This window comes from Novosphingobium sp. FSW06-99, from assembly GCF_001519065.1.
Classification (GTDB): domain Bacteria; phylum Pseudomonadota; class Alphaproteobacteria; order Sphingomonadales; family Sphingomonadaceae; genus Novosphingobium.
Genome location: NZ_KQ954259.1, coordinates 1 through 99136 on the forward strand (window position 1 = coordinate 1; position 99136 = coordinate 99136).

The 99136-nt window shown below is 65.4% G+C and carries 96 protein-coding genes and 2 tRNA genes; 50 read left to right on the forward strand and 48 right to left on the reverse strand.

From position 1 onward, the window contains the following. Positions 1-104 precede the first annotated feature (104 nt). The 3 genes from AQZ49_RS14970 to AQZ49_RS14980 are packed head-to-tail and all read left to right on the forward strand — an operon-like array spanning position 105 to position 4914. On the forward strand, positions 105-1895 hold the full coding sequence (locus AQZ49_RS14970; protein ID WP_067617226.1) for a type I secretion system permease/ATPase: 1791 nt from the start codon (positions 105-107) through the stop codon (positions 1893-1895). Next, positions 1892-3235 carry an HlyD family type I secretion periplasmic adaptor subunit gene (locus AQZ49_RS14975; RefSeq protein ID WP_067617229.1) on the forward strand — a complete coding sequence of 448 codons (1344 nt, stop codon included), beginning with the start codon at positions 1892-1894 and terminating at the stop codon, positions 3233-3235. Before AQZ49_RS14970 ends, AQZ49_RS14975 begins: the two co-directional genes overlap by 4 nt. Before the next feature lie 5 nt (positions 3236-3240). Next, positions 3241-4914: a TolC family protein gene (locus AQZ49_RS14980; protein ID WP_067617233.1), complete on the forward strand. Its 1674-nt coding sequence runs from the start codon at positions 3241-3243 to the stop codon at positions 4912-4914. Between the two features lie 3 nt (positions 4915-4917). On the opposite strand, the gene AQZ49_RS14985 is transcribed toward AQZ49_RS14980, so the two are convergent. The 4 genes from AQZ49_RS14985 to AQZ49_RS15000 all read right to left on the reverse strand — a co-directional run bounded on the left by AQZ49_RS14985 (position 4918) and on the right by AQZ49_RS15000 (position 10388). Then, positions 4918-5613, reverse strand: coding sequence for a response regulator (locus AQZ49_RS14985; protein ID WP_067617721.1), 696 nt, complete (start codon positions 5611-5613; stop codon positions 4918-4920). Further along, positions 5613-7220 (reverse strand): DUF4118 domain-containing protein, encoded by a 1608-nt coding sequence (locus AQZ49_RS14990; RefSeq protein WP_231739255.1) that lies wholly within the window; start codon positions 7218-7220, stop codon positions 5613-5615. The genes AQZ49_RS14985 and AQZ49_RS14990 overlap by 1 nt, the downstream gene beginning before the upstream one ends. Positions 7221-7272: 52 nt before the next feature. Beyond that, positions 7273-9471, reverse strand: a complete 2199-nt coding sequence (locus tag AQZ49_RS14995) for a hypothetical protein (RefSeq protein WP_231739256.1) — start codon at positions 9469-9471, stop codon at positions 7273-7275. Positions 9472-9551: 80 nt separating this feature from the next. Continuing rightward, positions 9552-10388: a LysR family transcriptional regulator gene (locus AQZ49_RS15000; protein ID WP_231739257.1), complete on the reverse strand. Its 837-nt coding sequence runs from the start codon at positions 10386-10388 to the stop codon at positions 9552-9554. A 153-nt stretch (positions 10389-10541) separates the two neighbouring features. On the opposite strand from AQZ49_RS15000, the gene AQZ49_RS15005 reads away from it, so the two are divergent. Together AQZ49_RS15005 and pal are read left to right on the forward strand one after the other, a co-directional pair. Continuing rightward, on the forward strand, positions 10542-11828 hold the full coding sequence (locus AQZ49_RS15005) for a chloride channel protein (protein ID WP_067617238.1): 1287 nt from the start codon (positions 10542-10544) through the stop codon (positions 11826-11828). Between the two features lie 20 nt (positions 11829-11848). Further along, on the forward strand, positions 11849-12397 hold the full coding sequence (gene pal / locus AQZ49_RS15010; protein ID WP_369819141.1) for a peptidoglycan-associated lipoprotein Pal: 549 nt from the start codon (positions 11849-11851) through the stop codon (positions 12395-12397). 35 nt (positions 12398-12432) lie between these two features. Here the strand turns inward: pal and AQZ49_RS15015 are convergent, their stop codons facing one another. Further along, positions 12433-13260, reverse strand: coding sequence for a helix-turn-helix transcriptional regulator (locus AQZ49_RS15015; protein WP_369819142.1), 828 nt, complete (start codon positions 13258-13260; stop codon positions 12433-12435). Between the two features lie 101 nt (positions 13261-13361). Between AQZ49_RS15015 and AQZ49_RS15020 the strand changes: the two genes are divergently transcribed. Both AQZ49_RS15020 and AQZ49_RS15025 read left to right on the forward strand, forming a co-directional pair. Beyond that, complete coding sequence (locus AQZ49_RS15020; RefSeq protein ID WP_067617244.1) at positions 13362-14267, forward strand: SDR family oxidoreductase; 906 nt, start codon at positions 13362-13364, stop codon at positions 14265-14267. A 69-nt stretch (positions 14268-14336) separates the two neighbouring features. Continuing rightward, positions 14337-15194, forward strand: coding sequence for a galactosyltransferase-related protein (locus AQZ49_RS15025; RefSeq protein ID WP_067617247.1), 858 nt, complete (start codon positions 14337-14339; stop codon positions 15192-15194). Between the two features lie 46 nt (positions 15195-15240). On the opposite strand, the gene AQZ49_RS15030 is transcribed toward AQZ49_RS15025, so the two are convergent. Then, positions 15241-16029, reverse strand: coding sequence for a S1/P1 nuclease (locus AQZ49_RS15030; protein ID WP_067617733.1), 789 nt, complete (start codon positions 16027-16029; stop codon positions 15241-15243). Between the two features lie 154 nt (positions 16030-16183). On the opposite strand from AQZ49_RS15030, the gene AQZ49_RS22375 reads away from it, so the two are divergent. The 3 genes from AQZ49_RS22375 to AQZ49_RS15040 are packed head-to-tail and all read left to right on the forward strand — an operon-like array spanning position 16184 to position 19472. Then, positions 16184-16333: a hypothetical protein gene (locus AQZ49_RS22375; protein WP_156428332.1), complete on the forward strand. Its 150-nt coding sequence runs from the start codon at positions 16184-16186 to the stop codon at positions 16331-16333. Positions 16334-16386: 53 nt separating this feature from the next. Then, entirely contained in the window at positions 16387-18315 is a 1929-nt protein-coding gene (locus tag AQZ49_RS15035; RefSeq protein WP_082701816.1) for a potassium transporter Kup, read from the forward strand. Positions 18316-18371: 56 nt separating this feature from the next. Beyond that, positions 18372-19472, forward strand: a complete 1101-nt coding sequence (locus AQZ49_RS15040) for a CaiB/BaiF CoA transferase family protein (RefSeq protein WP_156428333.1) — start codon at positions 18372-18374, stop codon at positions 19470-19472. On the opposite strand, the gene AQZ49_RS15045 is transcribed toward AQZ49_RS15040, so the two are convergent. Genes AQZ49_RS15045 through modA form a run of 3 tightly spaced genes read right to left on the reverse strand, consistent with a single transcriptional unit; the run spans position 19445 to position 21523 of the window. Then, complete coding sequence (locus AQZ49_RS15045; protein ID WP_067617252.1) at positions 19445-20074, reverse strand: ATP-binding cassette domain-containing protein; 630 nt, start codon at positions 20072-20074, stop codon at positions 19445-19447. The two genes, AQZ49_RS15040 and AQZ49_RS15045, sit on opposite strands and share 28 nt — an antisense overlap. After that, positions 20064-20759 carry a molybdate ABC transporter permease subunit gene (modB, locus tag AQZ49_RS15050; protein WP_067617742.1) on the reverse strand — a complete coding sequence of 232 codons (696 nt, stop codon included), beginning with the start codon at positions 20757-20759 and terminating at the stop codon, positions 20064-20066. The genes AQZ49_RS15045 and modB overlap by 11 nt, the downstream gene beginning before the upstream one ends. A gap of 2 nt (positions 20760-20761) precedes the next feature. Further along, positions 20762-21523: a molybdate ABC transporter substrate-binding protein gene (gene modA / locus AQZ49_RS15055; RefSeq protein ID WP_067617739.1), complete on the reverse strand. Its 762-nt coding sequence runs from the start codon at positions 21521-21523 to the stop codon at positions 20762-20764. A 152-nt stretch (positions 21524-21675) separates the two neighbouring features. Here modA and AQZ49_RS15060 point away from each other — a divergent pair, with 152 nt between their 5' ends. Further along, a complete protein-coding gene (locus tag AQZ49_RS15060; protein WP_067617254.1) occupies positions 21676-22419 on the forward strand; it encodes a DsbA family protein in 744 nt (247 codons plus the stop codon). Continuing rightward, the gene (locus AQZ49_RS15065; RefSeq protein ID WP_197411072.1) at positions 22406-22756 is read left to right on the forward strand and encodes a peptidoglycan-binding protein; all 351 of its coding nucleotides are present in this window, start codon (positions 22406-22408) and stop codon (positions 22754-22756) included. The genes AQZ49_RS15060 and AQZ49_RS15065 overlap by 14 nt, the downstream gene beginning before the upstream one ends. Before the next feature lies 1 nt (position 22757). Here the strand turns inward: AQZ49_RS15065 and uvrA are convergent, their stop codons facing one another. Beyond that, positions 22758-25658, reverse strand: a complete 2901-nt coding sequence (gene uvrA / locus AQZ49_RS15070; RefSeq protein ID WP_067617258.1) for an excinuclease ABC subunit UvrA — start codon at positions 25656-25658, stop codon at positions 22758-22760. A gap of 431 nt (positions 25659-26089) precedes the next feature. Here uvrA and AQZ49_RS15075 point away from each other — a divergent pair, with 431 nt between their 5' ends. Next, positions 26090-26818 carry a hypothetical protein gene (locus AQZ49_RS15075; RefSeq protein ID WP_156428335.1) on the forward strand — a complete coding sequence of 243 codons (729 nt, stop codon included), beginning with the start codon at positions 26090-26092 and terminating at the stop codon, positions 26816-26818. Between the two features lie 50 nt (positions 26819-26868). Here AQZ49_RS15075 and AQZ49_RS22380 read toward each other — a convergent pair whose 3' ends face one another. Next, on the reverse strand, positions 26869-27459 hold the full coding sequence (locus tag AQZ49_RS22380; protein WP_156428336.1) for a helix-turn-helix domain-containing protein: 591 nt from the start codon (positions 27457-27459) through the stop codon (positions 26869-26871). Between the two features lie 443 nt (positions 27460-27902). On the opposite strand from AQZ49_RS22380, the gene AQZ49_RS15085 reads away from it, so the two are divergent. Beyond that, positions 27903-28193 carry a hypothetical protein gene (locus AQZ49_RS15085; protein ID WP_197411073.1) on the forward strand — a complete coding sequence of 97 codons (291 nt, stop codon included), beginning with the start codon at positions 27903-27905 and terminating at the stop codon, positions 28191-28193. 122 nt (positions 28194-28315) lie between these two features. Here AQZ49_RS15085 and AQZ49_RS15090 read toward each other — a convergent pair whose 3' ends face one another. The 5 genes from AQZ49_RS15090 to AQZ49_RS15110 are packed head-to-tail and all read right to left on the reverse strand — an operon-like array spanning position 28316 to position 33118. Then, positions 28316-28570 carry a hypothetical protein gene (locus AQZ49_RS15090; RefSeq protein WP_231739258.1) on the reverse strand — a complete coding sequence of 85 codons (255 nt, stop codon included), beginning with the start codon at positions 28568-28570 and terminating at the stop codon, positions 28316-28318. Between the two features lie 54 nt (positions 28571-28624). Further along, positions 28625-29350 (reverse strand): ABC transporter ATP-binding protein, encoded by a 726-nt coding sequence (locus AQZ49_RS15095; protein ID WP_067617275.1) that lies wholly within the window; start codon positions 29348-29350, stop codon positions 28625-28627. After that, entirely contained in the window at positions 29347-30330 is a 984-nt protein-coding gene (locus AQZ49_RS15100) for a FecCD family ABC transporter permease (RefSeq protein ID WP_067617278.1), read from the reverse strand. Before AQZ49_RS15100 ends, AQZ49_RS15095 begins: the two co-directional genes overlap by 4 nt. After that, complete coding sequence (locus tag AQZ49_RS15105; protein WP_369819148.1) at positions 30330-31109, reverse strand: ABC transporter substrate-binding protein; 780 nt, start codon at positions 31107-31109, stop codon at positions 30330-30332. The genes AQZ49_RS15100 and AQZ49_RS15105 overlap by 1 nt, the downstream gene beginning before the upstream one ends. 26 nt (positions 31110-31135) lie before the next feature. Then, complete coding sequence (locus tag AQZ49_RS15110; protein WP_231739260.1) at positions 31136-33118, reverse strand: TonB-dependent receptor plug domain-containing protein; 1983 nt, start codon at positions 33116-33118, stop codon at positions 31136-31138. A gap of 231 nt (positions 33119-33349) precedes the next feature. Between AQZ49_RS15110 and AQZ49_RS15115 the strand changes: the two genes are divergently transcribed. The 6 genes from AQZ49_RS15115 (at position 33350) to lpdA (ending at position 42056) form a co-directional block, all read left to right on the forward strand. Continuing rightward, on the forward strand, positions 33350-34516 hold the full coding sequence (locus AQZ49_RS15115) for a cell wall hydrolase (RefSeq protein WP_067617281.1): 1167 nt from the start codon (positions 33350-33352) through the stop codon (positions 34514-34516). Between the two features lie 119 nt (positions 34517-34635). After that, positions 34636-34920 (forward strand): hypothetical protein, encoded by a 285-nt coding sequence (locus tag AQZ49_RS15120; RefSeq protein ID WP_067617284.1) that lies wholly within the window; start codon positions 34636-34638, stop codon positions 34918-34920. 348 nt (positions 34921-35268) lie between these two features. Further along, entirely contained in the window at positions 35269-36231 is a 963-nt protein-coding gene (mdh, locus tag AQZ49_RS15125) for a malate dehydrogenase (protein ID WP_067617287.1), read from the forward strand. A 266-nt stretch (positions 36232-36497) separates the two neighbouring features. Continuing rightward, a complete protein-coding gene (locus AQZ49_RS15130) occupies positions 36498-39335 on the forward strand; it encodes a 2-oxoglutarate dehydrogenase E1 component (protein WP_067617289.1) in 2838 nt (945 codons plus the stop codon). A gap of 42 nt (positions 39336-39377) precedes the next feature. Next, the gene (odhB, locus tag AQZ49_RS15135; protein ID WP_067617292.1) at positions 39378-40628 is read left to right on the forward strand and encodes a 2-oxoglutarate dehydrogenase complex dihydrolipoyllysine-residue succinyltransferase; all 1251 of its coding nucleotides are present in this window, start codon (positions 39378-39380) and stop codon (positions 40626-40628) included. Between the two features lie 27 nt (positions 40629-40655). Then, positions 40656-42056: a dihydrolipoyl dehydrogenase gene (gene lpdA / locus AQZ49_RS15140; RefSeq protein ID WP_067617294.1), complete on the forward strand. Its 1401-nt coding sequence runs from the start codon at positions 40656-40658 to the stop codon at positions 42054-42056. Between the two features lie 227 nt (positions 42057-42283). Here lpdA and AQZ49_RS15145 read toward each other — a convergent pair whose 3' ends face one another. The 4 genes from AQZ49_RS15145 to leuC form a co-directional block, all read right to left on the reverse strand. Continuing rightward, complete coding sequence (locus AQZ49_RS15145) at positions 42284-43282, reverse strand: NADPH:quinone oxidoreductase family protein (protein ID WP_067617297.1); 999 nt, start codon at positions 43280-43282, stop codon at positions 42284-42286. Positions 43283-43402: 120 nt separating this feature from the next. Next, entirely contained in the window at positions 43403-43999 is a 597-nt protein-coding gene (leuD, locus tag AQZ49_RS15150) for a 3-isopropylmalate dehydratase small subunit (RefSeq protein ID WP_067617300.1), read from the reverse strand. A 7-nt stretch (positions 44000-44006) separates the two neighbouring features. After that, complete coding sequence (locus AQZ49_RS15155; RefSeq protein ID WP_067617303.1) at positions 44007-44198, reverse strand: LPXTG cell wall anchor domain-containing protein; 192 nt, start codon at positions 44196-44198, stop codon at positions 44007-44009. Between the two features lie 17 nt (positions 44199-44215). Next, entirely contained in the window at positions 44216-45652 is a 1437-nt protein-coding gene (gene leuC / locus AQZ49_RS15160) for a 3-isopropylmalate dehydratase large subunit (protein ID WP_067617306.1), read from the reverse strand. A 93-nt stretch (positions 45653-45745) separates the two neighbouring features. Between leuC and AQZ49_RS15165 the strand changes: the two genes are divergently transcribed. Continuing rightward, positions 45746-46264, forward strand: coding sequence for a sterol desaturase family protein (locus tag AQZ49_RS15165; RefSeq protein WP_067617751.1), 519 nt, complete (start codon positions 45746-45748; stop codon positions 46262-46264). Positions 46265-46328: 64 nt separating this feature from the next. Then, positions 46329-47015 carry a glutathione S-transferase gene (locus AQZ49_RS15170; protein WP_067617309.1) on the forward strand — a complete coding sequence of 229 codons (687 nt, stop codon included), beginning with the start codon at positions 46329-46331 and terminating at the stop codon, positions 47013-47015. A 4-nt stretch (positions 47016-47019) separates the two neighbouring features. On the opposite strand, the gene AQZ49_RS15175 is transcribed toward AQZ49_RS15170, so the two are convergent. The 9 genes from AQZ49_RS15175 to AQZ49_RS22605 are packed head-to-tail and all read right to left on the reverse strand — an operon-like array spanning position 47020 to position 51423. After that, positions 47020-47835 (reverse strand): MOSC domain-containing protein, encoded by an 816-nt coding sequence (locus AQZ49_RS15175; protein ID WP_231739261.1) that lies wholly within the window; start codon positions 47833-47835, stop codon positions 47020-47022. Continuing rightward, on the reverse strand, positions 47832-48242 hold the full coding sequence (locus AQZ49_RS15180) for a SufE family protein (RefSeq protein WP_067617315.1): 411 nt from the start codon (positions 48240-48242) through the stop codon (positions 47832-47834). The genes AQZ49_RS15175 and AQZ49_RS15180 overlap by 4 nt, the downstream gene beginning before the upstream one ends. A gap of 26 nt (positions 48243-48268) precedes the next feature. Continuing rightward, on the reverse strand, positions 48269-49132 hold the full coding sequence (locus tag AQZ49_RS15185) for a CPBP family intramembrane glutamic endopeptidase (protein ID WP_067617319.1): 864 nt from the start codon (positions 49130-49132) through the stop codon (positions 48269-48271). 10 nt (positions 49133-49142) lie between these two features. Next, complete coding sequence (locus tag AQZ49_RS15190; protein ID WP_067617322.1) at positions 49143-49385, reverse strand: hypothetical protein; 243 nt, start codon at positions 49383-49385, stop codon at positions 49143-49145. A gap of 42 nt (positions 49386-49427) precedes the next feature. Continuing rightward, complete coding sequence (locus tag AQZ49_RS15195) at positions 49428-49715, reverse strand: hypothetical protein (protein WP_067617325.1); 288 nt, start codon at positions 49713-49715, stop codon at positions 49428-49430. Between the two features lie 30 nt (positions 49716-49745). Further along, positions 49746-50126: an envelope stress response membrane protein PspC gene (gene pspC / locus AQZ49_RS15200; protein WP_067617328.1), complete on the reverse strand. Its 381-nt coding sequence runs from the start codon at positions 50124-50126 to the stop codon at positions 49746-49748. After that, positions 50126-50431, reverse strand: coding sequence for an envelope stress response membrane protein PspB (gene pspB, locus AQZ49_RS15205; protein ID WP_067617331.1), 306 nt, complete (start codon positions 50429-50431; stop codon positions 50126-50128). Before pspB ends, pspC begins: the two co-directional genes overlap by 1 nt. Positions 50432-50434: 3 nt before the next feature. Continuing rightward, a complete protein-coding gene (pspA, locus tag AQZ49_RS15210) occupies positions 50435-51250 on the reverse strand; it encodes a phage shock protein PspA (RefSeq protein ID WP_067617334.1) in 816 nt (271 codons plus the stop codon). Beyond that, positions 51247-51423 (reverse strand): hypothetical protein, encoded by a 177-nt coding sequence (locus AQZ49_RS22605; protein WP_197411075.1) that lies wholly within the window; start codon positions 51421-51423, stop codon positions 51247-51249. The genes pspA and AQZ49_RS22605 overlap by 4 nt, the downstream gene beginning before the upstream one ends. A 181-nt stretch (positions 51424-51604) precedes the next feature. Between AQZ49_RS22605 and pspF the strand changes: the two genes are divergently transcribed. Together pspF and recF are read left to right on the forward strand one after the other, a co-directional pair. Then, positions 51605-52630 (forward strand): phage shock protein operon transcriptional activator, encoded by a 1026-nt coding sequence (gene pspF, locus AQZ49_RS15215; protein WP_067617337.1) that lies wholly within the window; start codon positions 51605-51607, stop codon positions 52628-52630. 3 nt (positions 52631-52633) lie between these two features. Then, positions 52634-53707 carry a DNA replication/repair protein RecF gene (gene recF, locus AQZ49_RS15220; RefSeq protein WP_067617339.1) on the forward strand — a complete coding sequence of 358 codons (1074 nt, stop codon included), beginning with the start codon at positions 52634-52636 and terminating at the stop codon, positions 53705-53707. On the opposite strand, the gene AQZ49_RS15225 is transcribed toward recF, so the two are convergent. Beyond that, on the reverse strand, positions 53704-54420 hold the full coding sequence (locus tag AQZ49_RS15225; RefSeq protein WP_067617342.1) for an arylesterase: 717 nt from the start codon (positions 54418-54420) through the stop codon (positions 53704-53706). The genes recF and AQZ49_RS15225 overlap by 4 nt on opposite strands. Before the next feature lie 55 nt (positions 54421-54475). Here AQZ49_RS15225 and AQZ49_RS15230 point away from each other — a divergent pair, with 55 nt between their 5' ends. Together AQZ49_RS15230 and AQZ49_RS15235 are read left to right on the forward strand one after the other, a co-directional pair. After that, positions 54476-55165, forward strand: coding sequence for an ABC transporter ATP-binding protein (locus AQZ49_RS15230; RefSeq protein WP_067617345.1), 690 nt, complete (start codon positions 54476-54478; stop codon positions 55163-55165). Continuing rightward, positions 55162-57714, forward strand: coding sequence for an ABC transporter permease (locus tag AQZ49_RS15235; protein WP_231739262.1), 2553 nt, complete (start codon positions 55162-55164; stop codon positions 57712-57714). The genes AQZ49_RS15230 and AQZ49_RS15235 overlap by 4 nt, the downstream gene beginning before the upstream one ends. A gap of 197 nt (positions 57715-57911) precedes the next feature. On the opposite strand, the gene AQZ49_RS15240 is transcribed toward AQZ49_RS15235, so the two are convergent. Further along, positions 57912-58331, reverse strand: a complete 420-nt coding sequence (locus tag AQZ49_RS15240) for a DUF805 domain-containing protein (RefSeq protein WP_067617348.1) — start codon at positions 58329-58331, stop codon at positions 57912-57914. 13 nt (positions 58332-58344) lie between these two features. Further along, positions 58345-58815, reverse strand: a complete 471-nt coding sequence (locus AQZ49_RS15245; RefSeq protein ID WP_067617351.1) for a DUF805 domain-containing protein — start codon at positions 58813-58815, stop codon at positions 58345-58347. 279 nt (positions 58816-59094) lie between these two features. On the opposite strand from AQZ49_RS15245, the gene typA reads away from it, so the two are divergent. Beyond that, positions 59095-60939, forward strand: coding sequence for a translational GTPase TypA (gene typA / locus AQZ49_RS15250; protein ID WP_067617354.1), 1845 nt, complete (start codon positions 59095-59097; stop codon positions 60937-60939). Positions 60940-61045: 106 nt separating this feature from the next. Here typA and AQZ49_RS15255 read toward each other — a convergent pair whose 3' ends face one another. After that, a complete protein-coding gene (locus AQZ49_RS15255; RefSeq protein ID WP_067617357.1) occupies positions 61046-61408 on the reverse strand; it encodes a hypothetical protein in 363 nt (120 codons plus the stop codon). 174 nt (positions 61409-61582) lie between these two features. On the opposite strand from AQZ49_RS15255, the gene AQZ49_RS15260 reads away from it, so the two are divergent. Continuing rightward, positions 61583-62800, forward strand: a complete 1218-nt coding sequence (locus AQZ49_RS15260) for a glycosyltransferase family 4 protein (protein WP_082701818.1) — start codon at positions 61583-61585, stop codon at positions 62798-62800. Between the two features lie 56 nt (positions 62801-62856). Here AQZ49_RS15260 and AQZ49_RS15265 read toward each other — a convergent pair whose 3' ends face one another. Continuing rightward, positions 62857-63540, reverse strand: coding sequence for a PadR family transcriptional regulator (locus AQZ49_RS15265; protein WP_067617360.1), 684 nt, complete (start codon positions 63538-63540; stop codon positions 62857-62859). Between the two features lie 97 nt (positions 63541-63637). On the opposite strand from AQZ49_RS15265, the gene AQZ49_RS15270 reads away from it, so the two are divergent. The 3 genes from AQZ49_RS15270 to AQZ49_RS15280 all read left to right on the forward strand — a co-directional run bounded on the left by AQZ49_RS15270 (position 63638) and on the right by AQZ49_RS15280 (position 66082). Beyond that, positions 63638-64969, forward strand: a complete 1332-nt coding sequence (locus tag AQZ49_RS15270) for a replication-associated recombination protein A (protein ID WP_067617363.1) — start codon at positions 63638-63640, stop codon at positions 64967-64969. A gap of 146 nt (positions 64970-65115) precedes the next feature. After that, the gene (locus AQZ49_RS15275; RefSeq protein WP_369819143.1) at positions 65116-65982 is read left to right on the forward strand and encodes a hypothetical protein; all 867 of its coding nucleotides are present in this window, start codon (positions 65116-65118) and stop codon (positions 65980-65982) included. A 25-nt stretch (positions 65983-66007) separates the two neighbouring features. Next, positions 66008-66082 (forward strand) — tRNA-Thr (locus tag AQZ49_RS15280). A gap of 75 nt (positions 66083-66157) precedes the next feature. Here AQZ49_RS15280 and AQZ49_RS15285 read toward each other — a convergent pair. Then, a complete protein-coding gene (locus tag AQZ49_RS15285; protein ID WP_231739263.1) occupies positions 66158-67372 on the reverse strand; it encodes a glycosyltransferase family 4 protein in 1215 nt (404 codons plus the stop codon). Between the two features lie 582 nt (positions 67373-67954). Between AQZ49_RS15285 and tkt the strand changes: the two genes are divergently transcribed. The 6 genes from tkt to AQZ49_RS15315 all read left to right on the forward strand — a co-directional run bounded on the left by tkt (position 67955) and on the right by AQZ49_RS15315 (position 76475). Further along, complete coding sequence (tkt, locus tag AQZ49_RS15290; RefSeq protein ID WP_067617760.1) at positions 67955-70027, forward strand: transketolase; 2073 nt, start codon at positions 67955-67957, stop codon at positions 70025-70027. Then, the gene (locus AQZ49_RS15295) at positions 70024-72861 is read left to right on the forward strand and encodes a bifunctional transaldolase/phosoglucose isomerase (RefSeq protein ID WP_067617372.1); all 2838 of its coding nucleotides are present in this window, start codon (positions 70024-70026) and stop codon (positions 72859-72861) included. Before tkt ends, AQZ49_RS15295 begins: the two co-directional genes overlap by 4 nt. Continuing rightward, positions 72861-73838, forward strand: coding sequence for a phosphogluconate dehydrogenase (NAD(+)-dependent, decarboxylating) (gene gnd, locus AQZ49_RS15300; RefSeq protein WP_067617375.1), 978 nt, complete (start codon positions 72861-72863; stop codon positions 73836-73838). Before AQZ49_RS15295 ends, gnd begins: the two co-directional genes overlap by 1 nt. Next, complete coding sequence (gene zwf / locus AQZ49_RS15305) at positions 73835-75295, forward strand: glucose-6-phosphate dehydrogenase (RefSeq protein WP_067617377.1); 1461 nt, start codon at positions 73835-73837, stop codon at positions 75293-75295. Before gnd ends, zwf begins: the two co-directional genes overlap by 4 nt. After that, a complete protein-coding gene (locus AQZ49_RS15310) occupies positions 75292-75903 on the forward strand; it encodes a chemotaxis protein CheB (protein ID WP_067617763.1) in 612 nt (203 codons plus the stop codon). The genes zwf and AQZ49_RS15310 overlap by 4 nt, the downstream gene beginning before the upstream one ends. A gap of 284 nt (positions 75904-76187) precedes the next feature. Further along, positions 76188-76475: a penta-EF hand family protein gene (locus tag AQZ49_RS15315; RefSeq protein ID WP_197411076.1), complete on the forward strand. Its 288-nt coding sequence runs from the start codon at positions 76188-76190 to the stop codon at positions 76473-76475. A gap of 4 nt (positions 76476-76479) precedes the next feature. Here AQZ49_RS15315 and AQZ49_RS15320 read toward each other — a convergent pair whose 3' ends face one another. From AQZ49_RS15320 to aspS, 5 genes are all read right to left on the reverse strand, one after another. After that, positions 76480-76998: a 2'-5' RNA ligase family protein gene (locus tag AQZ49_RS15320; protein ID WP_231739264.1), complete on the reverse strand. Its 519-nt coding sequence runs from the start codon at positions 76996-76998 to the stop codon at positions 76480-76482. Between the two features lie 184 nt (positions 76999-77182). Beyond that, positions 77183-78190 carry an endolytic transglycosylase MltG gene (mltG, locus tag AQZ49_RS15325; protein WP_369819144.1) on the reverse strand — a complete coding sequence of 336 codons (1008 nt, stop codon included), beginning with the start codon at positions 78188-78190 and terminating at the stop codon, positions 77183-77185. A gap of 44 nt (positions 78191-78234) precedes the next feature. Beyond that, a complete protein-coding gene (gene fabF, locus AQZ49_RS15330) occupies positions 78235-79491 on the reverse strand; it encodes a beta-ketoacyl-ACP synthase II (RefSeq protein WP_067617383.1) in 1257 nt (418 codons plus the stop codon). A 140-nt stretch (positions 79492-79631) separates the two neighbouring features. After that, entirely contained in the window at positions 79632-79868 is a 237-nt protein-coding gene (locus AQZ49_RS15335) for an acyl carrier protein (RefSeq protein ID WP_008071537.1), read from the reverse strand. Between the two features lie 142 nt (positions 79869-80010). Further along, on the reverse strand, positions 80011-81792 hold the full coding sequence (gene aspS / locus AQZ49_RS15340) for an aspartate--tRNA ligase (RefSeq protein ID WP_067617386.1): 1782 nt from the start codon (positions 81790-81792) through the stop codon (positions 80011-80013). A 160-nt stretch (positions 81793-81952) separates the two neighbouring features. Here aspS and rnd point away from each other — a divergent pair, with 160 nt between their 5' ends. The 3 genes from rnd to AQZ49_RS15355 are packed head-to-tail and all read left to right on the forward strand — an operon-like array spanning position 81953 to position 84728. Continuing rightward, positions 81953-83221, forward strand: a complete 1269-nt coding sequence (rnd, locus tag AQZ49_RS15345) for a ribonuclease D (RefSeq protein WP_067617390.1) — start codon at positions 81953-81955, stop codon at positions 83219-83221. Beyond that, positions 83221-84117, forward strand: a complete 897-nt coding sequence (locus AQZ49_RS15350; protein WP_067617393.1) for a hydrogen peroxide-inducible genes activator — start codon at positions 83221-83223, stop codon at positions 84115-84117. Before rnd ends, AQZ49_RS15350 begins: the two co-directional genes overlap by 1 nt. Next, entirely contained in the window at positions 84114-84728 is a 615-nt protein-coding gene (locus AQZ49_RS15355) for a DUF6198 family protein (RefSeq protein WP_067617396.1), read from the forward strand. The genes AQZ49_RS15350 and AQZ49_RS15355 overlap by 4 nt, the downstream gene beginning before the upstream one ends. 4 nt (positions 84729-84732) lie before the next feature. Here the strand turns inward: AQZ49_RS15355 and pgsA are convergent, their stop codons facing one another. Continuing rightward, on the reverse strand, positions 84733-85326 hold the full coding sequence (gene pgsA / locus AQZ49_RS15360) for a CDP-diacylglycerol--glycerol-3-phosphate 3-phosphatidyltransferase (protein WP_067617772.1): 594 nt from the start codon (positions 85324-85326) through the stop codon (positions 84733-84735). A 108-nt stretch (positions 85327-85434) separates the two neighbouring features. Here pgsA and AQZ49_RS15365 point away from each other — a divergent pair, with 108 nt between their 5' ends. Continuing rightward, complete coding sequence (locus AQZ49_RS15365) at positions 85435-86760, forward strand: MFS transporter (protein ID WP_067617399.1); 1326 nt, start codon at positions 85435-85437, stop codon at positions 86758-86760. A 4-nt stretch (positions 86761-86764) separates the two neighbouring features. Here AQZ49_RS15365 and AQZ49_RS15370 read toward each other — a convergent pair whose 3' ends face one another. Together AQZ49_RS15370 and AQZ49_RS15375 are read right to left on the reverse strand one after the other, a co-directional pair. Then, positions 86765-87016 carry a hypothetical protein gene (locus AQZ49_RS15370; RefSeq protein WP_067617402.1) on the reverse strand — a complete coding sequence of 84 codons (252 nt, stop codon included), beginning with the start codon at positions 87014-87016 and terminating at the stop codon, positions 86765-86767. 65 nt (positions 87017-87081) lie between these two features. Then, positions 87082-87534 (reverse strand): EVE domain-containing protein, encoded by a 453-nt coding sequence (locus AQZ49_RS15375; RefSeq protein ID WP_067617775.1) that lies wholly within the window; start codon positions 87532-87534, stop codon positions 87082-87084. A gap of 44 nt (positions 87535-87578) precedes the next feature. On the opposite strand from AQZ49_RS15375, the gene AQZ49_RS15380 reads away from it, so the two are divergent. Beyond that, the gene (locus tag AQZ49_RS15380) at positions 87579-88529 is read left to right on the forward strand and encodes an isopenicillin N synthase family dioxygenase (RefSeq protein WP_067617405.1); all 951 of its coding nucleotides are present in this window, start codon (positions 87579-87581) and stop codon (positions 88527-88529) included. Position 88530: 1 nt separating this feature from the next. Here AQZ49_RS15380 and AQZ49_RS15385 read toward each other — a convergent pair whose 3' ends face one another. The 3 genes from AQZ49_RS15385 to AQZ49_RS15395 all read right to left on the reverse strand — a co-directional run bounded on the left by AQZ49_RS15385 (position 88531) and on the right by AQZ49_RS15395 (position 92570). Beyond that, complete coding sequence (locus AQZ49_RS15385; protein WP_067617408.1) at positions 88531-90570, reverse strand: M13 family metallopeptidase; 2040 nt, start codon at positions 90568-90570, stop codon at positions 88531-88533. Between the two features lie 99 nt (positions 90571-90669). Beyond that, the gene (locus AQZ49_RS15390; RefSeq protein ID WP_067617411.1) at positions 90670-91752 is read right to left on the reverse strand and encodes a S1 family peptidase; all 1083 of its coding nucleotides are present in this window, start codon (positions 91750-91752) and stop codon (positions 90670-90672) included. Beyond that, positions 91749-92570, reverse strand: a complete 822-nt coding sequence (locus tag AQZ49_RS15395) for an enoyl-CoA hydratase/isomerase family protein (protein ID WP_082701832.1) — start codon at positions 92568-92570, stop codon at positions 91749-91751. The genes AQZ49_RS15390 and AQZ49_RS15395 overlap by 4 nt, the downstream gene beginning before the upstream one ends. Before the next feature lie 80 nt (positions 92571-92650). On the opposite strand from AQZ49_RS15395, the gene AQZ49_RS15400 reads away from it, so the two are divergent. Continuing rightward, positions 92651-93997, forward strand: a complete 1347-nt coding sequence (locus AQZ49_RS15400) for an APC family permease (protein ID WP_082701821.1) — start codon at positions 92651-92653, stop codon at positions 93995-93997. Here the strand turns inward: AQZ49_RS15400 and AQZ49_RS15405 are convergent. Next, a tRNA-Ala gene (locus tag AQZ49_RS15405) sits at positions 93968-94043 on the reverse strand. The genes AQZ49_RS15400 and AQZ49_RS15405 overlap by 30 nt on opposite strands. A gap of 165 nt (positions 94044-94208) precedes the next feature. Beyond that, a complete protein-coding gene (locus AQZ49_RS15410; protein ID WP_067617414.1) occupies positions 94209-94526 on the reverse strand; it encodes an FYDLN acid domain-containing protein in 318 nt (105 codons plus the stop codon). A 182-nt stretch (positions 94527-94708) separates the two neighbouring features. On the opposite strand from AQZ49_RS15410, the gene aroA reads away from it, so the two are divergent. From aroA to AQZ49_RS22610, 7 genes are all read left to right on the forward strand, one after another. After that, a complete protein-coding gene (aroA, locus tag AQZ49_RS15415; protein WP_067617417.1) occupies positions 94709-96052 on the forward strand; it encodes a 3-phosphoshikimate 1-carboxyvinyltransferase in 1344 nt (447 codons plus the stop codon). Beyond that, positions 96049-96672 carry a (d)CMP kinase gene (locus AQZ49_RS15420; protein ID WP_067617420.1) on the forward strand — a complete coding sequence of 208 codons (624 nt, stop codon included), beginning with the start codon at positions 96049-96051 and terminating at the stop codon, positions 96670-96672. The genes aroA and AQZ49_RS15420 overlap by 4 nt, the downstream gene beginning before the upstream one ends. A gap of 128 nt (positions 96673-96800) precedes the next feature. After that, entirely contained in the window at positions 96801-97166 is a 366-nt protein-coding gene (locus tag AQZ49_RS15425; RefSeq protein WP_067617423.1) for a PilZ domain-containing protein, read from the forward strand. Positions 97167-97338: 172 nt separating this feature from the next. Next, positions 97339-97701, forward strand: a complete 363-nt coding sequence (gene rpsF / locus AQZ49_RS15430) for a 30S ribosomal protein S6 (RefSeq protein WP_067617425.1) — start codon at positions 97339-97341, stop codon at positions 97699-97701. A gap of 3 nt (positions 97702-97704) precedes the next feature. Continuing rightward, positions 97705-97929: a 30S ribosomal protein S18 gene (gene rpsR / locus AQZ49_RS15435; protein ID WP_067617428.1), complete on the forward strand. Its 225-nt coding sequence runs from the start codon at positions 97705-97707 to the stop codon at positions 97927-97929. Between the two features lie 12 nt (positions 97930-97941). Continuing rightward, positions 97942-98538, forward strand: a complete 597-nt coding sequence (rplI, locus tag AQZ49_RS15440) for a 50S ribosomal protein L9 (protein ID WP_067617432.1) — start codon at positions 97942-97944, stop codon at positions 98536-98538. Positions 98539-98658: 120 nt separating this feature from the next. Beyond that, positions 98659-99136 (forward strand): porin (locus AQZ49_RS22610; RefSeq protein ID WP_197411078.1); only part of this gene is annotated, 478 nt, incomplete at its 3' end.

Consider the following 99136-nt stretch of genomic DNA (forward strand, 5'->3'; position numbering starts at 1 on the left):
AAATGGATCAGTTCGGTTGCAACTTCGCCTGATCCGCCCTGGCGTTATGCCACATTGCCGCCAACGCCAGGGCACCGCCCGGCCTTGAGGGCAAAGACCGGATCGTGGATCGTACCAGCGCGGAATACAACAACCCCGAACACACAGGCGCGCGCCGGCAATTTCTGGCGCTGTTTGCGCGCCGTTATCGCGGCCACCTGGCGCTGGTCGCGCTGGCCAGCGTGCTGATCAATGTGCTGGTGTTTGCAGGCTCTGCCTACATGATGCTGGTCTATGACAGCGTGCTGCCCAGCCGCAGCGTGCCGACGCTGATCGGGTTGTTCGTGATGCTGGCGCTGGTCTATCTGTTCCAGGCGCTGTTCGAGGCGATCCGCGCCCAGGCGCTGCTCGCGCTGGCCAACGGCGTGCACGATGATCTGTTCGAGGCGGTGCACCAGGCCACCGTGATCCGCCCGCAGCACCAGGGCCCTGATCGCGGCGACGGGCTGCAACTGATCCGCGACCTCGATTCGATCCACGCCTTTCTGGCCGGGGCGGGTCCTGTCGCACTGATCGATCTGCCGTGGGTGGTGCTGTTCATGGCGGTGCTGTTCGCGCTGCATTGGTGGCTGGGGCTGACCGCGCTTGGTGGCACGCTGGTGATGGCCGCGCTGGCGCTGTGGTCCAACCACCGGGTGCAGACCGGATCGCGCGATCTGGCGATGATCACCGGCAGCCGCGCCGCAGCCGCCACCGCCGAAATCCGCTTTGGCGACGTGGCCCTGGCCATGGGCATGCAGGCGCGGCTGGTCCACCGCACCCAACGCTGGGACACCGATTTCATTGCCGCACAGTCCTATCTCGCGCGCACGCTCGCGCGGCTGGGCGGGGCCAGCCGCACGTTTCGCATGGCGTTGCAATCGCTGATCCTGACGGTCGGCGCGCTGCTGGTGATCGACGGACAGGCCAGCGGCGGGGTGATCCTGGCCTCTTCGGTGCTGTCGGGCCGCGCGCTGGCGCCGGTCGATCAGGCGATCGCGCAATGGCGCACAGTGGTTGCCGCGCGCAGCGGCTGGGCACGCGTGGTGATCGGTATCACCACCTGGCGTCGCCCACCGTCGCGCGCGGTCGCGCTCGATCCGCCGGTGGCACAGATCGCCTTGCGCGATGTGTGGCTGGTCCCACCCGGTTCGTCGCGTTTTGCCGTGCAGGGTGTCACGCTGACACTGCGCGCCGGGCAAGTGCTGGCGCTGGTCGGGCCCAGCGCGGCGGGAAAATCGAGCCTCGTGCGTGCAATGCTGGGGCTGTGGACGCCCGCGCGGGGCGAAATCCGGCTTGACGGCGCAACTATCGACCAGTGGGACGCCGATGCGATCGGCCCCCATTTCGGTTATGTGGCGCAAGGCGTCGATCTGATCGATGGCACGATCGGCGAAAACATCGCCCGCTTCGATCCCGTCGCACCGTCGTCCGCGATCATTGACGCCGCGCGCGCCGCCGGGATGCACGAGACGATCCTGGCACTGCCCGATGGCTATGAAACGCGCATTGCCGCAGGCGGCGGCGAACTGTCGGCGGGTCAGCGCCAGCGGATCGGCCTGGCGCGCGCGCTCTATGGCGATCCCTTCCTGATCGTGCTGGATGAGGCCAATTCCAATCTCGATGCCGATGGCGATGCCGCACTCGCCAGCGCGATCGGCGCGGTGCAGCGGCGCGGCGGGATCGTGGTGATGATCACGCATCGCCCGGCCACGCTGGGCCCTGCCACCCACATGGCGGTGATGCAGCAGGGTCGGCTGGTCGATTTCGGCGAACGCGACGCGGTGTTGCGGCGGATCAGCGGCGACAGTCCGGCGCGCCCGGCCAGTGTCGATTGGGACGCCGCCGATGACGATCACCACGGAGCCGCCGCATGACCGCATCGCCCCTGCCCGAAGATCCCGGCGCACTGGTGCCGCGCGTGTGGCACGATACCGCGCGGGTCGCCGCGCCACCTGGGCTGCGGCGGCAGTTGCAGGCGATGACCGGGCTGTTGCTGGTGCTGTTCGCGCTGGCGGCGACCGTACCGATCGATGGGGCGGTGATCGGCCCTGGACAGATCACGGTCCAATCCCGGATCAAGCGCGTGGCCCATCCGACCGGCGGGGTGATCGGCGAAATCCTGGTGCACAATGGCGACCGCGTGGTCGCGGGCCAGGTGCTGTTGCGGCTCGATGATCGCGTTTCGGGTGCCGATGCGCGGTTGGCGGACCAGACCGTCGACCAGTTGCTGGCGCAAAAGGCGCGGGCAGAGGCCGAACGGCTTGGCCTGCCCATGCTGACGTTCCCCGCCGAGCTGACCGGTGCGCAGACCCCGGCCGCAGACAAGGCAATGGAGGACGAACGGCGGCTGTTTGCCCTTCACCAGAGCGAGACACGCGGCATGGCCGCGCAACTGGCCGCGCGCGAACAGCAGGACAATGCGCAGATTGCCGGGATCGCGGCGCAAATCGCCGCGATCGACGAACAGCGCCGCCTGATCGAGCGCGAAAGACAGGGCGTGCGCGACCTGTGGGACCAGCAACTCGTCACGATCAGCCGAATGAACCAGCTCGATCGCACGGTTGCCGATCTGGGTGGCACGCGCGGTTCGCTCGAAGCGCAGATCGCGCAGGCCCGCGCGCGGATCATCGAGGCCCGCGCACAGGCCAGCCAACTGGTGCAGACCCGCCGGATCGCGGCCGGCAACGAACTCAACCAGATCAACGCCCAACTGGGCCAGCAACAGATCCGCCGGGTCACCGCCACCGACAGCCGCGATCGCAGCGAGGTGCGCGCGCCTTATGCCGGCACAGTCGAAAAGAGCGCCTTTACCGCCATCGGCGACGTGATCCGTCCCGCCGAACCGATCCTGGAAATTGTGCCCGATCACGATGCCATGGTGGTCGAGGCAATGATCAGCCCGGCGCAGATCAGCCAGGTGCGCGCCGGGGCCGAGGCGCGCATCCGCCTGTCGGCGATGAACCGCGCGGCCACCCCGGAATTGCCCGGCCGGGTGACCTATGTCGCCACCGACCGCACTGAAAACACCGACACCAGACAGATGTATTACCTGGCCACGGTGGCGCTCGATCCGGCGGCACTGGCCCATGCCGATTTCGCGCTCAAAAGCGGCATGCCTGCCGAAGTGCACATTGCGACGGGCCGCCGGACCTTGTTGTCATACCTGACCAAGCCCCTGCGCGACCAGTTTTCGCGCGCATTTCGCGACAATTGAGGCGGATGGCGATGCGCCTGCTGATCCTGCCTGCCGCGCTGCCCGCCGCATTGATCGCCGCACTGGTCCTTGGCACCACGCCTTGCGCCGGGCAGGCCACGCGCCCGCTCTATGGCCCGGTCGATGATCAGGGCGGGCAAAACGAGGATCAGGATGACGACCAGCCCCCCGCCCTGCGCGCACGGCAGGCGGTGGCGTTGCCGCCCGAAACCCCGGCGGCGGTGCGCCAGGCCGCAACCGCCGATGCGCCGGTCGGCGACTGGACGATGGTGCTGGCGCTCGCCTACTGGACCAGCCCGGCGATCCTGGCGCAGCGTGCACTCGTCAAAAGCTATGACTATCGCATTCCCGAGGCGCGCGCCGCCTATGGCCTGCAACTCGATTACCAATTGACCCAGGGGTGGCAGCGCGACCTCGACAATCCCAACGCACTGCAAGTGCAACTGGGCCAGACCACGCCGAGCACCGGCCGCGGCTGGAGCAATTCGGCGATGGCCGTGCTGACCATGCCGCTGTTCACCTTTGGCCGCAGTTTTGCCGCCGAACGCAGCGCGGCGGCGCAACGCACCTATCAGCACCAGGTCTTGCGCTCGACCGAACAACAGGCGCTGTTCGACGCAATATCGGCCTATGCCGGGCTGATCCGCGACCGCACCGGGGTGACCATCGCCACCGACAACGTGCGTGCGCTCGATCAGGAATTGCAGGCCAACCGCACGCGCCTGGCAGCGCACGAAATCACCGCCACCGATCTCGAACTGATCCGCAGCCGCGACGAGGAAGCCCATGCCCAGCTCTATGCCGCCACCGCCACCGCCGCGAGTAGCGAAGCAACCTGGGTGCAAAAGATCGGCGCGCGCGCCGACCTGACGCTGGCCCCGCCGCCGCCGATGCCACTGCCGGTGCGCACGCTTGAAGACGCCTATGCCTATGCCGAATCGCACAGCCCGATCATTCTGGCTGCGCACGAACGCGAACGGGTGTCGCGCGCGGGGATTGCGTCAGCCCGCGCCAACCTGTTGCCGCGCGTCGATCTGCACGCCCAGGCGCTCTACGCCAGCCAGAGCCCCTATGACGCCTCGCCTCGCTATAACGAGGAAATCGTCAGCGTGGTGGTCAGCGGCCCGATTTTCGAAAGCGGCCTGCGCCGCACCCAGATCGCCGACGCGGCGGCCGCCAACGATTCGGACTGGCGCCTGATCGACGGGGCCACGCGCGACACCCGCGCGGCGATTGCCGCCGCGTGGAACGACTGGCTGGCGCAGCAGGCCTCTGCCGTGCGTTATGACAATGCCGCCAACGCCGCACAGCGCGCCTATGACGGCGCGCTGATCCAGGAACGTGCGGGCCAGATCACCACGTTCGACGTGCTGCAACTCGCACTGGAAGTGTTGACCGTGCGCAGCAACGCCAATCTGGCCAAGGCCACCGCGACCATCGATCTGGCGCGCATTCTCGGCCTGATCGGCGCGCTCGAACCCGGTGCGATGTTGCCTGGCGAAAACCTTTACGACGATGCGCGCCATCTCGGCAAAGTGCGCCATCAGGACGATCTGCCGCTGATCACCCCGTTGCTGCGCGCGCTCGATGGCGTATCGGCGCCGCACAACCGACCGCGCGACACCCGCGACCCGGCCGAGGCGGTCGTCACGCCAGCCGCCGTGCTGAGCGATCGCTGACGGTTAACTCCCCATCCCCACCGCCAGCCGATAGCCCACGCCCGGCTCGTTGCGGATGCGCGAGGGGGCGGCGCCGTCGGTTTCCAGTTTGCGCCGGATGCCGCGCGCGGCGACACGCAAGTATTCGACATCGGTTTCGTGACCGGGCCCCCAGATCGTGCGCAGCAGATGCGTGTGGGTCACCACTTTGCCCGCGTTGGCGGCCAGTTCCGCCAGCAGCGCGAATTCCTTGGGCGCCAGATGCACTTCGGCCCCGGCCCGGCGCACCACCCGCGCGTCAAGATCGATCTCGATATCGTCAAAGCGCAAGCCGGCGGCCAGCACGTCGGGCCCGGCGCGGTGGCGCAAGGCGGTGCGCACACGCGCCAGCACTTCGTCGGTGTCGAACGGTTTGGTCACATAGTCGTCGGCGCCCTGGTCGAGCGCGGCCACTTTCTGCGCGGTGGCATCGCGCGCCGAAACCACCAGCACGGTCGCCCCCGCCTTGCGCAACGGCGCGATCAGGTCGAGCCCGTCGCGATCGGGCAGACCAAGATCGAGCAGCACCACGTGCGGCGCCTGGGCCTGGGCAGCGGCCAGCGCCTGGGCCGCGTTGTCCGCCTCGATCACGTCATACCCAGCCGGTTCGAGCGCGCCGCGCAACAAGGCGCGGATCGCCGGTTCGTCATCGATCACCAATACCCGTACCGCGTCGCGCATCATCCCGCCCCATCGACCTGCCGCAGGTTTTCCGACGGGATCAGCAGCGTGAACGCCGCGCCCTTGCCCTCTGCCCGGTTGGCTGCGGCCACTTCCATCCCCATCGCCTGCGCAAAACCCTTGACGATGGCCAGCCCCAGCCCGGTGCCGCCGCGCCGATCGGATCCTTCAAGGCGGGTGAACATGCCGAATACCCGCTGTTCCTCGCCCGCGACAATCCCCGGCCCTTCGTCGAGCACCGCCAGCGCCAGCCCTTCGCCCGCCGGCCGCGCACGCAGCGTGACCGGGCCATCTGCGCGTCCGTGCTTCGCCGCATTGTCGACCAGATTGATCAGGCAATGGTGCAACAGCACCGGATCGGCCATCACCAGCGGCAGATCGCGCGCCACCTCGACAATCACCGGATGCGCGCCCAGCACGCGGCGCAGATCGTCGAGCGCGGCAGTTACCGCTTCGTTGAGATCGACCGGTTCAAGCGCCCGTTCGAGCCCGCCGGTTTCGATCCGCACCATATCGATCAGGTTGGCGACAAAGCGATCCAGCCGCTCCGCCTCGCCACGCGCGCTGTCGAGCTGCGCCTGTTGGCGCGCGGTTTCGGGCCGGATCGCGCGCAACATGCCCAGCACGGTGGTCAGCGGCGTGCGCAGATCGTGCCCGATCGACGACAGCAGCGCGGCGCGCAACCGGTCGCGTTCCTGCACTTTGCCCAGCGCCAGCATGTCTTCTTCGGCGGCGATCCGCGCCAGCGCCAGCCCGGCCTGGTCGAGCAGGCTGGCCAGCAGCGGCTCCTGCGCGCCCGTCAACGCCATGCGCGCATCCTCGCGCCCGACGCCAAACACCGCATGCGCGACATTGCCGCCCAGCACCGGGATGAACTGCCATTCGGACACCGCCATGGCATCGCTGCCCGGCCCGGTCGGCCGCGCGGTGTCATAGGCCCAGCGCGCCGCCACGCCATCGATCAGGTCGAGCCGGTCGAACGCGGGCACCGCCGCCTTGACCACCAGCCGCCGCCCGCTTTCGCCCGGCATATCGGGCGCAAGCACCACCGTGCGCACATCGAGCAGCCGCGCGATCTCACGCGCCAGCAGCGCCCACAAGTCTTCGCGCCGGTTGATCCCCATCAGCAACCGGGCAAACCCGGCAATCGCGCCGTTGCGATCGGCGTTGGCCTGCGCCAGCCGCGCCTGGCGCCGCACTTGCCCGCCCAATTGGCTGCACACCACCGCCGTGCCGATCAGGATGACCATCGACAGCACATGCGACGGATCGGCCACCAGCAGGCTGTACAACGGCGGCACAAAGAAAAAGTCATAGGCCAGCGCCGCCACCAGCCCGGTCGCCAGCCCGGTGCCCAACCCGTGGCGCGTGCCGGCATAGATCACCGGGATCAGATAGAGCATGCTGATATCGGCGTCGTTGCCATGCGCCGCCAGCGTTTCACCGCCAGCCGTGACCACCGCGATCAGCACCAGCGACACCAGCCACCCGGTTGCGCTGCTGCCCTCGCGCGCGGGACCAAACGCGCTGACCAGCGCACCCGCCAGCGGCGCGCGGCGCCTGCCCGGTGGCACAAGCGATGGGGCAGGATCGGGAAGTGCGCTCACGCCGCGCAGTCTGCGCCGCACCGGCAGCGGTGTCGAGCGCGCAATCGGCCCTTCATGGTGCGCGCATCGACCGGGCGCTTTGGCCGATGGTGGCGAACCGCACATGGTTGACGATTTCGGGCGCATCGTGCAGCCGCACGAACAACGTACCATCGGCGCCCGGCCGCATCACCGGCAGCGTCGATCCGGGAAAGCCGTCGGGCACGCTGGCGGCGCTGTCGAACTCTCGCGTCGCCGAAAGCGAGGCCAGCAGATAAAGCGCTTCGCCGCGCAAGGTGCAGGGATTGGCCGGATTGGCCGGGCAATCCAGCGTTTTTAGCCGGGGCAACCGCACCAGCGTGCCGATGCCCAGCCAATCGCCCGCAACTTCGCCGCGCAACAGCCGCGCCCGCAACGGCCCATAGGCGGAACCGCCGAGCGCCTGGCCGGGCAGGAAATTGACGACCAGCACCGTCGGATCGACCAGCGTCAGGCCATTGCCCGATGTCAGCCGGACACTGGTATCGCTGCTGCTGGTGCCCACTTCGACCACTTCGTGGCCGGTGAAATGCTGGCCCGGCTCTGCCTTCAACGTAAAGCTGAGCCACAGGTTCGCCGGGATCTCGTCGGCACCGTCGAGCTTCAGGTTTGGCGCCGTCGCATCCGGGCCGTTGGCAGGTGGCTCGGAAAAGCGGGCGACAATCCTTGCGGCAGGCGGTTGCGGACGCGTTGCGGCAGGAACCACGATCTTTGCCGCGTCGATCGTTTCGGGCCCGTCGATGGCCAGTGTCACCGGTTCGCGCCGGTCGGCTTCCGGTGGCAGGGTCACCGCAATCTCGTCCGGGCCCAGCACTTTCCAACTGGCCGGATGCGCCAGGCCATGCGGTGTGGCCGCGGTGATCGTCGCCACACAGGCCGCCGCCGCGCCATGGAGCACCAGCGTGCCGTCTTCCTTGCCGGGTTCCTTGCGCTGCCAGTGCCAGTCGCCCGGCACTGCCAGCGGAACATCCGGCCCGTTGAACGCATCGAACCCCCACATGCCATGCAGCGTTGCGCCCAGGGGTTCGGCCAGATCGCGCGGCCAGGCCGTGCCGGGCGCGATCACCAGCCCGCCGCGCACCGGATCGGCCACCAGCGGCAGATCGAGCATCGCCTCGCCCGCGCGATGGACCCGCAGGCTGAGGTCGTGGGCATAGGCGGTCGCGTAATAGAGCGGGCTGATCGTCAGCGGGACCAGCGGTTCCTTGGCGCCCAGACACGGTGCCATCCCGCCGGGTTGGCGATGCGGCACGAGCGGCAGCGGCGGCTTGATCCCCGGCAGCGCCGCCATCAGCACTGATTTGGGATCAGCAAACGAGGGCGGCGTGTTGAGCACCAGCCCGAGCGTGTTGTCGTGCGCCAGCCCGAGCGCGGGAATATACTGGAACCTGGGGCTGTGCATCGCGCCAAAGATGCCGATGATGTCCTTGATCGCGCCGATATAGGGGCTGTAATAGCCCGCGCCGCCCGCTGCGGTGTTGCTCAGGTTCATCACCAGATCGGTGGCCGCGCCGGTCACCGCGCCATTGGCGCTGCCATCACTGCCCAGCACCACCGCCTGTTTGCTGTCGAGCAGGCAGGCGGCCTGGAATTCGGCCTGGCGTTGCAGGCAATCCTCGTTGATCTTGATACGCAGGGCACTGGCAATCGTCGGCGCCTCGTGCGCCAGCGTGTCGGGCGTGGCGCCCGACACTTTGCGGATCGCGGCGAGGTAGGCTTCGAACCGGCTGCGATCGAGCGAGGCCTGTTCCAGATCCTGCGCGGCGCGGATAAACGCGCCGGGACGCGCCTCTACCGCATGGCGCAACGTGGCAAAATCGCCGCCGGTTGCAGGCGCCAGAAACAGCGCCAGATGCCGGGCCTCATCGGGCACCACCAGATCGAGCGGCCCGCCGCCCCGACCCTTGGACCGCCAGGTTTCCGAGCGATAGAACCACGCATCGGGCGGCGGATTGGTGGGATCGCGCAGAAACGCGGCAACCAGCAGATAATGCGCGGTCTGGTTCGGCGGCAACATGACCTTCACCGCGATGCGGTCGCCCGGCGCCAGTTGCGGCACCGTCGCGATCGGCAGCGTGACCCCGTGGCGGGTGACCGATACCTGCAGATCGGGCCCGGCCAGATCGAACGGCGCCGGATCGGCCAGTGCCGGGGCGCCCGGCACGATCACCGCACCGCACAGCACCGTCAGCATGGCAGAAATCATGGCAAGCGCGCGGCCGGAACGGAACATGGCGACTCGTTCGAAAGAGAGGCAGGACAAGGGGCTAGATGACTTTAGCGTTATGGTGGATGAACAACATCGGTCGATCGTCACAACGCGGACGTATGCACACCATGCCGCCGGGCCAGATCGATCACGGTGGTGCAGATGCCCGAATCCAACGATGCGCGCCAGCAGATGAACGGCGAAAATTCGATCCCCCCGACGCCGTCGACCACCGCCAGTTTGCCTTCATCGAGATGGCGGCGCGCCATGCGTTCGGGCACGAACCCGGCGCCCCCTGTGCTGGTCAGCCAGTCGAGCGCCAGGATGCCGAGTTCAAGCTCGATGCCCGCCGCGGGCAGATCGCCCATCCGCGCGCGGATTTCCGCATTGGCGTTCTCCCCCCAGTCGAAATGCACGAAAATCTCGCGCCAGTCGCGCTCAGGCCGGCTCGATACCAGCACCAGACGGTCGGCGACGAGCTGTTCGATACGGATACCACCGCGCAGCACCGGGTCATAAAGAAACGCCATGTCGAGTTCGCCGACCGCCAGCGCGCGATTGAGCTGCGCCGGGGCAGCCGCCGCCGCGCGCACCGCAATATCGGGCCGCACGCGGGTCAATTCATTCAGCATCGGTATCAGCAGCGCCGGCCACAAGGCGTGCTGCCCGCCGATCCGTACGCTGTGCAGATAGCGCGCGGGCAAAGTCACCCGGCTGCGCCCCGTTTCCCAGGCGCGCACCATCGCTTGTGCCGGTTCGAGAAACCGGTGCCCGGCCTGGGTCAGGCGGCATCCGCGTTTGTCGCGATCGAACAGCCGCGCGCCAAGCTGAAATTCAAGCTGTTTGATCCGCTCGGTCACCGCCGAGGCACTGGCGTGCACTCGCCTGCCTGCCGCGATGAAGCTGCCCGTATCGGCCGCCGCCAGAAAAGTCCGCACCACCAGCACATCCATTTAATTTTGATATCCCGTATTTAAAATTCGAACAATCGCGATTATCAGATTTTAATCGCGCTGCTATGGGCCGGGCGCCCAATCCTCCCGCCCTCAACACGAGGTCAGGCCGACGGTTTGGGCATACCAGTCTGGAATTGTATGTCCCCTGCCCGCTCGCTGATCAAAGCCGGTCGTTCCGGAATGGGGGCGTTTCGCACGCGATTTGCCGCGATTGCCGGGGCGGTGTTGCTCAGCCTGGTGGCAATCGCGTTCGCGCGATGCGGCGAATGGGCCCAGCATGTGTTTCTGCGCGGATACGAAACCTGGCACTGGGCGCCGGCGCTGATCACCCCGCTGATGTTCGTGATCACCGCGCAGGCCACCCGGCGCTGGTTTCCCGATGCGCGCGGATCGGGCATTCCCCAGGTCATGGCCGCCGGGCACAGCCCGACGCGCAGTGCCCATGGCCCGCTGGTTTCGATGAAGACGGCGGCGGCCAAATTCGTCGGCACGATCGCGATGCTGCTATCGGGGGGATCGGTCGGACGCGAAGGCCCGACCGTACAGATCAGCGCGGCGGTGGTGACCGCCGTCCACCGTGTGCTGCGCGTGCCGATCACCGCCGGGGTGATCATTGCAGGCGGAGCGGCCGGGGTGGCGGCCGCGTTCAATACCCCGCTGGCCGGGGTGGCCTTTGCGATCGAGGAACTGGCCTCTGCCTTTGAACAGCGCGTTGCGGTCTATGTGATGGCGGCGGTGATGATTTCGGGCCTCGTCAGTCTGGGGCTCTATGGCGACTATGTCTATTTCGGAATGGTGACGCAGGCGCTGCCGTTGCACGCGATGCTGGTGGTCGCGCCGGTGTCGGGCGTGCTGGGCGGGATCACCGGCGGCCTGTTTGCGCGCGCGCTGGTGGCGCAGGCCTGGTCGCGCTGGCCATTCTATGTGGCGATGCGCGCGCGGCCGATGCTGCTGGCGCTGGTGTGCGGCATCGTCGTGGCGGCAACCGGGCTGGCCACCAACGGCCTGAGCTGGGGCACCGGCTATGAAACCACGCGCGGCCTGTTGTCGGGCGAAACCGCGCCTCTGAGCTTTGGCCCGGCCAAGTTCGTGGCGACGCTGGCCACCGCAATCAGCGGCGCGCCGGGCGGCATCTTTGCGCCCTCGCTGTCGGTCGGCGCCGGGCTCGGCCAGTTGATTGCGCTGCTGTTCCCCGCCGACTCGGCGGGCGCGATCGTGCTGCTGGGCATGATCGGCTATTTCACCGGTGTCGTGCGCGCGCCGCTGACTGCGGTGATCATCATGATGGAAATGACCGATGATCGCACGATGATCCTGCCCTTGCTCGCCACCGCGCTGATCGCCGACTGGGTCAGCGCGATGGTCTGTCACCAAAAGCTCTACCACGCGCTGTCGCGCCAGTTCCGCACCCCTGTCGCGGCATGATGCCCAAGGAGACTATGACGATGGCCACTGATTTGAAGTCCGCCTTCCCGCGCCGGATGCCCGCATTTGCAGCGTCGCTCTTGCTCAGCGCTGCGTTGTCGGCCTGCGCCGCAAAGCACCCGGCGCAATTGCCGCCGCCACCCCCGCCCGCCGCATCGACGACCACCGCCCAGCCCGAGCCGATGCGCACGGTCGGCATTCAGCCCGGCAGCCAGGCCGATTTTCTGGCTGAAATGGCGGGCCGCGACACGATCCATTTCGCTTTCGACAAATCCGACATCGATCAGCAGGCGGTCGAGGCCCTGCAGGCGCAGGCGCACTGGCTGCAACGCTATCCCGCCAAGCGCGCGACGATCGAAGGCCATTGCGACGAACGCGGCACCCGCGAATACAACCTGGCGCTGGGCGAACGCCGCGCCACTGCGGCCAAGAACTATCTGATCCAGCTTGGCGTGGCGGCCAACCGCATCAACGTGATCAGCTATGGCAAGGAACGCCCGGTCGACCCGGCTTCGAACGAGGAAGCCTGGGCTAAAAACCGGCGCGCCGTCACCGTCACGATCGACTGATCAGAGCCCCAGCCTGATGCCGGATCGATCCGGCGTCAGGCCTCGGCCAGAAAACTACGGATGCGCGCGGCAGTCTCGGCATTGGCCGGGTTGTAGACGATCAGCCCCAGTTCGGGGCGACCGTCGATCGCAAATGCCGAAAATTCCAGCTCGATCAGTCCGAGCACCGGATGGTGCAGGCGCTTGAGCCCGTCGGCGTGCCCGGCAACATCGTTGCTTTGCCACAGCAGTGCGAATTCGGCGCTCTGCCGCGACAGTTCCTCCACCAGGTCGGCAATCTTTGCCCCGGCCCCGGCGCGCGCGGCATCGGCCCGGAACGCGCCGACAACATAGCGCGCGACCGCCTGCCAGTCTTGCTGCATCGACTTGGCCCGCGGATCTGCAAAGATCAGCCGCAGGATATTGCGCTCTTCACGCGGCAAACGGCCATAATCGGTGAGCACGGCGGCGGCCGCGCGGTTCCAGGCGACCACATCCCAGGTGGCGGTCTTGATGATCGCCGGGCTGATCGCAAAGGCGTCGAGCACGCGCTGCAACCGGGGGGTGACATCATCGGTGCGCGTGTAGCGCGGCTCTGGCGGACGTCCCAGCCCCAGCACAAACAGATGTTCGCGCTCCGGGTCGGTCAGCATCAGTCCGGCGGCAAGCCGGTTGAGCACATCGGCAGACGGCGCACCGCCGCGCCCCTGTTCGAGCCAGGTGTACCAGGTGGGGCTGATATTGGCGCGATGGGCCACTTCCTCGCGCCGCAGACCGGGCGTACGCCGTCGCCCGCCGCCATAGCCCAGCGCCACCGGGTCCATGCGCGCACGCCGGTCGCGCAAGAACCGCCCCAGCGGATTGGTGGTATCGACACTCGCCACGATACTGTCCTGTTATCTATTATACCATGATATGATCACTACTTTACCATAAAGCCGAATGGCCGCACACCCCCCCTCAGGACAACCCCGGAGCCTATCCCATGCGCGTATTCCTGACTGGTGCGACCGGTTTCATCGGCACCCATCTCATCCCCGAACTGCTTGCCGCCGGACACGAAGTGATCGGACTGACCCGATCCGACGCGGGCGAGCGCCAATTGGCCAAGGCGGGCGTCGCAATCCATAGCGGCACGCTGGAAGACCCCGACAGCTTGCGCCGCGGCGCGGCGCAGGCCGACGCGGTGATCCATGCCGCGTTCGATCACGATTTCACCAATTTCCTGGCCAATTGCGAAAAGGACCGCCGCGCGATCGCCGCCCTGGGCGAAGCGCTGGCCGGGTCTGACCGCCCGTTGCTGATCACGTCGGGGGTGGGCATGGGCGATCCCGGCGATGGCCAGCCCGCGACCGAACAGGTACTCAATCTCCACCACCCCAACCCGCGCGTCGGTTCCGAGGCGCAGGCGCAAGCCCTGGTGGAGGCGGGCATCGATGTGCGGGTGATCCGGCTGCCGCAAGTCCATGATACGGTCAGGCAAGGTCTGATCACACCGTTCATCGCAATCGCCCGCGAACAGGGCGTGGCCGCCTATCTTGGCGAAGGCACCAATCGCTGGGCGGCGGCACACGTGGTCGATGTGGCGCGGCTCTATCGCCTGGCGCTCGAACGCGGCCACAAGGGCGCCCGCTATCACGCGGTTGCCGAAGATGGCGTCCCCGCGCGCGCGATTGTCGACGTCGTGGCCGCCGGGCTCGGCGTGCCGACTGTGTCGCTGACCGCAGAACAGGCCCCGGCGCATTTCGGCTGGTTTGCGATGTTTGCGGGCATGGACGTGGTCGCATCGAGCGCCTGGACGCGCGCCGAACTCGGCTGGAACCCGGTCGGGCCGGGGCTGATCGAGGATCTGCGCGCGATGGACTACGCAACTGCGCCCAACGCCGCCTGATGGCGCCGGGCGGGGTGCGCGTAGTTCTGCGTAATCCCGCCCAGCATCATTGTCCGCTAGGCTGCGGCGGTGACCAATCCTGCGGCAAGCCCCCTTCCCCGCCCGGCAGGCGATGCGGTATCGCTGCGCGGGACCACCCTGATCGTCGCCTATCGCCAGGCCAGCGCGGAACGCGCCGAAAACTTGCGCGCCACACTGGGGTTTTTGCAACGCACTTATTGCGATTTCGATCTGGTGCTGGTCGAAGGTGACGCCAGCCCCCGGTTCGACCTGCATGCCCTGCGCGCCGCGAACCTGCTGTACCACTTTGTCGAAGACCCCGGCCCGTTCAACAAGGCACGCCTGCTCAATCTGGGCGCGCGGGTCAGCCGATCGCCGGTGATCTGTTTCCACGACGCCGACATGATCGGCTGGCCACACCTGATGCGCCACGCCGTCGATGTCCTGCTCGATGCGGATATCAGCGACGTGCGCACCCCGCATTGGTCGATCCTGAATGTCGCAGGCGGGTTGAAACGGCGGTTTTGCCGCACGCTCGACTTTGCGGTGTTCGACAGCATCCGCACGACCGACCTGCCCCCCGACGTCACCCGCCTTTACGACAACCAGTCAAGCGGCATCACGTTCTGGCGCAAGGACAGGTTCGTCACGTGTGGCGGCTATCACGAAGGCTTTGCCGACTGGGGCGGCGAAGACGATGAACTGCTGATCCGGGCAACCCGGCTCGGCCTGCGCTGGCATTCGGTGCCGCCGCCCACCTTTCACTTGCACCACGACGCCGCCGATCGCACCGCCCTGCATACATTGGCGCAAGGCGACCCCGCGAAACGGGCGCTGCTGACGCTGACGACCGGCAGCACGCCACAACAATTGGCCGGGCATGCGAACGACCTGATGCGCAGGAACTTTGGCAACGGCACAGCCTGACAGGGCACCGATGGATGGCCTGCATCCTTGCAAGCCCGCCCTTCGATTACCGATCGGGGGCGAACACCCAGTCGAGATAGGCGGCGATGCGCACCCCTGCCATGGCCAGACGATCGTTCAGCGCCTGCCGGTTTTGCCAGGCATAGCTCCACGACAGCTTGGGATCGGCGGGATAGATCGTTTCGCGCAAGGCGACGCTTTCGGCGATCCAGGTGGTGGGCCGCACATCGCTCCACGCGATGACCTGTTCGGGGGTGATCGCGCGTTCCAGCCAGGCGGCCTGTTCCGACCATGACAGTTGGCGGTCTTCGATCATCGCCGAATCCCACACCGCATGCAGGTTGGTCGGTTTTCCGAACCAGGTCACTGCCACCAGATTGCCGCCGCGATCGCCGGGGCGCCCGGCGTGGAGCGGCTGATGCAGATCGCCGATGATATGCACGACGAACCGCAGGGCCAGGCGCTTGTCGTCGAGCGAGGCCCTGGGATCGCGCAGCGTGGCGGTAAACCGCGTCAGCGCGGTCACCGCATCGCCCTCGGGCGGGGCCAGCGCTGTGGTATAAGGCGTTCCTGCGGGAACCGTGACATAGTGCCATGGAGAGGCGGTTTTCTGCCAGAATTCCGCGGGGTTTGACCGCTCTTCATCGGGCCAGGTTGATGCCTGCGCCAGTGTTTCGGTGCCCAGAATCTGGTGCACATGCGCGCGCGCCACCCCGCTCAGATTGTCATCGGCAATCGCCCCGGTCACCCGGTGACCGATGGCGCCCCAGGCGCATGCGGGGGCTTGTGGAACAACCAGCGAAAGGGCGGCGAAAGACAGGGCTAGAATACGCATGGCCATATTCCTAGCCGCCAATTATGACAGAAAAAGCGATTTTTGCGCAAATCCCGTCCGTAGTTTCAAGACTGTGACCGTTCAGACTTTACCAAGTGACCTGTGCGAACATGCATTGCAACCGGGCACCCCCTGCACGGTTGGGAGACAGCCCATGGTGATCCGGCCCATATCGATCTGGCAACACCGTCATCCGACAACGGTGTGGTCAAAGGCGTTTGCGATGACCCCGGCGCAAGTCGTGGCGACAGGCGTGGCGGCGATGGTGCTGGTGTCGATCGGGTGCCTGGTCGGCTGGCCATAAAGAACCCGTAAAGTTTCTCGTCTCGACCATAAAGCAGGCGTAGCGGCGCGCAGATGACCGATACGACCACCGCGAATCCGCCTGCCGTCGCGAGCCCCACTGTTGCCGCCGACTGTGGTGCACACCACAGCGACAGCCTGAGCACGCTGGCGGTGGGCGCGATCGGCGTGGTGTTCGGCGATATCGGCACCAGCCCGCTCTATTCCTTGCGCGAAAGCTTTATCGGCGCGCATCCGCTGGCGGTCGATCCGGCGCATATCTTCGGCGTGTTGTCGCTGATCTTCTGGACCATGACGCTGATCGTCACGATCAAATATGTGTTCGTGATCCTGCACGCCGACAACAAGGGCGAAGGCGGCAGCCTGGCCCTGCTGGCGCTGATCGGCCGGCGGCTGGGCGAAACGCGCTGGACGCGGTTCACGGTGCTGCTGGGGATCATCGCCACCGCGCTGTTCTATGGCGATGCGATCATCACCCCGGCGATGTCGGTGCTGTCGGCAGTCGAAGGGCTGGAAGTGGTGCAACCCGCGTTCACCCGGCTGGTGCTGCCGATTTCGGTCGCCATCCTGATCGGGCTGTTTGCCATCCAGTCGCGCGGCACGGCGGCGGTCGGCAAATTGTTCGGGCCGGTCATGCTGGTCTATTTTCTGGTGATCGCGGTGCTGGGTGTGATGGGCATCATGCACGCGCCCGAAATCCTGTGGGCGGTCAATCCGATCTATGCCGTGCGGTTCTTCACGCTCGATCCGATGCTGGCCTTTCTGGCGCTCGGCTCGGTGATCCTGGCGGTCACCGGTGCCGAAGCGCTCTATGCCGACATGGGCCATTTCGGGCGCAAGGCGATCATGATCGCGTGGCTGTGGGTGGCGTTTCCCTGCCTCCTGCTCAACTATCTGGGCCAGTCGGCGCTGTTGCTGCGCAATCCGAAACTGGTCGAAAATCCGTTCTTCCTGATGGCGCCCGACTGGGGCCGCCTGCCGCTGGTGATCCTGTCGACGCTGGCCACCATCATCGCCAGCCAGGCGGTGATTTCGGGCGCCTATTCGATCTCGCAACAGGCGATCCAGTTGGGCTTTCTGCCGCGCCTGCGCATCCTGCACACCAGCGCCAGGGCCGCCGGGCAGATCTATGTGCCGCTGGTCAACTGGCTGTTGCTTGCGCTGGTGCTGCTGCTGGTGCTGGGGTTCCGTTCGTCGGACAACCTCGCCTCGGCCTATGGCATCGCGGTAACCGGTACGATGTTCATCACCGCCTGCATGCTGGGCATCCTGACGTTTGCGGTGTGGAAATGGCCGCCGGTCCTGGCCAGCCTGATGACCGGCACGTTCCTGCTGGTCGATGGCGCCTATTTCGCGTCGAACATGACCAAGATCCCCGATGGCGGCTGGTTCCCGCTGATGATCGCGACGATCGTGTTCGTGGTGCTGACCACCTGGGCCACCGGCCGCCGCATCCTGCGCGACCGGCTGGCCGAGGATTCGATGCCGTTTGACCTGTTCCTCAATTCGGTGTGCGAAAAGGTGCGCCGGGTTCCCGGCACGTCGGTGTTCCTGGCCTCGACCGCCGAAGGCATTCCGCCCGCGCTGCTGCACAATCTGAAGCACAATCATATCCTGCACGATCGCGTGGTGATCCTGACCGTGGTGACCGAAGGCGTGCCGCACGTGCCCGCCGAGGCGCGCCGCATGGTCGAAAGCATCGGCCACGGGTTCTATCGCATGATCATCAGCATCGGTTTCATGGACGAAGCCAATGTGCCCGCCGAACTGTCCGCGGAAACGCGCGCGGGCGGCCCGTTCAAACCTATGGACACCAGCTATTTCCTCGCCCGCCAGACATTGATCGCATCAAAGCGCCCCGGCATGTCGATCTGGCGCGAAAAACTGTTCGCGTGGATGATCCGCAACGCCGAAAGCCCGATGCAGTTCTTCCGCCTGCCCACCAATCGCGTGATCGAACTGGGCAGCCAGCTCGAAATTTAAGCGACCGCTTGAATTGTCCCGCGCGCCGCGCCAAGCTGCGGCGCGGAGGGAACTGCATGAAACTGACCGGTATCCGGGTGCTCGATCTGACGAGCTTTATCCCCGGGCCCTACCTGACCATGGCGATGGCCGATCACGGCGCCGAAGTGATCAAGATCGAGACGCCCGGCGGTGATCACACGCGCCATATCGGGCTGTCGGACGGGCCCGACACGGTCTATTTCCGCAATTTCAACCGCGGCAAGAAAAGCGTCGTGCTCGATCTGAAACGGCCCGACGATCATGCCGCGTTTCTGGCGCTGGCCGACAGCGCCGATGTGGTGGTCGAATCCAACCGTCCCGGTGTCGCGCGCCGCCTGGGCATCGATTACGACACGCTGTCGGCGCGCAACCCGCGCCTGATCTATTGCGCGATCAGCGCGTTCGGGCAGGACGGGCCACGCGCGCCGCGCGCCGCGCACGATCTGGCGCTCGAAGCGCTGACGGGGGTGCTGGGCGCCAATTGCGCGGCCGGACAGATCGCCATGCCGGCGCTGCCGCTATCCGATTATCTGTCGGCGCTGCAGGGTCTGTCGGCGGTGCTGATGGCGCTCTATGCCCGTACCCGCACCGGGCGCGGCGACATGATCGATATCGCCATGCACGAGGCGCTGCTGTCCGCCACCGCCAATGTGCTGGGGCCCACGCTTGCCGAAGGGCGCCAGCCGGTGATCGCGCACGAACGCACCACCGGTGGCGGCGCGTTCTATCGCTGGTATGCCTGCGCCGATGGCCACCTGGCGATCGCCGGGCAGGAGCCCAAGTTCATCGCCGCACTGCTGGGCGAACTGGGCCGCCCCGATCTGGCGCCGCTGTGCCGCGAACCGGGGCCGCACCAGCAACCGGTGGTCGATCTGCTGTCCGCGTTTTTCGCGCGCCACACACTGGCCGATGCAGGCGCACTGCTCGACCGGCTGGATGTGTGCTGGGGCCGGGTCAACACGTATCCGCAGGCACTGGACGACGAACAGATTGCCGCGCGCGGGTTTGTGCTGACCGATGATCTGGGGCGTCGCCATCTTGGCCCGCCCATCCGGTTTCGCCACGAACCGGCACACCCCGTGCTGCACGCACCGGTGCTCGGCGCGGATCAGGCGCTGGTCAGTTCGACCACCTGATCGGCCAACCGGTCAACTTCCGCCGCCGAATGGCTGACCAGGATCATCGGCAGTGCGAACCGGTCGCGGACGCGCTCGATCACCGTCATGATTTCGTCGCGCAACGCGCCATCGAGTGCGGCCAGCGGTTCATCGAGCAACAGGAAGCGGGGGCCCGACAACAGCGCCCGGCCAATCGCCACGCGCTGCGCCTCCCCCCCCGACAGCGTGGCCGGACGGCGGCGCAGCAGCGGCGCGATATCGAGAAACCGCACGGTTTCGGCAAAATCGAGCACGCCCCGCGCGGGATTGGCGCGGCGCTCGCCATAGCGCAGATTGGCCTCGACACTCAGATGCGGAAACAGCCGCAAGTCCTGGAACACCATGCCGCAGGCGCGCTGTTCGGGCGGCAGCGACACCCCCCGCGCGGCGTCGAACAACACCTGGCCGCCAACCACGACATGCCCGTGATCGGGGCGCAACAATCCGGCGATCACTGCCAGCACGCTCGATTTGCCCACGCCCGATGGCCCGCACAGCGCGGTAATGCCGCCGTCCGTGGCAAAGGTGGTCCCGATCCTGCGCCCTGCGCGCCGCATGTCGATGGCGATATCAAAGGACATGCGCGTCACGCCCCTTTGGCCCGCGCCGCACCAGCCATTCCGACACGACCAGCGCGCACAGCGACAGCGCGACCGACACCAGCGCCAGCCGCCACACCGTCGCCTCTCGCCCCGGCACCTGCAACGCGGCATAGATCGCCAGCGGCAGCGTGGCCGTTTCGCCCGGCACGTCCGACACAAACGTGATCGTTGCGCCGAATTCCCCCAGCGAGCGCGCAAACCCCAGCACCAGCGCGGCCAGCACACCCGGACGCGCCAGGGGCAGCGTAATCGTGGCAAACGTGCCGAGCGGCCCCGCTCCCAGCGTGCGCGCCGCCTCTTCCAGCCGGGGATCGACCGCTTCGAGCGACAGCCGGATCGACCGCACCATCAGCGGCATCGCCATGATCGCCGCCGCCAGCGCGGCACCGGTCCAGCGGAACAGCAAAGTCACCCCGAAATATTTGGCCAGCGGCGCACCCAGCACGCCCGCGGGGGCAAACGCGATCAACAGGATCCAGCCGACCACCACCGGCGGCAGCACCAGCGGCAGGTGCACCAGCGCATCGACCAGCACTTTGCCGGGAAACCGGCCCCGCGCCAGCGCATAGGCAAGCGCAAAAGCCACCGGCAGCGCACAGACGATCGCCGCGCCGCTGACTTTCAGCGACAGCACCACGATGCCCCATTCGTCTGGCGACAGCAGCATCAGGGGGCGACAAAGCCATAGCGGCGAAAGATCCCCTTGCCCTCAGCCGACAGCAGAAACCGGCGGAACGCCTCGGCATCGGGACTGGTGGCGGCCTTCAACCGCGCCACCGGATAGCTGATCGGCGCATGGCTGCCCGAGGGAAACACCCCGACGATGCGCACGCCCGGCTCGGCAAAGGCGTCGGTGGCATAGACAATGCCCAGCGGCGCGGCGCCATGCGCCACCAGCCCCAGCGCCGCACGCACGTTTTCTGCGCGCGCGACCTGGCTCGCAACCTGATCCCATACGCCCATTTTCAGCAAGGCATCGCGACCATAGCGCCCTGCCGGCACGGCATCGGGATCGGCCATCGCCAGCTTGCCCCCGGCCAGCGCGCGCGCCAGCGGGAACCCCGGCACCGGGCGCAGATGCAGATGCCCGCCCGCCGGGCCGACAATCACCAGCGCGCCAAACAGGAACGACTTGCGTGTGTCGGGCACGATCAGCCCGGCCTGGGCCAGCGCGTCCATCCAGTCTTCGTCGGCAGACACGAACAGATCGGCCGCGCCCCCAGCCTTGATCTGCCGCGCCAGCGCCGACGAGGCGGCAAACGACAGCACCGGGCGCGGGTGATGATGCCCGGCCCAGGCATCGGCGGCGGCATTCATCGATTCCTGCAAGCTGGCGGCGGCCAGCACCAGCGGCCCGCGCGATTCGGCATATGCGGTGCCCGAACCGGCCAGCAATCCGGCAAAAACCCCGAAAAAGAACAGGCGCATGGCGCAGCGAAGCAAGGCGATCGGTCCCATATCCGTGCGTATAGAGCAGCATGAGCCCGCCGCAAAGCCCGAGGGTGTCATTGCGCTTTGATGGCAAACGTGAAAAGGCCGACACCGGATCGCGACGATCCGATCACCATGGGGATTGCCGAATGATGCCGCGCGGGCTGTTTGTGGGTATGGCTGCCGGTGCGGCATTGCTGGCGCTGGCGCCGCCGCCGGTTGCCGCACAGGATGACGCGGGCGGCTGGCAGGAAGCGCCGGGCGTGGCGCCGCTGGCCGCGCCCGATCTGGTCTATGGGAAAGCCACCGCGCGGTTCAGCCTGATTGTCTGGCTCGATCCCGAATGCCCGTATTGCAAGCTGCTCGGCAACCAGCCGCAGCATGTCGTCGATGGCTCGAACGGCCAGGTCAATCTGGCAATCCGGCTCTATCCCTTGCCGTTCCATGGCCCCAACGCGGTGCTCGCCTCGACCACCGCATTGTGTGTGGGCGAACAGGCCGGGGTGCCCGGCTATTACCGCTTTCTCGAAAGCTGGATGGCGCGCACCGGCAGCAACGGACGCGGCATCGGCGGCGGATCGGGCGGCAGCGACCCGGTGGCCGATCTGGCCGCCGCAGCGGGCGCGCACAACCGCGATGCGCTGGCCGGGTGCACCACCTCGCACCAGACCGCCGACCGGCTGGCCCGTGATGTGAAGGCGGGCGATGTGGCGGGAATCGAAGGCACGCCGGCGATCGCGCTGCGCGACAACCGCGCCGGACACACCGTCATGGTGTCGGGCGCAGTCGACGAAGCCGAGATGCGCAACGCGGTGCGTGTGCTGGGCCAGATCGACGACGGCAAGTCCCCCGACACGGGCGACCATGGCGCGGCCGGCGGTGCCACGCACTGATCGCATCGGCGCCATCGTGGCCGCCCTGTGCGCCGCCTGGCTGATCGCGGCGGCGCCGCCTGTCGATGGCGATCTGCCCAAGGCCGCGCCCGGCTTTGCGGCGCTCGACACCGGCCCGGCCCCCGCGTTTGTCCAACCCCGTCACGATGCGCCGCTCGATCCGGCCGTGGCCGCGCTGGTGGTGGCACGCATGGTCCAGTTGCATCTGCTCGATACGCCCGCCGACGCGCAGGATGCCGCCCGGGCCGCCGAAGCGGTGCGGGCGTTTCAGACCAGTGTCGGGCTGAAGCCCACCGGCCTGCTCGACAGGAAAACCCTGGCCCTGATGGCGCTGTAAACTACTTCGCCAGCAAGGGTTTGAGGTAGAACCCGGTGTGGCTGTCCGGACAGGCGGCAATCGTTTCGGGGGTGCCTTCGGCCACGATCATGCCGCCACGCACGCCGCCTTCGGGGCCCATGTCGATGATCCAGTCCGCGGTCTTGATCACATCGAGGTTGTGTTCGATCACCACCACCGAATTGCCCTGTTCGACCAGCCGGTGCAGCACTTCGAGCAATTTGCGCACGTCTTCGAAATGGAGCCCGGTGGTCGGTTCATCGAGGATATAGAGCGTCTGCCCGGTCGAGCGGCGCGCTAGTTCCTTGGCCAGCTTTACCCGCTGCGCCTCGCCGCCCGACAGCGTGGTGGCCTGCTGGCCCACTTTGACATAGCCCAGCCCGACTTCGGCGAGCATGTGCATGCGGTCGCGGATCGGCGGCACCGCCTTGAAGAATTCGACCGCGTCCTCGATCGTCATGTCGAGCACGTCGGCAATCGAATGGCCCTTGAACTTCACCTCCAGCGTTTCGCGGTTGTACCGCCGCCCGTCGCATTGTTCGCAGGTAACATAGACGTCGGGCAGGAAATGCATCTCGATCTTGATCAGCCCGTCGCCCTGACACGCCTCGCACCGGCCGCCCTTGACGTTAAAGCTGAACCGCCCGGCCTTGTACCCGCGCGCGGCGGATTCGGGCAGCCCGGCAAACCAGTCGCGGATCAGCGTGAACGACCCGGTATACGTCGCCGGATTCGACCGGGGGGTGCGCCCAATCGGCGACTGGTCGATCTCGATGACTTTGTCGCAACGATCGAGGCCGGTGATCGCATCGTGCGCGCCCGCAATCACCCGCGCGCCGTTGAGCACGCGCGCCGCGCCCGCCTGCAGCGTGTCGATGATCAGCGACGACTTGCCCGACCCCGACACCCCGGTCACGCACGTGAACGTGCCCAGCGGGATGCGCGCGGTAACATCGCGCAAATTGTTGGCGCGCGCACCCTTGACCACGATGTCGAGGCCATTGCCTGCGCGGCGATGGGTCGGCACCTCGATCCGCCGCGTGCCGCTGAGATATTGCCCGGTCAGGCTGTCGGGGCTGGCCAGAATATCGGCCAGCGTGCCCTGCGCGACGATTTCGCCGCCATGGACCCCGGCGCCCGGCCCCAGATCGACGATATGATCGGCGGTGCGGATGGCGTCTTCATCGTGTTCGACCACGATCACCGTGTTGCCCAGATCGCGCAAGCGCTTCAAGGTTTCGAGCAGGCGATCGTTGTCGCGCTGGTGCAGCCCGATCGATGGTTCGTCGAGCACATAGAGCACCCCCGACAGCCCCGACCCGATCTGGCTGGCCAGCCGGATACGCTGGCTTTCGCCGCCCGACAGCGTGCCCGAAGTGCGGTCAAGATTGAGGTAATCGAGCCCGACATTGTTGAGGAAGCCAAGCCGCTCGTTGATTTCCTTGAGGATCGCGCGCGCGATCTGGCGCTGCTGCGCGGTCAGGTGCTGATCGAGATCACCATACCACGCAACCGCTGCGGCGACCGACAGCCGGGTCACGCTCGAAATGTCGGTCCCGGCGACTTTCACCGCCAGCGCTTCGGGTTTCAGCCGCTTGCCATCGCACGTCTCGCACGGCTGCGCGGTCTGGAACTTGCCCAGTTCCTCTTTCACCCAGGCACTGTCTGTCTGCAGCATGCGGCGGTTGAGATTGCCGATCACGCCTTCGAACGCCTTGCTTACGGTATAGGACTTGCGCCCGTCGATGAACGTCAGCGGCACGGCCTTGCCGCCGGTGCCATAGAGGATCACCAGCTTGATCTCGCCGGGCAATTTGTCCCACGCAGTGTCCAGGCTGAACCCGAAATGGGCGGCCAGACTGGCCAGCACCTGCATGTAATAAGGGCTCGGCGGGTTCGATTTGGCCCAGGGCACGATCGCGCCCTGCTTGAGCGACAGGTTTTCGTTGGGCACGACCAGTTGCGGATCGAACAGCAGCTTTTCGCCCAGCCCGTCGCAGGCCGGGCACGCGCCTTGGGGGGCGTTGAACGAAAACAGCCGGGGTTCGATGCTTTCGATGGTGAAACCGCTGACCGGGCAGGCGAACTTTTCGGAAAAGACGATGCGGTTGGGCGGCAGGCCCGTGCCTTTCAGCGTCTTGGCACGGCCTTTGGGCGCTTCTTCACGGCCCGGCACCACGCCATCGGCCAGGTCGATGAAGGCCAGTCCGTCGGCCAGTTTCAGCGCCTGTTCGAAACTGTCGGCCAGACGGCTTTCGATCCCTTCGCGCACGGCGATGCGATCGACCACCACTTCGAGATCGTGCTTCAGCTTTTTATCGAGCGTGGGGGCATCCTCGATGGCGTAGAATTCGCCGTCGATACGCACGCGAGTATAGCCGGCCTTTTGCCATTCGGCCAATTCTTTGCGGTATTCGCCCTTGCGCGCGCGCACCACCGGCGCCAGCAGATAGGCACGCGTGCCCTCGGGCAGCGCCATCACGCGGTCGACCATCTGGCTGACCGTCTGGGCGGTGATCGGCAGGCCCGTGGCGGGCGAATAGGGCACGCCGACGCGCGCCCACAACAACCGCATATAGTCATAGATTTCGGTGACCGTGGCGACCGTCGAGCGTGGGTTGCGGCTGGTGGTCTTCTGCTCGATCGAAATGGCAGGCGACAGCCCGTCGATATGTTCGACGTCGGGCTTTTGCATCATTTCCAGAAACTGCCGGGCATAGGCCGACAGGCTTTCGACATAGCGCCGCTGCCCTTCGGCATAGATCGTGTCGAACGCCAGGCTGGATTTGCCCGAGCCGGACAGCCCGGTGATGACGATCAGCGCATCGCGCGGCAGATCGATATCAAAGCCTTTGAGATTGTGCTCGCGCGCACCGCGCACCGATATCGTGTTGAGGGACATGCCGTCCGTGTTCCATATTTGTTCGATTCACGCAAGCCGCGCATGGCGCCCTTTGGCATGGATGCGTGACAGGGCAAGCGGGAATAAGGGCGGGAGGTATGACTGCACGTCAGTGCAACCCGGTAGAATTGCCCATTTACGAAACGATCGGAATTTGAGACCATTCATTCCCAATAGAATTCGTCATTTCGCAAATAGGATGGGCGCGCGCGTCACGACGAACGTTGGGGGAAATCATGAAAAAAGCCTTTTCGTGTCGGTCCGTTGGCCTATTGCTGGCGGGAATTTCGTTATCCTCGTGCGGTCAGATTTCGCATCTTGCGACCAAAGACGGCACTGTACCGGCCGGACTGCTGGGTGCAGAGACAAATTCGTTTCTACCTGCCTATACCGAAAATGCCGAGATATTCCGTGTCGCCGAAATAGCCGCCGTGCTGGCCGATACCGGCCAGCACAACGCGCTGACCACCACCGATCGAGAAGCGCTGATCAAGACACTGGTCATCGCCAGTCGCCACATTACTTATGTTTTCAACATGATCGGCAGACGCTGCAACGATCCGACAGCGGCGGCGTCCTCGCCCAATCTGACCGCCGGGTGCCAGGAAAACGTCGAAGCCTATGACGCCATGCTGGAAGAGGACATCGTGCAACTGGCCAAATATTCGCTGCCGACCGAAAAATTCCAGAAATTCCTCAGCGACATTGGGTCGGGCAACTGGCTCGGTTCGGTCGAAGTGCTGCTGTCCGCGACGGGCCAGATCATCATCGATTTTCATCACGCCGCTGCCGCAAACCGGTCGGCCCGTTATATCATCGTGAACTCGGTCGCTCCGTTCCACGACGGCGCCTACAAAACCTTCCGCGATGCCGAAGCCGCGATCGACACCGAATTGAAATCGCAGGCCAATCACCCCGATCCGACGGGGCCGCTGTACAGATACAGCCCCGGCTGGCCCGCCATCGACGCCATGAACAACCTGACCTGGACGTACTGCAACCGCATGCTCGACGACTTGTCGACGGCCACCGCACTGAGCACGAGCGACAAGTTCACCTTCAACGGCCAGACGTATCCGTTCGTGGCGCAGTCACCCCCGGCAGCGGACGGATCCACCACGATCACCTGCAACATCGCGAGCGCAAAACCCGCCTCCTGACGCCTGGCACACCTTGGTGTGCGCCCCTGCCCCGGATCGCCCTAAACGACCTATTGCATCGCTCTGGCAATCTGCAGCGCCCGGGCGATCTTTTCCTCGAAATAAGCCGCCATTTTGGCGAAACCGTCATCGGACAAATCGACGTTCTGCCGACGCTTGTCGCGCTTGTCGGCCGAGCGGTAGACCAAGCTCTCTTTTTCCAGCACCGTTATCCACCGCAGCGCGGTCGTTGACGGCACGCATGAGGCGATGCAGGCGCTGGTAATTGAGATGGTCTTGTTCTCCAGCCTCGATATGAACAGATCGAGCAGGATGTCCCAACCTGGATCGGCAAGCAAACCGGTCACGGAAAACACCGAATCACGTTGCCTGCGACCCTTGTATTCGCCCTTGGCGGCAAACAGCAGCATGTCCCTCCTGTTTTCAGGAGACAGAAACGTGATGCCCCCACCACTGGTCGGATGCCCCGCTTTCAACGCATCGCACAATTCCAGATTAACTGAAATCAAGTCGCGAAAACTGCTCGCCAACCCCTCCAATTGCTGCATCACGGCATATTCGAGTGGCATAGCACCGGATGATTCGATGGTTGGAGAACCCCCTTGATCAAAGGTAATTCCAGCCCGTCTTTGCCGCACCATCAGACCCCCCTAAGAATGCCAGTCTACGGACGCCAGAAAATTTTTATTCCTTATTCAGGGGTATGCAAGATAAATTACTTGCGTAATATCACGCTATTGATGCCATTGTGGATGTGGAGTCATCCCTCGGCAAGCTGCCGACTCAGGCTGCAAACCGCGCGCGCAAGCGGCCAGACGCGAATGCTCTGTCGAAACAAACCTGCCAATGCCCGGAAACTGATATTCCGCAGACATTTGACCTGCGCATCGCAAGACACGCAGCAATAATTGCAACACAAAAATTTACCATATTATTCACCCCGAAACAACCCGCCATCAAATGTGCCCTGCCATTTCAGCAATCTGCAATTGCGACTGGAGACATGGTTTGCTAACCTTAAAATCCGGGCGGCGAGATGGTCGTCGGCGGCACTCAATCACAGAATTTGGCTAGGAATCGCTCGATGGTCAGTTTTGTTTGGCTGCCGGTAATTGGCTGCGTGGGCTGCGTGGCCGGATTCTTGACCAACTCGTTCCTTTCGCAAGGAAAGTTCAATGATTTATACTGGGAAGTTTCTGAACTTCACCAGAAAATCAGCAAAAGAGACGAAATCATCGATGACATGGCGGTCACGTTGAAAAATATCGTGTTGGTCTTCACCAATGAACATTACAGTGCAGAGCAAAAGCTCGACATGCTTATGAAAGTAGATAAAATTACTGCAATGAAAGCTGCATATTTCGGCATGCGTTAAAATACGCCAAGCACGGCGTCTCTCTCGGACCTTTCACTTCTCAATGCCAGACCAGCCGCTTGAGCGCTGAACCAAGACCATGCATAAGCCTTGTTCTAACGCAGGGCATGAAGCATCCAGATTCAAACCTTCTTGCCGTGATAGGCAATGTTCAACTTCAGGATTTGCGTTGACGATGCGCGTTCCGTCTCTACCTCCAGGGCATCGATCGCCTCGGAGAGGTGCGCAGCGGGCTGAGGCAGATCTGCAGCTTCCAAAGCTGCGATCAATTTCTCAAGCACTTCAATGATTTCGTCAAACACAATGTTTCCCACCCAAGCAGCCCAAATGATAACTACCATTTTGGTGCGATTGTGTAAATCAGCGCGAAAGAACACCGCGACATTTATTCATTTAACAAGTTCATTCTCTGAATGAGCTTACTCTGGCATTTACCAAAGCAACGCCTGCATACCGGCATTGCCATGCCAGCTAACCTCAACCCCCCAGACTTTGCCGATTACCACAGGATTCAGCACCTCTGTCGGCGGCCCCATCGCGACGACCGCGCCATGGTGCAGCACCACCACATGATCGGCATGGTTCATCGCCTGCGCCAGATCGTGCAGCACCAGCGCAACGCCCTTGCCCGCATCGGCCAGCCGCCGGAAATGCAGCAGCAGGGCGCGGGCATGGGCAAGGTCGAGACTGGCCAGCGGTTCGTCGGCCAGCACCCAGTCGGGTTCACCCGCCAGCACCCGCGCCAGCAGCGCCCTCGCGCGCTCGCCGCCCGACAGCGTGCCGACCGGACGCCGGGCCAAGGGTCCAAGCGCCATGTCGGACAAGGCGGCGGCCACCGCGTTGTCATCGGTCGCGCGCCCGGTGCGGTGGGGCAGCCGGCCGAGGCGAACCAACGTGGCCACCGCCATGTTCCACGCCACGTCGTTGCCTTGCGGCAGATAGCCGATCACCATGGCCCGTTCGCGCGGCGTCATCGCGCCCAGCGCACGATCGCCGAGCGTGACGGCACCGGGGATCAACCCCGCCAGCGCTGCCAGCAGCGTCGACTTACCCGCACCGTTGGGCCCGACGATGGCGGTGATCCGGCCCGGCGCGAGATCCACGCGCACCGCGTTCAGCCGCCCGGGCACGGTCAGGCTGTCGGCGCGCAAGGTCATGCCATATCCCGGCGCAGCCGCATCAGCAGCATCAGGAAGAACGGCGCACCAATCAGGCTGAGCGCGATGCCCAGCCGCAGTTCGCCGCCAGTCAGCGGCCATACCCGACACGCGCTGTCGGCCACCAGCACCAGCAGCGCGCCCGCCAGCGCGCTCGGCACGATCAGCGTACCGGGGCGATGGTCGGTCAACGGACGCACCAGATGCGGCACGATCAGGCCGACAAAGCCGACGATCCCCGCCACCGCCACGCCGCCGCCCACCACCAGCCCGACCCCCAGCACCATCGCCGCATGCAACCGCGCCGGTTCGACCCCCAGCGAGCGCGCCGCCGCGTCGCCCAGCGTCAGTGCGTCGAGCGAGGGGCCGATGCGCGCCAGCAACGCCACGCCGATCAGCGTGGGCGGTGCGGCAATCGCGACATCGTGCCAACTGCGGTTTTCCAGCGCGCCCATCAGCCAGGTGACGATCTCGGTCAGCGCAAAGGGATTGGGCGACAGACTGATCACCAGACTGGTCAGCGCACCCGCCAGGCTGGCGATCATCATCCCCGCCAGCGTGAACAGCGTGACCCCGCGCCCGATCCCCCCATCGCCGCCCCGCCCGGCGATCAGCACCAGCAGCGCCATCGCCAGGCCCGCCCCGGCAAAAGCAAACAGCGGCAGGGTCCAGCCCTGCACGGTGGTTCCGGTCCAGAACGACAGCACCGCCCCCAGCGCCGCCAGCGGGGCAATCCCGAACAGCCCCGGATCGGCCAGCGGATTGCGCAGATAGCCCTGCATCGCCGCGCCCGCCGCACCCAGCCCGCCGCCGATCACCAGCGCCAGCACCACGCGCGGCGCACGCAGGTCGATCAGGATCGGCACTGCGCCCGGCACCGGCGGACCGAACGGATCGATCCACACCTGCCCCGCCAGCAACGACAGCGGCAGCGCCACCACCAGCAGCACGATCAGCATGATCCACCAGCGCGCCGCCATCAGCCAAGTGCCCTGTGCAGGGCCGCCAGGTACGCGGCAGCACGCATGATCGTCGGCCCGCCGCAATAGAGCAATCCGGCGGGAAAATCGGCGCGCGCCATGCCCTTTACCGCCGCCAGCGCAGGATGATGCAGCATGCGATCATCGCCCACTGTCAACAGCACGCGCGGCGGATGGGCCAGCAGGCGCTCGATCGGATAGATCGCCGCCTGGTGATAGCCCTGCCGCGCGGGCAGATTGGCAAAGCCGGTGCGCATCAGCAGATCACCGATCAGCGTATCGGACCCGGCAACGATCCCGCCCCATTCCCAGAACACCGCCTCGACCGGCGCGCGGCGCGGTGGCGGCGCGGCGGCCGTCAACGCCGCGTCGATTCGCCGCACCAGCGCCTCGCCGCGATCGGGGTGGCCTGCGATGGCCGCCAGGTGGCGCACATCGGCCAGCGCATCGGCCACGTTGCGCTGGGTGCCCAGCAATTCCAGCCGCAGCCCGAGCCGGTGATAGGCGCCGACCATCGCCGGCGCAGCAAAGGCCCCGTCGACCACCACATCGGGATGCAGCGACAGCACTTCTTCGAGCGTGCCATGCGTGGTGGCATAGCGCGCCGCCACGCCGGGCGGCAGCGACGAACTGGCCGGATCGCGGCTATAGGCCGACAGCGCGACAATCTGCGCCGGATCGGCGACCTCGACCAGAATGGCATCGCTGCACGGATTGAGCGACACGATACGCGGGCCCTGCGCGCGCGCGGACAGCGGCGCTGCGGCGATCAGCAGCACGGCCAGGGCGGTGGCCGCACGGGTTATCAATAGCGGACCCTGACGCCCGCAAACACGCCGCGTCCGGGCGCGCCATAGCCCGCTGCGGTCGGTTCGTGATCGTTGAACAAGTTTTCGATGCGGGCATAGAAATCGAGGAAACTGCCGAACGGCAGGCTGGCGCGCAGCGTGGTGATCTCGCCCGGCGGCAGCCGCAGCGTGTTGGCGGCATCGCCCCAACTGGCGGACTGTACGCGCAAGTCGGCGCCCAGCACCATGCCCTTGAACGGCGTGGTCCAGTCGGTCGACAGCGTGACCGCATCGCGCGGACGCAGCGCCAGATCCTTGCCCGCGTCGGGATCGCCGGGCGTTCGATCGGTGGCATGGTCATAACTGTAGAGCGCGGTCACCCGCCATTTGAACGACGGGGCATAGGTCGCTTCCAGCTCTGCGCCGTCGGCCCGGGCCACCCCGACATTGCGGAACGTGCCATTGGGCCGTGCGGCACAGGCCGGATCGGCCACGCCCCGACATTCGGTAAAATCGATCAGATCGTGGCTGTCGCGGCGATAGACCGAGGCCGCGAGCTTTACCGTGCCGCCCGCGCCTGTAAATTCCAGCCCGCCATCATAGCTTTGCGCCGTTTCGGGGCGCAGGCTGGCGTTGCCGAACCCGGAATAGAGCTGGTACAGCGTGGGCGCCTTGAACCCTTCGGCATAGCTGGTGCGCAGGCGCAGGCCTTCGGCCAGATTGGCGCTGGCGTTCACGCTATAGCTTTCATGCGTGCCGAACACGCTGTCGTCATCGAGGCGCACCCCGGCCGCCAGCGTTGCCGATGCGCCATACCAGCCGAGCAGCACATGGCCGCTGTCGTCGCGCGCGTGATGCTCGACGTCAAAGCTGCTGGCATAGCCGGTCCATTCGTCATCGGCGCCAAAGTTGACGGTAAAGCCATCGGGCAGTTTGACCGCGCCGGTCAGATCGGCGCGGCGCGACTTGCCCAGCCAGTTGGCCGCCAGTTCACCCGAACCGGTATCCACCACATAGACCGTGCGCGTGGTCGAAAAGGCATAACCGCCATCAAGCGTCAGCGCGTTCTTTTCGTAATGCGCCCCGGCCCGCCCGGAAAACTGTTCGGTTTCGAGCGCCTGCGCGGAATCGCGCGCCAGTTCAAACGGCAGTGGAAAGGCATTGCCGTTGGCCTTGTCGTCGGCATAGCGCGCCACCGCAACCAGGCTCAATGCGTCGGTCAGGTTATAGCGCCCGCGCCCGCCCACACGCCATTGGTGAAATCCGCCCGGCCCGTCGTCCTTGCTGCCGGGAATGTCGTTGGTGGCGGTATAGCCGGTGTTGAGCGACAGCGCATAGCGATCGGTGCGCACGCCATAGGCGATGTTTTCGGCCAGCGTGTCGCGGCTGCCCACTTCGAACGAGGCATTCAACCCTTTGGTTTCGGGCGTCGTGATCGCCATCACCCCGCCGATCGCACCGCTGCCCCAGACCACCGAATCGCTGCCACGCAGCACTTCGATGCGATCGATACCGACCCCGGTCAGCGTGCCGAAATCGAACCCGCCACCAATCGCGGCGACATCCTGCATGCGCACGCCATCAATCAGCACCAATGTGTCGGCGGCGCCGCTGCCACGCAGATGAAGGCCGGTATAGGCTCCGGCGGCGCCATCGCGTTCCCACGTTGCGCCGGGAATTGCCGCCAGCACGCGGGTGAAATCGGCCCCGCCGATGCGATCGAGATCGTCTGCGGTCAGCACGGTGACCGGCTGCGCCAGCTTGTCCACCGGCAGCGCCGATCCGGTGGCCAGCAGCGTTACCGCAACCGGCGCGACATCGGGCGCGGCCTGTGCTTCTTCGGGCGGGGGATAGTCGTCGGCAGCAGGCGCCGGGGCGGGCGGTGGAGCGGCAGGCGGCGGGGCGACTTGCGCATGCACCGCCGGGATACCGCTTGCCAGCAGGATCAGGCCCATCACAGCCGTCGGGGCTGTGGTGATCCTGCGCTTCACCACGGTCATCTGCCACTCCCAAACTGCGTGCGGGCTATCCATGCTCCACCGTTCGCAACAGGCAGGCCTGGCGCGCATAGCGGCGCGCTGGCCACAGAACAACCCCGCGCACACGCCGCACGGGCCTGCGTTAAGCGGTTGGCAGGGGTGTGTCACATATCGGTACGCCGCGCCAAACGCGGATGCGCCTGGTCGCCAAATCGGATAGGCGCAATGCGCCACAGCCAGGCCCGGGACATCATGCCACTCGAAATCGACTATCGTCCGGTCGTCGTGCCCCCGCCGCCTGCGGGGCGCGGCGCTGCGCCGGTGGTCGACGCGGACGTGCCAGTGGCCGATCTGCGCGCGGCGGTACTCGAAAAGCAGGCCGAGCTGCACCGTGTCCAGGGGCGCCGCGCCCGCTTGCGCTGGCGGATCGGGCTGGCCGTGCTGCTCGGGCTGTTGCCCGCCATGCTGGCCGTGCTCGGCTGGGGCGATCCGCGCGGAATCCACGGCGCGATGGCGCAATCCGGCAACGCACCCTGGCATGCGCCGGGTGTCGCGCGCCCTGCGGAATTGCCGCCCCCGGCGGTGTGGGACCACGCGGCAGGCAGCGCACCGGCGGTGCCGGCCGGCCAGGTGGCGCGGCCCACCCTGCTTGCGGGCAGCGGGCTCGACCGATCGCGCGCGCTGCAATGCATGACCGCGGCGATCTATTATGAGGCGGCGCGCGAACCCGACGACGGCCAGCGCGCAGTGGCGCAAGTCGTACTCAACCGCGTGGCCCATCCCGCCTTTCCCAAGACGGTGTGCGGGGTGGTCTATCAGGGCTCGGAACGGCCCGGCTGCCAGTTCAGCTTTGCCTGCGACGGATCGCTCGCGCGCGCGCCGATGGTGGCCTATTGGCTGCGCGCACGGCGCGTGGCCAAGGCGGCGCTGGCAGGCCAGGTCTATGCGCCGGTCGGTCTTGCCACGCATTACCACACCAGCGCGGTGCACCCCGGCTGGGCCGACAGCATGACCTTTCTGGGCACCATCGGCGCGCACCGGTTCTATCGCTGGAGCGGCAGCGCGGGCGCGCCGCGCGCGTTCAACGCGGTCTATGCCGGCGGCGAACCGCCGGCCGCGCCGCATCCGCATACGTGGATTTCGACCGGCGCCGACTTTGCCGATCCGCTTGCGCTCGAAAAAGCGTTCGAAGCCGGGCGGCTGGCGGCGTTGCGTGCCAATCCCGCGCCCGCTGGCGCCGATCCGGCGATCGTGCGCGCGGGTGCAACGTTTGGCCAGCAACCGCTGACCCACACCGCCTCACCCGCTGCCGATCCGGTGCAGCATAGCCACATTCTGCCCGGTTCGGGCGCCGTGCGCCCCGAGGCGGAACCGCAATACGACAGCGCCGCGCACTGGATTCATCAGCCAGGCGCCTGAAATCAAACCCGCAATCAGGGTTTTCATATTCTTTACCTTGTCGCCTCACAGGGCCTTCATCCGTCCACGCTATCAAGCGCGGGTCGAGATGTTCAATCTTCGTGGAGGAGACCCCACCAATGCTGCGCTTTGCCCCCCGTTACGGGATCATTTCGCCCGCGCTGGTGCGCCCGTCGCGGCAACCACGACGTCAGGCGCACAACGACAACCAGCGCAGCACGCGTATCATGGCGATCTCCAACGACGTGATCGGCGATGTGCGCGTGCAGGCGGCCTTGCGCCTGTTTGCCACGCATGGCCTGGCCGCTGCCGAATGCGCGCGCATGGCCGCCGCCAATGCCAATGCGCGCGGCGACAGCAACGATGCGCGCTGGTGGCACGAAATCAGCAAGATGCTTGGCTGAAACCCGGGCTGGCCCGGTCCGCACCGGCGGATCGGGTCAGCTTGCGTTCAGTTGCGCTACGCCAGTCAAGCAAAAGCGAGTCAACCCATGCGGCGCAAGGCGGCATGGGCCGTTTTGGTGCGCGCACGACCGTCGGAGTGGCGCGTAAAGCTGTATCTGATAATGCGAACCGTTATCACAAAAACCCGGAAATACGACGTTTTAACGCCTTGCAATCCCATTCCCACAGGCTTAACGACCGGCGCATTCCACCGGGAGCCCTCCTGTCATGCGGGACATGGGCAGGCTCCCAGACGGTGGACAAGTGACCTTTGTTCAGTCCCGCACGACGGGAAAGGACCCTAAAGCATGGCTCGCAAGAAAATTGCGCTGATCGGCGCCGGGAATATCGGTGGCACGCTCGCCCACCTCGCCGCGCAAAAGGAACTGGGCGACATCGTCCTGTTCGACGTGGCCGAAGGCGTCCCCCAGGGCAAGGCGCTCGATCTGTCGCAATGCGGCCCGGTCGAAGGTTTTGACGCCTCGATCACCGGGACCAACGACTACAAGGATATTGCCGGCGCCGACGTGATCATCGTCACCGCCGGTGTGCCGCGCAAGCCCGGCATGAGCCGCGACGACCTGCTCGGCATCAACCTGAAAGTGATGAAGGCGGTCGGCGAAGGGATCAAGGCCAACGCCCCCGACGCTTTCGTGATCTGCATCACCAACCCGCTCGATGCGATGGTCTGGGCGCTGCGTGAATTTTCGGGCCTGCCGCACAACAAAGTCGTCGGCATGGCCGGTGTGCTCGATTCGGCGCGCTTCACCACGTTCCTGGCGTGGGAATTCGGCGTTTCGGTGCGCGACGTGTCGTCGTTCGTGCTGGGCGGCCATGGTGACACGATGGTACCGGTGGTCGAATATTCGACCGTCGCAGGCATCCCGGTGACCGACATGATCAAGCTGGGCCTGTCGACGCAGGAGCGCATCGACGACATCGTCAAGCGCACGCGCGGCGGCGGCGGCGAAATCGTCGCCCTGCTCAAGACCGGTTCGGCATTCTATGCCCCGGCCGCCTCGGGCATCGCGATGGCTGAAGCCTATCTGAAGGACCAGAAGCGCATCCTGCCCTCGGCAGCCTATGTCAGCGGCGAATATGGCGTCGATGGCCTCTATGTCGGCGTGCCGGTGGTGATCGGTGCGGGCGGCGTTGAAAAAGTCATCGAGATCGCGCTCGACGACACGGCCAAGGCCAACCTTCAGGTCTCGGTCGACGCGGTCAAGGAACTGCTGGTGGCTTGCAAGGGTATCGCACCCGAACTGGCCTGATATCATCCGCGCCGCCGCCCCCGTCCGGGCGATCCTTCCGGCCAGCCGGGGTTCAGGATCATCCGGGCAGGGGCGGCGGCCCGGCCATTGTTGAACCATGACCGCAAGGTATTTGCCCCAAGGGTCATGGCAAGACGGTTTTTTACCGGTCATATGGCAGGACACGAGGTTCTGCCGCATGGCCGAAGTTCAGGAAAGCAGCCCGGCCCCCTGGCGCGCCGGGATTTCCGAAGCCCCACCCTCCCCGGGGCACAGGAGTTGAGACGATGGGTCACGAATTGCACGAATTCGATGTCGATCCGGCACAGGACGGGCCGCAACAGGGGCCCAGTTGGGCATCGCAGCGCTGGCCGGTTACCGATGCCGCCGCCGGAGACGATCTGACCCGCGCGCTCGATCCGATGGCGCTCAAGCTGGAAATCGCCAAGGCGCAGAAAAAGGATGCGCCAAAGCTCGACGATGCCGCGCTCGAACAGGCGGCTGCGGATTCGATCCGCGCGATGATGCTGATCCGCACCTATCGCGTGCGCGGGCATCTGACCGCCGATCTCGATCCGCTGGGCCTGTCGCGGCAGGATCTGCCCGCCGACCTGTCGCCCGAATACCACGGCTTTATCGGCGCCGCGCTCGATCGCAAGGTCTACCTGGGCGGTGTGCTGGGCCTGCAATGGGCCACCCCGCGCGAGATCGTGGCGATCCTGCGCCGCAACTATTGTGGCAAGATCGCGTTTGAATTCATGCACATCGCCGATGTGGAGGAACGCGCCTTCATCCAGGACCGGATCGAAGGCGGCGACAAGTCGATCGACTTTACCCCCAACGGCAAAAAGGCCATCCTGGCCGCCGTCATTCGCGGCGAACAATACGAAAAGTTCCTCGGCCGCAAATATGTCGGCACCAAACGGTTCGGCCTCGATGGCGGCGAATCGATGATTCCCGCGCTCGAAGCGGTGATCAAATACGGCAGCCAGCTCGGCGTGCGTGAAATGATCTATGGCATGTCGCACCGCGGCCGCCTCAACGTGCTCGCCAACGTGATGCACAAACCCTATCGCGTGATCTTCCACGAATTTTCGGGCGGCACCGCCAACCCTGAAGATGTCGGCGGGTCGGGCGATGTGAAATACCACCTGGGCACCTCGACCGACCGTGAATTCGACGGGATCAAGGTGCACATGAGCCTGCAGCCCAACCCGTCGCACCTGGAAACGGTGGACCCTGTCGTGCTGGGCAAGACCCGTGCGCAACAGGTGTTCCGCGACGATATCGGGCCGGGCAAGCACAAACAGGTGCTGCCGGTGCTGATCCACGGCGACGCCGCGTTTGCGGGCCAGGGCATCGTGTGGGAATGCTTCGGCTTTTCCGGCGTGCGCGGGTACGACACCGGCGGGTGCATCCATTTCATCGTCAACAACCAGATCGGTTTCACCACCAGCCCGCAGTTTTCGCGCGGATCGCCCTATCCGTCCGACGTCGCCAAGGGCGTCCAGGCGCCGATCATCCATGTCAACGGTGATGATCCCGAAGCGGTGACGTTCGCGTGCAAGCTGGCGATCGATTATCGTCAGCGGTTCGGTCGCGACGTGGTGGTCGACATGTGGTGCTATCGCCGGTTCGGGCACAACGAAGGCGACGAGCCCAGTTTCACCCAGCCGCTGATGTACGCCAAAATCCGCCAGCACCCGGCGATCAGCGAACTCTATGCGCAAAAGCTGATCGCGCAGGGCGTGATCGACGGCGCCTGGAAAGCCGCCACCGAAGAAAGCTTTGTCGCCACGCTCGAAGCCGAATTCGATGCGGCCAAGAGCTACAAGGCGAACGAGGCCGACTGGTTCGGCGGCCGCTGGAGCGGGCTGAACAAGCCTGCCGACCCGGTCACCGCGCGGCGCAACGTGCCCACCGGCATCGATGCAAAGCTGTTCGACAGTCTGGGCCGCGTGCTGACCACCGTTCCCGAAGACCTGACCGTGCACAAGACGCTGGGCCGCGTGATCGATGCCAAGCGCGAAATGTTCAAGACCGGCAAGGGGTTCGACTGGGCCACTGGCGAAGCGCTGGCGTTCGGCAGCCTGGCCACCGAAGGCTTCAACGTGCGCCTGTCGGGCCAGGATTCGGGCCGTGGCACGTTCAGCCAGCGGCATGCGGTGTGGGTCGACCAGACCGACGAGCACAAATACGTGCCGCTTGCCACGCTGCCGCATGGCCGGTTCGAAGTGCACGACAGCCCGCTGTCCGAATATGGCGTGCTCGGCTATGAATATGGCTATGCCAGCGCCGATCCCAAGACGCTGGTGCTGTGGGAAGCGCAGTTCGGCGATTTCGCCAACGGCGCACAGATCGTCATCGACCAGTATATCGCCGCCAGCGAAGCCAAATGGCTGCGCGCCAACGGGCTGGTGATGCTGTTGCCGCATGGTTATGAAGGCCAGGGCCCGGAACATTCCTCGGCCCGGCTGGAACGCTATTTGCAACTGTGTGCCGAAGACAATCTGCAGGTGTGCAACATCACCACCCCGGCCAACTATTTCCATGTGTTGCGCCGCCAGATGCACCGTCCGTTCCGCAAACCGCTGATCATCATGACGCCCAAGAGCCTGCTGCGCCACGCGATGGCCAAGTCGGACGCTTCGGCATTCATCGGCGAGGGCCATTTCCAGCGCATCCTGTCCGACGTCAACGGCCCCGACGATGCATCAACCCGCAAGGTCATCCTGTGCAGCGGCAAAGTCGCCTATGACTTGTTCGAGGCGCGCGACCAGCAGGGCCTGACCGATGTGCAGATCATCCGGTTGGAACAGCTCTACCCCTTCCCCGGCGAACCGCTGGCGCTGCGCCTGTCGCGCATGCCCCATCTGGAAGACGTGGTGTGGTGCCAGGAAGAGCCGAAGAACAACGGCGGCTGGTTCTTTGTCGAACCGCGCATCGAGGACGCGTTGAAAGCGGCGGGCAGCAAAGTCACCCGCGCGCGCTATGCCGGCCGCGCCGGTGCCGCATCGCCTGCCACGGGCCTGGCCAAGCGCCATGCCAACGAGCAGGCGGCGCTGGTCGCCAATGCGCTCGCGCTGTCGGTGCGCGGCGAAATCCGCCGCCGCAAGAAAGCCTGATCCCACCCCGTTTGAACAATTCCCGACCAAGGAACCCCTGTTATGTCCATCGAAGTCAAGGTGCCGACGCTCGGTGAAAGCGTCAGCGAAGCGACCGTCGGCCAATGGCTGAAAAAGCCCGGCGAAGCGGTTGCGCTCGACGAACCCATCGTCAGCCTTGAAACCGACAAAGTCGCGGTCGATGTGCCCGCGCCTGCTGCCGGTATTCTGGGCGATCTGATCGCCAGGGAGGGTGATACCGTGTCGGTCGGCGCATTGCTGGCGCTGATCGAAGCGGCAGGCAGCGCCGCTGCCCCCGCCCCGGCGCCTGCGCCTGTCGCCGCCCCTGCACCGGTTGCCGCCCCTGTACCCGCGCCCGTCCCGGTGGCGCCTGCCGTCGCCAAGGCGGCGTCCGAAGGCGATGCCGCTGCATTGTCACCAGCCGTGCGCCGCGCCGTGCTGGAATATGGCATCGACCCCGCCACGGTCAAAGGCACCGGCGCGGGCGGACGGCTGACCAAGGAAGACGTACTCGCCGCCGCGCAGGCCAAGGCGGCCACGCCCGCGCCTGCCGCCCCCGCCACGGTGCCCGCCAGCGTGGCCAGTGCCCCCGGCCGCAACGAAGAACGCGTCAAGATGACGCGGTTGCGCCAGACCATCGCCAAGCGGCTGAAATCGGCGCAGGAAAACGCCGCGCTGCTGACCACGTTCAACGATGTCGACATGTCGGCAGTGATGGGCGCGCGCGACAAGTTCAAGGATGCCTTTGAAAAGAAGCACGGCATCAAGCTGGGCTTCATGTCGTTCTTTGCCAAGGCATCGGTGCTGGCGCTGAAGGACATTCCCTCGGTCAATGCGCGCATCGAAGGCGATGAAATCGTCTATCACGACTATGTCGACATCTCGATCGCGGTGTCGGCGCCCAACGGGCTGGTCGTGCCGGTGGTGCGCGATGTCGACAAGCTGTCATTCGCCGGGATCGAACAGGCGATTGCAGGATACGGCAAGAAGGCGCGCGACGGCACGCTGACGATGGAAGACATGAAGGGTGGCACGTTCACCATTTCCAATGGCGGCGTGTTCGGCGGCCTGATGTCGACGCCGATCATCAACCCGCCGCAGTCGGCCGTGCTCGGCCTGCACCGTATCGAAGACCGCCCGGTCGTGCGCAACGGGCAGATCGTGATCCGCCCGATGATGTATATCGCGCTGTCCTACGATCACCGCCTGATCGACGGCCGCGAAGCCGTCACCGCGCTCAAGACCATCAAGGAAGCGATCGAGGAACCGACGCGGCTGTTGATCGACCTGTGACCGGTGGCATCGCAAAGGACCATGGCAATGGCTGAATACGACTACGACGTGCTGGTGATCGGTGCGGGCCCCGGTGGCTATGTGGCAGCGATCCGCGCCGCCCAACTGGGGTTGAAGACCGCCTGCGCCGAAGGGCGCGCGACGCTGGGCGGCACGTGCCTGAACGTCGGGTGCATCCCGTCAAAGGCGCTGCTGCACGGGTCGGAGCTCTATGACGAGGCCGCCAACGGCACGATGGCCAAATTCGGCGTCAAGACCACCGGAGTCGAACTCGACCTTGGCGTGTTGCAGGGCGAAAAGGCGACCGCCGTCAAGGAACTGACCGGCGGGATCGAATTCCTGTTCAAGAAGAACAAGGTCACCTGGCTCAAGGGCCATGCCACGTTTGCCGACGCGCACACCGTGACGGTGGCCGGCGAGCGGGTCACCGCCAGGAACATCGTCATCGCCACCGGATCGTCGGTCACGCCGCTGCCCGGCGTCGTCATCGACAACGATGGCGGCATCGTGGTCGATTCGACCGGCGCGCTGGCGCTCGACAAAGTCCCCGGTCATCTTGCGGTGATCGGCGGCGGGGTGATCGGGCTGGAACTCGGCTCGGTGTGGCGGCGTCTGGGCGCAAAAGTGACCGTGATCGAATATCTTGACCAGTTGCTGCCCGGCATGGACGGCGATGTGCGCAAGGAAGCCGCCAAGATCTTCAAGAAACAGGGTCTTGAGCTGAAGCTGTCGACCAAAGTCACCGGCGTCGAAGTCACCGGCGGCAAGGCTGTGCTGACGCTGGAACCGTCGGCGGGCGGCGCGTCGGAAACGCTCGACGCCGATGTCGTGCTGGTGGCGATCGGGCGCAAGCCCAACACCGATGGTCTGGGCCTCGATGCCATCGGGCTGGTCCCCAACGCACGCGGACAGATCGAAACCGACCACGATTTCCGCACCGCGGTCGATGGCGTGTGGGCGATCGGCGATGTGATCCCCGGCCCGATGCTGGCGCACAAGGCCGAGGACGAAGGCATTGCGGTCGCCGAAAACATCGCCGGGCTGACCGGGATCGTCAACCACGCGGTGATCCCCGGCGTGGTCTATACCAATCCCGAATTCGCCGGTGTCGGCCTGACCGAAGAAGCCGCACGCGCCGCGGGCGAAATCAAGGTCGGCAAGTTTCCGATGCTGGCCAACAGCCGCGCCAAGACCAATCGCGAATTCGACGGCTTTGTCAAAGTGATCGCCGATGCGAAAACCGACCGCGTGCTGGGCGTATGGGCGATTGCCAGCGTCGCCGGAACGATGATCGCCGAAGCCGCGCTGGCGCTGGAATTCGGCGCCACCAGCGAAGATATCGCCTATACCTGTCACGCCCATCCGACGCATTCCGAGGCGTTGAAAGAAGCGGCCATGGCGGTAACCGGCAAGCCGATCCACGCCTGATCTTCGCACAAATTACACAAAACCCCGGCGCAACTTCGGTTGCGCCGGGGTTTTGTCTATCTATTTGGTTCGAAGTGGTGGGTATTGGCGCTTTTTTGGGGGACGGCTGCGGTCCTGTCGGTTACGAGACACAGCACAGCCTGTCCCAAAGCAGGACAGACAACTTTCCCTCCTCGTCCACGGCAGGGATCGGGCCACCCGGACAACCGGGTGGCCCATTCTACACCTCAACCAATCTCGACGACGACTTTGCCCACCGCCTGGCGGTTTTCCAGGCTGGCGATCGCCTCTGCCCCGCGATCGAGCGAATAGCGCGCATAGATACGCGGATTGATCCGTCCATCGGTCAGCATGGCGAACAAGTCGGCGACCTCGGCCTTGAACCGCGCCGGTTCGCGCGCGGTGAACGCGCCCCAGAACACCCCGCAGACATCGCACGATTTCAGCAAGGTCAGGTTGAGCGGCAGCCGCGCGATCCCGGCGGGGAAACCGACCACCAGAAAACGCCCTTCCCAGGCGATCGCGCGCAAGGCGGGTTCGGAATAGTCGCCGCCGACCACGTCATAGATGATATTGGCGCCATTGGGCCCGCACGCGGTCTTGAACGCATCGGCCAGCTCCTTTGACTGCGCCTTGTCGAACGGCCCCCGGCCGTAGATCACCACATCGTCGGCCCCGACCTCGCGCACCAGCGCGGCCTTTTCCTCCGACGATACGGCAGCGATCACGCGCGCACCGAATGCCTTGGCCAGTTCGACCGCCGCCAGCCCGACACCGCCGGCCGCGCCCAGCACCAGCACGACATCGCCCGCCTTGATGTGCCCGCGATCGACCAGCCCGTGATAGTTGGTGCCATACGTCATCAACAGCGCCGCACCGGTGTCGTAGTCGACACCGTCGGGCAGCGCGAACAGTCGCCCCTGTTCGACCACGGCGTGGGTGGCCAGGCCGCCGCTGCCAATCAGTCCGATCACCCGGTCGCCCACCGCCCAGCCAGTGACCCCTTCACCCAGCGCGGTGATCACCCCCGCGATCTCGCTACCCGGTGCAAACGGCCGCGCCGGGCGGAACTGATAGAGATCGCGAATCATCAGCGCGTCGGGAAAGTTGATCGAACAGGCCTTGATCGCGACCACGACCTGCCCCGGCCCCGCCACCGGATCGGGCAGGTTATCGAGCACCAGCGTTTCGGGGCCGCCGGCGGCGTGGCTGAGCAAGGCTTTCATGCATGATCTCCCGGATATTGTGTAGTGGCGCGCGGCACCCCCAACGACAAAGGGCGCCCGCAACGGACGCCCTTTTCGTGCCAACATTTGGCCGCGTTGAAAAGCAATTTAATCGACCATTTAAGCCGCGACACCCGTGGCCAGAAAAGGCCGTTCCGCCCGCACGCGATCTTCGAACACGCCGATCACATCGCTTTGCGCCAGCGTCAGCCCGACTTCGTCGAGCCCGTTGAGCAGGCAATTCTTGCGGAACGGATCGATGTCGAAAGCAAACCGGTCCTGAAACGGCGTGGTCACCGTCTGCTGTTCCAGATCGATATGGATCGGCTGGGTCCGCGCCACTTCGGCCAGCCGGTCGACCGCATCCTGCGGCAGCACCACCGTCAGGATGCCGTTCTTGAACGCGTTGCCCGAAAAGATGTCGGAAAACGACGGCGCGATCACCGCGCGCACACCCAGATCGAGCAGCGCCCAGGCGGCATGTTCACGGCTGGACCCGCAGCCGAAATTGTCGCCCGCGACCAGAATCGGCGAACCGGAAAATTCGGCGCTGTCGAACAGGTTGTCGGGATCGGTACGCAGGCTTTCGAACGCGCCGCGCCCCAGCCCTTCGCGGGTGATCGTCTTGAGCCAGTGCGACGGGATGATCACATCGGTATCGACGTTCTTCTGGCCGAACGGATAGGCGCGGCCGTCGATCGTGGTAACAGGTTCCATGGATCGCTCAGTCGGTTTCGGGGGGAAGCGTCGGCAACGGCGCCTTGGCCTTGTCGCTCCGGTCCTTGCGGCGCGAGGCATAGAGCAGCGCGGCGGTCACGGCCGCCGATCCGATCGCGGCGCCCGCGATCGCAGCGGCGCCAGACCACGATCCGGTGCCGGTGGCCGGCGTTTCCGGGGCATTTTCCTTCTTGCTCACGCGGGTTACTCCCTTGCTCAACAAACCAGATCGCGCACGTCGGTCAGATGACCGGCGACCGCCGCGGCAGCGGCCATCGCCGGGCTGACCAGATGGGTACGCGCGCCCGGGCCCTGCCGCCCGACGAAGTTGCGGTTGCTGGTCGATGCACAACGCTCGCCCGCCGGAACTTTGTCGGGGTTCATCCCCAGGCACGCCGAACAGCCCGGTTCGCGCCATTCAAAGCCCGCCTCGACAAACACCTGGTCCAGCCCTTCGGCCTCGGCCATCGCCTTGACCAGCCCCGACCCCGGCACGACGATCGCCCATTTGACGCCCGGCGCCTTGTGCCGACCGCGCAACACGGCGGCGGCAGCGCGCAGATCCTCGATCCGGCTGTTGGTGCAACTGCCGATGAACACGTTCTGGATTTCGACTGCATTCAGCGGCTGCCCCGGTTCCAGCCCCATATAGGCCAGCGACTTGGCCGCCGCCTCGCGCTTTGACGCGTCGGCAAAGCTGTCGGGCGCAGGCACCACGCCGGTAATCGGCACCACGTCTTCGGGGCTGGTGCCCCAGGTCACGCTGGGCACGATCTGCGCGGCATCGATCACCACGACTTTGTCATAGCGGGCGCCGGGATCGGTGGCCAGGCTGCGCCACCAGGCCACGGCGGCATCCCAGTCGGCACCCTTGGGCGCATAAGGGCGCCCTTTGACATAAGCGATGGTCGCCTCGTCGGGCGCAATCAGGCCCGCGCGCGCGCCGTGCTCGATCGCCATGTTCGACACCGTAAGGCGCCCCTCGATCGACAGCGCACGAATGGCCGAGCCGGTATATTCGATGACATAGCCGGTGCCGCCCGCCGCGCCGAGCACGCCGGTGATATGCAGCACCAGATCCTTGGCCGTGACCCCCGGCCCCAGATCGCCCTCGACGCGCACTTCCATTGCTTTCGACTGCTTCAGCAGCAGCGTTTGCGTTGCCAGCACGTGTTCGACTTCGCTGGTGCCGATGCCGAACGCCAGCGCGCCCAGCCCGCCATGGCAGGCGGTGTGGCTGTCACCGCACACGATCGTCGCGCCGGGCAGCGAAAAGCCCTGTTCGGGGCCGACCACATGAACAATGCCCTGTTCGCGATCGGCATCGCCGATATAGCGGATGCCGAACGCGGGCGCATTGGCCTCCAGCGCGGCAAGCTGCTGCGCGCTTTGCGCATCCTTGATCGCAATGCGCTGCCCCGCCGCATCACGCCGCGCGGTGGTGGGCAGATTGTGATCGGGCACCGCCAGCGTGAGATCGGGCCGCCGCACTTTGCGCCCGGCGAGTCGCAGCGCCTCGAACGCCTGCGGGCTGGTCACTTCATGGACCAGATGCCGATCGATATAGATCAGGCAGGTGCCGTCATCGCGGCGTTCAACAACATGAGCATCCCAGATTTTCTGGTAAAGCGTGCGCGGGTTCGTCGTAGCCATGGTCTGGCGGTAAGCCTACCCGCGTTGCATTTCAAGGCAGGCTTTGCGCGTGGCATGGTCAATCGACCGATCGCCCGCTATAGCGCGGCCATCATGTTCACCGCGATCCTCATCCGCGCAGCAATCGTCCTGACCGCCGCCGTGGCGATGGAGCTGGTCGCGTGGTCCAGCCACAAATACGTCATGCACGGGTTCGGCTGGGGCTGGCACCGCGATCATCACGAACGCCACGACGGATTTTTCGAAAAGAACGATCTCTATGCCGTGGTCGGCGCGGCGATCTCGATCAGCTTTTTCATGATCGGCAGCCCGCTCGTGGTGGGCGCGCTGGCGTGGTGGCCGGGCACCTGGATCGGGCTGGGCGTGATGGTCTATGGCGCGATCTACACGCTGATCCACGACGGCATCGTCCACCAGCGCTGGTTCCGCTATGTCCCGCGCGGCGGCTATCCGATGCGGCTGGTCCAGGCGCACAAGCTGCACCATGCCACCGAAGGCAAGGATGGCGGCGTCAGCTTCGGCTTTGTGTTTGCGCGCGATCCCAAAGTGTTGAAGCGCGAACTGAAGGCCCAGCGCGAAGCAGGCATCGCCAAAGTGCGTGACGCGATCTGAAGCCTGTCGATCGCGCAGGCAATGCCCGCTTGGATCTGGCCGATGGGCCAGATAGGGTGCACCCATGACGGCCTCTTTCACGCCCTTCGACCCGACCGTGCGGCCCATGATGACGATCTACGATTTTCCGCAGGGGCCCTATCCAGCGCGCGTGCGGATCGCGTTGGGTGAGAAAAACCTGCAATCGCGCGTGCGGTTCGAACTGGTCGATCTTTTGAAGGGCGAACACAAACAGCCCGACTTCATCGCCAGCAAGAACTATTCGGGCACGCTGCCGGTGCTCGAACTCGACGACGGCACGCTGATCGCCGAGTGCACCGCGATCAGCGAATATCTGGACTGGCTCGATGGCAATCCCGTCCTGACGGGTACGACGCCGCGCGAAAGAGGCCTGATCCACATGATGAACAAGCGCGCCGAGCTGGAACTGCTCGACGCCATCAGCGTCTATTTCCACCATGCCACGCCCGGGCTTGGTCCGCTTGTCGAAGTCTATCAGAACGCCGAGTGGGGCCTGCGCCAGCGCGACAAAGCCGTCAGGGGGATGCATTATTTCGACAGCATCCTGCGCGTACAGCCGTTCGTCGCCGGAGAAGCCTTCTCGATGGCCGACATCACGGTCATCGGCGGCCTGATATTTGCCGGAATCGTGAAATTGCCGGTACCTGCGCAGTGCGAGGCCCTGATCGCCTGGTATGCCAGGATGTGCGAACGCCCTAGCGTCAAGCACCGCATCACGATGTCAGCCTAGACCGCTATCGCGTTGCCACAACCGCATCGCCCACGGCGATCGTGCCGGCGCCATCGGGAATCGCGTTCTGGCCAAAGATCGGTTCTGGCCGGGGCCCGGGCATCACACGGCCCATCGCCATCAACGTGCGCAGCGGTTCCATTTTCGTCACCACTTCGCCGCTGTCGGGATCTTGCGTGGTGATCACGCAGCGGGTGCATGGCTTGACCACGCGCAAGGTCACATCGCCGATCCGCAAGGCCTGCCAGCCGTCTTCGGCAAAAGCACCGGGGGCGCCCGCGATCACCAGATTGGGGCGGAACCGCGCCATCGTCACCGGGCTGGCCAGGGCGCGATTTAGCGCATCGAGCGATTCGACCACCGTCACCAGCAACGGAAACCCGTCGGCAAAACTGACCTGATCGCCATCGCGGCCATAATCCGCATCGACCGGGCGCACCACCGTTTCGGGCATGTGCACCAGCCGCACCGGCCGCGCGAACCGGTCCGACAGCCAGTGCGCCGCCGTATCGCCCGCATCTGTCGCGATAACCGTATCGCCCCACACCCGCACCGGCATGGCGTCACCCGCCACAGGGTCGCCAACCGCCAGATCCCCGGCACCGGGGTGCGACAGCACGATTCCCGATCCAGTCCAGGTGGCGCCGACATGGGCCATCATGGGCACTTCGCGCCGGGTCAGAAAGCGGCCCTCGGGCGTTACCATCATCCAGCGCCGGTCGCCGGCGAGCCCGCGCGGTTCGACCGGCACTGCATCGAGCGCCTGCCCGCCCAGCGATTTGACCGGATAGCGGTGCAGCGCGACGATTCGCATGGTCATCCCCCGGCGATCCGCGCAGCGTGTTGCTGCACCAGCGCGATCATGTTGGGCAAACCTTGGGTCCGGCTCGACGACAATTGGCGCGTCAAACCAAACCGCTCCAGCACACCAGTTATGTCGGTTTTTGCGACCTCGGACGCAGGCCTATCTTGTACAACGGCTAGTACGAGCGCGATCATCCCCTTTGTAAACGGGGATTCGCTGTCGGCAAGAAAGTGCAACCGATCGTCGCCAGATTCGAGAGGATACACCCAAACTTTGGCCAAACAGCCGCGCACCAACGTGGCATCGGCCTTGAGCGCATCTGGCATCGGCTCAAGCGCTCGCCCCAGTTCGATCAGCAGGCGATAGCGATCATCGCCATCGAGGAATTCATATTCGTCATAGATATCATCAAGCGTGCGCATGCCCCGCGCTCTAACGCCTCGCCCGGTCAGTTGGAACCGGTTTTTGGGGCGATCCACATCGGCGCCACCGTGCCATGGCGCCGCACCGCGATGACCAGCACGATCAGCCCGGCGATCGTCGCCACCACCATCGCCACCGCGCTCGCTTCCAGCCCGAACGCCCCGCCGGTCAGCCAGTCCGGCCCCGAACGCATGGTGATCAGCAGGCCCTGCGGCGCCTCGCCGCCCGAAACCGGCGCCGAAAACACCCAGCCCTGCGCGAAATTCCACCCGGCATGGACGCCCACTGCCAGCCACAGCCGCCGCGTCAACATATAGGCCGCACCCAGCAGGATGCCCGCCTCCATGGTGATCGCCAGCGCGGCAAACCAGGTTGCACCGGGATTGAGCAGATGCGCGGCGCCAAAAAACCCGGCAGTGATCAGCAGCGCCGCCCAGGTGCCCAGCATCGTTTCGACATGGCGAAACAGCACGCCGCGAAACAGCGTTTCTTCAAACACCCCGCTGGTGATCGCCAGCGCCAGCATCGAGCCCAGGCTGCCCAGGCTGAGCCAGCCGCGCACCCCGCCAAAGGTCAGCCCGCCCATCAGCGCAACCGTGCCCGCCATCACGCTGAACAGCGCGATCCCGCACGCCAGCCCCGCCGCCGCTTCACGCAGCGCGCCCGACCTTGCGAATTCGCGATCGACGCGCCGTTCCAGCCGATGTTGCAAGAGTTTCCACAAACCGATGTTGGTCGCGGCAAAAACCAGCGCGGCGAGCACGCTGAACAGCCCCTTGGGCATATGCAGCGCATGCGCACCGACCGAAATCAGCACCGCCACGCCGATCACCGCCACCGCTTCGATCAGCAACAGGACAAGCGGAAAATGGACAATCCGGGACCACATGCCGTGCCCCTCAGCGATCGCGCAGCGCGTCGATCTCGTGCGCGAGATTGAGGCTGCTGCGGTTATCGGTCAGGATGCGTTCGAGCACCGCGACGCGACTGTTGAGCGCCGCAACTTCGCGGGCAAGCGCGGCATTTTCGGTGTTGTCGCCGCGTGCCGCCTCGATCCGCGCCATCGCGAGATGGCGGCTGCGCAGCACTTTGGCGATCGAGGTGATGGCGACAATGGCAACGATGGCCAGCCAGAAATCCATGGAGGTGATCCTTCTTGCGTCGTCTTGGCGCTGATGGGTGGTTTACCGCGCCGCCGTGGCCCTGGCATCATGCAGCGGTGTGGGGGCATCGGCCCCGCGCAGCGCCTCGATCTCTTGGGCCAGGTTGCTGCCGCGATCGGTGACGATGCGTTCCAGCACGCGGATGCGGTCTTCCAGCGCGGCGATGCGGTCGTTGGCCTGGTGGTCGAAGCGGCTGTCGGCCTCGATCCGCAACTTGGCCATCTTGGTGCGGTGCCCGGCCACGATCGCAGTGATCGGAATGCTGAACACTGCGAGCGTGGCGACAAGATCGACGAATGAGTTGTGCATGCCTGTTTCCCCCGGAACGTGTGACGGGCCTCAGCCGCGCAAGTTTTCAATCTCTGCCGAAAGGCGGGGATTGGACGAGACATAGAACGCTTCGACTTCGGCCAGCCGACGGTCGATATCGCGGAACTGGGCGCGCACTTCGCGGGCCGTACGGGTGGGCGACTGGCGCACACCTTGCCAGAATTTCTGTTCTTCCGCATCGGCATAAAGGCTGTTGGGCTTGTCATGCGACAAAAAGCCGAGTGCAAGATAGATCACCGGGACAAATCCCATGCCGCAGACGGTGGCGACCACAACTGCCAGCCGCACCCACAGCACTTCAAACCCGGTGTAATCGGCAATCCCGGCGCAGACCCCCATGAACTTGCCATTGGCCTTGTCGCGATAGAATCTGGTGCGAGCGGCGTTCATCAGCGTACCCCCTTCTTGGCAGCAAGCTGGCGTTCCAGCAGGCTGAGCGGTTCCTCGGTGTCGCTTGGCGCCGTGCGGCCCAGCGGACGGAATTCGGGATGGTCTGCGGCGACCAGCCGTTCGACCGTGGTCATGCGGTCTTCGAGCCGGCGCGCCACGCGATAGAGTTCGTCGAGCAGCGCCTCGTCACCGGTGGTCAGCGTCGCCGCCGTTTTCCACTTTGTGACATAATGCAGGATGATCCACGGCAGAAAGATGAACAGCGATACGATCGCGATCAATCCGACAACATCTCCGGAATCCATGGCTCAACCCTCCTTGCCGGTGTCGGACTTGCCCAGCGCGCGCTTCATCGCGGCCAGTTCCTCGTCGATCTTGTCTTCGCTGGCCAGCGCGGCGATCTCGTCGGCCAGCGTGGGCTTGGCCCCGGCCAGATCGAGCGCGTCGGCGCGGCCTTCGGCATCATCGACACGGCGTTCGAGATGGTCGAACCGGGCCAGCGCCTCGTCGACCCGCTCGCTGGTCATCAGCTTGCGCAGGCGCACGCGGTTTTCCGCCGATTCAAGCCTGGCGGCAATTGCAGTCTGGCGGCTGCGCGCTTCACGCAGGCGAGTCTGCAGCTTTTCGATATCAGCCTCATAGGCGCGCAGCGAATCCGACAGCACGCCCATTTCGCCGCGCAACTGGCTGCCCATGTCGGCGGCCTTCTTCTTTTCGATCAGCGCGGCGCGGGCCAGATCCTCGCGCCCCTTGGTCAGCGCCAGTTGCGCCTTGTCGCCCCAATCGGCCTGCAACCGGTCGAGCCGGTCGACATGGCGCTGCATTTCCTTTTGATCGGCGATGCTGCGCGCGGCCGAGGCGCGCACTTCCACCAGCGTTTCCTCCATTTCGAGGATGATCATGCGGATCATCTTCACCGGGTCTTCGGCGCGTTCGATCAGGTCGGAGAAATTGGCGGCGATGATATCGCGGGTGCGCGAAAAGATACCCATGGGCAATGCTCCGTAACTAGGGCGGCGGGATTGGGTCATGCCCGCTCCGTTCGCACCTTGATCGAGCGTCGCATGCTGCCTTGCGGCGATGGCGCGATCAAGCCGCGAAAGCGGGACAGGCGGCGTGGTCATGCGAGTTCGCCGGTAATCGCGGCGGGGCTGGCCACCACGGTCGGGAACACCCCGGCATGATGCGGCGTGGCGGGGCGCGCATAGGCCAGGCCGCTCAACGCGCTGAGCGCCAGAATGCTGGCCAGGGCGGCGCGGCCAAGCGGCGAAGCGATGAAGCGAGCGGTGTCAGTCACAACCTGTCTCCTTGAGAACAAGATCACGTATGGTCAGGTGCCCGTCTGGGCTACGTCGAAGTATCTGCACGAGGCGTGCCAAACCGGAAAAGGCGCGCAATTGCGTGGTTTTCGCCCAAAATGCACCTTCGCCACATGGGAAATATTGCCCATGCTTGGGAAATTCTGCTATTCCTTGGCAATGGATCGCGCCACGCAACTGATCGGCCAGGCCAGCCCCTTTCTCGATGCGGTGGAACGCGCCAGCCGCGCCGCACCGCTGCGCCGCCCGGTGCTGGTGATCGGCGAACGCGGCACCGGCAAGGAACTGATCGCCGAACGCCTGCACCACCTCTCGGCCCGCTGGCAGGAACCGCTGGTAACGATGAATTGCGCCGCGTTGCCCGAAACGCTGATCGAGGCCGAACTGTTCGGCCACGAAGCGGGCGCGTTCACCGGCGCATCGCGCGCGCGCGCCGGGCGGTTTGAAGAGGCCGACCGGGGCACGTTGTTCCTTGACGAACTCGGCACGCTGTCGATGGCGGCGCAGGAACGCCTGTTGCGCGTGGTCGAATATGGCGAAGTGTCGCGCATCGGATCGTCACGCCCCTTGCGCGTCGATGTGCGGATCGTCGCAGCCACCAATGAAGACCTGCCACGCATGGCCCGCACCGGACGGTTCAGGCCTGATCTGCTCGACCGGCTGAGTTTCGAGGTGATCACCCTGCCCCCGTTGCGCGTGCGCGAGGGCGATATTGCCGTGCTGGCCGACCATTTCGGGCGTCGCATGGCGGCAGAACTGGGCTGGGACACCTGGCCGGGGTTTTCCGACGCGCTGTGCCAGGCACTGGAAGCGCATCCCTGGCCGGGCAATGTGCGCGAATTGCGCAATGTGGTCGAACGCGCGGTCTATCGCTGGGACAACCCGGCGCGCCCGATCGACGCGGTGCAGTTCGACCCGTTCGATTCGCCGTGGAAACCGGTCGGCCAGACCGAACTGACCGCGTCAACGGCACCGGCCGCCGCCGTGACCGCCGCCCCGGCTGCGACCGATCTCGACACGGTGACCGACTTGCGCGCTGCAGTCGATGGCCACGAACGCGCGATCATCGAGCACCATCTGGCCCGTCACCGGTTCAACCAGCGCCAGACGGCCAAGGCGCTGGGCCTCAGCTATGACCAGTTGCGCCACGCGCTGCGTCGCCACGGCCTGATCGACAGGGCCTGAACTTTGGCGCTGACCCGCCTGACCTTGCGCGATTTTCGCAATCATGCCGCGACCCGGCTCGACACGATGGCGGCGTTCAACGTGCTGACCGGTGAAAACGGCGCAGGCAAGACCAACGTGCTCGAAGCGATCAGCCTGCTGGCGCCCGGACGCGGGCTGCGCCGCGCGCAGATTGCCGAGATGGCGGCGGCGCAGGGCGCCGGCGGCTTTGCCATCGCGGCAGAGCTGGAACAGGGTGCGCTGGCGCTGGGCACCGCCACCGCGCCCGATGCGCCGGGCCGCCGCACCGTGCGCATCAACGGCGCCGAGGGGCCTGCCAACCGGCTGGCCGAATGGCTGTCGATCACCTGGCTGACCCCGGCAATGGACCGGCTGTTTGCCGAAGGCGCGGGTGCACGGCGGCGTTTTCTCGACCGGCTGGTGCTGGCCGGCGATCCCGGCCATGCGCGGCTGGCCACGCGCTATGACACCGCCTTGCGCGAGCGCAACCGCCTGCTGGCCGAACCCGCAGAGCCCGATCCGGGCTGGCTCGACGCGATCGAGGCGCAACTGGCGCAGACCGGCGCGGCGCTGGCGGCCGGACGCCGCGCGCTGGTGGCCGGGCTGGACGCGGCGATCGCGGCCGAGCCCGAGGGCCCGTTCGCGCGGCCCGTGCTGGCCTATCAGGGAGAGACGCCCGACAGTTCCGCGGCGCTGGCCGATTTGTTGAAATCAGGGCGCCGCCGCGACCGCGCGGCCGGGCGCACGCTGATCGGGCCGCACCGCGACGATCTGGAGGTGACGATGGCGGCCAAGGCAGCGCCGGCCGCGCAATGTTCGACCGGCGAACAAAAGGCGATGCTGATCAGCATTGTGCTGGCCCATGCCGCGCTGGGCGACAGTCAACGCCCGCGCCTGCTGCTGCTGGACGAAATCGCCGCGCACCTCGATCCGCTGCGCCGCGCCGCACTCTACGCCCGGCTGGCCGCATCGGGCGCGCAAGTGTGGATGACCGGCACCGAACCCGCCCCGTTCGCCGACCTGCCCGCCCCCGCCACTCGCTGGCGCGTAGTCGACGGGCGGGTCGAGCAGGCTTAGCCGGTTGCCGCCCGCAACGCCGCTGCCACGGTCGGTTCGGTCGCTTTCACGATCGCGGCGACGCCCGCGCGGTTGGGGTGGATATGGTCGTCGAGCAACAAGGCAGTGTTGCCGACCACCGCCTGTTCAAAGAACGGCACCAGCGCGGCGTGGTGTTCGCGCGCCAGTTGCGGCCAGATCGGGTTGAACGCGGCGACGTAATCGGGGCCCAGGTTGTGCCCCGCCAGCATGCCGGTCAGCAGCACGGGGATATGTCGCGCTTCGATGGCGGACACGATCGCCTCCAGATTGGCGCGGGTCTGGCCCGGGGGAAGCCCGCGCAGCATATCGTTGCCGCCCAGCCCGACCATTACCAGCGCGGGCTTTTTCGGCTGGTTGTCGAGCGTGAAGGCCAGCCGTTGCAGTGCGGCCGCCGTGGTATCGCCCGACACCCCGGCATTGACCACGCGCGCAGGCACGCCGCCCGCGTTGAGCGCGGCCTCAAGCTGCGCGGGATAGCTGTCGTTGGGATCGAGCCGATACCCGGCATAGAGACTGTCGCCAAAGGCCAGGATCACCGGCGCATCGGCGGGCACCGCCGCGCGCGGGGCGGCGGGCGCGGTGTCGGCGGCGCCGACCATCGCCGCATCGGGCGCGTCGGGCGCCGCATCGTGCTGGTGCTGCCCGCACCCGGCCAGCGTCACGAGCAGGGCGACGACGAGTGGGAAACGCATGGCAGGCCTTTCGGGGAACTTGCAGGGGTCCCCCTATCTATGCGACGACAGCGGCGTGACAAGCACCCCCCCGATTATCACCGCCCGCAACCTCGGCCTCGTGCTGGGTCAGGGCGAGGCCCGCGTGACCGTGCTCGACGGTATCGATCTGACTGTATCACCCGGCGAGACGCTGGCACTGCTCGGCCCTTCGGGATCGGGCAAGTCGTCGTTGCTGGCGGTGCTGGCCGGGCTGGAGCGCGCCGGGTCGGGCACCTTGCAAGTGGCCGGGCAGGATTTTTCGGCACTCGACGAGGATGGCCTGGCCACCGCGCGACGCGGGCGGATCGGGGTCGTGCTGCAGGCATTCCACCTGTTGCCGACGATGACCGCGCAGGAAAATGTTGCCACCCCGCTCGATCTGGCCGGAATTGACGGCGCAATGGAGCGCGCGCGTGACGAACTGATCGCGGTCGGGCTCGGCCACCGGCTGAACCATTACCCGGCGCAACTGTCGGGCGGCGAACAGCAGCGCGTGGCGATCGCCCGCGCGCTGGCACCCGCTCCTTTGCTGCTGTTTGCCGACGAACCGACCGGCAATCTTGACCACACGACCGGCGAAGCAGTGGCCGACCTGCTGTTTGCGCGCAGCGCGGCGGCGGGCGCAACGCTGATCATGGTCACCCATGACGAAGCGCTGGCGCGCCGGTGCCGCCGCGTGATGCGGCTGGAAGACGGGCGCGTGATCAGCGATACGGCGGCGTGACCCGGCTGTCGTGGCGCCTGGCCTGGCGCATCGCCCGGCGCGGGCTCGATTGGCGATTTCGCGGCCTGCGGCTGCTTGCCGCCTGCCTGGTGCTCGGCGCGGCGGCATTGGCGGCGATCGGTACGTTGACCGGGGCAATCGACCGCGAACTGACCGCGCGCGGCGCGACGATGCTGGGCGGCGATGCCGAATTTACCGTGGCTGCCCGCCCCGCGTCCCCCCGCGAATATGCCGCGATCGCCCACGCCGGGCGCGTGTCCGCCGGGGTGCGGATGCAGGCCATGGCCCAGACGCTGCGCGGCGATGGCGGCGCGGTGCCGATCGAATTGAAAGCGGTCGATGCGCACTGGCCGCTTTATGGCACGTTCACGCTGACAGCGCCCGATGGCACCACACGCCAGGCCGGCGCGCCGGTAGGACACAACGCCTGGATTGCGCCCGGCGTGGCCGATCGGCTGGGCGTGGCGGTGGGCGATCATCTGCGCATCGGCGCTGCGGATCTGGTGATCGGCGGGGTGATCGGTGACGAGCCCGACCGGCTGGGCGAAGGCTTTGCGCTGGGCCCGACGGTGATCATCAGTGCCGAGGCGCTGCGCGACAGCGGTCTGGTGTCCACCGGCACGATGGCGCGGTGGAAATACCGCGTGGCGCTGCCCCAGGGTGCCGCACCCCAGGACACCATTGCCGCATTCAAGGCCGCGTTCCCCGCCTCGGGCTTCGAATTCCGCGATCGTACGCGCGCAGCGCCGGGGCTCGACCGGTTTGTGTCGCGTATGGGGCAGTTTCTGGCGCTGGTGGCGCTGGCCGCGCTGGCGATCGCCGGGATCGGCATCGGCAATGGCGTGACCGGATTTCTGGAAGCGCGACGCGGGACGATCGCCACGCTGAAAATTCTCGGCGCCACAGGTGCCGACATCGCGCGGGTGTTCACACTGCAGATCGTGATCGCCAGCGTGATCGCGATTGCGCTGGGGCTGGTGCTGGGAATTGCCGCGACACCGCTGATCGGGCTGGCCTTGCGCGGGGTGCTGCCGATTTCGGCGGGGCTGGTGATCGATCCGCTGGCACTGGGCACGGCGGCGGCGCAGGGCCTGCTGATCGCGCTGACGTTTGCCGCGCCCCCCCTGCTGCGCGCGCGGGCATGGCCCGCGATGGCGCTTTTGCGCGCACAGATCGTGCCGCTTGGCCTGCCCTGGCGGGCGCTGGCGCTGCCGGTGGGGGCAGGATTGGCAGGGATTGTCGCGTTGGCGGTGCTGCCCGCGTCGCAGCCTTTGCTGGCGCTGGGCTTTCTTGGCGGGTCTGCCGCGCTGTTCGGCGTGCTGGGGCTGCTGGGCTGGGGGTTGACCCGGCTGGCGGCGCATGTGCCCCGGCCAAAGGGCACGATCGCGCGGATGGCGCTGGCCAATCTGCACCGGCCCGGCGCGCAGACCCCCGCGCTGGTGGTGGCGCTGGGCTTTGCGCTGTCGGCCTTTGTCGTGCTGGCGGGGGTGGAAACCAGCCTCGACGGCAATATCGCGCGGCGGGTGCCGGCGCGCGCGCCCGACTATTTCGTGCTCGACGTGCCGCGCGACAGCGAGGCGACGTTTCGCACGCTGGTGGCGCACAATGCGCCGGGCGCCACGGTGCGCACCGTGCCCGCGCTGCGCGGATCGATCCTGGCCTATGGCGCGCCCGCGCACATGACCCGGGTGGCCGATCTGAAGACCATCCCCGACGATGCCTGGGTGCTGCGCGGCGATCGCGGGCTGACGTATGCCGACAGCGTGCCGCAGGGCAATGTGGTGACGCAAGGCCACTGGTGGCCGCGCGATTATCGCGGCCCCCCGCTGGTGTCGGTCGATGAAAGCCTGATCAAGACACTGGGCCTCCATCTGGGCGACCGCATCACCATATCGCTGCTGGGTGCCGAACGCAGCGCGACGATCGCCTCGTTCCGGCGGATCGACTGGGATTCGTTCGGGTTCAACTATGTCATGGTGTTCAGCCCCAACGCGATTGCCGACGCGCCGCACAATCTGGCCGCGACGGTCGAATTGCCCGGCGCCGACCGCACGCCCGCGGTGCGCCGCGCCATCCTGTCATCGCTGGTGCGCGCGCTGCCGGCCAGTTCGGTGATCGAGGTCGGCCCGGTGCTGGGGCAGGCGCGCGCGATCCTGGCGCAAGTTGGGGTGGCCGTGCTCGCCGCCGCCTCGGTCGCGGTGCTGGCCGGGCTGGCCGTGCTGGCAGGCGCGATCGCCGCGCAACGCGCCAGCCGCCAGTACGATACGGTGATCCTGCGCGTGCTGGGCGCCAGCGGGCGGCAATTGCTGGCGCTGGTGCTGGCCGAATATGGCCTGCTGTCGGCGATCCTGGGGCTGGTCGCGCTGGGGCTCGGCACCGCCATCGCCTGGGCCGTGGTGGTCAGGCTGTTCGATTTTGCCTGGTTGCCCGACTGGGGCAGCATCGCGGGCGTGCTGGCGCTGGGCCTGGCGCTGGTGATGGCGCTGGCGCTCGGCGGATCGCTGGCCGTGCTGCGCACCCGCCCGGCCAGGACCCTGCGCGAACTCTGACCCCAATCCTCCCCGGCACGGGGAGGGGGACCGCGCGAAGCGTGGTGGAGGGGCGTCGCCGGATTGCACAACGGCGCGACCACGAACCAAGCCACGGGGTTTGATTCGCGTATTTCCAATATGTTACCTGGCCGCAAGGCCCCTCCACCACGCTGCGCGCGGTCCCCCTCCCCATGCTGGGGAGGATCAAAGAGGCCTCAGCGGAACGCCTCGGTATCGAACGGGTGTTTGGGGTCGGGGCCATAGCGGTTCGGGCCCGTCGTGCCTTCAAGCAGACACAGCACCGTAAGTGCAAACCAGCCGAGCAGCGGTATTAGCACCAGCAGCAGCAGCCAGCCGCTGCGATCCTGATCGTGCAGACGGCGAGCGCTGACGGCCAGAAACGGGACCAGACTTGCCAGAAAGACCACGCCGTAGACATCCCCCCAAAACCCGTTCAACCGGATGCCGACGCTGTCGATACCCGGCCGGTACACACCATAACGCTGACCAAACAGGGCCAGAAACACGGCATAGACCAGCACGTTCAACAACCAGAACGACCAGAATTCGCGCCGCCGCGAACGCCCGGCAAATTCGGCATAGCGGCGATAGGGCAGAATCATCCATGCAATCATCGGGGCGCCCCTGTCAGTCGAATACGTCGGCGCTGTAGGGGTCACAGGGATCGGGACCAAACCGATTGGGCCCGCGCGTGCCCTTGATGCACATGAACACCAACAACACCAAATTGCCAAGGCGGGAAATGATTGTACCTCCCGGAATAAAGCCGAGCAGCAAGAACCAGCCCGACCGGTTCTGATCGTGGAGCCGCCGTACTTGCAGGGCGAGACTGGGGATGAACGTCACGACCACAAACAGGCCGAACAGGACCAGACACACCTTTGCATAGACCGGCAGCCGCGTAAAAAAAGCGCCGCTCAAAATTTCCAGCAGCGCGTCCCTACTGGAACCGAGCGAAACCATCATGGTCGGCACAACCGCCACAAACACAGCGACAAACACCACCACCTCAAACAGCACGAACAGCCAGTATTCCTTTCGGCTCGATCGGCCCAAAAAATCAGCATAACGCCGATAGGGCATCACAACATAGTCCATGACTATCCCCCTGCCGCAGGTATCGCCTGCCATGCTCGCAGACTATAGGCCAGATCAGTCAACCAACCGCAAGCACTTCCCACGCTGATTCCTTGAGTCTACCCCAAAACCCGTGCTTGCCGCAGCGCACAAAAAACGCTATGGGCCCGCCCAACCGGGCACTCGCGCCGGTGATGCGTGGTGCGCCCTTGCGGGCTTTGCCGGGCATTGCCACTCGCTTGCGCCAGACCCCACAAGACCCCGGCTCCCAAGCGCCGCCCTTTTGCGAAAGCCTTTTTGATGACCAGCGCCCTGCGCAATATCGCGATCATCGCCCACGTCGACCACGGCAAGACCACGCTCGTCGACCAGTTGTTCCGCCAATCGGGCACGTTCCGCGAAAACCAGCGGGTCGAAGAACGCGCGATGGATTCGAACGACCTCGAAAAGGAACGCGGGATCACCATTCTGGCCAAGTGCACCTCGGTCGAATGGGAACACCCGGTCACCAAGGACCTGACCCGGATCAACATCGTCGACACCCCCGGCCACGCCGATTTCGGCGGCGAGGTTGAACGCATCCTGAGCATGGTCGATGGCGTGATCCTGCTGGTCGACAGTTCCGAAGGCGCGATGCCGCAGACCAAGTTCGTGACCGGCAAGGCGCTGGCGCTGGGGCTGAAGCCGATCGTGGTGGTCAACAAGATCGACCGCGCCGACGGCCGCCCGCAGGAAGTGCTGGACGAAGTGTTCGACTTGTTCGTCAGCCTTGAAGCCAACGACGAACAGCTTGAATTCCCCGTGCTCTATGCCTCGGGCCGCAACGGCTATGCCAGCGAAGACCAGGATGCGCGCGAAGGCAACCTGATCCCGCTGTTCGAAAAGATCGTCAGCCACGTGCCGGCGCCCAACCTCGACGTCGATGCGCCGTTCAGCTTTCTGGCCACGCTGCTCGACCGCGACAACTTCATGGGCCGCGTGCTGACCGGCCGCGTGCAGTCGGGCAAGATCCGCGTCAACCAGCCGATCCACGCGCTCGACCGCGATGGCAAGATCATCGAAGTGGGCCGCGCGTCAAAGCTGATGTCGTTCCAGGGGCTGGAACGCGTGCCCGTCGAAGAAGCGCAGGCCGGTGACATCATCGCGCTGGCGGGCCTGGAAAAGGCGACCGTGGCGCACACCATCGCCGATCCCAGCGTGACCACCGCGATCTATTCGCAGCCGATCGATCCGCCGACGCTGGCGATGCGATTTGCCGTCAACGACAGCCCGTTTGCGGGCCGCGAAGGCGACAAGGTGACCAGCCGCATGATCCGCGACCGCCTGTTCCGCGAATCCGAAACCAATGTCGCCATCCGCGTGACCGAAAGCGCCGACAAGGACAGCTTTGAAGTGGCCGGGCGGGGCGAATTGCAATTGGGCGTGCTGATCGAAACGATGCGCCGCGAAGGCTTTGAACTCGGCATCAGCCGCCCGCGCGTGCTGTTCGGCACCGATGAGAACGGCACCCGCACCGAACCGTATGAAACCGTGCTGATCGATGTCGATGACGAATATTCGGGCACGGTTGTCGAAAAGATGCAGCGCCGCAAGGCCGAACTGACCGACATGCGTCCGTCGGGTGCGGGCAAGACGCGCATCACCTTTTCGGCGCCCTCGCGCGGCCTGATCGGCTATCACGGCGAATTCCTGTCCGACACGCGCGGCACCGGGATCATGAACCGCCTGTTCGAAAAGTACGGCCCGCACAAGGGCGCGATCGAAGGCCGCCAGAACGGCGTGCTGATCTCGAATTCGACCGGCGAAGCGGTGGGCTATGCGCTCAACAGCCTGGAAGAACGCGGCGTGCTGTTCGTGTCTCCGCAGGAAAAAGTCTATGAAGGCATGATCATCGGCGAAAACGCCAAGCCCGACGATCTGGAAGTCAACCCGCTGAAATCCAAGCAGTTGACCAACTTCCGCTCGACCGGCAAGGACGATGCGATCCGCCTGACCCCGCCGCGGGTGATGACGCTGGAACAGGCGATCGCCTATATCGACGACGATGAAATGGTCGAAGTGACCCCGCAGTCGATCCGCCTGCGCAAGGCGATCCTCGACCCCAACGAACGCAAGAAAGCCGGCCGCCGCAAGGAAGCCGCCTGATCCCTCAAAAGGCCGCCCCGATCAGGGCGGCCTTTTTCATGGCGCGTCGGGGGCGTGTGGTGGCGGGCGCACTTTGTCGCCGACAGCCGACTTTCGTACCGGCCACTCAGAGATAGAGCGTGGTCGTCGCGCCATTGCCTGCGCCCGTCGTCGGGCTCGATGTGTCGCTGCTGTCGGTCGATGTCGGGCTCGACACCCCGAGCGAAGACAGCAGGCTGCTCGTTGCGCTGGTGGCCGAACCGGTGCCCGATCCGCCGTGATGGTGATGGCCGTGCCCATGATGCGTCGACGTCGTGCCGCTGGTGCCGGTCGTCGTCGGCGGGGTGCTGGATGACGCCACCGCAGAGGCTGCGACGGCAGGCGTGCCGCTGGTGGTGCCGGTCGTATCCGCCTGCTGGACCGCGCTGAGCAACTGATTGGTATAGCTTTCGGTGGCGGCAAAGGGCGATGTGCTGCTGGTGATCGTCATGGCATGCTCCACTGCGGTGCGCACCACACGCGTGGTTCTCCGCGCTACCCAGAACGACACCAACCCGGCGCAATTAACCCCTCCGGCAAAATTTCCGGCATATCGGCGCACTGGCGCGACGGTTTGCCAGCATCTGGACGCGACAAGACGCGCACATGCCGTTATGGGCGCGCGATGCATTCGACACAGACCGATCCGGAAACGCCCGTGTTGACCGGCAAACCCAGGCCGTCCGTGCCCGACTTGTCGGCTTTGCGGGTGGCGCTGTTCAGCGGCAATTACAATTATGTGCGCGATGGCGCGAATCAGGCGCTCAACCGGCTGGTCGGCTATTTGCTGCGCCATGGTGCCGCCGTGCGCGTCTATGCCCCGGTGGTCGAAGATCCCGCGTTCGAACCGACCGGCGATCTGGTCGGCCTGCCCTCGTTTGCCGTGCCACGGCGTTCCGAATACCGCATCCCGATGGCGCTCGGCATTCGTGCGCGGCGCGATCTGGCGGCATTTGCCCCCAATGTGATCCACGTATCGTCGCCCGATGTGGCGGGCCATCGCGCGGTGTCGTGGGCGCGCCACCGGCGCCTGCCGGTGCTGGCCAGCGTTCACACGCGGTTCGACACCTATCCGCGCTATTACAATCTGGCCTGGATCGAGCCGGTGCTGACCGCCGTGCTGCGCCGGTTCTATCGCCGATGCGACGCGCTGGTCGCGCCATCCGAATCGATGGCGCAAGTGCTGCGCGACCAGCGCATGAACTACGACATTTCGTTGTGGTCGCGCGGGGTCGATCGCGGCACGTTCCACCCAGGTCGCCGCGATCTCGACTGGCGCCGGTCGCTGGGAATCGCCGATGACGATGTGGTGGTCGGCTTTCTGGGCCGCCTGGTGATGGAAAAAGGGCTCGACGTGTTTGCCGACACGATCGACGATCTGGCGCGACGCGGCTTTGCCCATCGCGTGATCGTGATCGGCGAAGGCCCGGCCCGCGCCTGGTTCGAAGCGCGCCTGCCGCAGGCCGTGTTCGTGGGTTTTCAGGGCGGTGCCGATCTGGGCCGCGCCGTCGCGTCGATGGACGTGCTGTTCAACCCCTCGGTCACCGAAACGTTCGGCAATGTCACGCTCGAAGCGATGGCCTGCGCGCTGCCGGTGGTTGCCGCCGAAGCAACCGGCAGCGAAAGCCTGGTGGAAAACCACGTCAACGGGCGGCTGGTGCGCCCCGGCGCGATCCATTCGTTTGCCGAGGCCTTGCGCGCCTATCTGATCGATCCCGATCTGCGCGCCCGCCACGGTGCGGCGGGCGAAGCGCGCAGTCTGGATTTCAGTTGGGACCGCATCAACCAGACCGTTGCCGATACCTATCTGCGGCTGATCCGCCAGAAACAGACCTCTCGCTAGTCTGGGTCGAAACGCGCGGAAGGGTGCGTTTCGAAGTCGGCACCGGCCAGCTCCGCTTACAACCGTTCGATGCGGCGCGCGGCTTCGTCGAGGATGTCGGCGATCTGGTGTGCCACACCTTCGTTGAACGCGGCGGCAAACACCCGGCCCCGCAGCGCCAGTTTCAGATTGGCCATCGCCCGCATGATCGACGGGCTGGATTCGCGGTTGTTCGCCTCGGCCAGCGCCTTCAACCGATCGGTGATCGCGGCAATTTCCTCGGCCTTGGCCGCAACTTCGGCACGTCCGGCGTCGGTCGCGGCAAAGGCGCGGCGGGCGCCTTCGCCAGGGGCCTCGGCAATCAGCGCTTCATCGACCAGCAATGACAGCGTGGGATAGACCACCCCCGGACTGGGCGCATATGTCCCGCCGGTCAGATCCTCGATCGCGCGGATCAGGTCATAGCCATGGCGCGGTTCACCGGTCAGCAGGCTGAGCAGCAGCAGGCGCAATTGCCCCTGGGCAAACATCCGCCCGCCCCGGCCGCGACCGCCATGCCCGTGCCCATGGCCCCGACCCCGGCCCATGCCGTCATCGTCAAAGCCGTCGCCAAAACCCCGGCCAAACCGGCCAAATGGTCCGCCACGGCCTTCGCCGCGCAGAAATCCCTTGGCAAACAGCCGGGCACCCCGGCCCATCATCCCCGCCCGTTCGGCGTGGTGTTCATGGTCGCCATGCGACCTTCTTTTGTCGAAACGCATATATCTCCTTTCGATTCGATGGGTCTAAGATATATCTTTTACTTCTTCTGACAAGACCCCGATGAAAATTTCTGCAGGCGCGCTATAGGGGGCGACGATGGCCGATCTGTTTGCCCCCTTGCCCGCCGATGGCCCTGCCCCGCACGACGCGGCGGCGTCCGATCAGGAACCGCTGGCCGAACGCCTGCGCCCCAGGACGCTGGGCGAAGTGATCGGGCAGGACCATCTGACCGGGCCCGAAGGCGCGATCGGGCGGATGGTGACGGCGGGCAAGCTGTCGTCGATGATCCTGTGGGGACCGCCGGGTACCGGCAAGACCAGCATCGCGCGCCTGCTCGCCGATGCGGTGGGCATGCGCTACGTGTCGATCAGCGCGGTGTTTTCGGGCGTTGCAGATCTGCGCAAGGCCTTTGCCGAGGCCGAAAGCATGGCCGGCCTGGGCCGCCGCACGTTGCTGTTCGTGGATGAAATCCACCGCTTCAACCGCGCGCAGCAGGACGGGTTTCTGCCCTATGTCGAACGCGGCACAGTCACGCTGATCGGTGCGACCACCGAAAACCCCAGCTTTGCGCTCAACGCCGCCTTGCTCAGCCGCGCCCAGGTGCTGATCCTGCACCGCCTCGACGCCACTGCGCTCACGCAGTTGCTGGCCCGCGCCGAGGCGACCACCGGGGTACCGTTGCCGCTGACCCCGGCGGCGCGTGAGGCGCTGGTCGCCTCGGCCGATGGTGACGGGCGCTTTTTGATCAACCAGGCCGAAACGCTGTTCGACGTGTCGCTGCCCGCGCCGCTCGATCCGGCCGGCCTGTCGAAATTCCTGATGCGGCGCATGGCGGTCTATGACAAGGACCGCGACGGGCACTACAACCTGATCTCTGCGCTGCACAAGGCTTTGCGCGGGTCGGATGCGCAGGCCGCGCTCTATTACCTGGCGCGGATGCTGACGGCGGGCGAAGACCCCATGTTTGTGTTGCGGCGGCTGGTGCGGTTTGCCAGCGAAGACATCGGCCTGGCCGATCCGCAGGCGCTGATCCAGTGCCTGGCCGCCAAGGATGCCTATGATTTCCTCGGCAGCCCCGAGGGCGAACTGGCGATCGTGCAGGCCGCGCTCTATTGCGCCACCGCGCCCAAATCGAACGCGGCCTATGTGGCGCAAAAGGCGGCCTTTGCAGTGGCGCGCGACACCGGATCGCTGGCGCCGCCCACCAATATCCTCAACGCCCCGACCAAGCTGATGAAGGACATCGGCTATGGCAAGGATTACGCCTATGACCACGACGCGCCCGATGGCTTTTCGGGCGCCGATTACTGGCCCGAGGGCCTGCCGCCGCAGACATTCTATCGCCCGGTCGAACGCGGGTTCGAACGCGAAGTGATCCGCCGCCTCGACTGGTGGGAAAAACGCCGCGCCGAACGGCGCGGCGAATGATCGCACGCCATAGGTCCCTTCCGTGAGGGGAAGGGTGAGAGAGGGGGCGTGACGTGGCAATGGCGCGTGTCGTACTCGCGTGGCACACCCCCACCCAACCCTCCCCCTTCAGGTGGAGCGCTTTTGGAGCAGGAAAATAGGTGAGGGTGACGCGATTCCAACACTTTGCCGCGATCGACTGGTCGGGCGCGGCGGGCGAGCGCCAGCGCGGGATTGCGGTCGCCATCTGCGCCGCGGGTGATGCGGCGCCCGCGCTGATCGGTGCAGGCGCGGTGTGGTCGCGGGCGCGGGTGCGCGACTGGTTGCGCGACGATTTGCCGCCCGACACACTGGTCGGGATGGATCTGGGCATTTCGCTGCCGTTTGCCGATGCGGGCGCGTTCTTCCCCGGCTGGACCGACAGCCCCGCCGATGCTCATGCGCTGTGGGCGCTGGTCGACCGGATGGCCACCGATGATGCGCATCTGGCGGTCACCAGCTTTGTCGACCATCCCGAAGTGGCCCGCCATTTCCGCCGCCACGGCGGGCGCCAGGGCGACCGGTTTGTGCCGGGGCGCGGCCGCATGCGCGTGACCGAGCGCGCGCAGGAAGCAATCGGCTGCCAGCCCACCAGCAATTTCAACCTGGTCGGCGCCGCACAAGTCGGCAAATCGAGCCTGACCGGGATGCGCGTGCTCCATGCCTTGCGCGGGCGCATTCCGGTCTGGCCGATCGACCCCCTGCCCGCCACCGGCGCGATGATCTGCGAAATCTACACCACCATTGCCGCGATGGCCGCCGGACGCACCGCAGGCCGGTCAAAGATCCGCACCGGCGTCGAACTCGACACCGCGCTGGCACACCTGCACAGCCGCCCGTTCGGCCATCAGGGCCCGATCGACGATCACACCAGCGATGCCGTGATCACCGCCGCCTGGCTGCGCCACGCCGCGCCAGACCCCGCGCTGTGGCACCCGGCCCTGCTGACCGAAGAAATTGCCGCAACCGAGGGCTGGACCTTTGGCGCCCGATAAGGCTATGGGCGCATGCATCTGGAGCGCCGGCTTAGCACAGTGGTAGTGCAGCGGTTTTGTAAACCGAAGGTCGGGGGTTCAAATCCCTCAGCCGGCACCAACGCTTCAATACCCCTCGATCCGACGCGGCCGACAGGGCCGTGTGCCTGGCGCCATACGCCATCGCGCGCCGGGCTCAGGATTGCAGCAACCATGGTTTGGCCCGCGCCTGCACGAATGGCCGGGCGCACGCGCGATCGTGCGTGTCAGGTTCGGTCAGGGCCTTTGAGACCTGCAGCGGGACCGTGGGCCGCGCGTCCAACACATCGCACCCACCGATGATGCTTGGTGCATACTTGCGGACGGCAAACTGGAACGTTTCGGCATAGCGTTCGGCGGTGCGGGCCCAAGTGGTCGGGCGACTGACCTTATAAGCCTTTTCGGCCATGGCGAGCCGCACGCCATCATCGGCAAGGAGCCCGGCGATCACCCGGCCCAGCCGATCAGGATCGCCAAAGGGCACCAATATGCCCGAGCCATCGCCCAGCAATTCGGCGGCATGCCAATATGGGGTGGAGACAACCGGACGCCCCATCCCGTGCGAATAGGCCAAAGTGCCCGACGTCATCTGCGCGACGCCCAGGTATGGGGTAACGTAGACATCACACATGGCGATGTGTTCAAGCAATTCGGGGCGGTCGACAAAGCGGTTGAGGAAAACCACGTTCCTCTCCAGACCCCGCGCCCGCACTTGCGAGACCAGGCTGTCGCGATAGGCCTCTCCTGCCTCCCGCAAGAGTTGCGGGTGGGTGGCACCCATGACGACATAGACCGCATGGGGCGCGCTGGCGATGATGGCGGGCATGGCCTCGATCATGGTTTCGATGCCTTTACCGGGGCCGAGCAGCCCGAAAGTGAGGATCACCTGGTGATTCTCAAAACCCAGCCGCCGCTTGGCAGGTTCCGGTGGCTCGAATGCGGCATCCGGGATGCCATGCGGGATGACGACAATCTTTTCGGCAGCGGCGCCATAAGTTTCGATCAGAATTTCGCGCCCTTTCCGGGCCATCACGACAACCCGGGCCGAACGCGAGAGGATGGCCTTCATGACCCTGCGCTGATCCGGGGTCGGCTGATCGAGTACGGTATGGAATGTCGTGACCAGCGGCACCTTGAGCGCGGCGATCAGACCCAGCACAAGATCCCCCGCAAGGCCACCGTAGATGCCGAATTCGTGCTGAAGGCACACCACGTCAAAGCCGGTGCTGTTGATGAAGTCGGCCGCTGCGACATACTGTTCGGGCATGTCCTGATCGATGCTAAATCTGACGGGGGGTGGGCACGCGTAATCGCTGCCGGGATCGTGCATGGCGATGATGGCGGCTTCGGCAACATCCGGCAACGCGCTCACCGCCAGTTCCAGGTCCGTTGTGAAGGTGGCGATACCACAGCGGCGTGGCAGGGCATTGCCGACAAAGGCAACCCGAAGGGGATGCGTGCCGATAGTGCTACGCAGTTCGCGGATTGATGATGGCCGTGTCACCGCGCCCGGAAACGGTGTGGAAAGACTGCCGGTTCGCGTGGCCTTTGGCGTTTCCTCGTGCAGACCATGGAAATTGCTTGGGCGCGGGCCAGCCCGATCTGATTGCAGCTTGCTCGATTTGCCCGCCATTTCAACGCCTCACGCACAAGTGTTTGGTCATAATCGCACGCCCTTGCAGAATGGGACCGTTGGGCGGCGGCCGCAGGGGATCAACCATAAGTATGCGCCGGGGGCCGAACAGCTTCGGAATCTACGCGATCCTTCGCCTTTGTTCGCGGTCACGCGATCGGCGCACGCGGGGTGATATGGCGCGCGCTGCCGAGCGTCTTGTCCCGCTGACAAAACAACAGTTTGAGTAGTTTCCGAGGCTGCTGATCGCGATGCACGGCGCGCAGATGTTGGCACTGCAGGGCTTTGGCTCAGAGCCCGGATGGGGAGAATTGCCTGATGATGGCCGACGCGCAACACGCCCCACTGGATGATCTGGCAATCACGACAATCCGGACCCTGGCCATGGACGCAGTTGAACAGGCATCGTCTGGCCATCCCGGAACGCCGATGGCGCTGGCCCCGCTTGGCTACACGCTGTGGAGCCGCTTTCTGCGGTATGATCCCGACCAGCCGGATTGGCCCAACCGCGACCGGTTCGTGTTGTCGGTCGGCCATGCCTCGATGCTGCTCTATGCCCTGCTGCATCTGGCCGGGGTGCGCGAAATGGATGCGCAAGGCGCGCCGACCGGTGCGCCCGCGGTCAGCCTCGATGACATCCGCGCCTTTCGCCAGCTCGATTCCAAAACGCCGGGTCATCCCGAATACGGGGTGACTACCGGGGTTGAAGTGACGACCGGCCCGCTGGGGCAAGGCTGTGGCAACAGCGTCGGCATGGCGATCGCGGCGCGGTCGCTGGGCGCACGGTTCAACCGCGAGGACGCCCGGCTGTTCGACCACGATGTCTATGCGTTGTGCAGCGATGGCGACATGATGGAAGGCGTGTCCGGCGAGGCGGCATCGCTGGCCGGGCATTTGCAGCTCAGCAACTTGTGCTGGATCTATGACAACAACCACATCACCATCGAAGGCGGTACGTCGCTGGCCTTCAGCGAGGATGTCGCCGCGCGGTTTCGCGCCTATGGCTGGTCTGTCGTGCATGTCGAGGATGCCAACGACACCGGCGCGATTGCGCGTGCGCTCGACCTGTTCCGGTCGAACCCCGTCGCACCGACCCTGGTCGTGCTCAACAGCGTGATCGGCTGGGGATCGCCGATTGCCGGAACATCAAAAGCGCACAGCGATGCGATGGGCGCCGAAGTGATCCGCACGACCAAGCGCGCCTACGGCTGGCCCGAAGACGCGCAGTTCCTGGTGCCCGACGGGGTTGCCGACCAACTGCGATCGGCCATGTCCGCCCGGTCCGCTCCGCTGCGGGCAGCCTGGGATGACACGCTGGCCCGATATCGCACAAGTCATCCGCAACTGGCGATCGCGCTGGACGAGATCCTGGCGGGCAAACTGCCCGAAGGGTGGGATCACGACCTTCCCGGCTTCGCCACCGATGCAACAGGGATTGCGACGCGCGATGCAGGGGGCAAAGTTCTCAATGCCCTGGCCCAACGCATCCCCGGCCTGATCGGCGGCGCGGCCGATCTGGCGCCCTCGACCAAGACCCATCTTGCCTTTGACGGCGCGGGCGATCTGGAGGCCGACTTTCCCGGCGGCCGCAACATGCATTTCGGCATTCGCGAACACGCCATGGGCGCGATCGCCAATGGCATGGCGCTGTCGGGTCTGCGCCCGTTCACGGCCACCTTTCTGGTGTTCAGCGACTATATGCGCCCGCCCATACGGCTTGCCGCGCTGATGCGAATTCCCACGATCTTTGTGTTCACGCACGATTCGATCGGGGTCGGTGAAGACGGGCCGACGCATCAGCCGGTCGAACAGCTTGCCGCATTGCGGGCAATACCGGGGCTCAACGTCATTCGCCCCGCCGATGCGAACGAGGCGGTAGAAGCCTGGCGGATGGCCCTGCGACAGGCGGACGCGCCAAGCTGTCTGATCTTTTCACGCCAGGCGCTGCCGACGATTGACCGCCTGCGCTATGCCCCGGCGGCAGGGCTGGCGCGCGGTGCCTATGTGCTGATCGCTGGCAACGACGACACCGACCTGATCCTGCTGGCGACGGGCAGCGAAGTCGCGCTGGTGATCGCCGCGCATGAACGACTGGCGCGCGAAGGTATCGCATCGCGGGTGGTGTCGATGCCGTCGTGGTCGGTGTTCGACAATCAGGATCGCGCCTATCGCGACCAGGTGCTGCCGCGCGCCGCCCGCGCCCGGCTGGCGGTGGAACAGGCCGGGCTGTTCGGCTGGGACCGTTATGTCGGCGCCGAAGGCGCGATCATCGGCATGCATTCGTTCGGCAGTTCCGCGCCTTACGCCGACCTGCGGGTGAAATATGGCTTTACCGTCGATCACGTGTGCGAACGGGCGCGCGCGCTCCTGGCCGACCAGAAAGAACGATCATGACCAGCACGCTCAAGGTCCTTGCCGATTCGGGTCAGGGAGTCTGGCTCGATTTCGTCGAGCGGGGCTTTTTACAGGCTGGGGGCCTGCGCAAACTGATCGCCGAAGACGGCCTGAGCGGCGTCACGTCGAACCCGTCGATCTTTGAACACGCGATAGGCCATGGTGCGAACTATGACGCGGCAATCGACGCGTTTCTGAGGCAAGCCGATGCCGCCGTGGTGGATATCTACGAACATCTGGCCATCGGAGACATCGTGACCGCGGCCGACCAGCTACGCACCGTCTATGACCGGCTGGATCGCCGCGACGGGTATGTCAGCCTCGAAGTATCGCCCTATCTGGCCGATGTCACCGATGCCACGATTGCCGAGGCCCGGCGGCTGTGGGACCGCGTCGCCCGGTCCAATGTAATGATCAAGGTGCCGGGCACCACTGCGGGCATACCGGCCATCGCCAGGCTGATCGAACAGGGCCTCAACATCAACGTCACGCTGCTGTTTTCGATCCCCGCCTATATCGCCGTGGCCGAGGCCTATATGACCGGGCTTGAGGCGCGGGTTGCGGTGGGCCAGCCGATTGACGGCATAGCCAGCGTGGCAAGCTTCTTTCTCAGCCGGATCGACACCAAGATCGATCTCAAGATCGCCGGGTTGCACGCTGGGGGCGATCCGCGGGCGGTCGAGGCGGCAACGCTCGCCGGCAAGATTGCCATCGCCAGCGCAAAAGTCGCCTATGCCTGGTATCGCGACATGATCGCTGGCGCGCGCTGGCAGGCCCTGGCCGCCAAGGGTGCGATGCCGCAACGGCTGTTGTGGGCGTCGACCGGCACCAAGAACCCGGAATTCAGCGACATATTGTATGTCGAAAGCCTGATCGGGCCTGACACCGTCAACACGATCCCGCCCAGGACCATGGATGCGTTCCGCGACCATGGCCATGTCGCCGCGACGCTGGCCGCCAATCCGGGCGAGGCCAGTGCGCAACTGGCCGAGGCTGCCGCCTTTGGGCTTGACCTTGATGGCGTGACCGGCGCGCTGGTGACCGATGGCGTCGCGCAGTTTGCGGCCGCAGCCGATGCGCTGCTGGCTGCCGTCGCCGACAAGCGGGCGGCGTTTCTTGGCGACAGGCTGAACGCGTTGACCAGCGAACTGCCGGTTGCCTTGGCCAAGGCAGTAACCTCCACGCTCGACCGCGCGCGGATCGAGGGGTGGATACGGCGCCTGTGGCAAGGCGATGCAAGCCTGTGGACGGGCACCGACGAAGCGCATTGGCTGGGTTGGCTGGGCGCAGCAAAGGGCGATCAGGTTGATTTTGCGGCGCTCGATACGCTCGCTGCCGACGCCGGAGCCTATGATGATGCGGTCTTGCTGGGGATGGGCGGATCGAGCCTTGGCCCCGAAGTGCTGGGGCGCATGTTCGGTTCGCCCACCGGCTTTCCACGCCTCCACGTGCTCGACACCAGCGATCCGGCGCAGATCGCCCGCGTCGCCAACGCCATCGACCCGGCGCGCACGCTGTTTGTCGTGTCGTCCAAATCGGGTTCGACGCTCGAACCTGAAATCCTGCGCGCCTATTTTCAGGGCCTTGTCGCAACGGCGGTTGGCGCGGACAAGGCTGGGCGTCAGTTCGTGGCCGTCACCGATCCGGGCACCGATCTTGAAACAATCGCGCAATCGCAGGGATTTTCCCATATCTTCAACGGCGATCCGGCGATCGGCGGGCGCTATTCGGCGCTGTCGGTGTTCGGCATGGTGCCTGCCGCCATCATCGGCATCGACGTGCGCGGACTGTTTGCGGCGACCCGGGCAATGGTGCTGGCCTGCGGGCCTGACGTGCCGCCGCTGGCCAATCCCGGGGTGCAACTGGGGGTCATGCTGGGCGAAGCGGTCCGTGCGGGCCATGACAAGGTGACGATCATGACCACCACCGAACTGGCCCCGCTGGGGCCGTGGCTGGAACAATTGCTGGGAGAATCGACCGGCAAGCATGGGACCGGCATCGTGCCGATCGAGGGCGAGCCGCTGGGCGATCCGGCGAAATACGGCCAGGACCGGTTGTTCGTTCATCTGCGCCTGGCCGCAGAGGCCGATGCCGAACAGGACGCTGCGGTTGCGGCGCTGGTGGACGCAGGGCATCCCGTCATCCGCATCACCCTGGCCCACCCCGGCCTCGTCGCGCAGGAATTGTTTCGCTGGGAAATCGCCACGGCAATTGCCGGGATCATCATCGGCATTAATCCGTTCGATCAGCCCGATGTAGAGGCCAGCAAGATCGCCACGCGCACGATGGTCGATGCCTATGAGGCGTCGGGACAGCTCGACACCGGCACACCGGTTTACCAGGACATCGACTATGCGATCTATGCCCCCGCCGACCGGCAAGGGGTGTCCACCGATCTCGATGCGATCCTGCTGGCACATTTCGGCGCGCTGCGTTCGGGCGATTATGCCGGCACGCTGGCCTATATCGAACGCGATGACGCGCACATCGCCCTGTTGACGCGGCTGCGGGTGGCGGTTCGCAAGGCCACCGGTGTGGCAACCGTGGTGGGGTTCGGGCCGCGCTTTCTGCATTCGACCGGTCAGGCCTACAAAGGGGGACCGGCGACCGGCCATTTTCTGGTCGTCACGCGCGATCCGATCGCCGATATAGCCATCCCCGGGCACAAGGCGAGTTTCGGCACGGTCGAATTGGCACAGGCGTTGGGCGATATAGCCGTGCTGGCCGCGCGTGGTCGCCAGGTGTTGCGCATCCACTTGCGCGCGCCCGGCCCGCACGGTCTTGAACGTCTGGTTTCGCGGATTGTCACACTGCTGGAAAGGAGCACCACCTAATGAAAATCGGCATGATCGGGCTTGGCAAGATGGGCGGCAACCTGACGCGACGCCTGTTGCAAGGTGGCCACGACGTGGTGGTCTACGATCGCGATGCCGCCGCGATTGCGGATCTGGTCGCGGCAGGCGCGATCGGTGCGACCGGGCTGAGCGATCTGCACGCGCGACTGGGGCCCGAGGCGGTGGTGTGGATGATGTTGCCCGCAGGCGCGCCGACCGAGGAAACCGTGCTGGCGCTGGCCGGGATTGCCAGGCCGGGCGATGTCATCATCGATGGCGGCAACAGCTTCTACAAGGATGATATCCGCCGTGCGCACCTGCTGAAGGCGCAGTCGGTCGCCTATGTCGATGTCGGCACGTCGGGCGGAGTGTGGGGGTTTGAGCGCGGTTTTTGCATGATGATCGGCGGCGATGACGCGGTCGTACAGCGGCTCGACCCCATTTTTGCCACGCTGGCTCCGGGTCTTGGCGCGATTGCGCGCACCCCGGGCCGCCAGACGGACGATGATCGCGCCGAGCGTGGCTATATCCATGCCGGACCGGTCGGCGCGGGGCATTTCGTGAAAATGGTGCACAACGGCATCGAATATGGCCTGATGCAGGCCTATGCCGAGGGCTTCGACATTCTGAAGGGCAAAGCGCAGGCCGCTTTGCCCGAGGACGAACGCTATACCATCAACCTGACCGACGTCGCCGAAGTGTGGCGGCGCGGCAGTGTCGTCAGTTCGTGGCTGCTGGACCTGAGCGCCATTGCCCTGACCAAAGATGCGACACTGGCGCAGTTTGATGGCCGTGTCGCGGACAGCGGCGAAGGGCGCTGGACGATCGATGCGGCGATGGAAGAGGCGGTACCGGCCAATGTGCTGAGTGCGGCGCTGTTTGCCCGCTATCGCTCGCGCGTCGAATCCACGTTTGGCGACAAGCTGCTGTCGGCCATGCGCTTCGGCTTTGGCGGCCACGTCGAAACGCCGCAATGAACGAACCGGTCGCGCCAGCCGCCACGCTGGTGATCTTTGGCGCGATGGGCGATCTGACCAGCCGCCTGCTTGTCCCCGCGCTGGTCAATCTGACTCGCGACGGGCTGATCGGCGATACGCTGGCGATCATCGGTATCGATCGCGATCTGGCATCGGACGAGGCGTTGCGGGCAAAGCTCGACCGGTTCCATGACGACCCAGGCGAACCGTCGTGGACACGCGTGCGAGCCCGCTGCACCTATCTCCACGGTGATTTCACCGATCCAGCCACGTTTGCCCGCCTCGCCGAACATCTGCCCGACGCAGCCGCCAATGTCTGTTTCTATCTGGCGACCACGCCGACGTTCTTTGGCGGGATCATCGATGCGCTGGCCGGTGTGGGCCTGCTGGCGCAGGCTGGCGGGTTCCGGCGGATCGTCGTTGAAAAACCGTTCGGGCACGATCTGGCCTCTGCCCAGGCGCTCAATGCGCGCATTCTGAAGGTCGCTGACGAATGCCAGATCTACCGGATCGACCACTTCCTCGGCAAGGAAACCGTCCGCAACATCATGGTCACCCGATTTGGCAACGCCGTGTTCGAATCGCTGTGGAACAACAGCCATATCGATCATGTCCAGATCACGGCGGCGGAATCGCTGGGTGTGGAGCGGCGAGGCAAGTTCTACGATGCGACCGGCGCGCTGCGCGACATGGTGCCCAATCATCTGTTCCAGTTGCTGGCGATGATCGGGATGGAGCCGCCCAACAGCTTTGAGGCGGCAGCGATGCGAGCCGAAAAGGCCAAACTGATCGACGCCGTGCGCGCGCCAACGCCGGCACAGGCAACCACCGATGCCGTGCGCGGTCGCTATCGCGCAGGGCAGGCGCAAGGGCAGGACCTGCCCGACTTTCTGGCCGAAGACGCGGTCGATCCGGCCAGCCGCACCGAAACCTTCGTTGCGATGAAGCTGATGGTCGACAGTTGGCGCTGGGCCGGGGTGCCGTTCTATCTGCGCACGGGCAAAGCCCTGAGCGCGCGCGATACCGAAGTGGTGATCGTGTTCAAGCCGGTGCCGTTGGCGTTGTTCCGCGATACCGACGTCACACACCTGGCCCCGAACAGGCTGGTCATCCAGGTGCAGCCGGACGAAGCGATCAGCCTCGATTTCATCGCCAAAAAACCCGGCCCGATGGTGGACACGACGCCGGTGTCGATGGTTTTCAGCTATGCCGACACATTCAGGCCGGGCCACACCACCGGCTATGAGGCGCTGCTTTACGACGTCATGATCGGCGACCAGTCGCTGTTCCAGCGCGCCGACGAAATCGAAGGCGCCTGGCGCGCGGTGCAACCGTTTCTCGACGCCTGGGCGCAATCGCGCGAGCCACCTGAAGACTATGTCGCCGGAACCTGCGGACCGAGCGGGGCAGAGGCGTTGATCGCCCGCGATGGCCGCCAATGGCACGCGCTGGGGTGAAGGTATGGACCGGATCCGGCGGGGCAAAACCGGACGCACCGCATTTCCCGATTGTCTGCGTCGGCGGATCGGCCGGTGGCCTTGACGCCTATGTGCGCCTGCTGCGGCATTTGCCGGCCGACCTTGGTGTTGCGATCGTTATTGTCAATCACCTCAGGCGGGTCGCCACGCTTCTCCATGAAATCCTGCCCCGATCGACCAAGATGCCGGTAGACCTGATCACCGATGGAATGCACATCAGACCCAATCACGTGTTCATCATTCCCTCGCAGCGCGATTTGCACGTCTGCGGCGGCGATTTTTGCCTGGCACCGATCTCCAAGCCGAGAGGATGGCCCGACGTCATCACCGTGTTCCTGCAGTCGTTGGCCCAGAACTGGAACGGCAGGATTATTGCCGTTATCGTTTCCGGCTATGATGGCGACGGAGCCGCTGCATTGTGCGGTATAAGGAACGTCGGCGGCATCACGATCGCGCAGAGACCGAATACCGCCAGCAGCCCGGAAATGCCGCTCAGTGCGATTGAATCGGGTTGCATTGACTATGTGCTGGCTCCTGAAGCCATCGCCGCGAAGATTCGGGAGATAACCCGACAGACGCCCGCCTGATCGGCCGCCGCGCGGCACGGGCGTTCAGGCGGTTGCGGTGGGGCGAATGACATGCAGACGATTTTTCGCCCATTTTGATCCAGGCCCCTGTTGCGGGCGGCCGGACCGGCGTACACTCGTTGCGCCACGCAAACCGGCGCAGAACCGGGCTTAGAGCATCGTGCAAAAAAGTGGGTACCGGTTTTTTGCAATAAACGATGCGAAAACAAAGACTCCTAAAGTATGATGCGTCTCATATTAAACGCATTGTGCTTCAGGCGATCAGGATGCGAAAGGAAATCACCATGCGCAAGATGATGCTTGCGGGGGCTGCCGCCCTGCTCGTGCTGGCCATGCCGGGCCATGCCCAGACCGCACCGGTGCCGTCGGACAAGGCCACGCCCGCCGTGACGCGGCTGCTGAAGCTGATGGACAAGGACAAGAGCGGCAATGTCTCGCGCCAGGAATTTCTCGATTTCATGGCCGCCGAATTCGACCGGCTGGATACCGATCACAGCGGCGAATTGAACGTGGCGGAATTGAGCGGGCTGAAAGTCGTCGCGCGGTCGCATCCGGGCGGCAGCGGCAAATAACCGTTCAGCGCCGGAACCGCCAGGTTCCGGCCGCTTGCCACCCGCCGTCGACCACCCGGTGCACCGCCAGTGCGGGAATGCGGAGATCGAGCGGTTGCCATGATGCGCCCAGCGCGCGCTGCAACGTGCGCGCGGCGGGGCGATCGGCCTTGTTCTGGATGGTGACGTGCAGGCGCGGCGGCACGGCGTCACCGCCGGTCAACAAGCCGTGGAAATGGTCGGCGATCGTTTCGCGCACCATGATCAGGTCGGGGCTGAACACACCGAGCGCGGTGCCGCTGTCGAGGTCGATCACCCGATCGATGCGTGCCTGCGGCGGGGTGCCCTGTGCGGTCAGGCGCGCCAGCAGATCGGCCAGTTCCGCCGCCACCATGCCCGGCACCGCATGGAACAGCGTGCAATGCGCAGGCGCCCTGTTGCGTTCGGGTGGATAGTGCGCGCGGCGCAAGGCATCGAGCCGGGCCTGCACCGCGTCGGGCAGCACCGCCAGCACCAGATGCGGGGTGCGGTCGCGTATGATCATCGCAGAGCGGGGAAATGGGCGGGAACACTCGGCCAGGCCGCAAAGCCGTGGATGGAGGCATCGGCAAAGGCCGGAATGTTCCCGCGCAATAGGCCTAATCCTTGGTGGATCACGGCCTGTGCAAAAACACTTACCGGCAAAACCCCTAGCGAATCGTTAACACCGGCCCGCTGCGGGGCCACAATCACATCTCGCCCTTGGCGCGGCGGATCGCGAACCATTTGGCAACATTGGCATTGTGCTGTTGCAACGTGTCGGCAAACACGTGCCCGCCAGAGCCATCGGCGACCATGTACAGCGCATGGGTGTCGGCCGGGTTGAGCACCGCCGCCAGGCTGTCACGACCGGGGTTGGTGATCGGCGCCTTGGGCAGGCCGACCATGGCATAAGTGTTGTAATCGTTGACCGCGTGAATCTCAGATTCGCGGATCCGCCGACCGAGCGGGCGCCCCTGGGTGATCGGATAGATGATCGTCGGATCGGCCTGCAGCTTCATCCCCAGCCGCAACCGGTTGGAATAGAGCCCGGCCACCATCGGCCGTTCGCTGGCCAGCTTGGTTTCCTTTTCGACGATCGAGGCCAGGATCACCGCTTCTTGCGGGGTGCGCGCGATCGTGCGTGGCGAACGTTTGGCCCACAAATCGGCCAGCGTCTGCGCCATCGCCTTTTGCATGCGTGTCACGACTGCGGCACGCGATTCGCCACGTTGATAGTCATAGCTGTTGGGCAGGATCGAGCCTTCGGCCGGCACCGTCACTTTGCCCGTCAGCATCGGCTGGGCCAGCAGCTTTTCATAGACCATGACCGAGGGCATGCCTTCGGGTACGGTGAACAGGCGCCGCAAAGACCCTTCGGTGCCTTGCAGGATGGCCAGGATCTGCGCCCCGCTGGCATGCGCGGGGATCATGAATTCGCCGGCCTTCAGCCCGCCTGCATGACCCAGCAACCGCGCCCGCGCACGAAATGTGCCGGCCGAGGCGATCGCGCCTTCGGCTTCGAGTTCCTGGGCGACACTGACCATGCCCGACCCTTCGGACACGATGAACGGAGCCTCGTGCGCCAGCGGCCCCGGCCCGTACCAGCCCCACAGGAAATGCGTGCCATAGGCAATCACCAGCAGGGCCGCTGCCACGAGCGCCCACTGTGCCTTGCCCAGGCGGGTTGCCCGCCGGAATCGACCCCGTGCCATCATCTTGCCAATCTTTGGGCGCTCTGCCCGATCCGGTCAGGGATCGCTCAGATCGCTTTCACGATCAGGCAGGCGTTGGTTCCGCCAAACCCGAACGAATTGTTGAGCGCCGCGCGCACGGTACGCTTCTTGGCGACCAGCGGCACTAGATCGACGCCTTCGCAGCCCTCGTCCGGATTGTCGAGGTTGAGCGTGGGCGGAACGATCTGATCGCGCATGGCCAGGATGCAGAAAATCGTCTCGACCGCACCCGCGCCGCCCAGCAAATGGCCGATCGCCGATTTGGTGCTGCTCATCGAGGCGCCGCCCAGATCATCGCCCAGCACGCGCTTGATCGCCGCGAGTTCGATCGTGTCGGCCATTGTCGAGGTGCCGTGCGCGTTGACATAGTCGATGTCGCCGGGCGCCATGCCGGCCTTTTTCATCGCCATGCGCATCGCCAGTTCGGCGCCTTTGCCTTCGGGATGCGGCGCGGTGACGTGATAGGCATCGCCCGACAGGCCATAGCCGACCACTTCGGCATAGATCTTGGCGCCGCGCGCCTTGGCGTGTTCGTATTCTTCGAGCACCACCACGCCCGCGCCTTCGCCCATGACAAAACCGTCGCGATCGCGATCATAGGGGCGACTGGCCTGTTCGGGCCGGTCGTTGTAGGAACAGTTCAGCGCGCGCGCCTGTGCGAACCCGGCCACGCCCAACGGGTTGACGGTCGATTCCGAGCCGCCTGCCAGCATCACGTCGGCATCGTCATCGCGGATCATCCGCGCCGCATCGCCGATCGAATGCGCACCGGTCGAACAGGCCGTGACCACCGCGTGGTTGGGGCCCATCAGCCCGTACTTGATGCTCACCTGGCCCGAGATCAGGTTGATCAGGCGCCCGTGGACGAAATGCGGTGAAACGCGCCCCGGCCCCTTTTCGTGGAGCACGATCGATTCGATCTCGATCCCCGGCAGCCCGCCGATGCCCGAACCGATCGAGCAACCGGTGCGCAGCTTCAGCGCCTCGTCCATATCGGTCAGCCCGGCATCTTCGAGCGCCTGGCCCGCAGCGTCGATGCCATAGACGATGAACGGATCGACCTGGCGCTGGATCTTGTGATCAACGCGCCGCCCTGCATCAAAACCGTAAGGGTGGTCGGCCGGTTTCACCTCGCAGGCGATGCGGCATTTCTGATTGCTCGCATCGAAACGGGTGATCGGTCCGGCGCCCGATTTGCCGGCGATGAGGTTTGCCCAGACCGTTTCGACGTCCGCACCCAGCGGGGTTACGAGGCCAAGGCCGGTGACAACGACACGACGCATTGTATTCTCCGCAGAAAAAGAAACAGGCCCAGCCCATTGGATAGGGCCGAGCCTGCCATTTCACTCCCCCGCGATATGCCCTTTGCCACAGGCGGCAGCATGTGCCGACCTGCGAACCGTGCACGGGGAGCTCAGGGTGATCAGCCCTTGTTTTCGTCGATGTACTTGATCGCATCGGCGACAGTGGCGATCTTTTCGGCCGCGTCGTCGGGGATCTCGACACCAAACTCTTCTTCAAACGCCATCACCAGTTCGACGATGTCGAGCGAGTCGGCACCGAGATCGTCGATGAAGCTGGCGTCTTCGGTGACCTTGTCGGCCTCGACACCGAGGTGCTCGACAACGATCTTCTTAACGCGGTCTGCGGTATCGCTCATTCGATGTGTCCCTTCAGACGAAACTAGGGTGCCCAAACACGGTTGTTCTACCGTTCAGCGCATCGCCCTAATGGGCGCAAAGGCTGCTGGCAAGTGGGAGACGCAAGGCTGTTCAATCAAGGCGGATTTCGCGCCCTTCCGATCAGCTTTTGGCAGGCTCGACAACGCGAATCGACAACTCGCGCATTTGCCTGGGCTCGGCCGGGGTGGGCGCGCCCATCAGCAGGTCTTCGGCGCGCTGGTTCATCGGAAACAGCGAAACCTCGCGCAAGTTCTGCGCCCCGCATACCAGCATGACGATGCGATCGACCCCGGCGGCCATCCCGCCGTGCGGCGGCGCGCCATACTGGAACGCGCGGTACAGACCGCCAAAGCGTTCTTCGACATCGGCCTTCGACAGGCCGACCAGTTCGAACGCGCGCACCATCGTTTCGGGGCTCTGGTTGCGGATCGAGCCCGAGGCGATTTCAAAGCCGTTGCACACCAGATCGTACTGGAACGCCTTGATCGCCAGCGGATCGGTGCCGTTGAGCGCGTCGAGCCCGCCTTGCGGCATCGAGAACGGGTTGTGCGCAAATTCGACCTTCTTGCTGTCTTCGTCCCATTCATAGAACGGGAAATCGACGATCCAGCACAAGCGGAAGGCATCGGCCTCGATCAGGCCGAGCTGATCGGCGACGCGGGTGCGCGCCAGGCCCGCCAGCTTGGCCGCCTGTTCGGGCTTGCCGGCGGCAAAGAACAGCCCGTCGTCATCACCCAGGCCCAGCTCGGCATAGAGCGCGGCCATGCCTTCGGTGCCGTGATTCTTGGCGATCGGCCCGCCGAATTCGCCGCCCTTGCGCGTGACATAGCCCAGGCCGGCGTGCCCTTCGGCGCGGGCCCATTCGTTCATTTCGTCAAAGAACTTGCGGCTCTTGTCCGCGGTGCCCGGCGCGGGGATCGCGCGCACCACGCCGCCCCCGCCGACAATGCGTTCGAACAGGCCAAACCCCGACACGGCAAAGTGCTGCGACACATCGCTGATGATCAGCGGGTTGCGCAGATCGGGCTTGTCCGAGCCATATTTGAGCATCGCCTCGTCCCACGCGATGCGCGGAAACTGGCCCGACGGGGTGACGGTGCGGCCATCGGCAAATTCTTCAAAAATGCCGCCGATCACCGGCTCCATCGTTTCCCACACTTCTTCCTGGGTGACGAAGCTCATTTCCAGGTCGAGCTGGTAGAATTCACCCGGCAGCCGGTCGGCGCGCGGATCTTCGTCGCGGAAACACGGCGCGATCTGGAAATAGCGGTCGAACCCGGCGACCATCAGCAATTGCTTGTACTGCTGCGGCGCCTGCGGCAGCGCATAGAACTTGCCGGGATGGATGCGGCTGGGCACCAGAAAGTCGCGCGCACCTTCGGGGCTCGACGCGGTCAGGATCGGGGTCGAATATTCGGTAAAGCCGACCGCTTCCATACGGCGGCGCATCGCCGCGATCACTTTGGTCCGGCGCACGATATTGGCGTGCAGCGTGTCGCGGCGCAGATCGAGGAAGCGATAGCGCAGGCGGATATCTTCGGGATATTCCTGCTCGCCCGCCACCGGCAGCGGCAGTTCGTCGGCTGCCGACAGCACGGTCGCGCCGCGCGCATAGACTTCGATCGCGCCGGTCGCCAGATTGGCATTGATGGTGCCTGTGGCGCGGGCCTTGACCAGGCCGTCGATGGTCACCACGCTTTCGACGCGCGCGGCGTCGAGAATGGCCAGCGCCGGGCTGTCGGTATCGGCGACAATCTGGGTCAGCCCGTAATGATCGCGCAGATCGACGAACAGCACGCCGCCATGATCGCGCTTGCGATGGACCCATCCCGACAGACGGACGGTCTGGCCGACGGTGTCGGACGTCAGGGCACCGCAGGTGTGCGTACGATAGGGATGCATCGAAGGTCTTTCCAAAACGCAGGGATTAAGGCAGGGAATTAAGTGCGGCCAAGAGGCGATGGCCGTCAATTTGTCAAGCCGCCGCCCCCGGACGGGGGTAACCCAAAGGCCGTGTTTGCCACCAACCGGGGGCAAAGGCGACCGAACAGAAAAAAGACCAATGAAGATCCACCCGCTGATCACCACTTCCGAGGCGCTGGCCGATATCTGCGGCCGCCTGTCCAAAGCGCAATTCGTGGCTGTCGACACCGAATTCATGCGTGAAAACACCTATTGGCCCGAACTGTGCCTGGTCCAGATCGCCGATGACAAGGAAGCCGCTGCAATCGATCCGATGGCGCCGGGGATCGACCTGTCGCCGCTGCTCGACCTGCTGGTGGACAACGAAGACGTGCTCAAGGTGTTTCACGCCGGGGGCCAGGATGTCGAAATCATCTACAACCTGACCGGGCGCACCCCGCACCCGATTTTCGACACCCAGATCGCGATGATGGCTATCAGCCAGTCTGAACAGATCGGCTATTCCAACCTGGTCGAGGCGTGGCTGGGCTTTTCGATCGACAAGGGCGCGCGCTTTACCGACTGGTCGCGCCGCCCGCTGACCGAACGGCAGATCGAATATGCGATCGGCGACGTTACCCATTTGTCGAAGATCTTTCCGCGCATGCTCAAGCGGTTGATCAAGACCGGGCGCGGCGAATGGCTCGATGCCGAAATGGAACGGCTGGCCGATCCCGACCACTATCGCAACGATCCCGAAACGGTGTGGCTGAAAATCCGCCCGCCCAGCCGCAACCATGCCGTGCTGGGCCGGTTGAAGGCGCTGGCCGCGTGGCGCGAGCGCGAGGCGATGGACAAGAACATCCCGCGCGGGCGCATCATGCGCGATGAAACGCTGGCGGACCTGGCCAGCCATGCCCCGCGCGAACAGGCCGATCTGGCCAAAGTGCGCGGGCTGTCGGCGGGCTGGCGCGACAACGAGATCGGGCGCCGCCTGATGCAGTGCATCGCCGATGCCAAGCCGCTGACCGAGGCCGAAATGCCGCCCCGACCGCCACGCGGCGCGCCGCTGGGCAAGGAAGGCGCACTGGTTGCCGACCTGCTGAAACTGCTGTTGAAGATTCGCGGCCGCGAGATCGACATCGCCGCCCGCCTGCTGGCGCGCAGCGACGATCTGGAGGCGCTCGCCGCCGGGCAGCGCAAGGGTCTGGCGATCCTCGAAGGCTGGCGATACGAACAGTTCGGGCGCGATGCGCTGGAACTGGTCGAAGGCCGACTGGCCTTTGCGGTGGCCGGTGGCAAACTGAAAATGGCGCATATCGACGACATCGGCAATGGCGCGCATGTCGATGCAGAACCGGAACCCGTGCCCGAACACGATCCCGAGTCCGATTTCTTCCCTGTGCCGCTGCCCGACAACGAAGACTGATGTCGATTTACCTGCCCACGCTCAAGCAGTTGCAATATCTCGTCGCGTTGCACGAGCACGGTCATTTCGGGCGCGCGGCAGAGGCCTGTTTCGTGTCGCAATCGACGCTGTCGGCAGGGCTGCGCGAACTGGAATCGCTGCTCGACGTGGTGCTGGTCGAACGCACCCGGCGCGTCGTGCGGTTCACCCCGCTGGGCAACCAGGTGGTGACCAAGGCGCATCGCCTGCTGCGCGAGGCTGAAGAGCTGTCCGAACTGGTGCAATCGCACGCATTGCCGCTGGCGGGCGAATTGCGGATGAGCGTGATCCCCACCATCGCCCCGTTCCTGTTGCCGCGCATCCTGCCCCGCCTGCGCACCGAACGCCCGCAATTGCGCCTGTTCCTGCGTGAAGAGCCGAGCGCGGCGGCGATCGAATCGCTGCACCATGGCCGCGCCGATTGCGTGCTGCTGGCGCTGCCGTTCGCAACAGGCGAAGTCGAAGTCGAACATCTGTTCACCGACCGGTTGCTGGTGGCGTTTCCGTTCGATGATCCGCGCGATCCGCCGATGCTGGTGTCGCCCGCGTCGATCGATGAAAACCGCCTGTTGCTGCTCGAAGACGGCCATTGCCTGAAAGAGCATGCGCTGGCGGCATGCAACCGCCCCGAATTGCGCGCCAGCGCGACGATGATCGGCACATCGCTGCACACGCTGGTGCAGATGGTCGACAATGGCCTGGGGCTGACGATGCTGCCCGAAATGGCGATCAACGCAGGCATCCTGCAAGGCACCCGGATTGTCGCCCGGCCACTCAACAGCGACTACGCCTTTCGTCAGATCGCACTGGTGTGGCGCCGCAATTCGCCGCGCGGCGAGGAATTCCGCCTGCTGGCCGAAGAATTGCGCGCAGGATGACCGATCGGGCGCCGGGTGTGCCGCACAGCACAGCCGAAGATGCCTTTGGCCTGGTCACCGGGTGCCTGATCATGGCGCTGGGGGTGTCGCTGCTGCATGCCGCGCGCCTGACCACGGGGGGTGTGGCCGGGATCGCGCTGATGCTGTCCTATGGCTTGCCGGTCGGGCCCGGGCCGTTGTTTACCGCGATCAACCTGCCGATTTTCCTGGTGTTCTGGCGGCGGTTGGGCACCGCCTATACGTTGCGTACGATCGCCGCGACGTTGATGGTGATGGGGCTGATCGGGGTGATCGACCATGGCCTGGTGGTGGCCACCATCAACCGTCCGCTGGCGGCCATCGCCGGCGGCGTGGTCACCGGCACCGGCATTCTGGCAGTCACCCGCCATGCGACCGGGGTTGGCGGCCTGGCGGTGATCGCACGCTGGTTGAGCCAGCGCACCGGCTGGCGGTTCGGCGCGATCGGCATGGCATTCGACGCGGCAATCGTCGCCGCGGCGTTTTTCGGGCTTGGCCCCGATCGCGGCCTGTGGTCGCTGGTTGCGGCGATTGCCAGCAACACGATGGTGCTGGTCTGGCACCGCCCGGACCGCTATCTGGCCCGGGCGTAAGCGGTCAGTCCATGTGCTTCAAACCGACGCGCAGATAGTCCCACCCGGTGATCAGCGTCAGCGCGGCGGCCGACCATAACGTCGTCAGCCCCACGGTATGCGGCACGTTCAGCGTGATCCCGCCCGCATCGACCACCCAACCGGGCAGGCCCCGGCCCAGAATGAGCGCGCCGAGCGCCACCATCTGCGCGGTGGTCTTCCACTTGGCGAGCTTTGACACCGGCACCGAAACCTGCAACCCGCCCAGAAATTCGCGCAGGCCCGACACCGCGATTTCGCGCAGCAGAATCACCAGCCCGGCAATCACATGCAGCGATCCGACATAGGGCCCGGTCAGCACTCCGCGCGCGGCCAGCACCAGAATGACCGACGCGACCATGATCTTGTCGGCGATCGGATCGAGAAAAATGCCGAGTTTTGATACGGTTCCCTGCGCCCGCGCGAGATAGCCGTCAAAATAGTCGGTCACCCCCATCAGGCAATAGATGGCAAACGCCAGGCCATAGCCCAGCGGCCAGTCGGGCCACCACAGCAGGCCAACCAGCACCGGCACTGTAAAGATCCGCGACAGAGTCAGGATATTGGGCAAAGTCAGCATCGCACTGCGGGCCATATCGCTTCGCGCGCCACATGCAAACATCGCTCTTGCCCGCCTCGCACTTCGCGCTAAGGGTTCAACCCCTACCGGGGACACATTCAGCGTTAGATGACCACCAACACCCATCTGATCCGCCAGCGGCGCTTTTTGCCGCTGTTTGTCACGCAATTGCTCGGGGCGTTCAACGACAACCTGTTCAAGAATGCGATGCTATTGTTCGTGGTCTATTCGATCTACAATTCCGAAACGCAGGAAGCGCGGTTTTCCGCCATCGCGTCGGGGCTGTTCATCCTGCCGTTCTTTCTGTTGTCGGCGCTGGCCGGGCAATTGGCCGACATGCGCGACAAGGCGCGGCTGATCCGCATCATCAAGACCTGCGAAGTGGCGATCATGCTGGTTGGCGGCACGGGGCTTGTCATGGCATGGCAACACGTGTCGGTCGGCACCGTGGCCATTCCGCTGATGCTGGCGGCCCTGCTGGCGATGGGGGTGCATTCGGCGTTTTTCGGCCCGATCAAATATGCCATCCTGCCGCAGCATCTCCATGCGGACGAAGTGCTGGCGGGCACCGGCCTGGTCGAAGCGGGCACTTATCTGGCGATCCTGGCGGGCACCATCCTGGCCGGCTTCATCCCCGTGCAATGGGCCGCGCTGGCCGTGGTGCTGACCGCGCTGATCGGGCGTGTGGCCGCGCAAAGCGTGCCAGCCGCACCACCGGTGCACGCCTGCCTGCCGATCGATTACAATGTGATCCGGTCATCCATCACGCTGGTGCGCATGACCACGCGCCATCCGCGCGTGTTCCTGGCGATTTGTGCGATCAGCATGTTCTGGACGGTGGGCGCAGTCCTGTTCATCCAGTTTCCGCCGCTTGCCAAGAACGTGCTGTGCGCCAGCAAGAGCGTGGCCAGCCTGTTTCTGGTGATCTTTTCGGTCGGCATCGCAATCGGTTCGGTGTCGATCAACCGCCTGCTCGATGGCAAAGTGTCGGCGCGCTATGGTCCGTTGGCGGTCATGGTGATGGCCGGGTTCATCGTCGCGTTCGATTTCGTCTGCCGCCAGTGGCCTTTGCGCGGACGCGGCCAGTTGCTCGATCTGCTGACATTCGTGCATCAGCCGCTGGCCATCCCGCTGCTTGGCACCCTGCTGGGCATCGCGGTGGCGGGCGGCATGTTCGTGGTGCCGCTCTATGCGTTCCTGACCACGGTGGTCGACAAGGCGGAAACATCGCGCACGATCGCCGCCAACAACATCGTCAATTCGGGCGCGATGGTGGTCGGATCGCTGATCGCGGTGGGCCTGAGCGCAATGGGCGTGGCCATTGTCCACCAGTTGCTGCTGGGCGCGGCAATGTGTTCAATCTCGGCCTGGCTGTGTTGGCAGCTCTATCAAGTCGAACTGGCCCATATCGGCGAGATCGAACACACGTTCTGACCGATCAGGCCAGAAACGCCTGCAACGCGACAAAACACGCGCAATAGGCCAGCAGGAAATCGCGCAAGTCCTGCGCCGTCAGCTTCCGCCAGTTGACCGGGGGCGAGCGCAATGCGGCACGTTCGTTGGCCGCCGCGACTTCGGGTTCCAGTCGGGGCAGCGGCATGTCGAGCCGGACGCGGACGCGTTCGGGCAGATTGCGGCGGAACAGATTGGGCTGACCGGGACGCCCCGGAACGGCATGACTGGTTTTCATGCCGCCCGGTTTAACGATGTGTTAACCCTGTTTGCATCCCTCCATCGCGTCCAATCCTGGGACGTTCAGGAAAGGGACAGTCCGCCCGCCATTTCCAGAATCAGCGCCCATTCGGCCGGGCGCACCGCCGAAACCGACAGCCGCGACAGCCGCAGCAATTCCATGTCGGCCAAAGCAGGCGTCGCCTTGATCGTGGCCAGCGTCACCGGATGGGCCAATCGCGCCACCGGGCGTACCTTTACGGCGGCCCATTTGCCCTCGGGATCGGACGGATCGGTCAGCCCCGGCACCGAAATCGTCGCCACCGCGACGATTTCCTTGCCGATGTTGGAATGGTAAAAGAACGCCAGGTCGCCCTGCCGCATCGAGCGCAGATTGCGTGCGGCAAGGTGGTTGCGCACGCCGTCCCAGGTCCCCTCGCCTTCGGCAAGCAGATCGTCATAGCTATAGGCATCGGGTTCCGATTTCATCAGCCAGAGCTGTTTTCCGGTCACATCGGGCATGGCAATTTCAGTCATGGTGCTCCACTGGGTATCGGCCAAAAGGATCATGGATACGCCGCATGTCGCCTGAATCGACCGTTCTGCCAAGCCTTCCCGTCATATCGCTGGCGGATGATGCAACCACCCTGCCCGCGTTGCTGGCCGACAGCTTTGGCCGTTATGGCTTTGCGCTGGTGGCTGACCACGGCATCGATCCGGCGCTCATCGCGCGCGGCTGGGATCTGACGCAGGCGCTGTTTGCATTGCCCGACGCGGAAAAGCGCCGCTGGCATCAGCCGAGGCAAGGCGGCGCGCGCGGTTATACTCCGTTCGGCACCGAAATCGCCAAGGGCGCCGATGTGCACGATCTGAAGGAATTCTGGCATGTCGGCCGCGATCTGCCGCCGGGCCATCCGCTGTCGGCCAGCATGCCGGCCAATGTCTGGCCCGACCAGTTGCCGCACTTTGCCGAAACGTTCCGCGCGCTCTATGCCGAATTCGACCGCGTCGGCGCGCGCATTCTGGCGCATCTGGCGATCGCGCTCGATCTACCCGCCACCTGGTTCGACCCGGCGATTGCCGACGGAAATTCGGTGCTGCGCCTGCTGCACTATCCGCCGATCGCCGATGCACCTGCCGGCGCGATTCGCGCCGGGGCGCACGAGGATATCAACCTGATCACGCTGTTGCTCGGCGCCGAGGAATCCGGGCTGGAACTGCTGACCCGCGACGGGCAATGGATCGAGGTGGCCCCGCCGCAGGGCGCGCTGGCGATCAACATCGGCGACATGCTGCAACGCCTGACCAACCACCGCCTGCCATCGACCACGCATCGCGTGCGCAATCCGGTGGGCGCGCGCGCCGGCTTCAGCCGCTATTCGATGCCCTATTTCCTGCATCTGCGCAGCGATTTCGTGATCCGCACCCTGCCCGGCTGCATCGATGCGGACCACCCCGATCGCTATCCCGATCCGATCACCGCCGATGCCTATCTGCTTCAGCGGCTGCGCGAGATCGGGCTGATCACATAGTCTACCACACGTGCACGCGCTGGTCGGGCGGCAGGTACAACTTGCTGTCCGGCGCCACGTTGAAGGCTTCGTACCATGCGTCGACATTGCGCACCACGCCGTTGACGCGGAACGTGTCGGGGCTGTGCGGATCGCCCAGCAACTGTTGGCGCAGCGCCTCTTCGCGCACCTTGCTTTGCCAGCTTTGCGCATAAGACAGGAAAAAGCGCTGGTCGCCGGTCATGCCGTCGATCGTTTCGGCTTCGCCATGACGCTTCAGATAGCGGTGATAGGCGGCATACGCGGCTTCCAGCCCGCCCAGATCGGCCAGATTTTCGCCCAGCGTCAGCGCGCCCTTGATGTGCAGGCCCGGCACCGGTTCATAGGCGTCGTATTGCTTGACCAGCGCGTCGGCATGCACCTTGAACTTTTCCGCGCTGATCCTGGTCCACCAGTTCTTCAATCGGCCTTGCCCGTCGAACTGGCGCCCTTCATCGTCGAACCCGTGGCCCATTTCATGGCCGATGGTGGCGCCTGCCGCGCCGTAGTTGACTGCCGGATCGGCATTGGGGTCGAAAAACGGTGGCAGCAGTTCGGCGGCAGGAAACGTCACCTGGTTGCTGTTGGGGTTGTAATAGGCGTTCACCGTCTGCGGGTTCATATCCCACACCCCGCGATCGACCGGCCCGCCATAGCGTTTGAGCCACAGCGCCCACTGGAACCGCTGCGCCTCGATCGCGTTGGCAAAGGGATCGTCGGCGACGGGATGGAAATCGCTGTAATCGATCGGCGTCTTGGGGCCGGCCACGCGGGCCTCGAACGCCGCCAGCTTGGCCAGCGCCGCCGCGCGGGTGGGGCCATCCATCCAGTTTGCCTGGCCGATCCGGTCGGCATAAGAGCCTTTGAGATCGTCGATCATTTCGGCCATCTGCGCATCGGCATCGGCCGACCAGTGCGTCTTGAGATAGATCTGGCCGACGTCCTGGCCCAGTTCCTGGTTGAGCAGGTCGACCCCGCGTTTCCAGCGCGGGCGCTGTTCGGTCACGCCGCCCAGCACTTTGCCGTAAAAGGCGAAATGGGCATCGTCGAACGCCACCGGCAGGGTGCTGGCCAGATCGCTGATCAGGCGGAACACCAGATAGTCTTTCCACAATTCGATCGGATCGCGCGCCAGATGCGTGCCGATCGCGCGCACCGCGCTGGGTTCGCCCACCACCACCACTTTGGCTTTGGCGAGACCCAGCTTGTCGAGCATGGCGCCCCAGTCGATGCCGGGTGCATAGGCGGCCAGATGCGCGGTCGCCACCGGGTTGTAGGTCGCCACCGGATCGCGCAGCCGTTCGGGCGCCCAGTCGTCTTTGGCCAGCGCGGTTTCCAGCGCCATGATCGCGGTTGCGCGGGTATCAGCGTCCGACACCCCGGCCAGCGTGAAGATCTGTGCGATATAGGCAGTATAGGCCTTGCGCACGGCGTCATACTTTTCGCCGGTTTCCAGGTAATAATCGCGCGCGGGCAGGCCCAGATCGCCCTGATCGGCCCGCACCACATAGCGCGCGGGATCTTTGGAATCGGCGGTGATCGCCAGCCCGATCGCGCTGGTATAGCCCGGCTCGGCCATCAATTGCATCAGTTCGCGCCGCGTCTTGATCGCGGCAATACGCGCCACCATCGGCTGCAGCGTGGCCACCCCGCGCGCGGTGATGCCCTTTTCATCCATCCACGCGGTCCACACCGCCGCGATGCGCTGCGCCTCGGGCGTGTCGGGATGCGCCACCGCGTTTTCGGCGATTGCGCGCACCTCTTCGGCCACTTTGTCCTCAAGGTCGTAGTTATAGCCGATGCGCGTCTTGTCGGCCGGGATCGAGGTGTGATCGACCCAGTTGCCTTCCATATAGCTGTAGAAATCGTCGCCCGGCGCGACATCGCGGTTCATGTTGCCGGTATCGAGCCCGAGACTGCCATATTTGGGCGCCCCGGCCTCTTGCGCCATCGCAGCAAGGGGCAACAGGGGCAAAGCCGCCAGAGCGACGCGGGTCGCGCGCCGGAGCCAGGTCGTGGTCATTGAACCTCCGCTACAACCCGCGCGGAAGGGGGGAGCGCGGGAGTCGTCGTGCGCGCCCATAGCACGGGCCTTTGGGAAAAACAGGGTCCTGGGACGCGGCTATTTCATGCACAGGATCTGTGCGGTGGTCTTTTCAACGGATTCGGCGATCTGTGCGGTTTCCAGCGCATAGTCACCGTTTGCGGTACGAAAACGCACACCGTGGGCATTCATGAAAATCTGCGCAATTTCGCCCTTGATCGCGAAATTGACGTTCTGCGTGACCATGCCGATACTGGCCATCAGCGCGGTCGAGGCCGTGGCCACAACCACCCCGATTACTTGCCCATGGCGATCGAACACTGGCCCGCCGCTGTTGCCAGGCTGGATCGGCGCGGAAAACTGCAGCTTGGTATAATCGTTGTTTATCCCAGCAACCGAACTGACTTCGCCAAACGTCGCCTTGGGCTCGCTCGACAGCGTTCCGGCCAGCGGATAGCCGATCACACCGATCCCCTCGCCCAATTGGGCAGGCCGCTTTTCAACGCGGAAGACCGCTGCAGCGCCATAATCGGCATGCGTGCGCACCAGCGCCAGATCGTTGACTGGATCGACCGTGTCGATCGCCCCGACGACGGGTGGCACGCCCAGCGCCTTGACCCCGATCGTCTTGCAATCGCGCACGACATGCGCGTTGGTCAGCACCAGGCCGTCGGTGTCAACGAAAATGCCAGAACCGGTGGTGAATTGCGGCCTGGGTTTGCCATCGGGGCCAACTGGCGCGGCAACGCTGGCCGCGCAGACCAGCGCCAGCCCGCGTGCGCTGGTGCCATCGCCGCTGACCGTTTTCATTTTGGTCTGCCAATCCGTGACGATCGGCGAATGTCCGACAATTTTCTGGCCCAGATAGCCGACGGTGGAAATTTCGGCGGCCTTGTGCGCGGCACAGTCGAACCCGTCGGTGTGGACGAGACGATCGAGCATCAGCCCGGCGGAATTGGGCCTGGCAGCAGAAAAGGTGACCATGATCCGGGCGGTGCGAAACGCGCCCTCGGTCCTGATCGAATCGGTATCGACCCAAACTTTATCGAGGCTCGACCCGGAATTGCCGATTTCGCGCCAGTTTTCCGCCATCAGCGGCGCCGCGATCAGGCTGGCCAGTACAGGCAGGATGGGCAGCGCTGTGCGAAACGGTCTGATCACGTATCTTGGGCCCCATCATCTGTTCGGTCAGGTGACGATGCATCGGCAACGGATAGGGCGCAACCGATCTCCGCAAACCGTGCCGGACGGCGTTCGCGAAACGCGGCCAGCCCTTCGCGAAAATCGTCTCCGGCAAAGGCCTCGTCGAACAGGGCGTCGAGCGCGGGGTCGTGACCGTGCGGCGCGCGTGCCACCGCCTGTTTCAGCGCGACCAGGCTGGCTGGCGACAGCGCGGCCATGGCCGTGGCCATCGCAGTCGCCGCCGCCATGGCATCGTCGGCGCGGTCTTCGACCAGGCCGATCCGTGCCGCCTCGGCCGCGTCGATCCGCGTCGCGCCATAAAGCATCCGCGCCGCCTGCCCCGGCCCGACCAGCGCGACCAGCCGGGCGATATCTTCCTGCGGATAGGTGATACCCAGCTTTGCCGGGGTGATCGCAAACACCGCGCGCGGGCCCGCCACACGCATGTCGGCGGCCAGCGCCAGCGCCACCCCGGCACCAAAGCAATCGCCATCGATCGCGGCGATCACCGGCATCGGCAGGCCAGCCAGTCCCGCCAGCGCCTGACGCATGGCGCGCCGGAACGGCGCGCGTGCGGCGGCATCCTCGGCCAGCCCGGCGATTTCGCGCAAGTCCGACCCCGAACAGAACATGCCCGGCACCGCCGCGCGCAGCACCACCACGCGGGGGCCCGCTGCCGCGATGGTGGCCACGGTTCCGGCCAGCGCGTGCCACCCGGCCATCGGCAGGGCATTGCGCGTGGCCGGGGCATCGAGCGTAATCGTGGCGATGCCATCGGCGATCTGGTGCGCAATCATGCCCGCCCGCATATCGCTGTCGCGCGCGGCCAACAAGGAAAACGGATGGACGCCGCCCGATCATCGCCTATCCCGGTGCGATGGACAGTGCCCATTCTGCCCCGCGCCCGCATCTCGGGCTGATCCCGGCCACGCTGGTTGCGCTCGGCATGATCATGTCGACCGATTCGCTCAAGACCGCGCCCACCGTGGCGCTCAATGTCGCACCGGGGCAATTCGTGTGGTTGTGGATCGGCGGCGGGGTGGTCTCGCTGATCGGGGCGCTGTGCTATGTCGAAATGGCCTGCGCCTTTCCCGATGCGGGCGGCGAATACCATTTTCTGTCGCGCGCGTGGGGGCCGCGCATGGGCGCGCTCTATGCCTGGTCGCGGTTTGCGGTGATGCACACCGGGTGGATCGCGCTGATGGCGCACCTGCTGGCCGACTATGTCGCTGCGATCGTGCCGATGGGCGACGGCGCGCGCACGCTCTGCGCGCTGGCGATCGTCGTCGGGCTGGCGCTGATCAACTGCATCCACGTGCGGGTCGGATTTCTGACGCAGGCCACAATGGTGCTGGCGGTCGCGCTGGGGTTTGCGGCGGTGATTGCCGCCGGGTTTGCGGTGGCCCCGCCCCACCCCGCGCCGGTCGCGATGCCGCCGGGGGGACGCCATTTGGGCGTGGCGCTGATCTATGTGTTCCTGGCCTATGGCGGGTGGAGCGACATGGCCACGCTGTCGGCCGAATTGCGCGCCGGTCGGCGCGGCATGGCGGTGGTGACGGTGGGCGCGATCGTGCTGTTGATGGCACTCTATGTCGCACTCAACGCGGCAATGGCGCATGGTCTGGGCGCCGATGCGCTGGCGCGCAGCAGCGCGCCCGGCGCCGATGTGGCGCGCATGGCGTTCGGCGCGCCGGGTGCCCTGCTGGTGGTCGCCGTGGTCACCGTGTCAGGCATCGCCAGTATCAATTCGACGCTGATTGTCGGCGCGCGCATCACCTGGGCGGCATCGCGCACTATCCCCGCGCTGCACCGGCTGGCCGGATGGCATGCCGGGCGCGGCACGCCGATCGCGGCGGTGATCGCGGTGGCGGGATTTGCCGGGCTGCTGACCGTGCTCGCCGGGCTGACCGGCAACGGCTTTGGCGCGATGGTCGATTATATGACCCCGGTCTACTGGGTGTTCATCCTGCTGGGCATGGGCGCGGCGATCCGCCTGCGCCGGCTCGCGACGACCGTGGTCTTTCCCGTGCGCACACCGCTGTTTCCGCTGTTCCCGCTGACTTTTGCGGGGGTCGCGGTGATCATGGGCTGGTCATCGCTGACCGAACTGGGACCGGGCGCGCTGATCGGCGCGGGGGTGATGCTGCTGGGCGTCGTGCTGGAACGCCTGTTTGGCCAGGCGAAGGAGGGAAACTGGTGGAGCCAAGGAGGATCGAACTCCTGACCTCTACAATGCCATTGTAGCGCTCTCCCAGCTGAGCTATGGCCCCACGCGTTTCCCGAAACGGCACCCTGGGAGGGACCGTTCGCCCCGGCTTCCTGCCGGGAGCCGGGCCTTTAAGGGAGGCCCGGCATGCTGACAAGACCAAAAATCATGCCTGCAAATTTTTTGCTGCCTTGCCCGGGCCAAGGCGGTCCGGGCAAGCCAGGACCTCTTAAACTTCTTCGTCTTCGCCGTCGTGGCCCGGCACGCCCAGATCGTCGTCGCCACCCAGATCGACATCGTTGTCGGGCGAATCGCCGTCTTCGTCGATATCGAGATCTTCGTCGGCCAGATCGACGTCGGCCACCACATCAACCTTTTCCTTCTGAATTTCTTCATAGGGAATCGGCTGCTTGGATTTCAGCACCGGGTCGGGATGCCAGGCATAACGGCATTCGACGCAAGTGACCGGGTCACCATTGCCCATATCGTAAAAGCGGGTGCCGCACTTTGGACAACTGTGCTTGGCGCCCCATTCCGGCTTGACCATGAAAATTCCTCAAGTCCTGTCGCCAACAGACATTCCGTGGCCGTTGCGAATCGGGTTGGGCCATGGACGACCACACACAAGCAGGTCAAGCCCATGACAAGAAGCGGCGCCTTGCCATAGCCGGGCGTCGCTGTCAAAAGCCGCGCGAATTTGTTCGCCTCCACCCTGAAAGGCCGTTTGCCGTGTCCGCTTCCAGTGCCCCTGCCCAGCCCCGCCGGTTTGTCGCCAAAGGGGCGCTGACCGGGCGTATCCGCGTGCCGGGCGACAAGTCGATCAGCCACCGGTCGATCATGCTCGGTGCGCTGGCGGTGGGCGAAACCCGGGTGACCGGCCTGCTTGAAGGCGAAGACGTGCTGGCGACCGCCGCCGCGATGCGCGCAATGGGCGCCACCATCGAGCGGCAGGCCGATGGCGACTGGCTGGTTGCAGGCGTTGGCGTGGGCGGCCTGCTGCAACCGGCGGGCGCGCTCGACATGGGCAATTCGGGCACATCGACGCGGCTGTTGCTGGGGCTGGTCGCCAGCCATGCGATCACCGCCGCATTCATCGGCGATGCCAGCCTGTCGAAACGGCCGATGGGCCGGGTGATCACCCCGCTGGGCCAGATGGGCGCCACGTTCACCACCTATCCCGGCGGGCGGCTGCCGCTGATCATCACCGGCGCCGAAACCCCGGTGCCGATCACCTATCGCCTGCCGGTGGCATCGGCCCAGGTCAAAAGCGCGGTGCTGCTGGCCGGGCTCAACACCCCGGGCGCGACCACGGTGATCGAACCGGTGCCCACGCGTGACCATTCCGAACGCATGTTGCGCGGGTTCGGCGCCGATCTGTCGGTGGAAACCGATGCCGAAGGCGCGCGCGTAATCAGCCTGAGCGGGCAGCCCGAATTGCGCCCGCAGGCGATCACCGTGCCGGGTGATCCGTCGTCGGCGGCCTTCTTCGTGGTGGCCGCGCTGATCGTGCCGGGATCGGATCTGCTGATCGAAAACGTCGGGCTCAACCCCACTCGCGCCGCGCTGTTCGATGTGCTGCGGCTGATGGGCGGGCAGATCACCGAAGTGAACCAGCGCGAGGTTGGCGGCGAGCCGGTCGCCGATCTGCATGTGCGCGCCAGCGCCCTGCATGGCATCACTGTCGATCCCGCCGTCGTGCCCGCGATGGTCGATGAATTTCCGGTGCTGTTCGTTGCCGCCGCGCTGGCCGAGGGGCGCACGGTGACATCGGGCCTGGAAGAACTGCGCGTCAAGGAATCCGACCGCATCACCGCGATGCGCGTGGCGCTGACGCTGGCCGGCGCGCGGGTCGAGGAAACCGCCGATGGCATGATCATCGACGGCAGCGGCGGGCGCCTGCTGGCGGGCACCGGCAACGGCGCGGTGGCCACGCATCTCGACCATCGCATTGCCATGGCCATGGCAGTGGCGGGGCTGGCCAGCGAAACCGGCGTGACGGTGGATGACACCCGCCCGATCGCCACCAGCTTTCCGCTGTTCGAGCGCCTGCTGGCCGACACGGGCGCGGCATGATCATCGCGGTCGACGGCCCCACCGCATCGGGCAAGGGCACCATCGCACGCGCGCTGGCAGCGCATTTCGGCCTGCCACATCTCGACACCGGGCTGCTCTATCGCGCGGTCGGCTGGCAGGTTGCTGATCGCGGGGGCAATCCCGACAGCGCCGACGATGCGCTGGCGGCCACCGCGTTTCCCGACAGTCTGCTCGATAATCCCGCCTTGCGCAGCGAGGCGGTCGGCGCGCTGGCCAGCCGCGTTTCGGTGCATCCGGCGGTGCGCGATGCGCTGCTGGCGCGCCAGCGCGCGTTTGCCGGGCAACCCGGCGGCGCGGTGCTCGACGGGCGCGACATCGCCACGGTGATCGCCCCGCAGGCCGATGCCAAGCTGTTTGTCACCGCCAGCGTCGCCGCCCGCGCGCTGCGACGCTACGTCGAAATGCGCGGCCGCGGCGAAGATGTCAGCCGCGAAAGCATCGAGGCCGATCTGGCTGCGCGCGATGCGCGCGACAGCGCGCGCAGCGTGGCCCCCTTGCGCCAGGCCGAAGGCGCCGCCTTGCTCGACACATCGGCCCTGCCGCCCGCAGCGGCAATTGCCGCCGCCATCGCACTGGTCGAAAAACAGACCAACAGGTAATGGTTAACCTGCGCAATTATCCTGATCCGGCGCATGACGGACTATAACAGGGCTGCGCCTAGTCGTACTGGTGTCATGTGGTAAACGGGCGTGATCGTGCGCCCATCCTGACACGAAGGTATTTGGCCATGGATCAGACCGCAGATCGCTTTGCCAGCAAGCGCCGCGCACCCCGCGTGGGGTTCGAATTGATGGTGCGCTGCAAGCATGGTCCGGTGCGGTCAACGGTCATGCTTAAGGACATGACCCGCCATGGCGCGCGTATCGAAGGATTGCAGACCCCGCAGGAAGGTGAAGCGATCAGCCTGATGCTGCCTGGCGAGGCGCCCAGGCTGGCGTTTGTGATGTGGACGCGTGGCGGTGCCGCCGGGCTCGAATTCGGTGACCCGCTGCCCGGTGACGTGTTCGACGCGATGATCCGCGACTATGCCATCGGCTGCCCTTCGCCGCCCACACCGATGCCGGCCGCACGCCAGGTGCGCGCGGCAGCCTGAATCGCGCTTGCATATCGCGCTTGCATATCGCGCTTGCATTCTGGACAAAACCGGTTAGGGGCCACCGCTTCCCGTTCGGCAATGTGCCACGGGAAACCCAAGAAAGCCGGAGGGGCCCCGCAATCCCGCGGATCAGCCAGCGATCGGTTAGAATGACAAGGACGCACGGTACATGCCGCTCTATGAGCATGTCTTTCTTGCGCGCCAGGATCTGAGCCAGGCTCAGGTCGACGCGCTTGCCACCACCGCCACCGAAATCGTCGAAGCCAACCAGGGCAAGATCACCAAGGTCGAAACCTGGGGCCTGCGTTCGCTGGCCTACAAGATTCAAAAGAACCGCAAGGCGCATTTCGTGCTGCTGAACATCGACGCCCCTGCCGGTGTCGTGGCCGAGCTCGAACGCCAGACCGCGATCAACGAAGACGTCATCCGCTTCCTGACGGTGCGCGTGGACGAACTCGAAGGTGGTCCGTCGGTGATGATGCGCAAGAACGACCGCGAACGCAGCCGTCGCCGCGAACGCGAAGGGGAATAAGAGATGGCTCGTCCGTTTTTCCGCCGCCGCAAGAGCTGCCCGTTCTCGGGCAAGAACGCCCCCAAGATTGATTTCAAGGACGTGCGCCTGTTGCAGGGTTTCATGTCCGAACGGGGCAAGATCGTGCCGAGCCGCATTACCGCGGTCTCTGCAAAGAAGCAGCGCGAGCTGAGCCAGGCGATCAAGCGCGCCCGGCACATCGGCCTGCTGCCGTACATCGTCAAGTAAGGAGCGCCAGACATGCAGATCATCCTGCTCGAGCGCATCGAAAAGCTGGGCACGATTGGCGACGAAGTCTCCGTCAAGGACGGCTACGCGCGCAATTACCTGCTGCCCAACAAGAAGGCGCTGCGCGCCAACGACGCCAACCGCAAGATCTTTGAGGCCAACCGCGCCCGGATCGAATCCGACAACGCTGCGCGTCGCGAAGAAGCCAAAGCCGAAGCCGGCAATGTCGATGGCAAGGAAGTGGTGCTGATCCGCGCCGCGTCCAACGCCGGTCAACTGTACGGTTCGGTGTCGGTGCGCGATATCGCCGACGGCCTGATCGCCCAGGGTTGCAAGGTGACCAAGGCGATGATCGTGCTCGAACGCCCGATCAAGACCATCGGCGTGTTCGATGTGCGCGTTTCGCTGCACCCCGAAGTGGCCGTTACGGTCAAGGCCAACGTCGCGCGCTCGCCCGACGAAGCCGAACTTCAGTCGAAGGGTGTCGATGTGATCGACGCCATGTTCGACACCGAAGTCGGCGGCTTTACCGAAGCCTATGACCCCAATGCCGAACCGGGCGAAATCCCGGCCGACCTGCTCGACGACGCGCCCCAGGCCGACGCCTGATCGCACCGAACAGTCTGACAAAAGGGCGCTCCCGCAAGGGGGCGCCCTTTTTCGTTGTGCCCGTCGTTTTGCACCTATATTCCAAAGAATATAGGTGCAAAACGACGACGGGGACGAAACATGACGGGAAAAACAAACAATTGCGCGGGCGTCGCATGGGCGGCGCTCGCGGCGCTGACGATCGCCGGTTCGGCCCATGCGCAGACCCTGCCCGCGACGCCGGACACGGCAAAAGCTGCCGACGACGAACACCCGCTGACCTGGCACGGCATCACCATCTACGGCACACTCGACATCGGCGTGGGCTGGGTCAGCCACGGCCTGCCCGAAAACGGCGACAACTATGAAGGCGAATCGCTGCTGAGCAAGAACGGCGGCGGGTCGCGGTTCGTATTCGCGCAGAACAACCTGTCGCAGACCGGGGTTGGCATCCGGGGCAAAGAGGAATTCACGCCGGGCTGGTCGGTGGTGTTCAACGCCTCGACCGGGATCAATCCGCAATCGGGCGATCTGGCCAACCAGGTCGGCACCAACGTCCTCAACAACGGGCTGCCCCGCGCCGCCTATTCGTTTGTCGGCGATGGCGCGCGCGCGGGGC

Excerpts from the sequence above, each read along its gene's own strand:
- pspB (WP_067617331.1), bottom strand. The coding sequence starts at position 50,431 with ATGGATTCCGGAGATGTTGTCGGATTGATCGCGATCGTATCGCTGTTC.
- AQZ49_RS15370 (WP_067617402.1), bottom strand. The coding sequence starts at position 87,016 with ATGAAAACCAGTCATGCCGTTCCGGGGCGTCCCGGTCAGCCCAATCTG.
- AQZ49_RS14985 (WP_067617721.1), bottom strand. The coding sequence starts at position 5,613 with ATGCGCGACGCGGTACGGGTATTGGTGATCGATGACGAACCGGCGATC.
- AQZ49_RS15120 (WP_067617284.1), top strand. The coding sequence starts at position 34,636 with ATGCTGCGCTTTGCCCCCCGTTACGGGATCATTTCGCCCGCGCTGGTG.
- AQZ49_RS15255 (WP_067617357.1), bottom strand. The coding sequence starts at position 61,408 with ATGACGATCACCAGCAGCACATCGCCCTTTGCCGCCACCGAAAGCTAT.
- AQZ49_RS15035 (WP_082701816.1), top strand. The coding sequence starts at position 16,387 with ATGACCGATACGACCACCGCGAATCCGCCTGCCGTCGCGAGCCCCACT.
- aspS (WP_067617386.1), bottom strand. The coding sequence starts at position 81,792 with ATGCATCCCTATCGTACGCACACCTGCGGTGCCCTGACGTCCGACACC.
- AQZ49_RS15225 (WP_067617342.1), bottom strand. The coding sequence starts at position 54,420 with ATGCGTTTCCCACTCGTCGTCGCCCTGCTCGTGACGCTGGCCGGGTGC.
- AQZ49_RS15420 (WP_067617420.1), top strand. The coding sequence starts at position 96,049 with ATGATCATCGCGGTCGACGGCCCCACCGCATCGGGCAAGGGCACCATC.
- AQZ49_RS15165 (WP_067617751.1), top strand. The coding sequence starts at position 45,746 with ATGTTCACCGCGATCCTCATCCGCGCAGCAATCGTCCTGACCGCCGCC.
- AQZ49_RS15040 (WP_156428333.1), top strand. The coding sequence starts at position 18,372 with ATGAAACTGACCGGTATCCGGGTGCTCGATCTGACGAGCTTTATCCCC.
- AQZ49_RS15195 (WP_067617325.1), bottom strand. The coding sequence starts at position 49,715 with ATGCACAACTCATTCGTCGATCTTGTCGCCACGCTCGCAGTGTTCAGC.
- uvrA (WP_067617258.1), bottom strand. The coding sequence starts at position 25,658 with ATGTCCCTCAACACGATATCGGTGCGCGGTGCGCGCGAGCACAATCTC.
- AQZ49_RS14980 (WP_067617233.1), top strand. The coding sequence starts at position 3,241 with ATGGCGATGCGCCTGCTGATCCTGCCTGCCGCGCTGCCCGCCGCATTG.
- AQZ49_RS15320 (WP_231739264.1), bottom strand. The coding sequence starts at position 76,998 with ATGATCATACGCGACCGCACCCCGCATCTGGTGCTGGCGGTGCTGCCC.
- AQZ49_RS15175 (WP_231739261.1), bottom strand. The coding sequence starts at position 47,835 with ATGACCATGCGAATCGTCGCGCTGCACCGCTATCCGGTCAAATCGCTG.
- pspA (WP_067617334.1), bottom strand. The coding sequence starts at position 51,250 with ATGACCACGCCGCCTGTCCCGCTTTCGCGGCTTGATCGCGCCATCGCC.
- AQZ49_RS15425 (WP_067617423.1), top strand. The coding sequence starts at position 96,801 with ATGGATCAGACCGCAGATCGCTTTGCCAGCAAGCGCCGCGCACCCCGC.
- gnd (WP_067617375.1), top strand. The coding sequence starts at position 72,861 with ATGAAAATCGGCATGATCGGGCTTGGCAAGATGGGCGGCAACCTGACG.
- rnd (WP_067617390.1), top strand. The coding sequence starts at position 81,953 with ATGAAGATCCACCCGCTGATCACCACTTCCGAGGCGCTGGCCGATATC.
- AQZ49_RS22380 (WP_156428336.1), bottom strand. The coding sequence starts at position 27,459 with ATGGTGCGGCAAAGACGGGCTGGAATTACCTTTGATCAAGGGGGTTCT.
- rpsR (WP_067617428.1), top strand. The coding sequence starts at position 97,705 with ATGGCTCGTCCGTTTTTCCGCCGCCGCAAGAGCTGCCCGTTCTCGGGC.
- zwf (WP_067617377.1), top strand. The coding sequence starts at position 73,835 with ATGAACGAACCGGTCGCGCCAGCCGCCACGCTGGTGATCTTTGGCGCG.
- leuC (WP_067617306.1), bottom strand. The coding sequence starts at position 45,652 with ATGGCTACGACGAACCCGCGCACGCTTTACCAGAAAATCTGGGATGCT.
- AQZ49_RS15260 (WP_082701818.1), top strand. The coding sequence starts at position 61,583 with ATGCATTCGACACAGACCGATCCGGAAACGCCCGTGTTGACCGGCAAA.
- AQZ49_RS15185 (WP_067617319.1), bottom strand. The coding sequence starts at position 49,132 with ATGTGGTCCCGGATTGTCCATTTTCCGCTTGTCCTGTTGCTGATCGAA.
- AQZ49_RS14975 (WP_067617229.1), top strand. The coding sequence starts at position 1,892 with ATGACCGCATCGCCCCTGCCCGAAGATCCCGGCGCACTGGTGCCGCGC.
- AQZ49_RS15045 (WP_067617252.1), bottom strand. The coding sequence starts at position 20,074 with ATGTCCTTTGATATCGCCATCGACATGCGGCGCGCAGGGCGCAGGATC.
- AQZ49_RS15385 (WP_067617408.1), bottom strand. The coding sequence starts at position 90,570 with ATGACCACGACCTGGCTCCGGCGCGCGACCCGCGTCGCTCTGGCGGCT.
- leuD (WP_067617300.1), bottom strand. The coding sequence starts at position 43,999 with ATGGAACCTGTTACCACGATCGACGGCCGCGCCTATCCGTTCGGCCAG.
- AQZ49_RS22375 (WP_156428332.1), top strand. The coding sequence starts at position 16,184 with ATGGTGATCCGGCCCATATCGATCTGGCAACACCGTCATCCGACAACG.
- AQZ49_RS15100 (WP_067617278.1), bottom strand. The coding sequence starts at position 30,330 with ATGGCGGCGCGCTGGTGGATCATGCTGATCGTGCTGCTGGTGGTGGCG.
- pgsA (WP_067617772.1), bottom strand. The coding sequence starts at position 85,326 with ATGCTGACTTTGCCCAATATCCTGACTCTGTCGCGGATCTTTACAGTG.
- AQZ49_RS15145 (WP_067617297.1), bottom strand. The coding sequence starts at position 43,282 with ATGAAAGCCTTGCTCAGCCACGCCGCCGGCGGCCCCGAAACGCTGGTG.
- AQZ49_RS15190 (WP_067617322.1), bottom strand. The coding sequence starts at position 49,385 with ATGGATTTCTGGCTGGCCATCGTTGCCATTGTCGCCATCACCTCGATC.
- AQZ49_RS15315 (WP_197411076.1), top strand. The coding sequence starts at position 76,188 with ATGCGCAAGATGATGCTTGCGGGGGCTGCCGCCCTGCTCGTGCTGGCC.
- pspF (WP_067617337.1), top strand. The coding sequence starts at position 51,605 with ATGGATCGCGCCACGCAACTGATCGGCCAGGCCAGCCCCTTTCTCGAT.
- AQZ49_RS15115 (WP_067617281.1), top strand. The coding sequence starts at position 33,350 with ATGCCACTCGAAATCGACTATCGTCCGGTCGTCGTGCCCCCGCCGCCT.
- AQZ49_RS15060 (WP_067617254.1), top strand. The coding sequence starts at position 21,676 with ATGATGCCGCGCGGGCTGTTTGTGGGTATGGCTGCCGGTGCGGCATTG.
- AQZ49_RS15380 (WP_067617405.1), top strand. The coding sequence starts at position 87,579 with ATGTCGCCTGAATCGACCGTTCTGCCAAGCCTTCCCGTCATATCGCTG.
- AQZ49_RS15335 (WP_008071537.1), bottom strand. The coding sequence starts at position 79,868 with ATGAGCGATACCGCAGACCGCGTTAAGAAGATCGTTGTCGAGCACCTC.
- AQZ49_RS15395 (WP_082701832.1), bottom strand. The coding sequence starts at position 92,570 with ATGATTGCGCACCAGATCGCCGATGGCATCGCCACGATTACGCTCGAT.
- AQZ49_RS15095 (WP_067617275.1), bottom strand. The coding sequence starts at position 29,350 with ATGACCTTGCGCGCCGACAGCCTGACCGTGCCCGGGCGGCTGAACGCG.
- AQZ49_RS15020 (WP_067617244.1), top strand. The coding sequence starts at position 13,362 with ATGCGCGTATTCCTGACTGGTGCGACCGGTTTCATCGGCACCCATCTC.
- AQZ49_RS14995 (WP_231739256.1), bottom strand. The coding sequence starts at position 9,471 with ATGTTCCGTTCCGGCCGCGCGCTTGCCATGATTTCTGCCATGCTGACG.
- AQZ49_RS15180 (WP_067617315.1), bottom strand. The coding sequence starts at position 48,242 with ATGCGCACGCTTGATGATATCTATGACGAATATGAATTCCTCGATGGC.
- AQZ49_RS15240 (WP_067617348.1), bottom strand. The coding sequence starts at position 58,331 with ATGATTGCATGGATGATTCTGCCCTATCGCCGCTATGCCGAATTTGCC.
- AQZ49_RS15350 (WP_067617393.1), top strand. The coding sequence starts at position 83,221 with ATGTCGATTTACCTGCCCACGCTCAAGCAGTTGCAATATCTCGTCGCG.
- AQZ49_RS15110 (WP_231739260.1), bottom strand. The coding sequence starts at position 33,118 with ATGACCGTGGTGAAGCGCAGGATCACCACAGCCCCGACGGCTGTGATG.
- lpdA (WP_067617294.1), top strand. The coding sequence starts at position 40,656 with ATGGCTGAATACGACTACGACGTGCTGGTGATCGGTGCGGGCCCCGGT.
- AQZ49_RS15245 (WP_067617351.1), bottom strand. The coding sequence starts at position 58,815 with ATGGACTATGTTGTGATGCCCTATCGGCGTTATGCTGATTTTTTGGGC.
- rpsF (WP_067617425.1), top strand. The coding sequence starts at position 97,339 with ATGCCGCTCTATGAGCATGTCTTTCTTGCGCGCCAGGATCTGAGCCAG.
- AQZ49_RS15375 (WP_067617775.1), bottom strand. The coding sequence starts at position 87,534 with ATGACTGAAATTGCCATGCCCGATGTGACCGGAAAACAGCTCTGGCTG.
- pal (WP_369819141.1), top strand. The coding sequence starts at position 11,849 with ATGGCCACTGATTTGAAGTCCGCCTTCCCGCGCCGGATGCCCGCATTT.
- AQZ49_RS15365 (WP_067617399.1), top strand. The coding sequence starts at position 85,435 with ATGACCACCAACACCCATCTGATCCGCCAGCGGCGCTTTTTGCCGCTG.
- mltG (WP_369819144.1), bottom strand. The coding sequence starts at position 78,190 with ATGATGGCACGGGGTCGATTCCGGCGGGCAACCCGCCTGGGCAAGGCA.
- modA (WP_067617739.1), bottom strand. The coding sequence starts at position 21,523 with ATGCGCCTGTTCTTTTTCGGGGTTTTTGCCGGATTGCTGGCCGGTTCG.
- AQZ49_RS15400 (WP_082701821.1), top strand. The coding sequence starts at position 92,651 with ATGGACAGTGCCCATTCTGCCCCGCGCCCGCATCTCGGGCTGATCCCG.
- odhB (WP_067617292.1), top strand. The coding sequence starts at position 39,378 with ATGTCCATCGAAGTCAAGGTGCCGACGCTCGGTGAAAGCGTCAGCGAA.
- AQZ49_RS15410 (WP_067617414.1), bottom strand. The coding sequence starts at position 94,526 with ATGGTCAAGCCGGAATGGGGCGCCAAGCACAGTTGTCCAAAGTGCGGC.
- typA (WP_067617354.1), top strand. The coding sequence starts at position 59,095 with ATGACCAGCGCCCTGCGCAATATCGCGATCATCGCCCACGTCGACCAC.
- AQZ49_RS15170 (WP_067617309.1), top strand. The coding sequence starts at position 46,329 with ATGACGGCCTCTTTCACGCCCTTCGACCCGACCGTGCGGCCCATGATG.
- tkt (WP_067617760.1), top strand. The coding sequence starts at position 67,955 with ATGGCCGACGCGCAACACGCCCCACTGGATGATCTGGCAATCACGACA.
- AQZ49_RS15005 (WP_067617238.1), top strand. The coding sequence starts at position 10,542 with ATGTCCCCTGCCCGCTCGCTGATCAAAGCCGGTCGTTCCGGAATGGGG.
- AQZ49_RS15295 (WP_067617372.1), top strand. The coding sequence starts at position 70,024 with ATGACCAGCACGCTCAAGGTCCTTGCCGATTCGGGTCAGGGAGTCTGG.
- fabF (WP_067617383.1), bottom strand. The coding sequence starts at position 79,491 with ATGCGTCGTGTCGTTGTCACCGGCCTTGGCCTCGTAACCCCGCTGGGT.
- rplI (WP_067617432.1), top strand. The coding sequence starts at position 97,942 with ATGCAGATCATCCTGCTCGAGCGCATCGAAAAGCTGGGCACGATTGGC.
- AQZ49_RS15130 (WP_067617289.1), top strand. The coding sequence starts at position 36,498 with ATGGGTCACGAATTGCACGAATTCGATGTCGATCCGGCACAGGACGGG.
- AQZ49_RS15270 (WP_067617363.1), top strand. The coding sequence starts at position 63,638 with ATGGCCGATCTGTTTGCCCCCTTGCCCGCCGATGGCCCTGCCCCGCAC.
- AQZ49_RS15030 (WP_067617733.1), bottom strand. The coding sequence starts at position 16,029 with ATGCGTATTCTAGCCCTGTCTTTCGCCGCCCTTTCGCTGGTTGTTCCA.
- AQZ49_RS15085 (WP_197411073.1), top strand. The coding sequence starts at position 27,903 with ATGGTCAGTTTTGTTTGGCTGCCGGTAATTGGCTGCGTGGGCTGCGTG.
- mdh (WP_067617287.1), top strand. The coding sequence starts at position 35,269 with ATGGCTCGCAAGAAAATTGCGCTGATCGGCGCCGGGAATATCGGTGGC.
- AQZ49_RS15265 (WP_067617360.1), bottom strand. The coding sequence starts at position 63,540 with ATGCGTTTCGACAAAAGAAGGTCGCATGGCGACCATGAACACCACGCC.
- AQZ49_RS15355 (WP_067617396.1), top strand. The coding sequence starts at position 84,114 with ATGACCGATCGGGCGCCGGGTGTGCCGCACAGCACAGCCGAAGATGCC.
- pspC (WP_067617328.1), bottom strand. The coding sequence starts at position 50,126 with ATGAACGCCGCTCGCACCAGATTCTATCGCGACAAGGCCAATGGCAAG.